General features: G+C 64.5%; 112 protein-coding genes, 1 other RNA gene and 1 pseudogene (2 of these 114 only partly in view). 67 read left to right on the forward strand and 47 right to left on the reverse strand.

Features of this window, described 5'->3' with window-relative positions:
* A protein-coding gene (locus DT069_RS14995) for an ABC transporter permease (RefSeq protein ID WP_119461121.1) crosses the window boundary here: on the forward strand, nt 1-566 show its end. Its footprint begins 1534 nt before the window's first position; the window shows 566 of its 2100 coding nt (coding positions 1535-2100); its start codon lies beyond the left edge, outside the window; it ends in the stop codon at nt 564-566.
* Between the two features lie 12 nt (nt 567-578).
* Here the strand turns inward: DT069_RS14995 and DT069_RS15000 are convergent, their stop codons facing one another.
* Nucleotides 579-1589 carry a GlxA family transcriptional regulator gene (locus DT069_RS15000; protein WP_425450260.1) on the reverse strand — a complete coding sequence of 337 codons (1011 nt, stop codon included), beginning with the start codon at nt 1587-1589 and terminating at the stop codon, nt 579-581.
* 208 nt (nt 1590-1797) lie between these two features.
* Here DT069_RS15000 and DT069_RS15005 point away from each other — a divergent pair, with 208 nt between their 5' ends.
* From DT069_RS15005 to DT069_RS15020, 4 genes are all read left to right on the forward strand, one after another.
* Nucleotides 1798-2934, forward strand: a complete 1137-nt coding sequence (locus DT069_RS15005) for an aromatic ring-hydroxylating oxygenase subunit alpha (protein WP_119461123.1) — start codon at nt 1798-1800, stop codon at nt 2932-2934.
* A gap of 105 nt (nt 2935-3039) precedes the next feature.
* Entirely contained in the window at nt 3040-3987 is a 948-nt protein-coding gene (locus DT069_RS15010) for a PDR/VanB family oxidoreductase (RefSeq protein WP_119461271.1), read from the forward strand.
* A gap of 49 nt (nt 3988-4036) precedes the next feature.
* Nucleotides 4037-5665: a choline dehydrogenase gene (locus tag DT069_RS15015; protein WP_119461124.1), complete on the forward strand. Its 1629-nt coding sequence runs from the start codon at nt 4037-4039 to the stop codon at nt 5663-5665.
* A gap of 40 nt (nt 5666-5705) precedes the next feature.
* Nucleotides 5706-6476, forward strand: a complete 771-nt coding sequence (locus DT069_RS15020; RefSeq protein WP_425450261.1) for a class II aldolase and adducin N-terminal domain-containing protein — start codon at nt 5706-5708, stop codon at nt 6474-6476.
* A 23-nt stretch (nt 6477-6499) separates the two neighbouring features.
* On the opposite strand, the gene DT069_RS15025 is transcribed toward DT069_RS15020, so the two are convergent.
* Entirely contained in the window at nt 6500-7339 is an 840-nt protein-coding gene (locus tag DT069_RS15025; RefSeq protein WP_119461125.1) for a RibD family protein, read from the reverse strand.
* Nucleotides 7340-7654: 315 nt separating this feature from the next.
* On the reverse strand, nt 7655-9103 hold the full coding sequence (locus tag DT069_RS15030) for an amidase (protein WP_119461126.1): 1449 nt from the start codon (nt 9101-9103) through the stop codon (nt 7655-7657).
* Between the two features lie 266 nt (nt 9104-9369).
* On the opposite strand from DT069_RS15030, the gene DT069_RS15035 reads away from it, so the two are divergent.
* The 4 genes from DT069_RS15035 to DT069_RS15050 are packed head-to-tail and all read left to right on the forward strand — an operon-like array spanning nt 9370 to nt 13212.
* The gene (locus DT069_RS15035; protein WP_425450262.1) at nt 9370-10398 is read left to right on the forward strand and encodes an ABC transporter ATP-binding protein; all 1029 of its coding nucleotides are present in this window, start codon (nt 9370-9372) and stop codon (nt 10396-10398) included.
* Complete coding sequence (locus tag DT069_RS15040; protein WP_119461128.1) at nt 10395-11294, forward strand: ABC transporter permease; 900 nt, start codon at nt 10395-10397, stop codon at nt 11292-11294. The genes DT069_RS15035 and DT069_RS15040 overlap by 4 nt, the downstream gene beginning before the upstream one ends.
* The gene (locus tag DT069_RS15045) at nt 11291-12139 is read left to right on the forward strand and encodes an ABC transporter permease (RefSeq protein ID WP_119461129.1); all 849 of its coding nucleotides are present in this window, start codon (nt 11291-11293) and stop codon (nt 12137-12139) included. Before DT069_RS15040 ends, DT069_RS15045 begins: the two co-directional genes overlap by 4 nt.
* 41 nt (nt 12140-12180) lie before the next feature.
* The gene (locus DT069_RS15050; RefSeq protein ID WP_119461130.1) at nt 12181-13212 is read left to right on the forward strand and encodes an ABC transporter substrate-binding protein; all 1032 of its coding nucleotides are present in this window, start codon (nt 12181-12183) and stop codon (nt 13210-13212) included.
* Nucleotides 13213-13281: 69 nt separating this feature from the next.
* Here the strand turns inward: DT069_RS15050 and DT069_RS15055 are convergent, their stop codons facing one another.
* On the reverse strand, nt 13282-14091 hold the full coding sequence (locus DT069_RS15055) for a helix-turn-helix domain-containing protein (protein ID WP_119461131.1): 810 nt from the start codon (nt 14089-14091) through the stop codon (nt 13282-13284).
* 212 nt (nt 14092-14303) lie between these two features.
* Between DT069_RS15055 and DT069_RS15060 the strand changes: the two genes are divergently transcribed.
* The 5 genes from DT069_RS15060 to DT069_RS15080 are packed head-to-tail and all read left to right on the forward strand — an operon-like array spanning nt 14304 to nt 18861.
* On the forward strand, nt 14304-15371 hold the full coding sequence (locus DT069_RS15060; RefSeq protein WP_425450263.1) for an ABC transporter substrate-binding protein: 1068 nt from the start codon (nt 14304-14306) through the stop codon (nt 15369-15371).
* On the forward strand, nt 15371-16474 hold the full coding sequence (locus DT069_RS15065; RefSeq protein WP_425450264.1) for an ABC transporter ATP-binding protein: 1104 nt from the start codon (nt 15371-15373) through the stop codon (nt 16472-16474). Before DT069_RS15060 ends, DT069_RS15065 begins: the two co-directional genes overlap by 1 nt.
* Before the next feature lie 7 nt (nt 16475-16481).
* On the forward strand, nt 16482-17348 hold the full coding sequence (locus tag DT069_RS15070; protein WP_425450265.1) for an ABC transporter permease: 867 nt from the start codon (nt 16482-16484) through the stop codon (nt 17346-17348).
* Nucleotides 17345-18148: an ABC transporter permease gene (locus tag DT069_RS15075; protein WP_119461134.1), complete on the forward strand. Its 804-nt coding sequence runs from the start codon at nt 17345-17347 to the stop codon at nt 18146-18148. Before DT069_RS15070 ends, DT069_RS15075 begins: the two co-directional genes overlap by 4 nt.
* Before the next feature lie 2 nt (nt 18149-18150).
* Nucleotides 18151-18861 carry a cysteine hydrolase family protein gene (locus DT069_RS15080; RefSeq protein WP_119461135.1) on the forward strand — a complete coding sequence of 237 codons (711 nt, stop codon included), beginning with the start codon at nt 18151-18153 and terminating at the stop codon, nt 18859-18861.
* A gap of 30 nt (nt 18862-18891) precedes the next feature.
* On the opposite strand, the gene DT069_RS15085 is transcribed toward DT069_RS15080, so the two are convergent.
* The gene (locus DT069_RS15085; protein ID WP_119461136.1) at nt 18892-20007 is read right to left on the reverse strand and encodes an alcohol dehydrogenase family protein; all 1116 of its coding nucleotides are present in this window, start codon (nt 20005-20007) and stop codon (nt 18892-18894) included.
* 269 nt (nt 20008-20276) lie between these two features.
* Here DT069_RS15085 and DT069_RS15090 point away from each other — a divergent pair, with 269 nt between their 5' ends.
* Complete coding sequence (locus tag DT069_RS15090; RefSeq protein WP_119461137.1) at nt 20277-20930, forward strand: WGR domain-containing protein; 654 nt, start codon at nt 20277-20279, stop codon at nt 20928-20930.
* A 23-nt stretch (nt 20931-20953) separates the two neighbouring features.
* Here the strand turns inward: DT069_RS15090 and DT069_RS15095 are convergent, their stop codons facing one another.
* From DT069_RS15095 to argH, 4 genes are read right to left on the reverse strand one after another with little or no spacing between them, the layout of a single operon-like run.
* Nucleotides 20954-21784: an ABC transporter substrate-binding protein gene (locus DT069_RS15095; protein ID WP_119461138.1), complete on the reverse strand. Its 831-nt coding sequence runs from the start codon at nt 21782-21784 to the stop codon at nt 20954-20956.
* Nucleotides 21785-21836: 52 nt separating this feature from the next.
* Nucleotides 21837-22607: an amino acid ABC transporter ATP-binding protein gene (locus DT069_RS15100; RefSeq protein ID WP_425450266.1), complete on the reverse strand. Its 771-nt coding sequence runs from the start codon at nt 22605-22607 to the stop codon at nt 21837-21839.
* Nucleotides 22604-23515, reverse strand: coding sequence for an amino acid ABC transporter permease (locus tag DT069_RS15105; RefSeq protein ID WP_119461140.1), 912 nt, complete (start codon nt 23513-23515; stop codon nt 22604-22606). Before DT069_RS15105 ends, DT069_RS15100 begins: the two co-directional genes overlap by 4 nt.
* 34 nt (nt 23516-23549) lie before the next feature.
* Nucleotides 23550-24974, reverse strand: coding sequence for an argininosuccinate lyase (argH, locus tag DT069_RS15110; RefSeq protein ID WP_119461141.1), 1425 nt, complete (start codon nt 24972-24974; stop codon nt 23550-23552).
* Between the two features lie 95 nt (nt 24975-25069).
* On the opposite strand from argH, the gene DT069_RS15115 reads away from it, so the two are divergent.
* Nucleotides 25070-26014 (forward strand): LysR substrate-binding domain-containing protein, encoded by a 945-nt coding sequence (locus DT069_RS15115; protein ID WP_425450267.1) that lies wholly within the window; start codon nt 25070-25072, stop codon nt 26012-26014.
* 16 nt (nt 26015-26030) lie between these two features.
* Here DT069_RS15115 and DT069_RS15120 read toward each other — a convergent pair whose 3' ends face one another.
* Nucleotides 26031-27218: a pyridoxal-phosphate-dependent aminotransferase family protein gene (locus DT069_RS15120; protein WP_119461142.1), complete on the reverse strand. Its 1188-nt coding sequence runs from the start codon at nt 27216-27218 to the stop codon at nt 26031-26033.
* Between the two features lie 173 nt (nt 27219-27391).
* Between DT069_RS15120 and DT069_RS15125 the strand changes: the two genes are divergently transcribed.
* The gene (locus tag DT069_RS15125) at nt 27392-27754 is read left to right on the forward strand and encodes a PilZ domain-containing protein (protein WP_119461143.1); all 363 of its coding nucleotides are present in this window, start codon (nt 27392-27394) and stop codon (nt 27752-27754) included.
* A gap of 30 nt (nt 27755-27784) precedes the next feature.
* On the opposite strand, the gene DT069_RS15130 is transcribed toward DT069_RS15125, so the two are convergent.
* Nucleotides 27785-28627, reverse strand: coding sequence for a transglycosylase SLT domain-containing protein (locus DT069_RS15130; protein ID WP_119461144.1), 843 nt, complete (start codon nt 28625-28627; stop codon nt 27785-27787).
* A gap of 232 nt (nt 28628-28859) precedes the next feature.
* Between DT069_RS15130 and DT069_RS15135 the strand changes: the two genes are divergently transcribed.
* From DT069_RS15135 to DT069_RS15185, 11 genes are all read left to right on the forward strand, one after another.
* Nucleotides 28860-30128, forward strand: a complete 1269-nt coding sequence (locus DT069_RS15135) for a flagellar hook protein FlgE (RefSeq protein ID WP_119461145.1) — start codon at nt 28860-28862, stop codon at nt 30126-30128.
* Between the two features lie 65 nt (nt 30129-30193).
* Nucleotides 30194-31672: a flagellar hook-associated protein FlgK gene (gene flgK / locus DT069_RS15140; protein WP_119461146.1), complete on the forward strand. Its 1479-nt coding sequence runs from the start codon at nt 30194-30196 to the stop codon at nt 31670-31672.
* 127 nt (nt 31673-31799) lie between these two features.
* Nucleotides 31800-32882, forward strand: coding sequence for a flagellin (locus DT069_RS15145; RefSeq protein ID WP_119461147.1), 1083 nt, complete (start codon nt 31800-31802; stop codon nt 32880-32882).
* Between the two features lie 77 nt (nt 32883-32959).
* Nucleotides 32960-33355 carry a flagellar basal body protein gene (locus DT069_RS15150; RefSeq protein WP_425450268.1) on the forward strand — a complete coding sequence of 132 codons (396 nt, stop codon included), beginning with the start codon at nt 32960-32962 and terminating at the stop codon, nt 33353-33355.
* 13 nt (nt 33356-33368) lie between these two features.
* Nucleotides 33369-33785, forward strand: a complete 417-nt coding sequence (gene flgC / locus DT069_RS15155) for a flagellar basal body rod protein FlgC (RefSeq protein WP_119461149.1) — start codon at nt 33369-33371, stop codon at nt 33783-33785.
* A gap of 30 nt (nt 33786-33815) precedes the next feature.
* Complete coding sequence (gene fliE, locus DT069_RS15160; protein WP_119461150.1) at nt 33816-34142, forward strand: flagellar hook-basal body complex protein FliE; 327 nt, start codon at nt 33816-33818, stop codon at nt 34140-34142.
* Nucleotides 34143-34175: 33 nt separating this feature from the next.
* On the forward strand, nt 34176-34442 hold the full coding sequence (gene fliQ, locus DT069_RS15165) for a flagellar biosynthesis protein FliQ (RefSeq protein ID WP_119461151.1): 267 nt from the start codon (nt 34176-34178) through the stop codon (nt 34440-34442).
* A 121-nt stretch (nt 34443-34563) separates the two neighbouring features.
* Nucleotides 34564-36060: a flagellar protein export ATPase FliI gene (fliI, locus tag DT069_RS15170; protein WP_119461152.1), complete on the forward strand. Its 1497-nt coding sequence runs from the start codon at nt 34564-34566 to the stop codon at nt 36058-36060.
* Nucleotides 36057-38150 (forward strand): flagellar biosynthesis protein FlhA, encoded by a 2094-nt coding sequence (flhA, locus tag DT069_RS15175; protein ID WP_119461153.1) that lies wholly within the window; start codon nt 36057-36059, stop codon nt 38148-38150. The genes fliI and flhA overlap by 4 nt, the downstream gene beginning before the upstream one ends.
* 67 nt (nt 38151-38217) lie before the next feature.
* Nucleotides 38218-38466 (forward strand): hypothetical protein, encoded by a 249-nt coding sequence (locus DT069_RS15180; protein WP_162913216.1) that lies wholly within the window; start codon nt 38218-38220, stop codon nt 38464-38466.
* A gap of 2 nt (nt 38467-38468) precedes the next feature.
* Nucleotides 38469-39500 carry a flagellar motor switch protein FliG gene (locus DT069_RS15185; RefSeq protein WP_119461155.1) on the forward strand — a complete coding sequence of 344 codons (1032 nt, stop codon included), beginning with the start codon at nt 38469-38471 and terminating at the stop codon, nt 39498-39500.
* A gap of 2 nt (nt 39501-39502) precedes the next feature.
* Here the strand turns inward: DT069_RS15185 and DT069_RS25165 are convergent.
* Nucleotides 39503-40216, reverse strand: a pseudogene (locus DT069_RS25165) (helix-turn-helix domain-containing protein).
* A gap of 257 nt (nt 40217-40473) precedes the next feature.
* Between DT069_RS25165 and DT069_RS15195 the strand changes: the two are divergent.
* Entirely contained in the window at nt 40474-40761 is a 288-nt protein-coding gene (locus DT069_RS15195; protein ID WP_119461156.1) for a putative quinol monooxygenase, read from the forward strand.
* A 95-nt stretch (nt 40762-40856) separates the two neighbouring features.
* Nucleotides 40857-41489, forward strand: coding sequence for a glutathione S-transferase family protein (locus DT069_RS15200; RefSeq protein ID WP_119461157.1), 633 nt, complete (start codon nt 40857-40859; stop codon nt 41487-41489).
* A gap of 423 nt (nt 41490-41912) precedes the next feature.
* Here the strand turns inward: DT069_RS15200 and flhB are convergent, their stop codons facing one another.
* Genes flhB through DT069_RS15220 form a run of 4 tightly spaced genes read right to left on the reverse strand, consistent with a single transcriptional unit; the run spans nt 41913 to nt 44943 of the window.
* On the reverse strand, nt 41913-43007 hold the full coding sequence (gene flhB, locus DT069_RS15205; RefSeq protein WP_119461158.1) for a flagellar biosynthesis protein FlhB: 1095 nt from the start codon (nt 43005-43007) through the stop codon (nt 41913-41915).
* Between the two features lie 5 nt (nt 43008-43012).
* Entirely contained in the window at nt 43013-43777 is a 765-nt protein-coding gene (locus tag DT069_RS15210) for a flagellar biosynthetic protein FliR (RefSeq protein ID WP_119461159.1), read from the reverse strand.
* A gap of 6 nt (nt 43778-43783) precedes the next feature.
* A complete protein-coding gene (fliP, locus tag DT069_RS15215; protein ID WP_425450271.1) occupies nt 43784-44584 on the reverse strand; it encodes a flagellar type III secretion system pore protein FliP in 801 nt (266 codons plus the stop codon).
* Nucleotides 44585-44586: 2 nt separating this feature from the next.
* Nucleotides 44587-44943 carry a flagellar basal body-associated FliL family protein gene (locus tag DT069_RS15220; protein ID WP_162913217.1) on the reverse strand — a complete coding sequence of 119 codons (357 nt, stop codon included), beginning with the start codon at nt 44941-44943 and terminating at the stop codon, nt 44587-44589.
* 246 nt (nt 44944-45189) lie between these two features.
* Between DT069_RS15220 and fliF the strand changes: the two genes are divergently transcribed.
* From fliF to DT069_RS15255, 7 genes are read left to right on the forward strand one after another with little or no spacing between them, the layout of a single operon-like run.
* The gene (fliF, locus tag DT069_RS15225) at nt 45190-46893 is read left to right on the forward strand and encodes a flagellar basal-body MS-ring/collar protein FliF (protein ID WP_119461161.1); all 1704 of its coding nucleotides are present in this window, start codon (nt 45190-45192) and stop codon (nt 46891-46893) included.
* On the forward strand, nt 46890-47606 hold the full coding sequence (locus DT069_RS15230) for a FliH/SctL family protein (protein ID WP_119461162.1): 717 nt from the start codon (nt 46890-46892) through the stop codon (nt 47604-47606). The genes fliF and DT069_RS15230 overlap by 4 nt, the downstream gene beginning before the upstream one ends.
* A gap of 10 nt (nt 47607-47616) precedes the next feature.
* Nucleotides 47617-48057 (forward strand): flagellar motor switch protein FliN, encoded by a 441-nt coding sequence (gene fliN, locus DT069_RS15235; protein ID WP_119461163.1) that lies wholly within the window; start codon nt 47617-47619, stop codon nt 48055-48057.
* Nucleotides 48057-49019: a flagellar motor switch protein FliM gene (gene fliM, locus DT069_RS15240; RefSeq protein ID WP_119461164.1), complete on the forward strand. Its 963-nt coding sequence runs from the start codon at nt 48057-48059 to the stop codon at nt 49017-49019. Before fliN ends, fliM begins: the two co-directional genes overlap by 1 nt.
* Nucleotides 49000-49599, forward strand: coding sequence for a DUF6468 domain-containing protein (locus tag DT069_RS15245; protein ID WP_162913218.1), 600 nt, complete (start codon nt 49000-49002; stop codon nt 49597-49599). The genes fliM and DT069_RS15245 overlap by 20 nt, the downstream gene beginning before the upstream one ends.
* Nucleotides 49600-49611: 12 nt before the next feature.
* Entirely contained in the window at nt 49612-50280 is a 669-nt protein-coding gene (locus DT069_RS15250; RefSeq protein ID WP_119461166.1) for a MotE family protein, read from the forward strand.
* Complete coding sequence (locus DT069_RS15255) at nt 50277-50744, forward strand: hypothetical protein (protein ID WP_119461167.1); 468 nt, start codon at nt 50277-50279, stop codon at nt 50742-50744. The genes DT069_RS15250 and DT069_RS15255 overlap by 4 nt, the downstream gene beginning before the upstream one ends.
* 157 nt (nt 50745-50901) lie before the next feature.
* Here the strand turns inward: DT069_RS15255 and DT069_RS15260 are convergent, their stop codons facing one another.
* The gene (locus DT069_RS15260; RefSeq protein ID WP_162913219.1) at nt 50902-51525 is read right to left on the reverse strand and encodes a response regulator transcription factor; all 624 of its coding nucleotides are present in this window, start codon (nt 51523-51525) and stop codon (nt 50902-50904) included.
* Between the two features lie 426 nt (nt 51526-51951).
* Between DT069_RS15260 and DT069_RS15265 the strand changes: the two genes are divergently transcribed.
* From DT069_RS15265 to DT069_RS15275, 3 genes are read left to right on the forward strand one after another with little or no spacing between them, the layout of a single operon-like run.
* Nucleotides 51952-53076, forward strand: coding sequence for a flagellar basal body P-ring protein FlgI (locus tag DT069_RS15265; RefSeq protein ID WP_119461169.1), 1125 nt, complete (start codon nt 51952-51954; stop codon nt 53074-53076).
* A gap of 13 nt (nt 53077-53089) precedes the next feature.
* Entirely contained in the window at nt 53090-53431 is a 342-nt protein-coding gene (locus DT069_RS15270; protein WP_119461170.1) for a rod-binding protein, read from the forward strand.
* The gene (locus DT069_RS15275; protein ID WP_119461171.1) at nt 53424-53954 is read left to right on the forward strand and encodes a hypothetical protein; all 531 of its coding nucleotides are present in this window, start codon (nt 53424-53426) and stop codon (nt 53952-53954) included. The genes DT069_RS15270 and DT069_RS15275 overlap by 8 nt, the downstream gene beginning before the upstream one ends.
* Before the next feature lie 287 nt (nt 53955-54241).
* On the opposite strand, the gene DT069_RS15280 is transcribed toward DT069_RS15275, so the two are convergent.
* The 5 genes from DT069_RS15280 to motA all read right to left on the reverse strand — a co-directional run bounded on the left by DT069_RS15280 (nt 54242) and on the right by motA (nt 58993).
* Nucleotides 54242-54850 carry a flagellar hook assembly protein FlgD gene (locus tag DT069_RS15280; RefSeq protein ID WP_119461172.1) on the reverse strand — a complete coding sequence of 203 codons (609 nt, stop codon included), beginning with the start codon at nt 54848-54850 and terminating at the stop codon, nt 54242-54244.
* A 69-nt stretch (nt 54851-54919) separates the two neighbouring features.
* Nucleotides 54920-56128: a flagellar hook-length control protein FliK gene (locus tag DT069_RS15285; protein ID WP_119461173.1), complete on the reverse strand. Its 1209-nt coding sequence runs from the start codon at nt 56126-56128 to the stop codon at nt 54920-54922.
* Nucleotides 56129-56205: 77 nt separating this feature from the next.
* Complete coding sequence (locus DT069_RS15290; RefSeq protein ID WP_119461174.1) at nt 56206-57609, reverse strand: hypothetical protein; 1404 nt, start codon at nt 57607-57609, stop codon at nt 56206-56208.
* A 6-nt stretch (nt 57610-57615) separates the two neighbouring features.
* On the reverse strand, nt 57616-58098 hold the full coding sequence (locus tag DT069_RS15295; RefSeq protein WP_119461175.1) for a flagellar basal body-associated FliL family protein: 483 nt from the start codon (nt 58096-58098) through the stop codon (nt 57616-57618).
* A gap of 1 nt (nt 58099) precedes the next feature.
* Nucleotides 58100-58993: a flagellar motor stator protein MotA gene (motA, locus tag DT069_RS15300; protein WP_119461176.1), complete on the reverse strand. Its 894-nt coding sequence runs from the start codon at nt 58991-58993 to the stop codon at nt 58100-58102.
* Between the two features lie 352 nt (nt 58994-59345).
* Here motA and DT069_RS15305 point away from each other — a divergent pair, with 352 nt between their 5' ends.
* The 4 genes from DT069_RS15305 (at nt 59346) to DT069_RS15320 (ending at nt 62037) form a co-directional block, all read left to right on the forward strand.
* Complete coding sequence (locus DT069_RS15305; protein ID WP_119461177.1) at nt 59346-60260, forward strand: flagellin N-terminal helical domain-containing protein; 915 nt, start codon at nt 59346-59348, stop codon at nt 60258-60260.
* Nucleotides 60261-60440: 180 nt separating this feature from the next.
* A complete protein-coding gene (gene flaF / locus DT069_RS15310; RefSeq protein WP_162913220.1) occupies nt 60441-60794 on the forward strand; it encodes a flagellar biosynthesis regulator FlaF in 354 nt (117 codons plus the stop codon).
* Between the two features lie 19 nt (nt 60795-60813).
* Nucleotides 60814-61203 carry a flagellar biosynthesis repressor FlbT gene (locus DT069_RS15315; RefSeq protein WP_119461179.1) on the forward strand — a complete coding sequence of 130 codons (390 nt, stop codon included), beginning with the start codon at nt 60814-60816 and terminating at the stop codon, nt 61201-61203.
* A gap of 27 nt (nt 61204-61230) precedes the next feature.
* Nucleotides 61231-62037: a DUF1217 domain-containing protein gene (locus DT069_RS15320; RefSeq protein ID WP_119461180.1), complete on the forward strand. Its 807-nt coding sequence runs from the start codon at nt 61231-61233 to the stop codon at nt 62035-62037.
* Nucleotides 62038-62351: 314 nt separating this feature from the next.
* On the opposite strand, the gene DT069_RS15325 is transcribed toward DT069_RS15320, so the two are convergent.
* The gene (locus DT069_RS15325; protein WP_119461181.1) at nt 62352-64124 is read right to left on the reverse strand and encodes a tetratricopeptide repeat protein; all 1773 of its coding nucleotides are present in this window, start codon (nt 64122-64124) and stop codon (nt 62352-62354) included.
* 128 nt (nt 64125-64252) lie between these two features.
* Between DT069_RS15325 and flgF the strand changes: the two genes are divergently transcribed.
* The 5 genes from flgF to DT069_RS24660 are packed head-to-tail and all read left to right on the forward strand — an operon-like array spanning nt 64253 to nt 68272.
* Nucleotides 64253-64972 (forward strand): flagellar basal-body rod protein FlgF, encoded by a 720-nt coding sequence (gene flgF / locus DT069_RS15330; protein ID WP_119461182.1) that lies wholly within the window; start codon nt 64253-64255, stop codon nt 64970-64972.
* 20 nt (nt 64973-64992) lie between these two features.
* Nucleotides 64993-65778: a flagellar basal-body rod protein FlgG gene (gene flgG / locus DT069_RS15335; protein ID WP_119461183.1), complete on the forward strand. Its 786-nt coding sequence runs from the start codon at nt 64993-64995 to the stop codon at nt 65776-65778.
* A 28-nt stretch (nt 65779-65806) separates the two neighbouring features.
* Complete coding sequence (gene flgA / locus DT069_RS15340) at nt 65807-66298, forward strand: flagellar basal body P-ring formation chaperone FlgA (protein WP_119461184.1); 492 nt, start codon at nt 65807-65809, stop codon at nt 66296-66298.
* Nucleotides 66299-66337: 39 nt separating this feature from the next.
* Nucleotides 66338-67069 carry a flagellar basal body L-ring protein FlgH gene (gene flgH, locus DT069_RS15345; protein WP_119461185.1) on the forward strand — a complete coding sequence of 244 codons (732 nt, stop codon included), beginning with the start codon at nt 66338-66340 and terminating at the stop codon, nt 67067-67069.
* A 27-nt stretch (nt 67070-67096) separates the two neighbouring features.
* The gene (locus tag DT069_RS24660; RefSeq protein ID WP_162913221.1) at nt 67097-68272 is read left to right on the forward strand and encodes a flagellar motor protein MotB; all 1176 of its coding nucleotides are present in this window, start codon (nt 67097-67099) and stop codon (nt 68270-68272) included.
* An 87-nt stretch (nt 68273-68359) separates the two neighbouring features.
* Here the strand turns inward: DT069_RS24660 and DT069_RS15355 are convergent, their stop codons facing one another.
* The 4 genes from DT069_RS15355 to otsA form a co-directional block, all read right to left on the reverse strand.
* Complete coding sequence (locus DT069_RS15355; protein ID WP_162913222.1) at nt 68360-70099, reverse strand: isocitrate dehydrogenase kinase/phosphatase AceK regulatory subunit; 1740 nt, start codon at nt 70097-70099, stop codon at nt 68360-68362.
* Nucleotides 70100-70355: 256 nt separating this feature from the next.
* The gene (locus DT069_RS15360) at nt 70356-71360 is read right to left on the reverse strand and encodes a methyltransferase (protein WP_162913223.1); all 1005 of its coding nucleotides are present in this window, start codon (nt 71358-71360) and stop codon (nt 70356-70358) included.
* 124 nt (nt 71361-71484) lie between these two features.
* On the reverse strand, nt 71485-71916 hold the full coding sequence (locus DT069_RS15365) for a secondary thiamine-phosphate synthase enzyme YjbQ (protein WP_119461188.1): 432 nt from the start codon (nt 71914-71916) through the stop codon (nt 71485-71487).
* Nucleotides 71917-71940: 24 nt separating this feature from the next.
* Nucleotides 71941-73350, reverse strand: coding sequence for an alpha,alpha-trehalose-phosphate synthase (UDP-forming) (otsA, locus tag DT069_RS15370; RefSeq protein WP_119461189.1), 1410 nt, complete (start codon nt 73348-73350; stop codon nt 71941-71943).
* Nucleotides 73351-73669: 319 nt separating this feature from the next.
* Between otsA and DT069_RS15375 the strand changes: the two genes are divergently transcribed.
* Nucleotides 73670-74119, forward strand: coding sequence for a DoxX family protein (locus DT069_RS15375; protein ID WP_425450272.1), 450 nt, complete (start codon nt 73670-73672; stop codon nt 74117-74119).
* 92 nt (nt 74120-74211) lie between these two features.
* On the opposite strand, the gene DT069_RS15380 is transcribed toward DT069_RS15375, so the two are convergent.
* Entirely contained in the window at nt 74212-74589 is a 378-nt protein-coding gene (locus DT069_RS15380) for a PilZ domain-containing protein (protein ID WP_119461191.1), read from the reverse strand.
* A 129-nt stretch (nt 74590-74718) separates the two neighbouring features.
* On the opposite strand from DT069_RS15380, the gene DT069_RS15385 reads away from it, so the two are divergent.
* A complete protein-coding gene (locus tag DT069_RS15385; RefSeq protein ID WP_119461192.1) occupies nt 74719-75078 on the forward strand; it encodes a hypothetical protein in 360 nt (119 codons plus the stop codon).
* A gap of 38 nt (nt 75079-75116) precedes the next feature.
* Here the strand turns inward: DT069_RS15385 and DT069_RS15390 are convergent, their stop codons facing one another.
* Complete coding sequence (locus DT069_RS15390) at nt 75117-76787, reverse strand: ArnT family glycosyltransferase (protein ID WP_119461193.1); 1671 nt, start codon at nt 76785-76787, stop codon at nt 75117-75119.
* A 45-nt stretch (nt 76788-76832) separates the two neighbouring features.
* Nucleotides 76833-77525 carry a glutathione S-transferase family protein gene (locus tag DT069_RS15395; RefSeq protein WP_119461276.1) on the reverse strand — a complete coding sequence of 231 codons (693 nt, stop codon included), beginning with the start codon at nt 77523-77525 and terminating at the stop codon, nt 76833-76835.
* A gap of 140 nt (nt 77526-77665) precedes the next feature.
* Here DT069_RS15395 and DT069_RS15400 point away from each other — a divergent pair, with 140 nt between their 5' ends.
* On the forward strand, nt 77666-79099 hold the full coding sequence (locus DT069_RS15400) for a leucyl aminopeptidase family protein (RefSeq protein ID WP_425450273.1): 1434 nt from the start codon (nt 77666-77668) through the stop codon (nt 79097-79099).
* A gap of 28 nt (nt 79100-79127) precedes the next feature.
* Nucleotides 79128-79496, forward strand: a complete 369-nt coding sequence (locus DT069_RS15405; protein WP_119461195.1) for a MarR family transcriptional regulator — start codon at nt 79128-79130, stop codon at nt 79494-79496.
* A 103-nt stretch (nt 79497-79599) separates the two neighbouring features.
* Here DT069_RS15405 and DT069_RS15410 read toward each other — a convergent pair whose 3' ends face one another.
* From DT069_RS15410 to DT069_RS15455, 10 genes are all read right to left on the reverse strand, one after another.
* The gene (locus DT069_RS15410) at nt 79600-80529 is read right to left on the reverse strand and encodes a 2-hydroxyacid dehydrogenase (RefSeq protein WP_119461196.1); all 930 of its coding nucleotides are present in this window, start codon (nt 80527-80529) and stop codon (nt 79600-79602) included.
* Nucleotides 80530-80635: 106 nt separating this feature from the next.
* On the reverse strand, nt 80636-82315 hold the full coding sequence (locus DT069_RS15415; protein ID WP_119461197.1) for an ABC transporter ATP-binding protein: 1680 nt from the start codon (nt 82313-82315) through the stop codon (nt 80636-80638).
* Nucleotides 82312-83406 carry an ABC transporter permease gene (locus DT069_RS15420; protein WP_119461277.1) on the reverse strand — a complete coding sequence of 365 codons (1095 nt, stop codon included), beginning with the start codon at nt 83404-83406 and terminating at the stop codon, nt 82312-82314. Before DT069_RS15420 ends, DT069_RS15415 begins: the two co-directional genes overlap by 4 nt.
* A 48-nt stretch (nt 83407-83454) precedes the next feature.
* Nucleotides 83455-84558: a microcin C ABC transporter permease YejB gene (locus DT069_RS15425; RefSeq protein ID WP_119461198.1), complete on the reverse strand. Its 1104-nt coding sequence runs from the start codon at nt 84556-84558 to the stop codon at nt 83455-83457.
* Nucleotides 84558-86414, reverse strand: coding sequence for an extracellular solute-binding protein (locus DT069_RS15430; protein WP_119461199.1), 1857 nt, complete (start codon nt 86412-86414; stop codon nt 84558-84560). Before DT069_RS15430 ends, DT069_RS15425 begins: the two co-directional genes overlap by 1 nt.
* 12 nt (nt 86415-86426) lie before the next feature.
* Nucleotides 86427-88253 (reverse strand): extracellular solute-binding protein, encoded by a 1827-nt coding sequence (locus tag DT069_RS15435; protein WP_119461200.1) that lies wholly within the window; start codon nt 88251-88253, stop codon nt 86427-86429.
* Complete coding sequence (locus tag DT069_RS15440; protein ID WP_162913224.1) at nt 88250-90145, reverse strand: extracellular solute-binding protein; 1896 nt, start codon at nt 90143-90145, stop codon at nt 88250-88252. The genes DT069_RS15435 and DT069_RS15440 overlap by 4 nt, the downstream gene beginning before the upstream one ends.
* A 239-nt stretch (nt 90146-90384) precedes the next feature.
* Nucleotides 90385-91221: an LTA synthase family protein gene (locus DT069_RS15445; RefSeq protein ID WP_162913225.1), complete on the reverse strand. Its 837-nt coding sequence runs from the start codon at nt 91219-91221 to the stop codon at nt 90385-90387.
* A 137-nt stretch (nt 91222-91358) separates the two neighbouring features.
* Nucleotides 91359-92156 (reverse strand): histidinol-phosphatase, encoded by a 798-nt coding sequence (hisN, locus tag DT069_RS15450; protein WP_425450274.1) that lies wholly within the window; start codon nt 92154-92156, stop codon nt 91359-91361.
* A gap of 22 nt (nt 92157-92178) precedes the next feature.
* Nucleotides 92179-93246, reverse strand: a complete 1068-nt coding sequence (locus tag DT069_RS15455; RefSeq protein ID WP_119461203.1) for a c-type cytochrome — start codon at nt 93244-93246, stop codon at nt 92179-92181.
* A gap of 248 nt (nt 93247-93494) precedes the next feature.
* Between DT069_RS15455 and DT069_RS15460 the strand changes: the two genes are divergently transcribed.
* Together DT069_RS15460 and DT069_RS15465 are read left to right on the forward strand one after the other, a co-directional pair.
* Entirely contained in the window at nt 93495-94274 is a 780-nt protein-coding gene (locus DT069_RS15460; protein ID WP_119461204.1) for a 3-deoxy-manno-octulosonate cytidylyltransferase, read from the forward strand.
* A 46-nt stretch (nt 94275-94320) separates the two neighbouring features.
* Complete coding sequence (locus DT069_RS15465) at nt 94321-95187, forward strand: prephenate dehydratase (RefSeq protein ID WP_119461205.1); 867 nt, start codon at nt 94321-94323, stop codon at nt 95185-95187.
* Nucleotides 95188-95209: 22 nt separating this feature from the next.
* Here DT069_RS15465 and nudC read toward each other — a convergent pair whose 3' ends face one another.
* Nucleotides 95210-96136, reverse strand: a complete 927-nt coding sequence (gene nudC / locus DT069_RS15470) for an NAD(+) diphosphatase (RefSeq protein WP_119461206.1) — start codon at nt 96134-96136, stop codon at nt 95210-95212.
* A 102-nt stretch (nt 96137-96238) separates the two neighbouring features.
* Here nudC and DT069_RS15475 point away from each other — a divergent pair, with 102 nt between their 5' ends.
* The 7 genes from DT069_RS15475 (at nt 96239) to DT069_RS15505 (ending at nt 101944) form a co-directional block, all read left to right on the forward strand.
* Nucleotides 96239-96961 carry a DUF6134 family protein gene (locus tag DT069_RS15475; protein ID WP_119461207.1) on the forward strand — a complete coding sequence of 241 codons (723 nt, stop codon included), beginning with the start codon at nt 96239-96241 and terminating at the stop codon, nt 96959-96961.
* 20 nt (nt 96962-96981) lie between these two features.
* An RNA gene (gene ffs / locus DT069_RS15480) (signal recognition particle sRNA small type) lies at nt 96982-97079 on the forward strand.
* A 33-nt stretch (nt 97080-97112) separates the two neighbouring features.
* Nucleotides 97113-99038 (forward strand): DNA polymerase III subunit gamma/tau, encoded by a 1926-nt coding sequence (locus tag DT069_RS15485; RefSeq protein ID WP_119461208.1) that lies wholly within the window; start codon nt 97113-97115, stop codon nt 99036-99038.
* On the forward strand, nt 99035-99358 hold the full coding sequence (locus DT069_RS15490; protein WP_119461209.1) for a YbaB/EbfC family nucleoid-associated protein: 324 nt from the start codon (nt 99035-99037) through the stop codon (nt 99356-99358). Before DT069_RS15485 ends, DT069_RS15490 begins: the two co-directional genes overlap by 4 nt.
* A 139-nt stretch (nt 99359-99497) precedes the next feature.
* Nucleotides 99498-100091 carry a recombination mediator RecR gene (gene recR / locus DT069_RS15495; RefSeq protein ID WP_119461210.1) on the forward strand — a complete coding sequence of 198 codons (594 nt, stop codon included), beginning with the start codon at nt 99498-99500 and terminating at the stop codon, nt 100089-100091.
* A 91-nt stretch (nt 100092-100182) separates the two neighbouring features.
* Nucleotides 100183-101637, forward strand: a complete 1455-nt coding sequence (locus DT069_RS15500) for a DUF4139 domain-containing protein (RefSeq protein WP_425450275.1) — start codon at nt 100183-100185, stop codon at nt 101635-101637.
* A gap of 73 nt (nt 101638-101710) precedes the next feature.
* Nucleotides 101711-101944: a hypothetical protein gene (locus DT069_RS15505; protein WP_162913226.1), complete on the forward strand. Its 234-nt coding sequence runs from the start codon at nt 101711-101713 to the stop codon at nt 101942-101944.
* Nucleotides 101945-101964: 20 nt separating this feature from the next.
* Here the strand turns inward: DT069_RS15505 and DT069_RS15510 are convergent, their stop codons facing one another.
* Complete coding sequence (locus DT069_RS15510; protein WP_119461212.1) at nt 101965-103068, reverse strand: DNA recombination protein RmuC; 1104 nt, start codon at nt 103066-103068, stop codon at nt 101965-101967.
* Between the two features lie 154 nt (nt 103069-103222).
* Between DT069_RS15510 and def the strand changes: the two genes are divergently transcribed.
* The 4 genes from def to lepB all read left to right on the forward strand — a co-directional run bounded on the left by def (nt 103223) and on the right by lepB (nt 106611).
* Nucleotides 103223-103759: a peptide deformylase gene (gene def / locus DT069_RS15515; protein WP_119461213.1), complete on the forward strand. Its 537-nt coding sequence runs from the start codon at nt 103223-103225 to the stop codon at nt 103757-103759.
* A 13-nt stretch (nt 103760-103772) separates the two neighbouring features.
* Entirely contained in the window at nt 103773-104732 is a 960-nt protein-coding gene (gene fmt, locus DT069_RS15520; protein WP_119461214.1) for a methionyl-tRNA formyltransferase, read from the forward strand.
* A complete protein-coding gene (gene truA / locus DT069_RS15525) occupies nt 104729-105466 on the forward strand; it encodes a tRNA pseudouridine(38-40) synthase TruA (RefSeq protein ID WP_119461215.1) in 738 nt (245 codons plus the stop codon). The genes fmt and truA overlap by 4 nt, the downstream gene beginning before the upstream one ends.
* Nucleotides 105467-105726: 260 nt before the next feature.
* Complete coding sequence (lepB, locus tag DT069_RS15530; protein ID WP_425450276.1) at nt 105727-106611, forward strand: signal peptidase I; 885 nt, start codon at nt 105727-105729, stop codon at nt 106609-106611.
* A 35-nt stretch (nt 106612-106646) separates the two neighbouring features.
* Here lepB and DT069_RS15535 read toward each other — a convergent pair whose 3' ends face one another.
* The 5 genes from DT069_RS15535 to DT069_RS15555 all read right to left on the reverse strand — a co-directional run bounded on the left by DT069_RS15535 (nt 106647) and on the right by DT069_RS15555 (nt 111405).
* On the reverse strand, nt 106647-107216 hold the full coding sequence (locus tag DT069_RS15535; protein ID WP_119461216.1) for a hypothetical protein: 570 nt from the start codon (nt 107214-107216) through the stop codon (nt 106647-106649).
* A complete protein-coding gene (dapE, locus tag DT069_RS15540; protein WP_119461217.1) occupies nt 107210-108412 on the reverse strand; it encodes a succinyl-diaminopimelate desuccinylase in 1203 nt (400 codons plus the stop codon). The genes DT069_RS15535 and dapE overlap by 7 nt, the downstream gene beginning before the upstream one ends.
* Before the next feature lie 21 nt (nt 108413-108433).
* On the reverse strand, nt 108434-109324 hold the full coding sequence (locus tag DT069_RS15545; protein WP_119461218.1) for a 2,3,4,5-tetrahydropyridine-2,6-dicarboxylate N-succinyltransferase: 891 nt from the start codon (nt 109322-109324) through the stop codon (nt 108434-108436).
* Nucleotides 109325-109489: 165 nt separating this feature from the next.
* Nucleotides 109490-110221, reverse strand: coding sequence for a pyrimidine 5'-nucleotidase (locus DT069_RS15550; RefSeq protein ID WP_119461281.1), 732 nt, complete (start codon nt 110219-110221; stop codon nt 109490-109492).
* 80 nt (nt 110222-110301) lie between these two features.
* Nucleotides 110302-111405: a DmpA family aminopeptidase gene (locus DT069_RS15555; protein WP_119461219.1), complete on the reverse strand. Its 1104-nt coding sequence runs from the start codon at nt 111403-111405 to the stop codon at nt 110302-110304.
* 191 nt (nt 111406-111596) lie between these two features.
* Between DT069_RS15555 and DT069_RS15560 the strand changes: the two genes are divergently transcribed.
* Nucleotides 111597-112225: the beginning of an ABC transporter substrate-binding protein gene (locus tag DT069_RS15560; RefSeq protein WP_162913227.1), read on the forward strand. The gene runs 886 nt beyond the window's last position; 629 of the gene's 1515 nt are visible here — the first part of the coding sequence; its start codon is at nt 111597-111599; its stop codon lies off the right edge, out of view.

Raw genomic sequence — 112225 nt, forward strand, 5'->3', positions numbered from 1 at the left:
GCCTGGCCGTCCTGATCTGCTGCGTCGTCGGCGGAGCGCTCGGCATCTGGGCGGCACACAGCGATCGCGTCTCCTCCATCCTGCGGCCGATCAACGACGCGCTCCAGACCATGCCGCAGTTCGCGCTCCTGATCCCGGTGCTCATGTTCTTCCAGGTGGGCGAGCTCACGGCACTGATCGCAATCCTGATCTACGCGATCGTCCCGGCGATCCGATACACCGAGCATGGCCTTCGCACCGTCCCGTCGCATGTCGTGGAGGCCGCCCGCCAGGTCGGCTGCACCCGTCGGCAGATGCTCTGGGAGGTGAAGCTTCCGCTCGCGATGCCGGTGATCATGCTGGGGCTCAACCAGACGATCATGTACGCCCTCGCGATGCTGGTCATCGCCGCGCTGGTGGGGACCCGCGATCTTGGCCAGGCGATCTATATCGCCCTCGGCAAGGCGGATGCCGGCATGGGGTTCGTCGCCGGATTGTCCGTCGCCCTGGTCGCGATCGTCGCCGACCGGATCATCCAGGCCTGGAGCCGCAAGCGACGCGCGGCGCTGGGGCTGGCGGCGTCCTGACAGATCACCGCGTCAGGACGTTTCGAACTGGGACGGTTTTCGCTTGCCCTTCAGCCGCATCACGGGGGCATCGATCGCCTGCAGCCGATCCGTGCTCGGCGACTGGCCGAAGGTCTTGCGGTAAAGACGCGAGAAATGTTCGGGCGACCCGAAGCCGGAGGTGATGGCGATCTCGGTCACGGGGAGGTCCGTCTGCTGCAGCAGCTGGTGCGCCTTCGCCAGCCGCAGCGACATGTAATGCTTCAGCGGTGAAACGCCGAGCTGTTGCTGGAAATGCCGCTCAAGCTGGCGCCGTGACAGGCCGACCCGTTCTGCGATCTCATCGCAGGCAAGCGGCTCATCGAGCGCCCTCTGCATGAATTCTATCGCCTTGCGCACCGGCTGATTCGCGATTCCGGCTCCGTCGATGATCGTCTCCTGCCCGCGCGACGGCGCCCGGATGCTCTCCTTCAGAAGCTGCTCGCCGACATCCCTGGCCAGCTCCGGGCCTACCGTATGGCCGATCCAGGTCAGCATCATGTCCAGCACCGCGGTCGCGCCGGCACAGGTCAATCGGCCGGGCTCGATCGTGTAGAGCTGCTTCGTCGCTCGGATTTCTGGATAGAGCTCCTGGAAGCCGTCGAAATTCTCCCAGTGGACCGCGACGCTGTGCCCGTCGAGAAGGCCCGCCGCGGCCAGAAGCTCGCTGCCGGTTTCGATGCCACCGAGCTCCACGCCGAAGCGCGCCAATCGGCGAAGCCAGTTCTTGGCGCGCGCATTGTGCGCGTGCTTCTTCGATTCGAAGCTTGCGATGACGAAAACGGCGTTGAACTCATCGTCCGAGGATATCGACCCGTCGACCGGGATCGTCATGCCGTTGCTGGCCTGAACGGGTTGGCCGTCCGCCGACAGGACCGCCCACGAGAACACGGGATGCTGCGATAGCCAATTCCCCACGGACAGGGGCTCGACGGCCAGCGCCAATCCCAGGTTCGTGAACTGCGGCTGGAGCAGAAAGCCGATCCGACGAATTTGAGAGGCCACGCCAAAGCCCTCCTGCTTGCATGCGTTTGTCCTTGCCCACTGGCAATCCCACTCGGCAATCCCACAGCGACGGCGCTGCTCCCTCATGACTTAATGCGCCATGAGGGTGGCGCAATAGGTCAAGTCCTCGCTGCCGGTAAATCTAATTTGAGGGCGGCGAGGCGATGCCACCCGGCGCGCATCGCAAAGGATAGCCCGGAGGACCAAGATGATGCAGATAGCGAATGATTGGAGCTTTTCGAGTCCGGAAACGGCGCTGACGCTGCCCTCCAGATACTTCTTCGATCCGGAGGTCTTTCAGGCCGAGAGGGATCGAATCTTCATGAGTTCGTGGCACCTGATCGGCCACAAGAGCGAGCTGAGCGAGCCCGGCCAGTTCATCGTCTGCGATGTCTTCGACCAGAGTGTCGTCGCCACGCGCGGCCGTGACGGCACGGTCCACGCGTTCCACAATGTGTGCCAGCACCGCGGCAATCGGCTGGTCAACGAGCGTCGCGGTACGACCAAGGGCGTATTCCGCTGCTCCTACCACTCCTGGTGCTATGGATTGGACGGAAGCCTGCGCAGCGCGCCGCGGTCGGAGCGCATGGTCGACTTCAAGAAGGAGAACTACGGAATTCCGCCGGTCCGGGTCGAGGAATTCGCCGGCTTCCTCTTCTTCAACCTCGATCCGAAGGCGCCGTCGATGCAAGACACCTTCCCGGGCGCCGAGGCAACGATGATCGAGCGGTTTCCGGACGCCCAGGACGTGCGCCTTGTGGGCGAAAAGGACTTCCTGGTTCCGGCGAACTGGAAGGTCATCATGGACAACAATATCGAAGGGTATCACTTCGAGTTGTCCGGTCCGGTTCACACCGTCCTGGCGAACCTGATCTCCTTCGAAGGCTACAAGCTGACCCCGCACGAGCGGTGGTGGACCTACACGGCGCCGGCGAACATGGCGGCCGAGCAGGCCTACAGCGTGCCGCTCGACGACGAGGCGAAGCAGTCGAACCCGCGCTTCTTCAACATCGTGCTCTGGCCGCACAACACCTTCTACCGGTTCCCGTTCTCGAACTTCCTCGGGACCTTCCTGATCATCCCGACCGGAGCCGAGGAATCGATCATCCGCGTCGGCTATTACGTTGCCGGCGAGAAGATTCCGGCGGTCACGGAAGCGTCGATCAAGTGGATGAGCGAGGAGCTCGGGCCGGAGGACATCAGCCTCAACATCACGACGCAGAAGGGCCTCCGCTCGCTCGGCTACAAGCAGGGCCGCTACATGATCGACGCGGAGCGGAGCAACATGAGCGAGCACCTCGTCCACCATTTCCACACCTTGGTCTACAACGCGATTCGGGGTTGAGAAGGCCGGTGCAGGCCGCTCATGAAGCGGCGGCCTGCACGGCGGGCCCATGATCGATCCGACCGGCCCAATCCCGATCCCTATGGGGAACGCATGCCGGAAGCGATGAACAGAACATCCGTCGCCGTGGCGAACGCGCGGCTGATCGCCCAGGACATCAAGCAGCTCGACCTGACGCCGACGGACGGCCGGGCGCTGCCGCCGGTCGAGCCCGGCGCGCATCTCGACCTCTGGCTGCCGAACGGGCAGGTCCGGCAATATTCGATCGTCGCGCGCAGGGAAGACGGCGCGAGCTACAGGATCGCCGTTCTGCGCGACCCGAACTCCCGCGGCGGAAGCGCCTATGTCGTGGAGACGGTGGAAGACGGCCAGGTTCTCGGAATCAGTGCGCCGCGCAACCATTTCGCGCTCGACGAGGGCGCCGACGATTACGTCCTTATCGCCGGCGGTATCGGCGTCACGCCGCTCATCCCGATGGCGCGCCGATTGTCGGAGCGGGGCAAGCCCTTCGCCTTCCACTATCTCAGCCGATCACGGGAGCGCGCCGCCTTCCTCGATGTCCTGCAGGCGAAACCGCTGAACCGACATCTCGGCCTGCATTTCGACGACGCGCAGGGCAGGCCCGACCTCGCGAAGATGATCGGCCCGCCGCGCACCGGGAGGCGAATCTATGTCTGCGGCCCCTCCGGCCTGATCGACGCCGTGCTCGATGCGGCGCGGGAATGGCCGTCGGACGCGGTGCGGTTCGAACGCTTCACCCGCGACGCCGCCGAGCCGGGCGCGGGCGCCGCTTTCGAGGTCGAACTCACGCGGTCCGGGCAGGTCGTTTCGGTCGGGCCCGAGGAGACGATCCTCGATGCCCTCGACAAGGCAGGCGTCGCCGTCGAGTCCGTCTGCAAGGAGGGCATCTGCGGATCCTGCATGGTGCCGATGCTGTCGGGCGAAGCCGATCATCGGGACTCCGTCCAGACCGAGGCGGAGCAGCAGGCCAACGATTACATCTGCGTCTGTGTCTCGCGCGCGATATCGCCGCGTCTCGTGCTCGACCTGTGAGCGGGGCAGCGACGATGAGAAAGAACCGGAAGGAACGGAGTCAAAACAGATGAGCGTTCGGCAGAGCTTCGATTTCATCATTGTCGGCGCCGGATCGGCAGGCTGCGTCCTTGCCAACCGTCTCAGTGCCGAGCCCGGCAACCGCGTCCTCGTCCTGGAGGCGGGCCCGCGCGACGGCGGTCTGTTCATGACCATGCCGGCGGGCGTCTATCGTGCCTACAGGGACACCCGCATCAATTGGAACTATGAGAGCGAGCCGGAACCCCATATGGACGACCGGCGCATCCCGGTCCCCCGCGGCCGCGTGCTGGGCGGCTCGTCCTCGATCAACTCCATGGTCTATCTGCGCGGCCATCCCCGGGACTATGACCGCTGGGCGGCGGACGACCTGCCCAGCTGGGACTATGGGCATTGCCTGCCCTATTTCCGTCGGTCCGAAACCAGCGACACGGGACCGAACGCCTATCGCGGCGGCGATGGCCCGCTCTCCGTCGAGACCGGAACGCTGGACAGCCCCATCTTCGACGCCTTCCTGGATGCCGCGGCCGAAGCCGGACATGGGATCTCCGACGATTTGAACGGTGCGAAGCCGGAAGGATTCACGCGGCTCCAATGCACCAAGCGCAATGGGCGCCGATGCAGCGCGGCCGTCGCCTATCTTCACCCGGTCATGGCGCGGCCCAACCTGACCGTGGAGACCGGCGCCCAGGTCCTGGGCCTTTTGTTCGAAGGGACCCGCGCGGTCGGCGTGCGCTATACGCAGGGCGGCAAAATCCTGGAAGCCCGCGCGGACCGTGAGGTCATCCTCTCCGGCGGCGCGATCAATTCGCCGCAGGTCCTGATGCTTTCGGGCATCGGTCCGGCCGAGGAGCTGGCGAGGCACGGTATTCCCGTCCGTCACGAACTCCCCGGCGTGGGCGACAACCTGCAGGACCATATCGACGTGGTGCTGCAGTTCCGCACCTGCAAGCCGGTGTCGCTCGCTTGGCTGCGTCACCCATGGGGCAAGCTCCGCGTCGGCGCCGAATGGCTCCTGTCGCGTTCGGGCGTCTGCGCCTCGAACATCTTCGAGATCGGTGGCGTGATCCGCAGCAACTCGGAGACGCCGCACGCGAACCTGCATTTTCATATCGCGCCTGTCATGTTCCACTACAGCGACACCGACATCACCCTTGCCGAGGGGTTCACCGTGCATCTCTCCCAACTCCGGCAGGAAAGCCGCGGCCGAATCGTGCTGCGGTCCGACAATCCCCTCGACAAGGCCGGCATCCAGTTCAACTTCCTTGCCACGGAGCAGGACCGCCGCGAATTCCGCGAGGGCATTCGCCTCACCCGGGACATCGTCAGCCAACCGGGTCTCGCCTCTCTCTCGGGCGGCGAAACCGCGCCCGGTGCGGATATCCAATCGGACGACGCCCTGGATGCCTTTGTGCGGGCTAAGGCGGAGACGGAGTTCCATCCGAGCTGCACCTGCCGGATGGGGCGGGACGACATGGCGGTGGTGGATGAGGAGCTTCGCGTGCGAGGCCTCGAGGGGCTGCGGGTGGTCGATGCGTCGGTCATGCCGACCGTCGTCAGCGCGAACCTCAACGGCCCGACGATCATGATCGCGGAGAAGGCCGCGGACCTGATTCTCGGCCGGCCGGCCTTGGCGCCGCATGACCCGCGCGCGGCCTGACTTCAAATAAGCTCATCGGTATAGGAGAGGATCGATCACGATGCTCAAGACAGACGCCGCATCCGTAATGGGGGCCGCAGGGTGCGAGCCCGACCACCGGCAGGAACGAATCGAGTTGGCCGCGGCCTTCCGCTGGACCGCCCGGCTGAACATGCATGAGGCCGTGGCCAATCATTTCAGCCTCGCTTTGTCGGACGACGGGTCGCGGTTCCTGATCAATCCGAACGGCCGTCATTTCTCCCGCATCCGCGCGAGCGACCTCCTGCTGCTCGATGCCGGCGACCCGGCCACGATGGACCGGCCGGACGCGCCGGATCCGACCGCATGGGCGATTCACGGCGCCATGCATCGCAACGTTCCGCAGGCCCGGTGCGTTCTGCATGTTCACGCGAAGCATGCGACGGTGCTGGCGTCCCTGCGCGACTCCTCGGTGCCGCCGATCGACCAGAACACGATGCGCTTCTATGAGCGGATCGCAATCGACGATGGGTTCGACGGCATGGGGCTGGGTGACGAGGGCGAGCGGCTCTCGCGATGCATCGGCAACCACAACCTGCTGGTCCTGGGCAATCATGGCGTGCTGGTGGTGGGTGCCACAGTGGCGCAGGCGTTCGATACGCTCTACTACTTCGAGCGGGCCTGCGAGACGCTCATCACCGCCTACATGACCGGGAAGGAGTTGCGTATCGCTTCGGACGAGGTCGCCCGCAAGACGGCGCAGCAGTGGGCCGAATATCCCGATCTCGCCGAAAATCATTTCCGGGAACTTCTGGCGATCCTGGATGAGGAGGAGCCCGACTACCGATCGTGAGCGGCGGGGCGTGGTTCAAGTCGTCAGCGTGCGCGGTCGTTCGACGGCAGCGGCTCGAACTGGGCAAACCACTGCCCGGCATCCCCCGGCCCCGCCATGTCGTAATAGAGTGAAGTCATGCGCAGACGGCCGGCCAATCCCAGCTCGGGCCCGGAGATCAGGCTGTGAAATTCCTCGCCGCCGAGGATGCGGTGCGCAATGGTGATATAAAGCCGCGAAAGCATGCCGTCGCGCAGCATGGTCTCGAGCATGCGCGGCCCGGCCAGCAGGAAAAGGCTGTGGAAGCCGCGCTGGCCGAGCGCCCGCGTCAGGGGCGCGCCTTCCACCGACTTGCCTTTGCCGGCGATGATCACGTCATAGCCGCGGGCCCGTAGCGCTTCGATCCGGTCGGCCGGCGCCGCGGCGCCTGTGGCGATGAAGACGCGCTGTTCCGCGCGTACCAGTGATTCGGGGATCGGGAAATCGAGGCTCGCGCTCGCAACGGCGACGGCGGGCTGCGGCGCAAGGCCGTTGTCGCGGCGCCATTGGGCGAGGTCGCGCGTCCCCACTTGGAGGATGTCGTCCAGGCGGCCTTCGGCAATGGCGCGCAGATAACCGCCATGGGTGATCAGGCAATCGGCCTGTGCCTGCAGTTCGAGCAGCAGGCGAAAATCATTGCCGCTGATCAGGCCCGCCGGCAGATGGCTGGCGCCGGTACCCGGCTCTTCCAGGGCGATGCGGCCGTCGAGGCTGCAGACGAAGTCGGCATAGACAAACGGTGCCTCCGCGCTGCCCAGCCGATGCAGCTTGTGGGCGAGATAGGTCCCCGCTAGCGCGCGCTCTTGCGGCGGTCCCGGATAGAGTCTGAGAAGACGAGCGGCCATGGCGCATTCTATCACCCTGCCGGCGAGCACGGACAGAGGGCCCGGAACCGCCGCTTAGAGTGTCTAACAACCCCTATCCACGGTCTGCGTTGGTCTGGGCGGGGCGCGGGTTAGGAGCCGGGCCGCCGGCGATGCCGGGCGCATCGTCAAGGCCCGGCGACGCGGCCCCGCGTCCCGCCCAGACCAACCCGGAGGGCCACGGTCCGGTGTCCGTGGGACGGCGTCGGCCGGCGCTCGCGATGCGCCAGCATCGCCACGCACCGCCCTCCTAGCCCACGGCCACCGGACCGTGGCGCAGACCGTGGATAGGGGCTGTTAGGCACTCTTGGCCCAGGCGCTGATCGCCGGGTGGCGGTCCTTCCAGGGACGGGCCGCCTCGAGTTGCCCGGCAAGGCGGAACAGAGTCGTCTCGTCGCCGAAACGGCCGATGAAGTGAACGCCCACCGGCAGGCCGTCCTGCGACCAGTGCAGCGGCAGCGTCATCGCCGGATTGCCGGTGACGTTCGCGATCGGCGTGAAGGGCACGAAGGCGAAGAACCGCTCGATATAGCGCCGCCAATTGGGGTCGTCGGACGTGATATAGCCGTGCTCGACCGGCAGCGATGCGAGGGTCGGCGTGAGCAGCAGGTCGTATTTCTCGAAGAACGGTGCGACCTGTCGGGAAACCTGGCTGAAATGCTCGAGGATGCCGAGAAACTCGGTGGCCGAGATCTTCCGCCCCTGTTCCGCCAAGGCAAAATTGGCCCGCTCGATGATGTCGGGAGAAGGCGGCCGGTTCATCACGCGCGCCAAATCGTCGATTCCGGCCGCCAGATGAGTCATGAGGAGCCGCGTGATGGCGTCGCACAGGGCATCACCGTCGAAGACCGGCGCCGCTTCCTCCACGTGATGGCCGAGATCGGCGCAGAGCCTTGCCGCTTCCTGCATCGCCTCCCGGCATTCGGCCGCGACGGGCACGTCGGATGGTGGCTTGTCGGAAAACGCGATTCGCAGTCGCCCCGGATCGCGGCCCACCTCTTCCCGGTAGGGCCGCTCCTTGGGCGGCGCCCAGTATGGCGCACCGGGATCGGCCCCCTCGGTGGCGTCGAGCAGCGCAGCGCTGTCGCGGACCGATCGTGTGACCGCATGTTCGATGACCAGCCCGTTCCAGTACTCGCCGCCGTCCGGGCCGGTCGGCACGCGCGCCCGCGTCGGCTTCAACCCGAAGGCGCCGCAGCAGGACGCCGGAATGCGAATCGATCCGGCACCGTCGTTCGCATAGCCCAGCGGCACCATGCCGGAGACCACGGCCGCCGCCGAGCCGCCGCTCGACCCGCCGGTCGTGCGTGCCGGGTTCCACGGATTGTTGCAGCGACCGTTGGCGACGGGCTCGGTGGTCACGCTGGCGCCGAACTCCGGCAGGTTGGCCTTGGCGATGATCACGAGCCCCGCGCGCTTGTAGCGGCGAATCAGCTCGCTGTCATACGGGCGGGTGAATCCCTGCCCCAATCGACTCGCCATGCTGGCCGGAAAACCGGCATAGGACAGATACTCGTCCTTCAGCACGATCGGAACGCCGGTGAAGGGGCCGTCGGCGAGGCCTGCCGCAATGTCGCGCTCGGCCTGCGGCCGCATCGAGGCGACGACCGCGTTCAGATTCGGATTGAGCTTGTCGATCCGGGCGAAAGCCGCCTCGAGGACTTCCGACGGCGTTACCTCCTTGCGACGGATCAGGTCGGCAAGCCCAAGACCATCGAAGTCCGCATACTCGGCAAAGTCGCCCATCGCCCAGATCCCTTTCCGCACGGAGTGTTGTGTGAGTCGCCCGCCTCAGATCGGTACGAGATGCGACATCAATCCATGCGCGGCATATGAGGTCAACCGTCCGCTAAAATCTGGCGTGACGTCGAATCGTGTAGTTGCCAATCTAGGAGGCGAATCATAAGCTTGTCAGCTTGTGAAGCCAGGGGCCAAGTATTTTCAGAATGTCCGCGCCTGCCGCTATCGACATACGGAGCGTCGGTAAAATTTTCCATGGAGCCGGCGGGGGCGTGACCGCATTGAAGGCGGTGTCCCTGAGTGTCCGGGAGAACGAGTTCTTCACTCTGCTCGGACCCTCCGGTTGCGGCAAGACGACGCTGCTGCGGCTGATCGCCGGGTTCGAGCAGCCCACCACCGGAGCGATCTGGATCGGGGGCGAGGACGTCGTCGGGCTTCCGCCATTCAAGCGATCGGTCAATACCGTTTTCCAAAGCTATGCGCTGTTCCCGCATCTGTCGGTCGCACAGAACATCGGCTTTGGCCTCCGGATGCGAGGATTTGAACGGGCGGCGATCGATAAGACGGTCGGCGAAATGCTGGAGCTCGTGCAGCTCTCCGGCGCTGGAGACCGCCGGCCGAACCAGCTCTCCGGCGGTCAGCAGCAGCGCGTCGCGCTGGCGCGTGCGCTGGCCAACCGTCCGGAAGTCCTGCTGCTCGACGAGCCGCTGTCGGCGCTCGACTTCAAGCTCCGCAAGGAGATGCAGCTCGAGCTCAAGCGCCTGCAGCGCGAGACCGGTGTCACCTTCGTCTTCGTCACGCACGACCAGGAGGAAGCGCTGACGATGTCGGACCGCCTGGCGGTCATGTCGAACGGAGAGGTTCAGCAGATCGGCGGACCCACGGAGGTCTATGAGTTTCCCGCCAATCGCTTCGTCGCCGATTTCATCGGCGAAACGAACATCCTGGAAGGCTCGGTGGAGGCGGTGCAGGACGGGGAGATTCTCTGTCGCCTCGGGAATGATGTGCAGGTGGCCGTCCGGGGCCGCGCCGATATCGGCGCGAGGGTCAGCCTCGCCGTCCGGCCCGAGCGCCTTTCGCTGGAACCGGCCGCAGAATTGCCTGGGGCGGGCCGCCTGGATGGAACGGTCGCCGAAGCGATTTATCTGGGTAACGGCACCAGCTACCATGTCGATATCGCCGATGGCGGTCGCCTTCTCGTCCGTGGACAGAACCGCGCGGACGGCAGGATGACCTTCGCGCGGGGCGAGCGCGTGTCGGTGCATATTGCACCCGAATCGATCAGGCTGCTGAGGGAATGAGCGCCCTGCCGCAGAGTTCGGCGCTGCGGCGCATGGCGGGGCTGATGCCGGCGCTGCTCGTGATCGGCATCTTCATGCTGGGCCCGCTCTGCATTATCGCGGCCTATTCCTTCATGGAGGCCAGCCCCTATGGCGGCGTCCGGCCGGAGTTCAGCTTCGGAGCCTATCGGCAGTTCCTCTTCGACCTCGATCTTGACGACAGCCTGATCTTCAATCCGGCCTATCTCAACATCGTCGCACGCTCGGTCGTGCTGGCCGTCGCAGCGACGAGCCTCAGCCTCGTCCTGGGATTCCCGGCGGCCTATTACATCGCCACGCGGCCGCCGCACTGGCGGACCGTTCTGCTGCTTCTCGTGACGATCCCGTTCTGGACCAACCTGCTGATCCGCACCTTCGCCTGGATCCTGATCCTGCGCGACGACGGCCTGATCAACAGCGTGCTGATGTGGCTCGGCGCGACCGACGCGCCCTTGCGGCTGCTGTACACCGACGGCGCGATCGCCGTCGGGCTGATCTACAGCTATCTCCCCTTCATGGTGCTGCCGATCTACGCCAGCCTGGAGAAGATCGATATGCGGCTGGTCGAGGCGGCGCACGACCTGCATGCCAACCGCCTGCAGGCGATGTGGCGCGTCATCCTGCCGCTGGCGAAGCCTGGCATCATCGCCGGGTCCATTCTGGTGTTCATCCCGAGCCTCGGCGCGTTCATTGCGCCGGACCTGCTGGGCGGCGGCCGGCGTCTGATGATCGGCAGTCTCATCCACATGCAGTTCTCGAGCTCGCGCAACTGGCCCTTCGGCTCGGCGGTCGCGATGATTCTTTTGGCCGTGGTTCTCGTCCTGATGCTCGTCTATGCGCGCAACGCCGGGCGCGGGCGCGGAGAGGCGGCGCGATGACCGCGGACGCAGGAAACGTTGCCACGAGCAAGGCAGCAGCTGCCGCGCGGAGGCGAACCCGGGCGCCGTTCGTAACCGGCGAGTATCCCGGCTTCCGGTTCTTCACGATCGTCTTCTTCTTTTTTCTCTACGCGCCGATCCTGGTGCTGATCGTCTATTCCTTCAACGACAACCGCTCCGCGACGCTCTGGACCGAGTTCAGCATCGACTGGTACATCCGCGCCTTCAACAATGACGACATCCGGCGCGCCGCCCTGAACAGCCTGACCATCGCTCTCGTGGCTGCGAGCGCCGCCACCGTGATCGCGACGCTGGCGGCGCTGATCCTGGTGCGCGGCGGGCGCTTTCCCGGCCATTCCCTGGCCTATGGCCTGATATCGCTGCCTCTCATGGTCCCGGAAATCGTGACCGCCGTCGCGACCCTGTCTTTCTTCGCGGCGATCGGCTTGTCGCTGGGCCTCGGCAACGTCATCATCGCCCACACGGTCTTCTGTATCCCCTTCGCCTATATGCCGATCCAGGCGCGGCTCAGCGACATGGACACGACGTTCGAGCAGGCCGCCCAAGACCTCTATGCGAATGATTGGAACGCCTTCCGGCATGTGACGTTGCCGCTGATGATGCCGGGAATTGTCGCGGGCGCGATGCTGGCCTTCATCATTTCCATCGATGACGTGATTATCACGCTCATGGTCGCCGGGGCCGGATCGACCACCTTACCGGTCTACATCTATGGCATGGTGCGCATGGGCGTGACGCCCGAAGTCAATGCCGTGTCGACGGTGCTGCTGGCGATATCCATTCTGTTCGTGTCACTGTCCTGGATGATCAACAGACGGCGATAAATGGTGGTCTCAAAAATTCGAGGGAGGAAGACTTGGCAAGAATGAAGACGCTTCTGGGCGCGACGATCGCGGTTGCGGGGCTGGCCGTGGCCAGCACGGCCGCGAAGGCGGACGGCGAGCTGTTCATCTATAACTGGACCGATTACACCTCGCCCGAACTGATTGAGAAGTTCGAGAAGGAAACCGGCATCAACGTCACGCTCGACATCTATGACTCGAGCGAGACGCTGCTGGCGAAGCTCCAGTCGGGCGCGACCGGCTACGATATCGTCGTGCCGGGGCACGCGTTCCTGCCGATCATGATCGAGGAGGGACTCGTCCAGGAGATCGACGTCGCCTCCCTCAAGGGCTACGAAAATCTGGAGGAGCGCTGGCGCAATCCGGACTGGGACCCGGAAGGCAGGTATTCCGTGCCGTGGCAGTGGGGCACGACGTCCTTCATGGCCGATACCGCCCTCTATGACGGCCCCATCGACACGCTCGAGACCCTCTTCGAGCCACCGCCGGCCTATCAGGGGTCGATCGCGATGTTCCGGGCGCCCTCCGAGGTGATCGGCCTGGCACTGATCTATCTCGACAAGCCGCAGTGCAACGACAATGTCGAGGACATGCGGGAGGTTCAGAAGCTCCTGCTCGAGCAGCGGCCGCACGTCAAGATCTATAACTCCGACGGCATTCTCGAGCGGCTTGTCTCCGGCGACACGGCGATGCATATGATCTGGAACGGCTACGCGATGCGGGCCCGCGAGCAAAAGCCGACCCTGAAATACGCCATGCCGAAGGAGGGGATCCTCGGCTGGATGGATGTCATGGTCGTTCCGTCGGGCGCCAAGAACCGGGACAACGCCATCCGCTTCCTGGAGTTCATGCTGCAGCCCGAGAACATGGCGATCCAGTCGAACTTCGCGCGCTACGCCAATGCGGTGAAGGGAAGCCAGGAGTTCATGGACGAGGATCTGCGCAGCGCTCCCGAGCTCAACGTTCCGGAGGATGTCGAGGTCATCTTCCCGTGGGCGTGCGGCGAGGAGAGCATCCGCCTTTACGACCGCGTCTGGACGCGCGTGCTCCAGTAGCAGGTGAGGAGGGGTCGGTCAGTCCGGCCCCTCGATTTCTGCCATCGCCCGCGTTCATCGACAGGCACTCTAAATTCGCATTGCGAAATCCGGCTCGCTCGGCCGGGCCTCGTTGCGGAGCCGGCCACGGATGGCCGGATCGATCCTCTCGTCATCAAGGTCATAGAGGCCGCATTGCCGGAGCGCCGCCTTCAGTTCGATGTGGCGGCCGAGATACTGAAGAATGACACGGTAGCAGGCGATATCCCGCGACGACATGCTCGTCACCCCGAGCGTCAGGCCGGGTAGAAGCGACGGCTGGTCGCGATCATGGGGATAGAGGATCGTCAGCCAGACCATCTTCCCGACCGTCGCCTCGCGCTCGAACATGAGCACGCGTTCGCCGGAATGAACGAAGATGCCGTTATACTTGCGCGTGCTACGAAAAGGGTCCGAGCCATAGCGCTCCATGTTGCGGCTGAAAATGAAACCGCCATCCTCGAACACGTGAATGAAGCCCCGTAGGATCCGGCCCGGATATTCGGCCGGGCAGAAGTAATTGTAGTAGAAGCCGGTGTGCTCTCGAAGCCGCTCCAAGCTCGGAGGTGTCAGAAGCAGGATGTCGCGGACGCGCTCGGACAGGGCGTTGAGTGACCCCGTGACCGGCCTTTTGATCGCCACCAGCCTGCGGAAGGCCGCATGGTTCAAGAGCAGTTCCGACTCCTCCAACCCGAAATGATCGGCGATGCGCCGGAGGGTTTGCAGTGAAGGGCGTGACTGCCCGACAAGGTACTTGTTGAACTGCTGTCGGTTCAGCCGCATGCGCCGGCAGGCCTCCGAAACCGACCGGCTATAGCTGCATAACAGCTTAAGGTTCTCCGGAAGATCATCCGCCGCCATCACATTGGTTCCTCCTGCCGCCACCGACCGAGATGCCGGCGTAACGGAACTGACGCGAGTTGACGCTCAAACTAGTGCAGGTCGCGCCAGCGGGCAACGCAGACATATGTTGAGCCGGCGTGAAGCGCGTTCCTACACTGCTTCGGCGGCATGAGAACCGCGTTGCCGCCAACCAGGATAGATCGGCACAAAAGGCCTTCAGGGAGGGAGAGATGCGCCAGCATGACGGTTTGACACGCGTGGTCTGGTTTTGCCGCTCGGCGATGGTTGCGGCCGTGTTCGGCGCGGTCGCATGGTCTTCCGCCGAAGCTGAGGAGCTGAGGATCCTGACCTGGGAGGGGCTGGCGGACGACGCCTGGATCGAGCCGTTCGAGAAGGCCCATGACGTCAAGATCCAGCGCACTTATGTCGGCTCGAACGACGAGTACATGGCGGCGCTCGCAGCCGGAGGCACGCAGTACGACACGGTGGTGATCGTGAGCTCCCTCGCCCAGACCGCGATCAAGGCCGGGTTCGTCGAGCCGGTCGATCTCGACAAGGTTCCGAATTTTCAGATGATTTATCCCGAGTTTCGGAAGGCCGCGTTCCTGCAAAGCGATGGCGAACAGTATGGAGTCCCGACCTTCTGGGACATTCAGCCTGTGACATTCAACGCCGATGTCGTCGATAATTGCAGCTTCGACGCCCTGTTCGACCCCAAATACAAGGGCAAGATCGCCATGTGGGATGACGTTTCCACGCTCGGCGACGTCGCGAGCTATATGGGCTTCGACAATATCTGGACCCTGTCGGATGAGCAGCTGACGAAGGTCAAGCAGAAGATGATCGAGCAGAAGCCCCTCGTGCGGCGCTACTGGTCGACCGGCGGCGAGATCATTGAGCTGTTCATGAGCGGCGAAGTCGTCGCCACCAATTCCTGGAGCTATGTCACTCAGGCGCTCCAGGACGAGCGGATGAATGCGGCGCAATGCGCTCCGGAGCGTCCGACGGCTTGGCTGGACTCGCATTTCATCGTCGCCGGCTCGGAGAACCGCGATCTGGCGCACGCATTCATCAACTATATGCTCGAACCGGAAGTCCTGGCCCAGATCTATGAGCACAGCGGCTTCGGCGTCACCAATCCGGAGATCGCCGAGCACCTCCCGGAAGGCGCTCTGCAAGGGTCGGCTATGGCGCAAGGTCCGGAATTCCGCAGTACGATCCGGTTTTGGGAAGAGATCCCGCGTCGCGGCAAGTACCTCGAGGTGTGGAACGAGATCAAGGCCGCGTCGGTCGACTGATGATGGATGCAGTCGTCCGCCTCGACCGGGTGAGCAAGCGGTTCGGAAGCCTCGTCGTACTCGACGACCTGAGTCTGGAGGTCCGGCGCGGCGAGTTCCTGACTCTTCTGGGAGAGAGCGGCTGCGGCAAGACGACGACGCTTCGGATCATCAGCGGTTTCGAAGAGCCGACGGATGGCGCCGTGTACCTCAACGGGCGGCTGGTGAATGCCGTCCCGGCTTACCGGCGGCGGGTCAACACGGTGTTCCAGAACTATGCCCTGTTCCCGCATATGACCGTCGGCGAGAACGTCGAGTATGGGCTGCGCTTCGACCGTGTCCCGCGCAGGGAGCGCCGCCGCTTGGCGGAGGAGATGCTCGCGCGCGTCGGTCTTGCCGACAAGATCGATCGACAGTCCACGGCGCTGTCCGGCGGCCAGATGCAGCGCGTCGCCCTCGCGAGGGCTTTGATCAAGAAGCCGGAAGTTCTGCTGCTTGACGAGCCGCTTTCCGCGCTCGACGCAAGGCTCCGCAAGGAGCTTCAGCTCGAGCTGAAGCGCACGCAGCGCGAGACGGGCATCACCTTCGTCTATGTCACGCATGACCAGGAGGAAGCCCTGGTCATGAGCGACCGGATCGCGGTCATGGAACGCGGGCATATCCGACAACTCGGCCGGCCGGATGACGTATTCGAGCGGCCGGAAACGCTGTTCGTCGCGGAATTCGTGGGCGCGTCGAACAAGCTGGACGGGCGTGTCGTCGAGATCCGCCACAACTCCGTGATCGTCGCACTGCCAAGCGGCGATCGCCTGGAGGCGCCGACCCGTAGCGCCGGGGATCTGGCGACGGGGACCGACGTTCGGCTTATCGTGCGGCCCGAGCATCTGCGTGTCGCCGCCGATAGTTCCGCCGCCACGAACGTCGTGAGGGCGGTTCTGGAGGATATCATTTACCTGGGCAGCGACAGGAAGCTGACGCTCCGTGTCGGCGAGCGTCTGCGGATCGAGCTTCAGGAGCGCGGCGACCGCCTTCCGCCATGCCTGGGCACGCGTTTGGGAATGACGGTCGACATCGAAATCCCGCCCGATGCCCTCTATGCCTTCCGCAAAGGCCGCGGAGAATAGGAGCGCCATGTGGCAAGCGAAGCTGCAACGGCATCGGATCGAGATCGTCTGCGCAATCGCGGCGATCGGCTATCTCGTGGTCTTTATCGGCCTGCCATACGCGAATGTCTTCGCCTTCAGCTTCTGGGAGAAGGATCTCTATACGTTGCGCCCGGCCCTTTCGCCGGAGAACTACGCGAGGGCCTTCACCAACGACCTGTACCGGCAGGTGATCCTCAATTCCGCCGAAGTCGCGACCATCGTTACGCTGGTCTCGTCCGTTCTGGGCTATCTGCTGGCCTATTATTTGGCGGTGTATGCGGAACGGTGGCGCAATCTCCTGTTCTTCCTGCTTATCGTGCCGTTATGGACGAGCTTTCTCCTCCGCGCCTACATCTGGAAAATCATCCTCGGCCGAAACGGCATTCTGAACTCCGCCTTGACCCAGGCCGGAGTGCTGGACCAACCAGCCTCGTTTCTCCTCTATAACAAATTTTCGATCTCGATCGCGCTGATCTATATTTTCCTGCCGTTCGTGGCGCTCCCGGTTTACGCGGCGCTCGAGAAGATTCCGCGTGGCTATGTTGAAGCCAGCGCCGACCTCGGCTCGCCGCCTTGGGCGACGTTCTGGCACGTCGTTTTTCCGCTGACCGTGCCGGGGCTCGCCGCCGGCGCCATGGTGGTCTTCTGTCTGTCCTTTGGCGATTTCATCACGCCGTCGCTGCTCGGCGGCACCGGCGATATCATGATCGCCAACGTGATCATCGCACAGTTCGGCGCGGCCTATGACTGGCCCTTCGGCAGCGCCCTCGCAATTCTCGTTCTGCTCATCGTCATGCTGCTTGTCGGGCTCTCCGTCTGGATTGGCCGGACCGTCTCGAGAGGTCGTGCATGAGCGCGGGCGGTGGAGCAAGTCGTGGAGCGAGGTGGACGTTCGCGGCCGCCGCGATACTCATCTTTCTGTTTCTCTACGCACCGATCGCCGTGCTCGTGGCCTTCTCCTTCCAGGAAAGCCAGGTTCTCTCCTGGCCGATCGAGGCTTGGTCCTTTCGTTGGTATCGCCTGCTTCTGGAGGACAGGGAGTTGCAGCAAGCTCTGTGGAACAGCCTCATGGTGGCCAGCGCCTGCGTGACGGTGACGACGCTTGCCGGAGTCCCTCTCGCGCTTGCATTACGGAGATTGCGCGGGCGCCTGGGAAGATTCCTAGAGCAGACCTTTCTGCTGCCGCTCATTGTCCCGCAGTTCATCACCGGTCTAGCGCTGCTGATCGTTCTGAATCGCAGCGACATCGGCCTGTCGTTATGGACGGTGATCCTTGGCCAGAGCCTCGTCTGGATGCCGATCGTCGTCGTTCAGGTCCACGCGCGTCTGCAACGGTTTGACGCCAACCTCGAGCAGGCAAGCATGGACCTCGGCGCGAACCGTCTCGAAACCTTCTTTCTGGTGATGCTGCCGAACCTCCGCACCGCAGTCGTGGGCAGCGCCCTCCTCGTGTTCACCTTGTCGTTCGACGAGTTGCCGGTGACCTTCTTCCTGACCGGCGCGGAAAACACGCTCCCGATGCACATCTGGTCGATGCTGCGCATCGGAATCACCCCCGAGATCAACGCAATCGCCAGCCTGACAGTGGGAGCATCCGTGGGACTCATCCTGCTCGGCGTGTGGCTTCTGGCAAAGGACCGAAGGAGACTCTGAGCATGCATGAGGGCTTGAAGCAGTTCACGGAGATGGTGCCGAAGGTGGACCTCGGCGTCCGCGAGCGCATGGCGCTGGTGATCATCGACATGCAGTACCACGATGCTTCCCCCGATCGCGGGCTGTGCCGTGCCTGGGCCGAAATCGCGCCCGGCTCGATGGACTATTACAACGATCGCCTGCGCAGAAAGACGGTGCCGGCCATTCGGAGTCTGCTGGACCTCTTCCGCGCCGAAGGACTCTCGGTGATCCATCTGGTCCTCGGGTCGGACTATACCGATCTCCGGGACTGCCCCGAGCGCTTCCGGAACTGGACACGCAACCTAGAGGCAGCGACCGGAATCCGCGACCTCTGGTGGTCGGGCAATCCGGACTTCCAAATCCTCGAGGAACTGACCCCAGCCGCCGGGGAAACGATCGTGAAGAAGACGACGAACGGTGCTTTCAATGGAAGCGAGCTCGACCGGACCCTCTCTCGCATGGGGATCTCGACGCTCGTCGTGACCGGAGTCATAACCAGCGCCTGCGTCGATGCGACCGCCCGCGACGCCGCCGACCGGGGATATGATTGTGTGCTCGTCTCCGACGCTCTCGCGGACTACGATCCGCAGATGCACGCCGCGACCCTTCAGTCCTTCGCCCTCAGCTTCGGCCGTGTCGTGGAGACGGCCGAAGAGGTGATGGAGGCCATCCGATGCGGTACGTCCCTGTGAACGACGACGCGGGCGGGTTGGGCCGATGGCCTATCCCGCCCGAAAGTCGCGCCGCGCTTCGTTCCATTTCCCGTCCGGACTCACCACCAGCTTGCCGATGAACCGCTTGGCGATGAAATCCGATTGGGCCTTGTGGAAGTCCGACAGCTTGTAGGTCCCGCCGAGCAGCGCCTTGATCCTGCCTTGCTCGATATAGCCGAGCAGCCGGCGGAACGCGCCGCGCGTGCCTTGCGAGGAGCCGTGGAGCTCCAGATGCTTCAGGTACATCGTGCGCAGGTCGAGCTGCACCACCGGCCCGGCGATCGCGCCGGCCGTGGTGTAGCGTCCTTCGGGGCGCAGAATCCGGAGCAGGTCGTTGAACATCGGGCCGCCGACCAGGTCGGCCACCACATCGATGGGCTCGCCGCCGGTCGCCTTGTCGACCGCCGCGGCCAGGTCGCCCTCGGACCGCGAGATCACGGCTTCCGCGCCGATCGCCCTGACCGCATCCTCCTTGCCGGGTCCGACGACGGCATAGGGAACGGCGCCGCGGACGCGGCAGAGCTGAATGATGCCGGAGCCGACGCCGCCTGAAGCGCCGGTCACGAGAACGCGCTCGCCGGCGGCCACGCGCGCGCGATCCAGCATGTGCTCTCCCGTCAGATAGGCGCAGCAGAAGGTCGCAAGCTCGGCGTCGCTCATCGCGCTGCGGACGGAATGCGCATTCTCGGCGGGGACCGCCGTGTACTCAGCGTAGCCGCCGTCCCGGCCGTGGCCGATATAGTCGATGTCGGCGAGGCTGTCGTCGTCGCGGTTGTAGAGGCTGAAATCGACCATCACCCGCTCGCCGATCCGACTCTCCGGAATGCCGGCGCCGACCACGGCGATGCGGCCGACGATGTCGGTGCCCTGGATCCGCGGGAAGGTGAGCGTCGACCGGCCCCGGCGCCATGTCGAGACGGCACCCGGGTCCGTCTCCGTGCCGTAGGCGCCCTCGCGGACCCAGACGTCGGTGTTGTTCATCCCGCAGGCGGTGACCTCGATCAGCACCTCCCCAGCTGCCGGCTGCGGGACGGGGACGTCCTCGCGATAGACCAGCTTGTCCAACCCGCCATGCCCGGTGAGAAGGACTGCCTTCATGGTCGTCGGGATGTGATCGGTACTCATTGGGATTTATTCTCCGCGCCTGTGGTTCGCCAGTCAGTGTTTCGCGCCCATTCTGCGCGCAGGCGGATCGCTATCAAGGCCCGATTGCGGTAGTCCGATCGGCAAGCCTCGTAAATCATTACCATTTTTGCTTGTATTTCGGGCGAGGGTGCCGGAAATTATCCACAGCCTGTGAATAAATGCCGATCGACGCAGGATGCGCGCTATAGCACGGCAGCAGAGGGCAGGGTTCCGCGACGTATCCGGTCTGACCATGGGCGGTCGGACTCATGCTTGATCGCCTGCGCATTCGCCTCGAGGCGCATCGCGACGAGGCGAACCATCACCGCGCCTACGAGATCCAGGTGGATCGCGACCTGTTCTCCGCATGGACGGTGAGCATCCGCTTCGCCCGGGTGGGCACGCACGGCCACAGGCTGCGGGCCTGCGCCGTTTCGGAGGAGGAGGCGCGCCGGATCATCGGCCGCTATCTCGCCCGGCGACTATCGGCACCGCGGCGGATCGGCTGCGCCTATCGGTTGCGCGAGGTCACCGCGTCCGACAGTCTCAACATGCTGCCCTGGCTGGGCGTCCTGTGCCGCTTCGTCGAGGACGACAGCCGAACTCGGCGGCCGGCGCCGACGAGCATCGGTGTCCGCCCGAGACGGCGCGGCCGAACGGAGCCGGCCGCCCTTCCGCTGCTCGAGGCCGCGGGGATTTCCCCGAGTGATCTCCCCGGCGCCGAGGTCATCGACCTGGCCGCGGAGCGGCGGCGGCGCGATCTGTCTCGCCTGGAGCAGGCGATCCACGGCGTACGCGACGAGATCCTCACCGTCTATGGCGCAGCGCCGGAGCCGAGCGAGACGAGCGACCTCGCTTCGGCCTTGGCAGGACTTGCCGATCGTCTGCTCGATCTCGTGGAGCGGACCGACGGCTCCGGCTGAAGCTTGGGCTCAAGCCAGGGCGATTACTTGCCCTGGTTGATCGTGACGGGCTCGAGCTTGTTCGCCGCGAGGCCGTATTTGGCGAGGAGCTGGTCATAGGTGCCGTTTTCCTGAAGCCGCTCGATCGCGGCCTTGACGGCGTCGCGCAGCTGCGTCTCGGTCTTCAGGAAGGGAATGCCGGTGAGGGTTTTCGTGAAGGGCTCGCCGAGCAGGACGTAGGTGTCCGGCTCGAGCTCCTGGAAGTAAGGCAGCGTCTCGTTGCCCTGGACGGCGCCCTGGATGCGCTGCGTCTTGAGCTGCGTGCGCGCGCCGACCGAGCCTTCCGTGCCGACCGCGTCGATCGCGGGCTTGCCCTTGGCGACGCAGTTCTCCTCGCTCCATTCGGCGATCTGGGTCGGCCAGTTCGTCGCGCGGCTGGCGCCGACCGACTTTCCGCACAGATCCTCCGGCGTCTTGATCTCGTCCGCCAAGGCGCTGCTCGTGTAGAACTGTGCGCCAGACACCATATAGTCGACGAAGTCGGCAACGTCCCGGCGGGACGGCAGATCGCTCATGCCCGCGAGCACCATGTCGACCCGCCCGGTCTGCAGCGACGGCAGCATCTGGGCGAAGGCGATCTCCTGCCACTCGACCTCCACGCCGAGCTCCTCGGCAATGGCCTCGCCAAGGTCGATGTCGAAGCCCGTCAACTCGTTGGTGGCTGGATCCTTGTAGGTGATCGGCGCGTAGTTGGGGTTGGTCGCGATGACGATCTTGCCCGCTTCCTTGATGCGCGCCGGAACTTCCTGCGCCAATGCGGGCGTCGCTACCGCAAGCGCGGCAGCCGCCGCCAGCAGACTCTTGATCGGCTTCATTCGAGCTCTCCTCTCGTTGGTTTGCGTGTTGTTCGCTGTTGTTCTGGGGTTGTCAGGACAGGACGGCGGCGATGAAATCGCGGGTGCGGGCCTGCTCGGGCCGCACGAGAATCTCCTGCGGTGGTCCTTCCTCGATGATGCGGCCGAGATCCATGAAGACGACGCGGCTGGAGACCTCGCGCGCGAAACCGAGTTCGTGCGTCACTACGATCATGGTCATGCCGCTCGTCGCCAGATCGCGGATGACGGCAAGAACCTCGCCGACAAGCTCGGGGTCGAGCGCCGAGGTGGGCTCGTCGAACAGCATGAGTTTCGGCTTCATGGCGAGCGCGCGCGCGATTGCAACGCGCTGCTGCTGCCCGCCCGACAGCTCGCTCGGATAGGCATCGCGCTTGTCGGCGAGGCCGACGCGCTCCAGCAGCGCCATCGCCTCGTCGACGGCTTGCGCCTTCGGGCGCTTCCGCACTGTGACCGGGCCCTCGATGATGTTCTGCAGCGCCGTCAGATGGGCGAAGAGGTTGAAGCGCTGGAAGACCATGCCGCTCGCCAAGCGCTGGCGGGCGATCTCCTTGTCGCTGAGCGGCAGGAGCGATTCTCCCGAACGACGATAGCCGGCGAGTTCGCCGTCGACCCAGATTGCGCCGCCGTCGATGCGCTCCAGCTGGTTGATGCAGCGCAGGAAGGTGCTCTTGCCCGATCCCGACGGGCCGATGATGCACAGAACCTCGCCATGCGGCACCTCGATGGAAATGCCGTCGAGGGCGTGCAGCGAGCCGAAATGCTTGTGAACGTCGACCGCGACGACCATCGGCTTCATGGTCATGCCCCTCCGGCTGCCGGCGCCGTCGCACGCTGCGCGCTGCGCTCGCCATGGCCCTTCGAGAAGTGCTTCTCGAGGAAATGCTGGCCGATCGTCAGGACGGTCACGACGACGAGATACCAGATGGCGGCGACGATCAGCAGCTCGATCACCCGGGCATTGGCATAATAGATCGTCTGGGCGTTGCGCAGGATCTCGGAATACTGGATCACGCTCGCGATCGAAGTGAGCTTGACCATGCTGATCACCTCGTTGCCGACCGGCGGGATGATCACGCGCATCGCCTGCGGTAGGACGATGCGCCGCAAGGCGGTGAGCCGTGTCATGCCGATCGACTTCGCTGCCTCGGTCTGGCCAGCATCGACCGACAGGATGCTGGCCCGCACGACCTCGGCGGTATAGGCGCCCTGGTTGATGCCGAGCCCGAGGAACGTGGCGACGAAGGGGGTCATCACGTCGACGGTGCGCGCCTCGAAAAGGCCGGGGATGCCGATCGTGGGGAAGACGAGCGCCAAGTTGAACCAGATGAGAAGCTGCAGGATCAGCGGCGTGCCGCGGAAGAACCAGATATAGAAGACCGAGACGGCCTTCAGCACCGGATTCGGCGACATCACCATGACCGCGAAGAGCACGCCGAGCAGGATACCGAGAAGCATGGCGCAGACCGTCATCAGCACGGTGTTGGCAAGCCCGGTGAGGATCGCCGGTACGGTGAAGAACTGCGCGACGACGCTCCAGGCGATCTGACCTTCCGCGAAGGCCTTCACGATGGCCGCGAAGGCGAGGAGGATCAGAGTCGCCGCCAGCCAGCGGCCATAATGCCGCTGCGGAACGTGCCGCAGATGGGCGATGGAATAGGGCGAGGTGTGGGCAGCATCGTCCGTGCCTGCTGTCGCCACCTTCACGTCCATCGGCATCCTCCTCTCTTGACCGTTCTCCGCATGCTCAGCCGCGCGGGCCGGCGTAGGTTTCTGCCCATCGCCGCTGCTCGTCAAGCATGGCGGCCAGACGCTCAATCTGCTCGCCGACGCGCGCCGGGGCCGTTCCGCCATAGCCCGTCCGGGCGGCGACGGCCGCCTCGGGAGTCAGGCAGGCCTTGATGGCGGGTTCGAGCCGCGCGTCGATCGCCGCCAGGTCCTCGTCGTCGAGCGCTTCGAAGCCGATGTCGCGGTCCTCGCAATGGCGTACGAGGGCTCCGGTGATCTCGTGCGCTTCGGAGAAGGGCACGCCCCGGCGCGCCAGCCAGTCGGCGACTTCGGTCGCCAGCGTGAAGCCGTCGGTCGCCTGGCGTGCGAGCCGCTCGGCGTCGACGCGCATCGTCCCCACCAGGCCCGCCATGGCCGGCAGGACTGCCGCCAACGTGTCGACGGTCTCGAGAGCCGTGAACTTGTCCTCGATGAGATCGCGGTTATAGGCGAAAGGCAGGCCCTTGAGCGCGGTGAGCATGGTCGTGAGGCCGCCGATCAGGCGCGACGCCCGGCCGCGCGTGAGCTCTGCGATATCGGCGTTCTTCTTCTGCGGCATGATCGACGAGCCGGTCGCATAGGCATCGTCGAGCTCGATCCAGCGGAACTGGCGCGAGGACCAGAGGAAGATCTCCTCGGCAAGCCGCGAGAGATGGACGCCGAGCATCGCCGTCGCGAACAGGAACTCGGCCACATGGTCGCGGCTGCCGACCGCGTCGATCGAGTTCTCGCATGGGCCGTCATAGCCGAGCTCTTGCGCAGACAGCTCCGGATGCAGGGCAAGGGCGGAGCCGGTGAGCGCCGCCGCGCCGAGCGGCGAGAGGGCGCTGCGGCGGTCCCAGTCGCGCAGACGCTCGACGTCGCGCGCGAAGGTCTGGGCATGGGCCAGAAGCTGGTGAGCGAAGCTCACCGGCTGGGCCGGCTGAAGGTGGGTGAAGCCGGGGGCGAGCGTATCCACATGCGCCTTCGCCTGCGAAACCACCGCCTGCTGCAAGGCGAGAACGTCGAGGACGATGATGCGCACCTTGTCCCTGAGATAGAGCTTCAGGTCGTTGGCGGCCTGGTCGTTGCGCGAACGGCCGGCGCGCAGCTTGCCGCCGAGGGTGCCAAGCCGCTCGATCAGAAGCCGCTCTATGAAGGTGTGGACGTCCTCGTCCGTCTCCGTCGGGACGGCCTCGCCGGCCTCGAAGTCCCGCCCGATCGCGACGAGGGCGGCGGCGATCTTCTCGTATTCCGCCTCGCTAAGGACGCTGGCGCGGACGAGTTCGCGGGCATGTGCGATCGACGCGGCAATGTCATAGGGGACGAGGCGGAAATAGCTCGCATCGGCACGCGACAGGCGCATCAGCGCCGGCGAGGGACCCGTGCGGAAGCGGCCACCCCAAAGGCGCGTCGGTTGAGTCATCGGCAGTCCTCCTCAAGCGGTCGTCCGTCGTGACCGAAAATTGACAAGCTGCCGTGACGCCAACAAATGAAATGATCTCCCACCCCCAGTCCGAAATGGAATACTCTGCCGGCCTGTTTCGATCGGGCAAGGCCATGCAGGGTATCCGCCCTCTTCCATCGACGACTGCGCTGCGCGTCCTCGTGGCGCTCGCCGAACACGGCACCGCCTCGGCGGCGGCACGCGCGGTCCACCTGACCCAGAGTGCCGTGAGCAAGCAGCTCAAGGGGCTCGAGGAGATCGCCGGCTCCGCGCTGTTCGCGCGCACGAGCCGTGGCTTCGTGCTGACGGAAGCGGGGCGGATCTACGTGACGCAGGCGCGGGTCGCTCTCGGCGCGCTGGAGACGGCGGCGGCGCGGGTCAGCGCCACGCGCGCTTCGCCGGGCTTGATCCGGCTGCATGTGCTCCCGATCCTCGGCGACCGCTGGCTGGTGCCACGCTTCTCGCGCTTCACCGAACGGCACCCGGACATCGACGTGCAGTTCACCACCTTCATCACGAGCGATATGGTGGAGGAGGCGGATGCCGTCTTCCGCTTCGGCGAGGGCGATTGGCGGGGACAGGCGGCCGATTATCTCTTCGGTCGCGATGTCGCGCTCGTCGCCTCGCCCTCATTGCTCGCACGGATGGGCGGCATCGGGACGGCCGACGACGTGCGCCGCTACACGGTGCTCGACCATTTCCAGACGCCGCTGCGGTGGAGCGAGTTCGCCGATGCCCAGGGGCTCGTCGATTTCACGCCGGCCCATATCATCCGCTTCGGCTTCTATGCGCTGGTCATCCGCGCGGCGATCGCCGGACAGGGGCTCGCGCTCGTGCCGCGCTGCCTGGTGATGGAGGAATTGGCGTCCGAGCGGCTCGTCAACCCGCGGGACCTCGGCTTCTTCAGCCGGAACGGCTACTGGTTTACGGTCCCGGCGGATCGGCCCTCGCGGGCCGCGCTCACGGTCTTCCGGGATTGGCTTCTGGACGAAGCGAAAGCCTTGGGGCCGAACGCCTGAAGGCGTTGGTGTCCGGTCATGCCGGCACCGATCGGCCGAGCCATTCGACCGCGGCTCTGACCCCGCCTTCGCCGTGAGGGATGCCGAGTGCGACGAGCCCGGTCTCCAGAACGGCCAGAGTCCCCAGGACCATGGGCGCGTTGACGTGGCCCATATGCGCGATCCGCAGGGCCCTGCCGCCCAGGTCGCCGATGCCGATGCCCAGCACCACGCCGCATTTCTGCTCGCAGTATGCCAGCAGCGGCTTCGGATCGCGGCCGTCCGTCGTGAGCACGGTCGTCACCGAATTGGCGCGCTCGCTGGGCTCCGTGATATTGAACTCCAAGGCGCCGCCGGCACCCCAGGCCTCGACGGCTCGGCGGACCGCTTCGGCGAGGAGCCGGTGGCGTTCGAAGACATTCTCCAGCCCCTCCTCGAACAGCATGTCCAGCGCCTTGCGCAGGCCGAACAGCATATGTTCGGGAGGCGTGCCGCAATATTTCTGGTAGTGCTCCGCGCCATCGCGCGCGGTCCAGTCCCAATAGTGCGTGCGTAGTCCGGCCTGCTGGTGAACTGCCCTCGCCTTCTCGTTGGCGGCGACGAAGCTCAATCCCGGCGGCATCATCAGCCCCTTCTGCGAGCCGGTCACGGCGACGTCGACGCCCCAGCCATCCATGTCGAACGGCATGGTGCCCAGCGACGCGATGGTGTCGACCATCAGCAGGGCGTCGTGCCCGGCATTGTCGATGGCCTTGCGGATGCCCGGAATATCGTTGACGACGCTCGAGGCGGTGTCGATCTGGACGACGAGCACGGCCTTGATGTCCCCCGCCTTGTCTTCGCGGAGGCGGGCTTCCAGCGCCGCCGGATCAACCGCGCGGCGCCAGTTCCCCGGCAGCACTTCGACGCGGATGCCGAGAACGGCAGCCATCTCGCCCCAGCCGAGAGCGAAGCGGCCGCTTTCGAGGACAAGGATCTTGTCGCCCTTCGAGAGCAGGTTCACCAGCGCCGCCTCCCAGGCGCCGTGGCCGTTGGCGGCGTAGATGTAGGTCCGGCCTCGCGTGCGGAACAGCCTGCGGAGATCCTCGAGGCAACTCGCGGTAACCTCGATGAGCGCGCCGGAATAGATGTCGATCGCCGGACGATGCATGGCGGCGAGGACGTCGTCGGGCACCGTGGTCGGGCCGGGAATGCTGAGGAACTCGCGGCCGTGGCGGACAGTCATTGCTGCGGGATCTCCCAAACAGGGCGTTTCGACAAGTTTCAGCTTCACAGGGCATACAGGCCGCCACCGCCGCTTGCAAGCGGGCCGATCGCTCCGCCGGACAGCGGCGGTTGGCGATTAAGCTTTGGCAAAGAATAAGTTGATAAGATCGCGCCTCCTTCTTGAGGCACGGCATGCGTCATATCAAAACCGAGCAATACTACAACGTCAGCGGCCGCGACGCGCGCCGCCACGAGCGGATGAGCGAGCCGGTTTTCGAGGTCCATTTCAACAATGGGGTCTGGCGCCCTTTGAACTGGTCCGTCGGCGGGTTGCTGATTCGGCCCTATGACGGGTCCCTGAAGCCTGACGATGTCGTCCGCGGCTTCATCGTCGGCGCGACCTTCAAGGGGCCGGAGCGGGTTCCGTTCACTGCGCGCGTCATCCGCCATATCCAAAGGCGAAAGGAACTGGCGCTTCAGTTCACCTCGGTCGACGAGCGCTTGAACCGTTTCTTCGAGCACTATCTCCGGCGGCCGATGCGCCCGACCCGATAGGACCCCAGCCCTGATTCAGATAATCAGGACCTAGACCGAGCCCTCGTCCGGCTCTCCGCCCGGCATCGACAAGGATAGGAGATAGAGCTGCGTCGCATAGCTCATCCGAAGGGCCGGCCCCGGGGACTGCACAGGCGACGGCATCCAGTGCGACGGCCGGGTTGAGCCTGCTTCGGCTCCCCCAGCGGAAGCCGTGGCCTGCGCGTCGGGTTCGATCGGCTGGCGGCCGGCTTCCGTGGGACCGGCTGCAGCGATGGCTCGGTCCGCGAATTTCGCCGCGAAGCGGTCATAGACGTCCTCGAGCGAGAGAGGTTGCCCGTTCCGATAGAAGATGGCCCTGTTGGCCTCGGCGGCCTGCGGCAAGATGCTGGCCGCATCCTGCCCCGGGTCGGCCCGCAGGGCGCGGAGGAACTTCTCCGCTCCGCCCGGCCCGAGGAAATGAGCCAGATAGAGCTCGGTATCTCCGATCCTGCCGCCGACCGTTCCCTCGAGATAGTTCCGATTGCCCCGGGTGTATTCAGCCGCCATGAAGGCCGAAATCTTGGGATCCTCGCGAAGGTCGAGAATTTTTTGCTTCAGGGCATCGTCCGCGTGCCCCGATTCGAGCGCGGTGGCATAGCCCCCCAGACCGTATTTCGCACCATGGGTCTTGACCATGTCCAGCCAGGTCTGGTCGATGAACTGGTAGAGTCCGGTCGCGCTGCTGGTTTTGGCCTGGATGTGGGGGTCGAAGCCGCTTTCCATGGCAGCCTTGGTTACCAAATAGGAAAAATCGACCCCGGACCGCAGACTCGCCATCTGAATCGCCGAGGTGATCTGGGGCGAAACGCCGCGCAATTCGGCGCTGTTCCCGTGAATTGGACCTACGCTCATATCGGTGCTCCAGGCTCCTTCGCGGCGGTCATCATGGGCAAAACTATTTTCGATGCGCGCCGAAAGAACAAGATGAACGTAGTGATACACCACAATTCTTTTAATCAGCTTTAAACATCGGTCTGTAGCCTCACCATCGCTTCAGTCCGGCGACGGCTGAGCGTTGCACCCCAAGAAGGGCTCTGCGTGGCGACCCCAGAAGAGCGGGCAGGCAAACGAGGGGAGATCCACCATGAGCCTCATGGGTGCAATGCGGGCTGGCGTGGCCGGACTGCAGGCGCAGAGCACGAAATTCGCGGCAATCGCCGACAACATCAGCAATTCCAGCACCGTCGGCTATAAGCGGGCCGAGGTCCAGTTCACCTCGATGGTGACGCAGCCGCCGACGCAGACCAGCTACACCTCCGGCGGCGTGCTCCCGTCCATCCGACAGGAGATCGGCAAGGCCGGGACGCTGCTCCCCACCTCGTCGAGCACCGATCTCGCCATCGCCGGCGGCGGCTTCTTCGTCGTGGCGGACCATGCGACCGCGGCGGATCGGTCCTTTGCCCTGACCCGCGCCGGCTCCTTCGTGCCGGACGATGCTGGGAACCTGGTCAATTCGGCCGGCTATTACCTGCAGGGGTTTGAGCTCAATGCCGACGGAACGCCAGTCATCGCGGCGCCGTCGACCGACACCTTCAACGATCTCGAGACCGTCAATATCAACAACCTGACCTTCGCCGGCTCGCCGACGACGCGGATCGATTTCTCCGCGAACCTTCCGGCGGGTGCCCCGGGGCCCGGAGGGACGGGGCAGGTGCAGACAACCTCCACCACCTATTACGACCCGCTGGGCACTCCCCGACGGCTGACACTGGAGTGGACGCCGGACGCCGCCACCGACAATCAATGGACGCTCAACGTCATTGACTATGACGGGACCAACATCGGAACGGTCGACATCCTCTTCAACGGCGTGGCCGATCCGAACCCCGGTATGCCGATGACCTATACGCCTGCGATGCCCACTGGCGTGCTGGGCCTGACCAATGTCGACGGTCAGCCGATCGACCTCGATATCGGTGCGGTGAACACGCCCAACGGCATCGTGCAATTCGATGGCGACTACCAGCCGGAGATCCACAGTGACGGAGCCCAGCTCGGCGTGCTGCAGCGGGTCGAAGTCGACAAGGAGGGTGTCGTTTACGCCATCTTCAATAACGGCGAGCGGACGCCGATCTATCAGGTTCCCCTCGCCGCCGTGCCCAATCCCAACGGTCTGACTTCCGACGATGGCAATATCTTCCGCCTGGGTCAGAATTCCGGACAGATGTATTTGTGGGAGGGGACGCACGGCCCCGCCGGTGAGGTCGTCGCCAGCGCCCTGGAAGCCTCCAACGTCGATATTGCCGAGGAGCTGACGCAGCTGATCCAGACGCAGCGGGCCTATTCGTCCAATGCGAAGATCTTCCAGACCGGCGATGAGATGATGGCCGAACTCAGCCAGCTGAAGCGGTAAGTAGAGGGGCTTGTCGGCCTTAGGGCCGGCAAGCCGCCTTGCGTGGTCACGAAGGGAGCAGAGTGATGTCGATTACCCAGGCGATCAATGCGGCGCTCACCGGTTTGCGGGCCACGCAGACCCAGTCGGCGATTCTCAGCCGCAACGTCGCGAACGCCCAAACGCACGGCTATGTCCGCAAGGACGTGGATCTGAGCTCGCTCGTTCTCGGCGGGGTCGGGTACGGCGTGCGGGTCGATGGGATCGCCAGGCGTGTCGACGAGTTCCTGATCCGGGATGTCCGCAATGCCTCCAGTGGGGTGGCCGAGCAGCAGGTGCTGGCCGAGGCCCTGCGATACTTCACCGATATCGTCGGCCAGCCGCAGGACGAACGGTCCTTGGCGAGCCTGCTCGCGGATTTCGATCGCCAGCTCGGCGAATTGGGCGAGAGCCCGGAAAGTACCGCGAGTCAGCAAGCGGTGGTCACCTCGGCGGAAGGCCTGGTGCAGGTGTTCCAACGCACCGATGCCGCGATACGCCAGGCCCGCGAGGATGCCGACGCGCAGATCGGGGAGAGCGTGAGGACCGTCAACACCGCGCTGGATCGGATCAAGGCGCTCAACAGCGAGATAAGCGCCCGCGGGAACGCCGGCGCCGACTACACCGACTTGAAAGACCAACGCGACAACCTTATCGACCAGATCGCGCAAGAGATCCCGATCCGCACGGTCACGCAGGAAAACGGCGAAGTGCACATCATGACCCAGGGCGGGGCGACACTGCTCGATGCCGAGGTTTCCTATCTTGAGTTCACGCCGTCGCCGAACATCCCGGCATCGCTGCAGTACGACCCCTTGACGCCGGGTGGCCTCAGCGGCCTCGAGGTGGATGGCATCGACATCGCTCCGGGCAGCGGAAATGCCGGTTCGATCCCCTCCGGCAGGCTGGCCGGACTATTCGAAATCCGCGACACCACCATGGTGCGCTTCCAGATCCAGATCGACGAGGCCGCCAGTCAGCTGATAGCCGGGTTCCAGAATGCCGACGCCACGGTGACGGGCGCGCCGCCGGAGGATACCGGCCTGTTCACCGACAGCGGGAACGCCCATGACCCGACGGCTTATGTCGCGGGGCTCGCCGGGCGCATCGCCGTGAACGACATGGTCAAGCCGGAGACCGGCGGGGATCTGTGGCGGGTTCGCGACGGCATTCATGCCGCCGCCGAGGGGCCGCCGGCCGATAACGCGCAGATCCGCCAGTTCGAGGCGGTCTTCGATTCGGTCATGGCCTTCGACCCGGCGGCCGGGCTTCAGACGTCGGCGAAACTGCTCGATTTCGCGTCCGCGGCGGTATCGGACCAGCATGCGATAAGGCAACAGGCGGAAACGAGCCTGGAAGGCAAGTCCATTGCGCACGACGCCTTGTCGACATCCCGCTTGAACCGGGACGGCGTCAATATCGATGACGAAATGCAGAAACTTCTCACGATCGAACGGAGTTATGCGGCCAATGCGCAAGTCCTGGAGACCGCCAACCGGATGATCGCACGCTTGTTCGAGTTCTAGTGGCCTGATCGTAACGCCGGGTTCTCAGGCGTTGCGTGCATCAGTCCGCCAACCTAAGGCGTTTGTGGTTCGAGCCGGTCAGTGAACGGGACTCATCTGTTGGCATCGAACCGTTAGGAGGTCCGCGATGTTTGTTCAATCCGTGTCCACCATGGGCATGTCGCTGCAGAATCGCAAAGCCCTTTCCGAGGCGCAGGGTCAGATGTCCGCCCTTCTCAAGGAGCAGGGAACGGGAAAGAAGTTCGACGTCGCGGGAGAGATCGGGCCACGCACGGCCCAACTCATCGGCATGCACAACGCCTTTTCGGAGGCCGAGGAGTATATGACGTCGAACGCGACGATCACGTCGCGTCTCGAAATCACCCAGGCGGCCCTGACCAATGTCGTCAATGCCGTCGCGGGCGACGAGGACAGCGGTGATGCCAGTGGTTTCATAAAGACGCTCATCGCCGGAATGAGTGGCGAGGCCGGCGCAAGGCTCGTTCAGGATGCCGCGAAGGATCTTCTGGCGAACTTGCTGGGAACGCTCAATACGAGCAACGGCGGCCGATATCTGTTCGCCGGGACGGCCACGGACACTCAACCGGCTCAGGACTCGGACCAGGTCAATGCCGGCACCGGCGTGTCACCGAATCAGGTGCTGCAGAATGTCATCGCGGCGAAGCCGCCGGTCGTCGATGCCGCCACTTTGGATGACCTTCTGAATGGTCCCGACGGCATCGCATCGGTGTTCGACAACACCCACACCGTGGCGACCCATCGCTATGCGACGACGTTCTACAACGGGTCGACGACCGATGTGACGGGCAAGGTCGATGCGAGCCAGGAGATCACCTATGGCGCCCGCGCCGACGGTCCGGGCGTCCGCCAGGTTCTGAAGGCCGCCTATACGCTGGCCGCGATCGACATGAATTCCATGCCGCCGGCTCAATACCATGAGCTTCTCGCGCAATCGCTCGCCGATCTGCAGGCCGGGGTGGCCCAGATAACCGAGAAAAAGGCCGAGCTGGGACTGGCGGAACAGACCGTCGAGCACGCACAGGGCCGCCATGAGCTTCTCCAGAATGTCCTGAACGGACGGATCAACGACCTGGAAGCGGCGGACCCCTACGAGACGAATGTAAGGATCACGACCCTGGAAACCCAGATCGAGACGAGCTACGCGATGACCGCGCGACTCAGCAGGCTCAGCCTCGTGAATTTTCTTTAGGCTTTTGAACGAAACCTCAGTTTAAACGGCGTCGGGTAGATAGGTAGCCCGAACTTCTCTGGCCAGGCAGGCAAGACATGGACGTTATGGGTATCGGTCTCTTCAAGCTGGCGAGTAGCCGCCTTTCCTATCTGGCGACGCGCCATCAGACCATTGCCGAGAATGTCTCGAACGCCAGCACGCCCGGCTTCGTCTCCCGCGACCTGAAGCCGTTCGAGGCGGCCCTGAAGGAGGCGGAGGTCCGGCTGGCCCGGACGCAGCCGGGCCATATGGGGCTGGGCAGTGCTGCGGAAGATGGAAGGTTCGGCGTGGACAGCGACGCGCCGGTCTGGGAAGTCACGCCGAGCGGCAACAGCGTGGTTCTCGAGCAGGAGATGCTGAAGGCGTCCGAGACGGTGGCGTCCTATTCGCTCGTCTCGAACCTCTACAAGTCGAGCCATTCGATGCTGAAGTTGGCGATCAGCAGCCAGTAGTTGGGGAACGATCATGTATGACTCCTTGCTAGGGACGATCGCCGTCGCGTCGTCCGGGCTGAAGGCCCAGGGATTGCGGATGCGGGTGGTCGCGGAGAACGTGGCCAACGCGAACTCGACCGCCAGCGTGCCGGGCGGCGACCCCTACCGACGCAAGACGATCACCTTCGAGGCTGAGCTCGACCGGTCGATCGGCGCGTCGCTGGTGGACGTGAAGAGCATCGGCGTCGACAGATCCCTGTTCAAGCAGGTCTATAATCCGAATCACCCGGCGGCCGATGAAGCCGGCTACGTCAAGATGCCGAACGTCTCGACCCTGATCGAGATGGCGGACATGCGGGAAGCGACGCGCGCCTATGAGGCCAACCTCAACATGGTCGAGCAGGCCCGGTCGATGTTGATGCGCACCACCGACCTGATCCGCCGCTGACTCTAGCTGAATCTCTAGGAGACCATCGCCATGTCGCTCATCACGCCGTCCCTGGGCCAGGCTGCCCGGCTGTACGCGCAGAACAAGCTGTTCGGCCAGGGCCTCACCAACGGCCCTTCGCCGTCGACGAACGTTGCCGAGCCGACCTTCGGCGACTTCATGAAGAGCATGGCGAAAACGTCGATCGAGCAGCTTCAGGAGAGCGAAGCCGTCTCCGTCGCCGGCACGAAGGGCAAGGCGAGCTCGCAGCAGGTCGTCGAGGCCGTGATGGCGGCTGAACTGACCCTGAACTCGGCGATCGCCATTCGCGACAAGATGGTGCAGGCCTATCAGGAAATCCTGCGGATGCCGGTCTAGGCGGACTGGTCGCGGGCTCCGGCGAGCGTCGCGATGAGCGAGACCGACGCCATCGACCTGTTGCGGGACGGCATATGGACGGCGCTGCTGATCGCCGCGCCGGCATTGGCGGTTGCGATGATCGTCGGTGTCGGGATCGCTTTGCTGCAGGCCCTTACGCAGGTCCAGGAGATGACGCTCACCTTCGTGCCGAAGATCGTGGCGATCCTCGTGGTGATCGCGGTGTCGACGCCGTTCATGTATCAGGGCCTGTCGAACTACGCGCTCAATCTGGTCGACCGCATCGGGGCCGGATTTTAGAAACATCCGACAGACTTCCGCCCCGGACCCGCGTCGGCCCGGCCCGCCGCTCGGTGGCGTATACCTCAGATTAAACCTGAATCATTAGGGTAAGGCCGGGGTTCACTCGGCGTCGATTTGCATGTCAAGTCTTGGATATCTCAGAGCGGAGTTCGAACGGCTCGGCGGGCCGGTCTATCGGGGGCAGGTATCGGCCTGCCTCGGTACGACGGTCAAGCTGACCGGGCTGCAGTCGCACTTGGCGCCGGGCGACAAGTGCAAGATCGTTCGCAAGGACGGCCGGCAGGTTCTCTGCGAGGTGGTCGGGTTTCAAGAGAACCGCACCATCGTCATGCCGTTCGACAGCGTCGACGGCATCGTCGTCGGCAGCGATGTCTATCTGACCGAGAGCGATGCGTTCATTCGCCCCGATGAAAGCTGGATCGGCCGTGTCTTCAACGCCATGGGCCAGACGATCGACGGGAAAGGGCCCGTCACCCTGGGTGATCGCCACCGGGCCCTGCGGGCTCCGGCAGTGCCGGCCTATCAACGGCGGCGCATGGGCGCAAAGCTGGATACCGGCATTCGCGCGATCAACACCTTCGTGCCGATCTGCAAGGGACAGCGGATGGGGATCTTCTCCGGATCGGGCGTCGGCAAGTCGACATTGCTCTCGATGCTCGTCCGTTCCTCCCAGGCGGATATCAATGTCATCGGGCTCATCGGCGAGCGCGGCCGCGAGGTCCAGGACTTCCTGCAGGAGCAGCTCGGCGAGGGCGGGCTGCGGCGATCCATTCTGGTGGTCGCGACCTCCGACGAAAGCCCGCAGATGCGCCGTCAGGCGGCCTATGTCACGGCCGCCATTGCCGAGGAGTTCCGCGATCGCGGCCATCAGGTGCTGTGTATGATGGACAGCATCACCCGGTTCGCAATGGCGCAGCGGGAGATCGGCTTGGCCGTCGGAGAGCCTCCGACCACCAAGGGCTATCCGCCGAGCGTCTTCGCGGAGCTTCCGAAGCTGCTGGAACGGTCCGGCCCCGGGCTTGCGGGCCAAGGCGATATTACCGGCATCTTCACGGTCCTCGTCGAAGGCGACGATACGAACGAGCCCATCGCCGATGCGGTCCGCAGCATCGTCGACGGGCACCTGGTGCTCGATCGGGAGATCGCCGAGCGCGGACGATTTCCGGCGATCGATGCGCTGCGGAGCGTGTCGCGGGCCTTGCCGGCCTGTCATGACGAGGCGGAGCTGTCGCTCTTCCGCGAGGCGCGAGAGCTCATCGCGGAGTACGAGAATCTGCGCGAGATGATCCAGATCGGGGCCTATCGGCCCGGCAGCAATCCCACCGTCGATCGCGCCATCGCCGTATATCCGCAGCTCGAGGCCTTTCTGGGCCAGCAGATCGGCGAGCAGATGAGCATCGAGGACGGATTTTCGAGATTGCGCACGATTCTTCACGGCGAGCGCGAGCCGTCGACCTTCGGCCGCTCGACGATGGCCGGTAAGCCCGCGGGGGCAGCGGCAGCCTCGCCGGGGGGCTCATCCGCAGTCTCGGGGGAGAACGTCATGCCGTTTCCGGACCGGGGGGGAGCCTCGGGCGGGGCGGCGGATGAACCCTTGACGGCCGTCGCCGGATGAGTGACGTCGCCAGTTCCAGGCCTAGTCTGCTGACGTCGCTGCGCATCGGCATGGGCCAGCGCGATATGATGTTCGCGGCCGCCATCGTGCTGATCCTGATGGTCCTGTTCATGCCCATTCCATCCTGGCTTCTGGATGGTGGGCTTGCCATATCGCTCGCCTTGAGCGTGCTGATCCTGATGGTCGCCCTGTGGATCAACAAGCCGCTCGACTTCTCGTCCTTCCCGACCATCCTGCTCGTGGCGACGACCCTGCGCCTGGCGCTGAACATCGCCACGACACGCCTGATTCTGAGCGACGGTCACACCGGCCACGACGCGGCGGGCCACGTGATCGAAGGGTTCGCGAACTTCGTGATGAACGGCAATTTCCTCATCGGGTTGATCGTATTCGCGATTCTGACCACGGTGAACTTTATGGTCATCACCAAGGGCGCGACGCGCGTCGCCGAGGTGACAGCCCGTTTCACCCTGGATGCGATTCCCGGCAAGCAGATGGCGATCGACGCCGATCTTTCGGCCGGATTGATCGACGATGAGGGCGCGCAACGCCGCCGCCGGGAGCTCGAGGACGAAAGCTCCTTCTTCGGTTCCATGGACGGTGCCTCCAAGTTCGTTCGCGGCGACGCCATCGCCAGCCTGATCATCACCTTCATCAATGTGATCGGCGGGATCCTTATCGGCGTCGGTCAGCAGGATCTCGCGATCGGCGAGGCGGTGGAGATCTACACGATTCTTTCGGTCGGCGATGGCTTGGTTTCGCAGATTCCGGGGCTGATCGTCTCGCTTGCCGCGGGCCTGCTCGTCACCAAGGGCGGCAACGTCGGATCCGCCGACAAGGCCGTCCTCCGGCAGCTCGGCGGCTATCCGAAGGCGCTGGCGGTGGCATCGCTGTTGATGGGCGTGCTTGCACTTACGCCCGGGCTACCCGTCGCCCCCTTTCTTCTGCTGTCGAGCGGGTTCGGCGTCGTCGCTTGGTACCTGCCGAAGCATTTCGCTCGCCTGGAGTTCGAGCAGCAGAGGGCAGCGCTCGCCGAAGCCGCGCCGCAGGCGACGGACGAGACGCCGATCGAGGAGATGCTCCGCATCGACGACATCCAGGTCGAGGTCGGAAACCAGCTCGTGCCGCTGATCATCAGCGAAGGCGCCGGGCTGACGGCGAAGGTCAAGCTGCTGCGCAAGCGCTTTGCCAAGGAATACGGCTTCTTCCTGCCCAAGATCCGAATCAAGGATAACGCCTATCTGCCGCCGAAGGGATACGAGATCGCCGTACAGGGCGTCGTCGTCGGCAAGGGCGAGATCTGGCCGAACTATATGCTCGCCATCGACTCGGCCGGGAAGACCCCGCGCATTCAGGGAGAAGAGACCCGCGAGCCGACCTTCGGCCTTCCGGCACGCTGGATCAGCAAGGCCTTCGCGGAGGAGGCGGAGGCGAAAGGCTATACCGTGGTCGATGCGGAAAGCGTCGTGATCACGCATCTGACCGAGGCCATCAAGGACAATCTCACCTCGCTACTGAGCTATGCGTCCGTTCGCAAGCTTCTGGACGGCTTGGATGGGGACTATCAGAAGCTCGTCCACGATCTTGTGCCGAGCCAGATCACCATGGCGGCGCTGCAGAACGTTCTCCAGGGGCTTCTGGCCGAGCATGTTTCGATTCGAAACCTGCCGCGCATCCTCGAGGGCGTGTCCGAGGCCGTCGCGCATACGCGGAACGTGAATGTGATCGTCGAGCATGTCCGCACCAAGCTGGCGCAGCAGATCTGCCAGAACCTGATCGGACCCGACGGCTTCATCTCCGTGGTCACGCTCGCGCCGAAATGGGAGCAGGCCTTCCTCGATCACATCAAGCCCGAGGGCGAAGACCGCGTCTTCACCATGCCGCCGACCATGGTGCACGAGTTCGTGCTGGCCGCGCGCCCGGCCATTCAGGAGCAGATCGCCGGCGGGAACCCGTTCGCGATCCTGGCCAGCCAGGACGCCCGCCCCTTCATTCGTTCGATTCTCGAGCGCGTGAGTCCCTCGACGCCGGTGATCAGCCACGCCGAGCTGCACCGGAAGACCCCGATCAAGACGGTCGCACAGATCTGAGAGGCGGGGCATGCATAGGGGACACAGGCCACCGATGGGAGCAGATGAACGATCGCGGGGCGAGCTGGTGGATCGGCTGCTGGATCTCGCCCGCGAAAGCGGCCTGGAGGTCAATGACGATTCCGACCTGGGCGATATCCTGGGGCGGCTCAGCGCCGGGACGATGATCCCTGCGCGGGCCGTATCGGCCATGAACGAGATCCTCGGATACATTTTTCGATATGACCGGGAACTGGCCCTTTCCATCGAGAGGGCGGGCGGAGACCAGGTGGTGAATCAGTCTCCTGTTGCAGAACGTGACGAGATTGGAGGTTGAGAATGGGCACCCAGATTCGTGTCCGGGACAATTACGAACATCTGACCGGACCAGAGAAGGCCGCCGTCATTCTGTTGTCGCTCGGCAAGGAGAAGGGCGCCAAGGTGATGGAGAAGTTCGACGACGATGAGATTCGCATCGTCAGTCGAGCCATGGCCAGCCTCGGCAGCATCACCTCGGAGATCGCCGAGCAGCTCCTGCGTCAGTTCACCGACCATTTCGCGAACAGCGCGACGGTGATCGGCACCTATGAGAGCACGGAGCGAATGCTGTCGAACTTCCTCGAGGATGATCGCGTCATGGAGATCATGAGCGAGATCCGCGGACCGGCCGGCCGGACCATGTGGGAGAAGGTCTCGAATGTGAACGAGCAGGTGCTGGCGACCTATCTGCAAGGCGAGCACCCGCAGACGGCCGCGGTCATCCTTTCGAAGATCAGGTCGAGCCATACGGCGAAGGTTCTGCCTCTCCTGCCCAAGGCGTTCGTCCACGACGTCGTGCGACGCATGATCGAGATGGAGTATGTGCAGAAGGACATCCTTGAGGACGTCGAGGAGATGCTGCACAGCGAATTCATGGCCAACTACATCCGGGCCCACGGCAGCGACAGCCATATGCACATGGCCGATATCCTGAACATGGTGGACCGGGACAGCCTGAAGGAAATCATGGGCGGCCTGGAAGAGGACATGCCGGACTCCGCGACGGTCATCAAGGCGCTCATGTTCACGTTCGACGACCTGGTGAAGCTCGATCCGCGCACGCTTCAGGTCATCATCCAGAATGCGGAGGTCGAGGTCATCGTCACGGCGCTGAAGGGCGTGCGCGACGAGGTCCGAGACATATTCTTCGCGAACTTCTCGGAACGCGCCGGCCTGATTGTCCGGAGCGAGCTCGAGAACATGGGGCCGGTCCGTGCCGACGAGGTCGAGGACGCCCAGAACAAGATCCTGAGCTTGGCCAAGGAGCTGAGCGACCGCGGCGAGATCTATCTGACGCAAGGGCCGAATTCCACCGCGCAGATGATCCTGTAGTATCAGCGATCATGTGACGATTGACCGACATGTGCCCAGCGCCTCATTCCGATGGACGTGATCGATTGTGGTTGCGCGAGGAGCCTCTGCCAAGCCTCGTAAGCGGCGTCGATGATCGCCTCACAGGTGTCGAAGACGCGGTTTGAGAGCCAGTCGGTGGCATGTACTGCCAGACGTTCTCGACCGGGTCCAGCGCGCGCGGGAAGTTCTTTTATATGCCTCGACGATTTCGGCATCCTGCGCGGGGTGGCGCGGCCGGGCGCTCATGGGGGAGAAGCCCAGCTTCTTCAAAAGAGGTCGACACATGGCGCTCGTGATCGTCGCCCCCGAAGCGATCCTTGATGACCTTCTGGAGATCGACGCACCGCCTCCTGAGCTTGCCGAAGGGGCACCACCCCGTCGACGATGGAGGCGGGACCGGTTTCGACGATCTCGGCCAACTCTGCCAGTTGCTTTGGCGAAAGCCGCGGCGCGAGGCCACCGTACCAAGCGTCCTTGAGCCCGTCCGGCCCGGCTTCGTTGAAGCGATGCGCCCAGTCGCGCAAGGTTGGGCAGTCCATTCCGCCGATCCGGGCGGATTCCGCTCGGCTCATACCGTCGAACACCGCCGCCAGCGAAAGCAGCCGGCTGCTCTGCCGCGCATCCTGTGAGGCCCGGGCCAACCGGCGAAGCTCCGAGGCCGAATAGTCCGTCCGCAATTCAACTGCTGATCCCATGGGCGGATCTCCTTCGCCCCAAGGAATCATGAATCAGGCCGCCGACAAACCTGGAGCCGCGAGTCAGAAATTTGCGCCGCTGGTATAGTAGGCAAGGAGATGTCGAATGCCTCGGAAACAGAAGCTGCCTGCCGCTCGCACCCCTTGGGTATGGTGAAAGCATCACGGATAGTTTTTTTGCGACCCTCTGTCGGCTCGGAGATTCCTCCAACGTCCTTTGAAAGTGACTACGCAATTTCAATGATGGGAGAAGAAACATGCTGGTTGTCGCGGGCCATTACAAAGTTCCGGCCCCTCGACGGAAGGCCTTCGTTGAAGCACATGCGGATTTGATCAGGCGCGCCCGCGCATATCCGGGTTGCCTCGACCTATCCATCAGCGAAGATCCTGTCGATCCTTCACGTGTCAACTTGATGGAATTATGGGAGTCCGAAGCCGACCTGGAGGCCTGGCGAAAGATATCGAACCCGCCCAAGACCGATGTGCAATTCGAAATTGGAAATGTCCAGAAGCATCACATCAGTCACTCAGGGCATCCGTTCTGACAGCATAGGGCGGCAGAAACGTTCTGCTTCCCACCTTCTACGTATCTGTCAACGCCGTGACGCCGCTGTCTGTTTGAAATTGGGGAAAAACCAAGATGATGAAACTGTATGGATTAGGTCCGACGCGCTCGCTTCGCGCACTTTGGGCCCTTCAAGAGCTTGATGCGGAATTCGAGTTTGTGCCCGTCAACCTCCTAGCTGGCGAAAACCGTCACCCCGACTTCCTGCGCCTCAATCCCGCCGGAAAACTTCCGGTGCTGGTTGACGGTGACCTTGTACTCACAGAATCCGCCGCGATCGTCATGTACTTGGCAGAGAAGTATGGTGTCAAAGGGTTCATGCCCGCCGACCTAACGGAGCGGGCGCAGGCGTATCGCTGGTCTATGTTTGCGGTCACCGAACTTGAACAGCCGCTGTGGCGGATAGCCAGGCACACCTTTGTGTATCCCGAGGACAAGCGTCTGCCAGAAGATATTGCTCTCGCCAGAGAGGAGTTTGTGGCGATGGCAGCAATACTTGACCGTCACATGGATGGGCGTGAGTTCATCGTCGGCGACAACATAACCATCGCTGATTGCGTCACCGCCTATGTTCTGGACTGGGGCGATGAAAATGGGCTGATTGACGGCTGTCCGAATCTCAAAGCATACCTTGTGCGGATGTACGCGCGTCCCAAGGCGCCGCAGCGGATCGCCGAAGCATTTGCAAGCCTCCAGCCTGTTACCTGATAGGGATGTTCGGAAGTGCGCTCGGTGGCAGGCGATGCCTGCATGCTGCTCAAAATGCGGACGGAGAGACTGGGGACCATGATGCGCAAAGTCGGCTTGCCGATCTGAGGTCAAAAAACGGTCGCGGCAGTTATTTTGGTTGGTGGCATAGGCAAGGTCAGCTTCGTCCCGCATAGCGGACCTGCCGCCGGTCGCTCGACCCTTGGCGTCTCGTTCTCTCTGCGGCCCCGGAATCGCAGGAGCCTCCACGGACGCAACGGTGGCAGGAAATACGAAGAGTCAGAAATCTGCGCCGCTGGTATAAGGCGGCACAACACCGGCCAGAGTTTCGATCGACACGCCCTCTCCCGATTGCGGGAGAGGGTGTTTACGCCTGCTTGCCGTAGGATGAGAGCCGGCGGCCGATGATGCGTTCGGACGGGTTCAGGCGCGCGCCCGGCTCTCCCGCTTCGCGTTCTGGGCCAGGATGTAGCTGATGATCTGGGCGACGGCCCGATAGAACTCCGGTTTGATGGGCTGATCGATGTCGATCGAGGCGTAGAGCGCGCGGGCGAGCGGCGGCTCCTCGACGACCGGCACATCGTTCTCCTCCGCCACCTGCCTGATCTTGAGGGCGACTAGGTCGAGCCCCTTGGCGACGCAGACCGGGACCGCGCTCTTATCCCGCTCGTACTTCAGCGCCACGGCATAGTGGGTCGGGTTCATGATGACGACCGACGCCTTCGGCACCGCCTCCATCATCCGTTTGCGGGCGCGCTGACGCCGCAGCTCGCGGATTTTTGCCTTGATGTGCGGGTCACCTTCGACCTGCTTCAGCTCATCCTTGATCTCCTTCGTCGACATCCGCAGCTTCCGGCGCCAGTCGAAGCGGCGCCAGAGCAGGTCGGCGATTACGATCAGGATCATCGTGGCGGTGACCGCAAAGAGCATCCGGAGCGTGAGCTCGCGGATCAGGTCCGGTATTCGGTTGACGTCGATGAAGACGGTCGCCTCAGCGCTGGCGAAGGCGGGCCAGATCACCAGGCCGGTCGTGACTCCGACGATAACGAGCTTCGACAGCCCGAAGGAGAACTCGACCAGCGCGCCCAGCCCGAAGATGCGCGAAAACCCCTTGAGCAGCGAGATTCTTTCCAGTTTCGGCGCAATCCGCTCGGGCGCGATCACGAAATTGCCTTGCGCGAACACCCCCACCAGCCCGCAGAGCAGGAGCGTGGCGAAGATCGGCAGAAGTGCAATTCCGATCTGCGTCACCAGCCCATGGGCGAGATGCAGGAGATCGCGGACGCTCGTCGTCGCGACGAAGTCTTCCGGGCGATCGATCAACGGCACCATGGCGGACGAGATCTCGCCGATAGCGGTCGGGCCGACGGACGCCGCGATGAGCAGCGTCGCCAGAATGGTCATGAAGGTCCCGACTTCCCGCGAATTCGGGGTATTGCCCTGCCGAACGGCGTCGGTGAGCTTTTTCTCTGTCGGCTCTTCGGTTTGGGAGGACTTGTCCTGTTTATCCTCGGCCATCGCCGTTATACCTCAAGCGTGCGGAGCCAGTTTGCCATCTCGCTGGCGAGACCCAGAAGTATGGCTTCGATGGTTACGAACACGAGAAACACACCGCCCGCGAGCAGGAACGGCATGCCGATGAAGAAGACCGGAAGGGCCGCCATCATCCGATTTGTCAGGCCAAGGCCGACATTGAACAGAAAGCTGATGATGAGGAACGGCGCCGAGAACTGAACGCCGACCAGGAAGCTCCGGCTGACGACCTCCGTCGTTACTTCGGACAGATCGGACCAGTTGGGCAGCGTCGCCGACGGCAGGATGATGTAGCTCCGAACGATCGCTTCGATCATCAGGTAATGGAGGTCGGCCAGGAAGATGATCGCTATTCCCCCCATGACCAGGGCCGTCGCCATGACGGAGCCGCCTTCGAAGCCGGTGTTGGGCGTCGAGAAGATCATTGCGAGGCCGATGCTCTGACCGATGATCTGTCCGGCGACCTGGGCCGCGGCGAAGATGATCCGGGTGGTGGTTCCGATGAATGCGCCGGCGACGAGCTCGACGAAGATCTCCAGCACCATATCGGCCGGCTGCTCGGGCACGCCGCCCGTGTTCATGGAGACGATCGGCATCAGCGCCAAGGCGAGAACGAGCCCCACGATCAGGCGGATGCGGGCCGGAATGGCCATCTCGCCGAGGCCCGGTAGCAGCATCAGTGCCGCCCCGACCCTTACGAAGACGAGGAAGAAATTGTAGATGCTGGTCGTTGCAAGAAGCTCGAGGCCCGGCATCGCACGCTACAGGAAGCTCCGAACGAGACCTGCCGTCAGCAAGTACCATCCATCGATCAAGACGAAGAAAACGATCTTGAACGGCAGTGAGATGATCACCGGGGGAAGCATCATCATTCCCATTGCCATAAGCACCGTCGCCACCACGATGTCGATCACGAGGAACGGGAGGAAGATCAGAAAGCCGATCTCGAATGCACGCCGCAGCTCGGAAATCATGAATGCGGCGATCAGGACCCGCAGATCGATCTCCTCGGCGATTTCCACGGGCGTCGCCTCTTCGCGGGGTGGCGCCGGTCGCTCGGTGTCGCTCTTTTCGTAGAGAAGCCCGAAGAGGTTGTCGAACAGTGCCAGATCCTTCTCGCGGACATTGTCGAACATGAAGTGGCGGAAGGGGATCGTGATCCGGTTGAAGGCCTGCTCCTCGGTAATCTGTTCATTGAGCAGCGGCCTGAGGCCGTTGTTCCAGGCTTGGTCGAATGTGGGCGCCATGACATAGGCGGTGACGAACAGCGCCAGGCTGATGAGCACCATGTTGGGCGGGGTCTGCTGCAGGCCGAGGCCGGTGCGCAGCAGCGAGAGCACGATGACGACTCGGGTAAAGCTCGTGACCATGATGAGAAGGCCGGGCGCGATGCTCAGCACGGTGAGCAAGGCGACGAACTGGATGATCCGTCCGGTCAGCGAGCCGCCCTCATCGCCGACGATTCCCCCAAGGTCGAGGCTTTGTGCGATTGCGGGTTGGCTGCCCAGTATCAGGCCGGCGCCCGCCAGCGCCAGAATCATGAAGAATGCGCGGGCCTTCATGATCACTGAATAACCATTCTCTGGATGAGAACGGCGTCGATGGTTCGGTCGGGATCGATGGCCGCGGCGCGGGCGACGAGATCCGCCTTCAGCTTTCTCATCCCGTCACTGCCCTCGATCTCGCGCTCGTCAAGACCGCGGAGATAATCATGGAGGGTCTCCGTGAAATGCGGCACCAGCCACTCGGCCTCCTGCCGGTCCTCACGGCTGGTTTTTAAGGTTAACCCAAGCTGAATCAGTCGGCCGTTCGCCGTATGCCGGAGGTTGGCGATGATCGGAGGCATGTCGATGAAGACGGGACCGGCTTCGGCGCCCTCGGGCTTGCTAAGCACCGCGTAATAGGCCTCTGCGGTCTCCACTATCGGCTTCTGATTGATTGCTAAGAAGAATCCAAGGGTTGCCCCGGAAAAAAGCAGGAGTACCAGGAAAGCGAATGCGATCCACTTCAAAGCATCTGTCCTCGTCTCGAATGATCCGGCCCGCCGGAATGGGCTCCTTTGGCGATTTTTGGAACGTAAACCACGGCGAAAACTTTCATCGCTACGGTGGCCTCGTCGACGCGGACACAATAAGGACGCGGATCTTCGGAAAGTTTAAAATTCGGGGTGACTGTGAAGACGGTTCTCGAAAATCTGCGGGGCCTTGGAACTCGCCGACTGATCTTGCTGGGCGGGATCGGCGCGGCCGTCGTGGCGGCGATCGTGGCGATGTCGATCATGATGTCCCAGGCCAAGATGACCGTGCTCTATTCGGAGCTCAGCAACGCTGAAGTCACCCGGATGGGGCGAGCGATTCAGGAGATGGGAATCGCCTTCGACGTCCAGCAGGACGGAACCGCCATTCTGGTCGCGCCGGAAGACGCGCCACGTGCTCGCATGGCGCTCGCCGAACGCGGGCTGCCGTCGAACGGCAAGTCGGGATACGAGCTCTTCGACGAGCAGGGCGCCCTCGGCCTGACGTCCTTCATGCAGCGGGTGACCAAGACTCGGGCGCTGGAGGGTGAACTCGCCCGCACGATCCAGACGATGGACAGCGTACGGGCGGCGCGCGTTCATATCGTGATGCCCGACCGCGAAGCGTTCAGCCGGACCGCGCCGACGCCGACCGCCTCGGTGATCATCCGGACCGCCGATCACCAGCAGCTGCCGCAGGAGAAGGCCACCGCGGTCCAGCGCCTTGTCGCCGCGTCGGTGCCCAACCTTGAGCCGTCCAATGTCACGGTGCTTGATACCGCCGGCAATATTCTGGCGGCCGAGGCGGACGGGTCGTCGCCGCTGCTCAGTCGGGTCAGCGACATCAAGGCCCAGACCGAGACCAGGATGATCGGGGCAGTCGAAGAACTGCTCACGCCCTATCTGGGTCTCGGCAACTTTCGCGTCATGGCGACGGCTGACATCGATAGGGATCGCGAGGTCGTCGCCGAGGAGATCTTCGACCCCGACAGCCAGATCGAGCGGTCGCGCCGCAATATGTCGGAGACCGACTCCTCGACGGATCGGAGCTTCGAGCCGCCCGTCACCGTGGAACAGAACCTGCCGGCCGAGGAAGTGGACAACGGGCCCGAAAGCCAGTCGAGCACCCAGTCCACGCGCACTGAGGAAACGATCAACTACGAACTCAGCACGATCCGGCGCGAACGTATCAGCGAAGGCGGTGACATCGAGCGGTTGAGCGTCGCCGTTCTGGTCAACGGCGTCGCGACGACCAATGAGGCCGGAGAGGCGGTGTATCGCCCCCGTACCGAGGAGGAGCTTGCGGTCATCGCCAACGTCGTGCGCACCGCGGTCGGTTTCGACGAGGATCGCGGCGATGTCGTGACGGTCGAGAATGTCGAATTCCTCAATGTTGGCAAGGACATCGAAGCTGTCGGTCCCCCGGGGGTGAGCGAGGTCGTGCTGCGCAACCTGGGAACGATCATCCAGTCCGCCGTGCTTCTGATCGTCGTGGGTCTCCTGGTCCTCTTCGGTCTGCGGCCGCTGCTCTCACGGCTTCTGGCCTCCGCGAAGGACAAGGCTCAGGCCGGTCCGCCGGCGCTGGCCGATCAGTCGGGCGGCGACCCGACGATGGCCGGACTCCCGGGTGAAGGTCTGGGCGACGGTGACCTCCTCGAGACGGGCATGGATGGAACGCCGCGACTGGGCAAACGGTCCGACATGGATCAGTTCGTCGACAACATGATCGAGTTGCGCGCGGTGGAGGGCAAGGTGCGCGAATCCTCCGTCGCGAAACTCGGCGAGATCGTCGAGGAGTATCCCGACGAGGCGGTCAGCATTCTGCGCGCATGGATCTATGAGGAGCGCGCGGCGTGAGGACCGAAACCTATCGATTCGATCGCATCTTCCATCCGGGGCCCGACGGGAACGATACCGAGGCTCCCCAGAGCGAGATGACGCAGGAGATGATCGAGGAGATCATCGGCGCGCGTGTCGAAGCCGCCGTCGAGAATGCGAGGAAGGAAGCCTATGCGGAAGCTCATGCCCTTGGCTACGAGGCGGGGCGTGCGAGCGCTTGGAGAGAGCATGAGGCCAATATCGCCAGCGAGATATCCTCGATCGGCAGCCAGATCGAAGCCGTCGCGAAGGATCTCGGCCGGATCGAGAAGGGCATACAGATGGAGGCCGCGAATACCGTGACCGTTCTCGTTCAGCGCTTGGCGCCGGAGCTCCTCAGCGCGAATGCCGGCTTGAAGATCGACTCGCTGGTTGCAGAGGCGATGGCGAAGGTGCGGGGCGGCGGACGCCTGATCATCAGGGTGTCGCCGGCCCATTACGCGCGCGTCAAGGCGGCGGTCGCGGACGCGCGCGATCACGACAACATGGAGACTGTGAGGGAGGTCGTCGTCGACGAAGCCCTCGCCAATGGCGCTATCGATATTCAGTGGGACGGCGGTGGCGTGGGCTATGACCCCAAGGAGATCGAGGTTGAAGTCGGTCGGGCGGTCGACCGTGTGATGCAGACGCTGTCCCGCGCAAGCCCTGTGAGTATTTCCCAGAATGTTCAAGGTGTCGGTCATGGAGACTGAGGAAGGTCGGATGGTTGATTCGGAAGTTGGATCTGGCGAAGCGGCGGCGCCTGATTACGGAGCCGTGAAGACGCCCTCGCCCGAGCAGAAGCAGGCGAACTTCACCGGTCTTGGCTCGGCGCCAGGGGGCGCCGTTGGGGGCTCTGGCGCGTCGAGCGGCAAAGCAGGCAACGATGTGAGCTATGACCGCAACCTCGCGGTTATTCTCGGCGTGCCGGTGAAGATGCAGGTCGTGCTCGGGGCCGCTGCGATGCCGGTGGCAAGCCTCTTGAAGCTTGGCCGCGGCAGCGTGGTCGAGCTCGATCAGAAGGTCGGGGAGCCCGTCGACATCATGGTGAACGACCGCATCGTCGCCCGCGGCGAGGTGGTCGTGGTCGAGGAGGAGCGTTTCGGCGTCACCCTGACGGAGATCGTAGCGAACGACCTGCCGACCGACGGGATCAAGCTGTAATGACGCTCGACACCGTGATGGAACGTCCGGACGGCGAGACGCCGCCGCCCCGTAGGGACGTTCTGGCTCAGCTCACCAATTCGGCGGCGCTCACGCAAGAGCGCCTGCCGATGCTAAACGTGGTTATGGATCGGCTGGTCCGTCTCCTCACCACGAGCATCCGTCAACTGACCTCGCGAAACGTGCGCATTATGGTCGAGGCCCATGAAGTGAGGCGGTTCGGCGACGCGCTGGCGGATGTGGCGCCGCATTCGATGATCGCCGTGGTCAATTCGCGGGAATGGGACAACAAGTTCCTCATCACCGCGGATGCCCCCATGGTCTATTCCTGCGTGGACATCCTGCTGGGCGGCAAGCAGCGGGGCGCGCGCCTGGAAGAGGAGCGGTCCTTCACGCCGATCGAGCGCCGCCTCAGCGAGCGGCTGCTCCGCCTGGTCATGCAGAATCTGGAAAAGGCGTTCAGCCCGATCACCGAGGTCGAGTTCTCGCTCGAGCGGATGGAGACCAACGCGGAATTCGCCGCGATCTGTCGGGAAAGCAATGCCACCATTTCGGTCGCTCTACAGGTGAACTTCGAACGGGTGTCCGGCCGGATCACGATCCTTCTCCCCTATGCGACGATCGAGCCGATTCGCAAGCTGCTGCTGCAGATGTTCATGGGCGAGAAGTTTGGCCGTGATCCGGTTTGGGAAACCCATCTCAAGGGTGAGATCAAGCGCACCGAGATGAAAGTCGTCGGCGTGCTGCACGAGAAGTTGATCCCGCTCAGCGAAGTATCGAAATGGCGGGTAGGAATGACCATACCGTTGAACGCGACGACCAAGACACCCGCTCGCTTGGTTTGCAACAACAAGACTCTGCTTCGCGGCGAGGTTGGGCAATCCAACGGGAGCATTGCCATCAAGGTTGATACCGTGGCTTCAGAGAAGCAGGAGTTTCTCAATGATCTTGTATCTAATTAACCTTGCGCTCCTTCTGATGCTGATGGCGTCGACGACCTACATGGTTCTGGTCAATCGTCGCCTCCGGGCGCTGAAGAACGGCCAAGACGAGATCGGCCCGACGATCAAGAGGTTTGCGAGGGCGACCGGTGACATGGCCGAGACGGTCACGCGCCTGAACACGGATGCGACGGCCGTCACGCAGAACCTGGAGAGGGCCATCGCGCGCGCCCAGAAGGTCCAGGGCGACATCAAGCAGACTCTGGCCGACGCGAGTGCCGAGGCCCGGATTCTCGCGCGCGACAGGGTCCGGCTTGCCGCCGGCGATCCGCCGCGGGAGCGGCTCGCGCCGGACGCTCGGGAGAGAGGGCGCCGTTCGGAGGCAAGCAAGGATGCGATGCCGGATGCCGGCCCGCCGACCGGAAACGCGCCGGACGGGGCCGGCACGGAGCGCGGTCCCGCCACGACAAGGGAACTGTTCCCCACGAAGAAGCCCGACGGGCCAAAGAGCTGTCGTCCCTGGATGCCGCGGCGCGCAACGGACGAGGATGTGCGCGCCGACGCGATGCAGATGTTCTACGGCGAGCCGGAATCAGCCTAAGGGAGGCCGACGGTGTTCAGGATTCTGCCGATAACGCTCTTGGCGATGATGCTGGCGATCCCCTTGCATTTCGATGTTCTCGTCAAAGAGAGCCCGGCTTTGGCGGGCGTGTCGTCTTCCTTGGGGTTCGGCGATCACCCACGCCCCTGGGCCGAGGATCTGATCGACCGCGAAGGCGATCCGAAGAATGCCGATCCCGTGGTGGCTCCATTCGGACCTGACGCCGATAAGGCGCGGAGGCTCCTCCCCGACGCACCGAATTCAATGGCGGCGATGTCCGCTGCCGTGAGCCCGGAAGCGCCAATGGCGGTGTGCGCAACCGAACAGTCGTCCGAGGAGGGGCGCTTGTTTCGGCTGATGGCGACGGAGCGTCGCGTCGAGGAGCAGATCGTCCGCCTGGCGGCGCTGAAGAGGGAGCTCGAGCAGCTGCTCCAGCGACAGTCGAAGATGGACGAGGCCAGCATTCAGCAGCTGGTCAAGATATACAGGAACATGAAGCCGGAGGAAGCAGCGCGGATTCTCGAGGATATGAACTCCGACATCGTGGTCGATATCATCGGCACGATGAAGGAGCGGGATGCGGCGCCGATCCTGGCCAGGCTCTCCGAAGCGACAGCACGCAAGGTGACCGGCGAGCTGGCTCTCCGTCGCAGCCTCACCAAGTTGAAGAGCGCAGAATGATTCGAGGAATTGTCACGAACGTCGAGGCTTGGAACAGCAACCCGTCGGTCGTCCATAGGATAGAGCGGGCCCTCTTTCAGCTCTTCGAGGATCCGATGCAGGAGATCTTTTCGGTCGATCCCGTTTATCTGATCGGCGAGTTGCGCAACTCCTGGACGGACATCCTGACGGACTATGTGGCTGACAGCCTGAGCACGATCCCCGGCGCCAACAATTTCTGCTTCGAGGGAAAGGGAGGATTCCATCTCGCCTGGCGCTCGCCGCCGCAGGTGTTCCTTGAGTTCACCTACGAGGCGACGAACTATCGGGCGCTGTTCCTGCTGCATACGGATGGCTTCACGCAGTCCTGCCGCTTGAAGGAGTTCACCGTCGAGCCGGGTCACGCCTTCGAGGCGGCGGCTCAGAACTTCGTCGAGCGCCTCGAGGTCTATGACAACGCCAGGCGCAACCAGACGGCGTCGTGACCGTTGCCGCACGGTTTACCTGCCGGGTGATATCCTCCCTCGGAACCACGAAAGCACAGAGGCACAGAGCGAAAATGGAATTCTCTGTGCCTTCTCGTAGAGGGCGCCCTCTAGAGACTGATTCGATCAGGTTGATCCAACCTGATCGAATCGTGCTCTAGGAGGCGCGCTGCAGCGTGGCGGCATCCTCCTCGGCAACGATGGCCAGCTTGACTTCCGGCCGGTCGGCCTTCGGCGCTTCAAGCTTGTAGCCGCGGCCATACACCGTTTCGATGTACTCGGCGCCGCCGGTATAGGAGGCGAGCTTCTTGCGCAATTTGCAGATATAGACGTCGATCACCTTGTCGTAAGGCTGCGACGCCAGCATTCCATAGATCGTATCGTAGAGGGATTCCTTCGAAACCACCTTGCCGACCCGCAAGGCCAGCTCGGTGAAGATCGAGTGCTCGCGATGGCTGAGCTTGATCCGCTGACCGTTCACCTCCGGGTCCCGGCCATCGAGGTAGGCGGTGATCTGTCCGATCTGGACCTGGCCGGAGGAATGCCCGAAGCCCCGGCGGACCACCGCCTTGATGCGCGCCATGACTTCGACCGGGCTGATCGGCTTGATCAGCACGTCATCGGATCCGGCGCTCAGCATGCGTACGGACTCTTCGCTGTTCCGATGATCGAGCAATCCGATGATGGGAGCGGCACAGCCGCTCTGCCTGAACGAGCGCACGAACTCGGATTGATTCTCGACCCCACCGACAAGAATTCCATGGCAGTTGTCGAACTCCATCGTCCCGTCCAAGACAGGATTGAGAGCGTCGGTCGTTGCGGCGATCTCGCACTTTATCTTGCTTCGGGCAAAAGCCGACTGTATCGATTCGGCAATTGTCTTGTTAGGTTCGAAAAGAACAATATGACTCATTTTGAATAGTTCCTCGATCCTGTTGCGATATTCCCTTGGGAAGATGCGCGAGCGCGTTGAGCTCGTGCCCGCAACTACACGTAGGAAATACGATGAATTATTTTATGAGTGGTAAATCTATTGTTTTTTTTCTATTTCATTATATAGATAACGCCAAATTTACTATAAAACTTCAGCCAGATCCCCGGCACAAATCAAAGGTTTCCGTCGCCACGCCCCGACATTTCAACCGGATTTAATCTTCCGTCGGTAAGGTTGGCCGGTCATAACAGCGGTCCCGAGCCCAAAGCACCCATGAGACAGACGCTTGCCACCCTCGTCCTGGCCGCCCTGGTCGGATGTGTGCTCGTCGCAGAGTCTTCTGCCTGGGCGTCGCCCAGCCGGATCAAGGACATCGTTCGTGTCGAGGGCGTGCGGAAAAACCAACTGGTCGGATATGGGCTGGTTATCGGCCTGAACGGAACGGGCGACCGGCTTCGGAACACGCCCTTTACGGAGCAAAGCCTGACCAGCATGCTTGAGCGCATGGGGGTCAATGTGCGCGATCAGGACCTCCGCACGAAGAATGTTGCCGCCGTCATGGTCACGGCCGCGCTGCCGCCGTTCGCGCAGCAAGGATCCCCCATCGATGTCACGGTCTCCGGATTGGGCGACGCGACGAGCCTGGCCGGCGGAACCCTTCTGGTTACGCCGCTCATGGGCGCCGATGGCGAGGTCTATGCGGTCGCCCAGGGCTCGATAGTCATTTTGGGCTATGGCGCGTCGGGAGACGCTGCAAGCGTCACGAAGGGCGTTCCGACAACCGGCCGGATCGCCAACGGCGCGATCGTCGAGAAGGAAGTCGGTGTCGAGCTCGACGACATCCCCTTCGTCAGCCTGTCGCTGCGGAACCCGGATTTCACCACCGCGATCCGGATCGCCGATGCGATCAATGACCATCTGAATCAGAACAATGCCGAAGCGCTCGACCTCAACAATGTGCAGGTCCGCATCCCCGAGAACTATCGAGGGCGTGTGGCGCGCTTCATCTACGAGATCGAGAATCTGATGGTCACGCCGGACGCGGTGGCGAAGGTGGTCATCGACGAGAAGTCCGGCACCATCGTGATCGGCAATGAAGTGCGCGTCAGCAAGGTGGCGATCACCCAGGGGAATCTCACGGTCCAGATCACCGAGACCCCCCAGGTGTCGCAGCCGTCCCCCTTCTCGGAGACGGGCGAGACGGTGGTCGTGCCGCGCACGAATATCCAGGTCGACGAGGAAGAGGGGAACGGCTTCGCGGTCCTGGAGGACTACACGACCCTCGAAGCGCTCGTCGCCGGCTTGAATCGCCTCGGCATGACGCCGCGGGACATCATCGCGATCCTGCAGGCGATCAAGGTTGCCGGAGCGCTGCAGGCCGAGATCGAAGTAATCTAGGAGGGCGGGGTCGATGGACGTGAGCCAAGTTTCACAGGCAATGGCGCTGCGGGCCGATGCCGTCACGCGTGACATTGAGCGGACCGCTCAGAACATCGACAAGTCGAGCGATAGCTGGAAGGCGGCGCAGGAGTTCGAGTCGCTCGTTCTGTCCCAGATGTTCGAGTTCATGTTCGCCGGCGTCAAGACGGACGGGATGTTCGGCGGCGGGAATGCGGAAAAGATGTACCGGAGCTTTCTCCTGCAAGGTTATGCCGACAGCGTAGCCGAGAACGGCTCCATCGGCATTGCCGAGCGCGTATATGGAGACATCATGAACTACTATGGGCGTGCGGAGGGCAGCGGCGATGAATGAGGTTTTCCGCCTTCGTGAGAAGATCAGGGATTTCAACGCCGCCCCGGCTGCAGAGGAGCCCGAGCAGGTGTCTCCTTCGGGCGAGATCGACGAAGCCAGGGAGGCTCGGCGCCAGGAGCTGGCGGCCGGCTTCTGCGAGGCGATCGACAAGCTCACGGAGATTCTCGATCAGGAATGCGAGGCCGTGCGGAAGCACCGGATCTCGGCCATTCCCGAGTTTGCCCGGGCGAAAGAGCAGATGCTGGCAAGCATGGAGCGCATCCTGGACGAGGCCGTCGAGGACGGGCTGTCCCTGCGCGCCAACTATAAGGGCATCGACGCCGAAGAACGGCTGCGGCGGTTCGACGATGCGACGCGCCGGAACATGGCGGCCCTCGAGGCGCTGAACGGCGCCGTCAAGCGCGTGGTCGACCTGACCGTCAAGGCGATGGAGGCCGAGAACAGCGAGGGCCTCTACGCGCGGGGCGGCAAGACCGTGCGCCCGACCGAGGTCTCGCCGGCCGGCATCAACCTCGATCTCTAACCCGCCGGCCCCAGTTTCATAGAGAACAAGTAGGGGCGCCCCCATGTGGGCGCCCTGACGGTTGTGTCCGAACCGGGCGGATGAACGGCATCACCGGTGACGATTACCCCCACTCTCCCATTGCTGCGCGACGGCCCCCCTTTCCCGCTTGCGGAGAGGGACGAGGGGAGGTGAGGGTGTGTCGATCGATATGCTCGCCGGTAAGGGAGCTCGATAGCGCCGGAAACGAGAAAGGGGCCAGCGCGCGCTGGCCCCTTCCTGGTTGCATGCCGTTCGATGCGGCGGTGCTATGAGATCACCATGTCCTGAGACGCGTCGATCATCTGACCGCTTTCCAGCACGAGGACCGTCCTCCCGTCCTCCTGAATGACCTGCTTGACGGTTTCGCTGACGAAGGTCGCCGTAGGCAGCGTATCGCCGCTCGCGTCCTTCGCCTCGACGGTGATGATGTACGGGCCGTCCTCCAGCGCCGTGCCCTCGTCGTTCAGGCCGTCCCAGGTGACCGTCTGCCGCCCGCCCTCATAGGTAATGGTTTCGGAGCGGACCGGCTGGCCCAGCGAATTCCGGACAGTGTAGCGAACCTCCGACGGCTCGCCTTCGACCACGAAGGAGAAATCGGCCGATCCGTCCTGGAGGTTGAGGACGTCGCTGGCGACCTCGATATCGCGGCCGATCAGGGCGAGGCTGCCCTGCGACGACATCGACGAGATGGCCTTCATGAGCTCGTCGAGCCTGCCGTTCATCTGGACCGACTGCTCGACCTGGGAAAACTGCGCGAGCTGGGTTACGAACTGCGTTGCATCCATCGGCGCCAGCGGGTCCTGATTCTGCATCTGCGCGGTCATCAGCTTCAGGAAGGCTTGGTAATCGCTGGTTGTCTGGGGAATTTCCATCATCGTCCTCCTTGGACCCGGAACCAACTCACGTAAGGCGTTGGTCGGTCGATTCGACTGTGCAATCAGGGGCTAGAGCGAAATATCGAGCACGCCTTCGATATAGCGGGCGGTGGTCCTGGTTCCGGCCTCGTGATCGTCTCCGGCGGCCAGCCCCGCCACCGAAAAGCGGTCCTGCGAGCCGGTCTGCCGATCGGCCGATCCGGATTGCCCGTCGCGCGAGGCGAAGTGGAAGTCGGAGTGGCTGATGTCGAGCCCGGCCTCCTGCAGCGCCCGTTCGAGCGTACGGGAGCCCTGCTGAAGCTGCTGGAGGGCATCCGGCCGCTCGGCGAGGATCGTGACCTTGAGCCGCCCGTCCTGCATCTCCATGGTGACGTCCACCTGGCCGAGTTCCTTCGGATGAAGGTTGATTCGGAGAACGGATTGCTTGGACTGCACCGCGCGAATGATATGCACAGCCACCTGTTGGGCCGGCTGCGCGGTCTCGCGCCCCGCGATGCGCGCGTGGTCGCCGACTTGGCCTTCGCCGGACAGACGGCCGACAAGGCCGACCTCGGCGGGCTCGCTGCGAATCGTCTTCTGCTGTCGAAGCGATGACTCCGCCCCCCAGAGAGAGGTGGCCGCATATTGCGATGACGGCGTCGACTGGGCGGTCTGGCCCTCGGCCGCGGCGGCCTTGAGGGCGGCGGCGGCATCGGGCTGGCGCGTCTTTTCGGTCGATGCCTGGCCCGAGGCGGCAGCGTGGTCCGGCTTGGCCTTCGGCTTGGCGGCCTGCGGTGATAGCTGCGGAAGCTCGACCCCGCTCTGATCCCCTTCCGCGGCGGCGGCCGCAGCCATCTGCGAGCCGGCGCCTTTTGGGTTGCCGGAGAGCAGGCCGGCCTGAGCGAGCTGGGTCGACTGCGTTTCCGCGGAAGCGGACTGGCCGACCTTGGGGGCCCCGGGGGAGCCAAGCAGGACGGCGCCGATTGCGGCGGCCTGGTCGTTCTCCGGGACTTCGACTTCGCCCTTCGGCGACTCCGGGCTCGGCTTCCCGCTCATCTCGGCGGCGGGGCCGCCGGCCTGATCGGTCGGATTCTCCGTGGAGTCGGCCGACTTGTCCTTCCGGTTCTTGCGGGAAACGGGCGCCTGCTCGTCCGCGGTCCCCGGCCGTTCGGCGCTGCTTAGGAAGTCGTCGAAGGAGTCCTGGTTCTTCCTGTCGTCGGCGCTGTAGCTGCTCGAGGTTCGAGTCTGCGACCTCGCCAGAATATCCTGCGGCGTTTCGATCAAATTCGAGCCGATCATCGCACTCCGCCTTCCTTATTATCCAGCCGAGAAGTCTACCGGCGAATGTCTAAAGGCAGGTTTCGATTCCGCGCGTATCAGAGCAGGCTGTTAACGATCTCGCCTTCGAGAAGCGGCAGCCAGAAACTGGGTTTGTTGGTAAAGGCGACGTTACCCCGCAAGGCGAAGCGTCCGAAGCATTGCGGCGCGTTCGCCTGGATGTCGTTCCTGAGAAACTTCGGCAGGACCGTCGTTGTCAGGATCGTGATGCTGAGATGGCTGCCATAGAGAAGGGCCGTTAGCTGTAGCGGCCCGCATACCGGCAGCATCATCTGAAGCGCGCATTGCTGACCCGGCCTGCGAACGCCGGTTTCCGGATCCACGGCCTCGTGCTTGACGGCCCACACCATCTGCGTCAGCGACTTCATCATCACCGGGACCAGCACCACTTCCCAGAAGCCGTAGGGGCCGAGGTCGCGCATCCGCGGACCGACATGGCGGTCGAGGAAATCGAAGAGCTGGTCGGCATCCTGGAAGTCCGTGTCGTTCGTGCCCAGCCGCCCGAGCCAAGCCCTCAGGCCGCCTCCGCGAAGCGTCAACAGGAAGAACATCAGCGCGAAGCCGAAGGTGGAGTTGAGGCGCGGAGCGATCCGCAACCCGCCCTCGATCACTGCGGGATTGATGCCGGCAAGCGCGTTCGTCACATCGTCATAGGTCTGGAGGTTCTGGAAGGATGCGGCGATCCGGCTTGCGGCGCTCGGGGTAGCGAGGCTCTTGGCGTCGTTGAACGCGCGGGCGATCTCGAGGTTGCGCTGCGCGTCCACCTCCCCTTTGCCGCCCTTCGCCTCGAGATTGCTTTGGAGCCAAAGCTCGGTGCGTTTCTCGGATCCGACGGCCGACGCCTCGAACTCGCTGATGCCACGCACCGCCTGGTCCAGGTTGACGCCGCGTGTCTGACCGATTGCCGACATCGGACTGTGGGCGGGGGTCGAAGATCCGACGATCGAAACCATGGCCGGCGACGGGCGGGCGGTGGCCTCGGCGACCCCGGTCGGAAGCTGCGGCAGGATCTCGATCTTCGCGCTCGTGCCGGACGGAGAGATGGTCAGAATGATCCGCTGTCCGGCGGTGAGCTTGGTCGTCGCTCTTTCGCCGCTTTCTGCCGCTCCGCCTCTTTCAGCCCCTCCGCCCCTTTCGGCGCCGCCGCCGCCTTGGGCCGCCGCCGCCCTGTCGGCCGCTCCGCTTCTTTCGCCGTTGAAGGCATCGGTCTGCCGGATGGCGAAGTCGCCGAGCGGGGTCTCGATGCGGACGATGTTGCCGCTGAGGGTCTGCGTCGCCACGGCCTGGACGCGAATGGCCTCCTGGCCGGGGACGAAGAGGCTGGGCCGGCCGATGATGAGCGCATTCGCCTGGAGCTGTCGCGCTTCGCGATGGGCCGCGCTCCCCTGTTGCAGGGCTCCCGAATCAGTGATGTACAGAAGCGTGTCGACCGGCGGCCTCATTGTCGATCACGACCGAAGGTTATCCTGCAGCATCAGTCGGTTGAACAGGACCTGATCGACAACGGCGGTGCCGAGCGTGGTGTTCAGGTCGCCGACCATGCGCTCGGCCAGGTCGCCGGGATCGAAGCTGCCATTGGTGAAGGCGCCGGTTCCGGCATAGGCGTAGAGCGACTGCAGCGCCGCGTCCCGATAGTGGGGAAGGTGCTTGGCCGCTTCCTTCTTCTGTTCTTCGGTCTCCAGCGAAACGGTGATTTCGGCCAGGACGAAGGCCTGCGTCCTGCCGTTGAGCACCACCGGGACGACGAATTGGCCCAGCTCGAAATAGGTCTTCTGGGACGGGTCCGGCTCCACCGTTTTCTCGGCCTGATGGAGGAGCGAGTTCTCCTTGGGATAGAGCAAGCCCATGGCGTGGCTGCCGACCGCGAGGCCGAAGACCAGCCCGAAGAGCGCGCTGGCGACGGAGAAGGTGATGAAGCGGGAGAGGGCCATGCTATGCCGCCTTCACCGATGCACGAGCGGCCTTTCCAAGCTCGGTGTCCAGGATCGTCGCCTCTTCCACGGCGGCGAAGCTCGGCTGCGTCTGGGAATGGATGACCTTGCGCCCATACTCGACGGCAACCTGCGGCGCGGCGCCGTTCAGATGGGCAAGAATCGTCGATTTGATCGAGACGAAATAGCTGATGCTCGATTCCCGATTGACGCGGATCAGCGACGCGATCGGATCGACGACCCCATAGGACAGGAACACGCCCAGGAAGGTTCCGAGCAGCGCGCCGCCGATGAGCTGGCCCAGGACTTCCGGCGGCTCGTTGATCGCACCCATGGCCTTGATGACGCCGAGCACGGCCGCCACGATGCCGAGCGCCGGAAGGCCCTCGGCCGCCATCTTGAGGGCGCGCGTCGGACCGTGGAACTCCTTCGACAGGATCCGGATCTCCTCGTCCATCAGCGCCTCGATCTCGAACGGCTTCGCCGTGCCCAGCGACAGCAGGCGGAGATAGTCGCAGATGAACCGGACCGCCCGCTTCTTCCGCAGCACGGTCGGGTACTGCTGGAAGAACTCGCTCTCCTCGGGATGCTCGATATGTCGCTCGAGCTGCAGCATCCCCTTGCTTTTAACGGCGCGCAGCAGCGTGTAGAGCAGCCCGAGAAGCTCGAGGAAGTCCTTCTCCTTCTCGCGCTTGCCGGCGAACAGCTCGCCGATCGCCTGCAAGGTGTCCTTGACGACGGGCAGCGGGTGGGCAAGCACGAAAATGCCGGCGCTGGCGCCCGCGACGATGACGAACTCGTAGGGCTGCCACAAGATGGACATGTTCCCGCCCATGCCGAGATAGCCGCCGCCCACCGCCGCGACGACCAGAAGAATGCCGATCAACGGACCCATAGAACCTCTCCTTACCGAGGCGAATGATGTTCGCTCGAGTCGTATGAAGAGGCCGACAGTAGAAATTTCCGGTTAAAAGGAGTTTTAAGGTGTGAAGGTCGGCTACTTATTTAAGGTGTCTGGAATTGATTTTTAGATAATTCAGGTGGCATTCGATGTTGTTCGCTCGGCAGCTATGTTTATTTTCCAAATGCTGCGCCGACGACCTAATTTTTTAACCCGGCTTTAAACTGGTGGTGGCAGCATCGCCGCGTCATCTCGGGATCGAGGGTCGTAGAAACGACATCGAACCTTGCAGGTCGTCAGAAGGCGGGACACCTCAAAGCAACCTTAGAATGAAAGGACTGAGGATATGGCCTCAATTCTGACCAATGTCGGCGCGATGACCGCTCTGCAGACCCTTCAGAGCGTCAGCTCCAACCTGATGCAGACCCAGGACCGCATCTCCACGGGCATGCGCGTGGCGACCGCCAAGGACAACGCCGCCTATTGGGCGATCGCGACCACGATGCGGACCGACAATTCCGGCTTCTCGGCGATCACCGATTCCCTGGGCCTGGGCCTGTCGACGGCCGGCATGGCCACCGCAGCGAACGAGGCGATCGTCGAGAAACTCGACGAACTGAAACAGGCAATGGTCAATGCGCAGGATCCTGGCGTCGACAAGGTGAAGATCGACGACAGCGTTCAGCAGATCAAAGCCCAGATCGAAACGATCATCGCCAGCGCCAGCTTCAATGGCAGCAACTGGCTCGACGGTTCGATCAACGACACGGCCAATGCCGGTACTCCGGTCAACATCCTGGCCTCGCTTGTCCGGTCGGGCAGCACGGTGACGCCAGAGTACATTGTATTCGACCCGTTGAATTCCGACTACGGCAGCGCGGCCGGCTACTTCCGCACGGAGTTGGGCGGCACCGCAACCGCCCTCGTCGGCGGCGGTATCCTTGGCGCCGCCTTCACCTTCGACAACACCACCACCCAGGCGGATCTGGAGGGGGCGCTGGCCGAGGTTGAGGCAGCCGTCGCCAAGGCGACCGAAATCGGTTCGCTCCTTGGTTCTGTCGAGTCGCGTATCGAAGATCAGAAGACGTTCATGACGAAGATGATCGACGCGACGGAGCGTGGAATCGGCGTGCTGGTCGACGCCGACCTGAACAAGGAGAGCGCCCGGCTGAAGGCCTTGCAGGTCCAGCAGCAGCTGGCCATCGAGGCGCTGAATATCGCGAACGCTGAGCCGCAGAACATTCTGTCGCTGTTTCGCTAATCGACCGGGGGATTCGCGCGCCTCGATCGCGGTGAATCCAGGGCCCGCCCCCTCCGGGGGCGGGCCTTTCCTTACCGAACGGGCCAGTATCGGCGAGCCGGCAGGCAACCTTAAAACGCAGATTAAACATCCGGTGCTAACCTTTCCACCGCCGAAATCATGAAGCGGAAGGACCATGGCATGGAAGCAATCCGCGCCTATGAGCAGACAAAGCGGACATTTATCGATCCGCGGGTTGCGGAACGGACGGTCTTCGAACGCGTGACGGCGCAGCTTCGCCACGCGGCGCAGCTCGCCTCCCGAACCAGCGAATTTCACGAGGCCGTGCACGCCAACCGCCGGCTCTGGGCCGCCGTCATCGCCGATGTCGCGGACCCGGGCAACACCTTGTCGACGGAGATGAAGGAGGGCTTGATCTCGCTCGGTCTCTGGGTGCAGCGGGAAAGCACGACTGCGGCAATGGGCCGGACCGAGCTGTCGGCGCTGATCGACGTCAACGAGGCCGTGATCAACGGCCTCGCACCGAAGAGCTAAGGCCGGAGGCACGGGACCGATGGGCCTCAATATCCGGCTTCTCCACGGCGACCAGTGCGTCATCAATGGCGCCGTGATCAAATGCAAGTCGCAGCGCACGACGATCTCCGTCGAGAACCACGCGCATGTCATTCGCGGGCCGGACATCCTCAAGGGCGAGGACGTGAACACGCCGCTGCGGCGCGTCTATTTCGCGGCGCAGCTCATGCTGATCGACCCGTCCTCCGCCGACCAGCACCGCCGGCACTTCGACCACTATACGCACGAGGTTCTCGAGGTGCTCGAGAACCCGGAGATGCTGGGTCAGCTTCACCAGGCGATAAGCTGCGTCGACGCCAAGGACTATTACAAGGCGCTGGTCGCGCTCAAACCGGTTCTCGAATATGAGAAGCAGCTCCTGGCGGGCTGAGACAACTGCCGAGAAGGAGAACGCATCATGCTCACGACCCTTGGACAAATCGGTCTCGTCCAGCGCACTTATGACCGGCGCATCGATGCACTCTCCAAGGAGGCCTTCATCCAGCGCGAGGCGGCTTATTTTCGGGAGAATATCGGGAAGGTCGACAGCGGCGATGGATTGATGAAGGACTATCGTCTCTATTCCTTCGCGATGAAGGCCTTCGGCCTCGAATCCGAGATCTATGCGAAGGGATTGATGAAGAAGGTCTTCGACGAAGGGATTCTTAGTGACAAATCGACCGCCAACCGTCTCGACGATCCGAAATATCGCGAGATCGCCGAGGCTTTCGGATTTGCCGAGAGCGGCAACCTGAACATGCTGTTCGAGGAGAATGTCGAGGCGGTCGTGCAGCGCTACCTGACGCAGGAACTCGAACTGCGGCAGGGCGAAGAGAGCGAAGCCGTGCGTCTGGCCCTCTATTTCGACCGTCAGATCTCCAAGGCGGAGAACTGGTACGAAGTTCTGGCCGATCCGGCACTGGCCGAGGTCGTGCGGACCGGCCTCGGTCTTCCCAAAGAATTCTCCTTGGCCAATATCGACCGGCAGGCGGCCTATTTCGAAGATCGCCTGAAGCTCGAGGATTTTAAGGATCCGGTGAAGCGCAAGGAGTTCATCGAGCGCTTCGGGGCGCATTGGGACATGCAGCAGGCCAGCGCCATGGGCGGCAACGCCGTCCTCATCGCGAACGGCATCGCGCCGATTCAGCCGCTGGCTCCCGGTTCGGCGCAGATCTTCTCCATCGACCCGTCGCTGCTCGCGGACCTTGCGAGATACAAGATCTGATCCGCGGCCCTTCGCGTTCTCCTCGAAGGGAAGAACAGCCACAGAGGCACAGAGGGCTTGACGCCCCTCTGTGCCTTTACGGTTTTAGCGCTGAGCCGACGTCCCTTCTCCAACCCTTCCCCGCGCATGCGGGGGAGGGAGAGACCCGAGCAGCGGAAGGGTGGGCACCGGCAACTCAGGCGGGCCCCCTATGCGGGCGCCCTATCGCTCCGTTCGGATTGGGGCGGCCACGCAGGGCCGCTCCTACGGGATGCCCGGATAGACAGGCCCGAGCACGACCCTGAGCGAACCTCCGGGCACAATCGCAAACCGTGTCAGTTCAGCGCTGTGCCGAAGGTGATGAGGGAGTCCGTCTGCTCGAGGAGGGTGTCGATGGCCTGCTGCGGGTCCTCCTCGGTCGTTTGGTAAGGCTGTATCAGGTTGGTGATGAGGGAAGACCATTCGCCGTCGCTCCAGGCGCTGGCCCGATATTGCAGCAGGCCCGAGGCCTCCTCCATGTAGCCGGACAGATAGGCGGCCACGGCATAATCGACATAATCCCGGCTGTCATGCGCGCCGTCCGGGTCCTCCTGAAGGAACTCGTCATAGGCCAGGAAGGCGTCCTCCCATTTCTCGGCCTTCATATAGATCCTGGCGACCTTCCTCGTGAGGTCCGGCGCCAGCAGAGGGTCGATCCTGTCGATGACGGTGTCGAGCTTCCCGAGCGCGGCCATTGCCGTCACATAGATCTCCATGGCCTGGTGGTCCCAGCTCTCGGGCCGTTCCAGGTCCACGATCTTATTCAGCTTGTCCAAAGCCTCCTGCGGGCGGCCGCCCTTGGCGAGCATCTCGGCGAGCTGCAGCGAGGACTCGCGAATCTCCGGCCGCAGCATGTACCAGAGGACCGAGTTGTGCAGATTGGCGATATCGACCGTTTGGGCCGGCGCATCGGGGAGGAGCTTCGCGAGAATCGCCGCCGCCTCGCTATACAGGCCGCGTTCCGCCAGATAATCCGCATAGCGGCGGTCGATCTGCCGCGTCAGGTCGGGGTCAGTCACGAAGCCCATATAGTCCCGCCGGAACCGTTCGACCTGCTCCGGAGAAAGGGCCTCGACCCCTTCGATCAGCAGCCTGCCGGTCAGTTCCTGGCCCTCGGCCCGCGCCCTCTGATGGAGATCGCCGGTCGGGAAGCGATCCGTCTGCCGGCGCAGCGTCTCCAGGGCATTGACCACGTCGCCCTGCGTCTTCTGAAGACCGGCGACGAGCCAGAGGGCGCGCTCCTCATAGCTGTTCCCCCGCCAGCTTTCCGCAATCTCGCGTGCTTGCGCCAGGGCGACGCCCGGCGCAAGCACGCCGGCGTTGATGTCCATGGTCAGGAGTTCGAGCTTCGCCCCGGCGCCGCAATGGGTGTCGTAGCTCGCCGCCGTCATATATCGGCGGTAGGCCTCGGCCGGATGCCCTTCCAGATCGGCGAGCCGGCCGACCATCAAGGTTTCGCAATCCTCCTCCAGAACGCGCTCCTTCGTGACCGCGATGACCTCGGCGATGAACCGGGCGGACGTCGCGTCCTTCGCATCGAGCGACGCCTTCAGAAGCAGCGGCAGGATCTGCCGTGCATAGGCCGGCGGATAGGTGTCGATCACGTTGACGCCCCTGCGGAGATCGATCTCGGTGACTTGCCATTCATGAGCCGTGGCCGCTGCGACCATCCGCCACAAGGCGTCATGCTGGTCGTCGGACATCCGGTACTCGCGAAGGCCGAGAGGATCGTTCGTCTGGCCGGACAGGAGGAAGGCGACCTTCGCGCTGTCCTTAATGCGCCGCACCGCGAAGGCCTCGGGATGCCCTTCCGCCAGTTCCGTCATGCGGGCATAGGCCTCCTCTGCGAACCCCCAGCTCAGATAGAGCTCGGCGAGATCGACCAGCGCCTTCGCCCGCTCCCTGCCCTCGACCATTTCGATACGGTTGTCGAGTTCGGCGCGGCGGGTGACGAAGTCCAGCCTTGCCACGTCTTGAACGAGGACCGACCCGGCCGCGACGGCGTCGTCGCGGGCTGCGAGTGTCAAGAGGGCGGAGATGGCGAAGGCAAGACCAGGACGGTGACGCATCTTGTGCCAATCGGTTGTCCAAAGCGTAACTATTTCAGGGGCTTCGGCGGAAACGGCCGGAATCGAAACCCGGGTTTAAACTACGTCCTCTAGGTTAAATCCGCGTTCAAGAACGAGAGTGCGTGCTCATGCAGACTCCTCTTTATGTCGGCCTGTCCGGTCAGCTCGCCCTGCGGCGGCAGCTCGACGTCGTCGCGAACAACGTCGCCAACATGAATACGGTCGGCTTCCGTGCTGAGAACTCGCTCTTCGCCGAGCATCTGGCGAAGGCCGAGGAGGGCCGAAAGGTGGCCTTCGTCGTCGACCGGGCGACCTACACCGATATGCGGATGGGCGCTTTCGAGAAGACCGGCAACGACTTCGACGTCGCCATTCGCGGCGACGGCTGGCTGCAGGTCGAGACGCCGCAGGGCATCCGCTACACACGCGACGGCCGGCTCAACATGGACCCGGACGGCATGCTGGTCACCGTGAACGGCGAGCCGGTTCTCGGCGCCGACGGACAGTCGATTCAGATCCCGGAGGATGCCGCCCGGATCGATATCCGCAAGGACGGAACGATCGTCGAGGGAGACCGTGTATTCGGCCGGATCGGGGTCGTCCGTCTGGACGATCTCGCCACGATGGAGCGCGAGGCCAACGGGCTGTATCGGACGGCCGGGGAACCGCAGCCGGCGGATGGCGCCCAGCTGCTCCAGGGAATGGTCGAAACGTCGAACGTCCAGCCGATTGTCGCCATGACCGAGCTGATCACGCTCTCGCGCGCCTATCAGCAGGCGGCTGAAATGGTCGACAACGCCCATAGCGTCGAGCGCAAGGGCATCGACAAGCTCGGAAAGATTTCCTGACGTCTTGAGGGAGATATCGAATGCGATCTCTTAACATCGCTGCGACGGGCATGATGGCGCAGCAGACCAACGTCGAAGTCATCTCGAACAATATCGCGAACATGAACACGTCGGGCTTCAAGCGGGCCCGGGCGGAGTTCACGGACCTGATCTATCAGAACGAGCGCCGGCAGGGCGCGCCGTCCGTCGATGCCGGGAACATCGTGCCGGCCGGGGTGCAGATCGGCCTGGGCGTGAAGGCCTCGGCCGTTCGCCGCGTGAACATCCAGGGCAATCTGGCGCCCACCGGGAACAGCTTCGATCTGGCGCTGGAAGGTCGCGGCTATTTCGTGATCGCCCAGCCCGATGGCGAGGACATCTATACCCGTGCGGGCGCCTTTCAAAAATCCCCGGAGGGCATGCTCGTCACCGCGGACGGCTATGATCTTCAGCCCGGGATCAACATCCCCGAGAACGCGACCGACGTCGTGATCAACCAGAGCGGCGAGGTGCTGGCGACGATCGACGGCGAGCCGGAGCCGCTGAATCTCGGGCAGCTCCTGATCGCCACTTTCGTCAACGAGGCCGGCCTCGAGGCGATCGGCGACAGCATGTTCAGGGAAACAGCCGCCTCCGGCCCGCCAACCATCGGAATCGCCGGCGAACCCGGTTTCGGCACGCTCCGCCAGAAATATCTGGAAAGCTCGAACGTCAATATCGTTCAGGAGATCACCGATCTCATCTCCGCCCAGCGGGCCTACGAGATGAACTCGAAGGTCGTCGAGACGGCCGACCAGATGTCCTCGACCGTGACGCAGATGCGCTAGCGGCCTGATCGCGAGGGGAGTCTGACGGATGTTGCAATGGGGGCGTATCGGCATTCTCGTCTTGGCGCTATCGGCGATCCTGCCGGTCGCGGACGAAATGCTGATCGGCACGGCGCTCGCCGCCGGTGCAGAGGAGAAGGTCGCGGTCATGGTGCCGACGCGGCGGCTGGTTCCGGGCGAGATCATCACCGCGGAAGATCTGGAGAAGATATCGGTCCCGGCCGAGTCGTTGCGCCGCTCGACCATCATCGCCGCGAAACTTCTCGTCGGGATGGAGGTGCGCCGCACCCTGCTGCCGGGCCGCTTGGTTTCGAGTTCGTCGATTCAGATCCCGGTTCTCGTGCCGCGGAATTCGGAGGTTACGGTCGTCCTCTTTGAAGGAACGCTCCGGCTGCTGATGCGGGCGAAGGCGCTCGAAGACGGCAGCATGGGGGAACTGATTCGCGTGGCGAATCTGAGTAGCGGCAAAATCCTGTTCGCCTCGGTGATCGGGGCGGGCGAGGTCCAGATCTCCAGGTAAGAAGGCCCCGTTGGACGGCCAAGTAGGAAGGACGCACTCATGCGCAACGCTCTGATCGGAATGGTGGCCCTCCTTGCCGCATCCGGCTGCTCCCGCTTGGAAAATGTCGGCAAGGCACCCGAATTTTCCCCCATGGTGACGGCCGGTCAAGACGACCAGATCGCGCGAACGATCTCGATGCCGATGCCGGCTCCGAGTCTCACGTCGAACGAGTTCAATTCGCTGTGGGCGTCGGGAAACAAGGTGTTCTTCGGCGATCCGCGCGCCAAGCGGGTCGGAGACATCATTACCGTCCTCATCAATATCGATGACGAGGCGAGGCTCAGAAACCAGACGGACCGGAGCCGCAGTGCCAGCGAGGAGGCAGGGCTCGACGCGCTGTTCGGCCTCGACGGCTTGGTCGAGGGGGTGGTCGGCGGCGACCTGGATTTCAGCAACGCGGCGGAGTTCGGAAGCAGCAGCAGCAACCGGGGACGCGGTCAGGTCACGCGCAACGAGGAGATCAACCTTAGGCTCGCCGGGGTCGTGACCCATGTGCTGCCGAACGGCAACCTGGCGATCGCCGGCCGCCAGGAGGTCCTGGTGAACCAGGAAATGCGCGACCTGCGGATCGCCGGAGTCATCCGTCCGCAGGACATCAGCGCCCGCAACGAGGTCGTCTACGACAAGATCGCCGAGGCGCGGATCGCCTATGGCGGGCGCGGGTTGATCAGCGACGCCCAGCAGCCACGCTATGGCCAGCAGGTCTTCGACATCATCATGCCCTGGTGATGAACTTGGCGATGCGAGGATAGTTCGATGGCCGAGATACACGAAGACCAGGTCGTCATCGTCAAGGTCAAGCGCAAGGACCCGGAAGAGGACGGGGCGCATGCCGGGACTTGGAAGATCGCCTATGCCGATTTCGTGACGGCGATGATGGCGTTCTTCCTGCTGATGTGGCTGGTGAACGCGACGACGGAAGAACAGCGGGATGGCATCTCGTCCTTTTTCAATCCGGTGGCACTGGCGACGTCGGTGTCCGGTGCCGATGGGCTCATGAGCGGCCGGACGGCCGACACGGAGGGGGCGCTGACCGCGCCGAACGGCGATGGTGAGAGGCCCCATCCGGTCTCCGCTCCGCCGACGGTGTCCACGATCGGACCGGAGCAGAATGCGCCGCAAGGCCAGTCGGGCGGGACGCAGGTCGAATCGATCGACGGGGAGTTCCGCTCGCCCTTCGATCGGACCGCGATGGCCGACTCCGTCGAAGGCGACAAGCGCTATTCGGGCGTCGCCGACCTTCTGGGCAGCACGGCGTTTCAGGACCCCTTCGAACGGCCGGAAGCCCGGCTGACCGCGGATTGGCGGGCGACGCCTGCCGAAATCAACCAGACGCAGGGGACGGAAGTCGCGAAGGAGAAGCCGGGTCAGGCGATAAACGTCAAGCTTCTCACAGAGGCCCAGGGCCTCGAGCGCATGGAGCTGCTGAAGCAGGCCCTGGCCGCGAAGCTGGAAAAGCTGCTGGCCGAGAAGGATCTCCGCGCCAATATCCTGATGGATGTGATGACCGAAGGGCTGCGGATCCAGATCACCGACGACAGCGACTTCGCGATGTTCCCGGTGGGCGGCCATGAGTTGACCGCCGATGCCGACAAGCTGTTGTCGGCCGTGAGTTCGGTGCTGGAGCAGATCCCGAACGGAATCATCGTCACCGGGCACACCGACGGGCGGCCCTATGCCCCCAACGCCAGCTATGGCAACTGGGAGCTGGCGTCCGACCGCGCCAATGCCGCGCGTCGGGCCCTGGTTCATGGCGGCCTTAAGGCCTATCAGATCATGCGTGTCGAGGGTTATGGCGACCGAGAGCTACTCGTGCCAGACAATCCCAGGGATCCCCGGAACCGGCGCATCTCGATCCTGGTCTTCGCAGCCGATCAGACGACTGCCCGGGCGCCGGCGGAGCAGCGTCCCGGCAATTCGGACCGCCTGTAGCCGGCCGAGGCCCGGCGCGAACGGCCGCCGCACAAGCCGGCCGCTGCTGTCAATCCGCTGACCGCGGCCTAGAGGCTGATTCACCGATCAGGTTGGATCAACCTGGTCGGATCGTGCTCTGAGCCGCGTCGCGTCCGGATAGATGTTGATCCGTGGCACATGCCCGTCGCGGAGGGCCTGCTGGACGCGCTCCCAATATTCGGTCGTGAGCAGGTCGCCGTGGACCTCGCGGAAGAGGCGGCGCAAGGCCGGATCCTGAATCCTCAGCCCGACCTCGATCTCCTCGGGCAGAAAGATCACCCCCTCCTCGAAGAACCAGTCGGGAACGTCCTCTTCGCCCTCGATCCTGTTCCGATTGGTGCGGATCTTGACGTCCGTGAAGGGCTCGAGGGCGTCGTAATCGAACAGGAAGATCTTCAGGAAGCGGCTGACGCCGTAATTCCTGCCGTCGAGGTCCTTGTTGAAGATATTGGCCGCCGCGTTGTTCTTGATGCAGTGACCCAGATTGATGATCGCGGTCTCCGCCTCGGCCGGCGCGGCGGTCTCGAGAAAGAGGGGCAGCGGAATCATCTTTGGTTGGGCGATCAGATGCTTGAAGGCCAGGCTGCTTCCTTCCGACGATACCGTCTGGCCGGCATAGGTCATCAGCTCTTCGCGCAAGCCTTGATCGAACCAGTCCTTATCCAGCTTGATGTGGCGATAGATGATGTTGTCCAGCATGCTGCCGGTGCGGTTGATCTCATGCACCCTGCCATATTTTCGCAGGACCGAATCGACGCCCTCGAATCTCCCCCATTTGTACCGTTCCGTCGGCTTATCGCGGATCACCTTCAAGGTATAAGCCGACGAGGGGGCGGAGAATCCGATCGCGACCGTCCCGCGGAACCCGACCGCAATGTCGAAGACCTCTCCCGAAGCCGTTAGCTCGTCCTGCAACTCGTTCATCACGGCGACCTTGCCGACGTGATTGAAGCCGACCGTCGAGTAATGGAGGCCCAACGGCCGCTGCGGCATGATGCTATGAAGAAAGGACGACAGCTCGTGATAGTGCGGGTTGGTGACGTGGAAATTGGCGAGCGTCGAGCTGAAGATGTTGTGCGTGTCGGCCTCGGACGTCAGGACCGCGTCGACGAAGATGCCGGTCGCCGCGTTCTCGAGGCAGAGAACAAGGGGAACGATGCTCGAGTCTTTCAGGACGATTCGCCCCACCAGATAGGCGCCGCGGTTGCGGTAGAACCCGGCCTTGATCATCTGGATGGCCTGGATCGCACTTCGGTCGCGGCCGTCGAAGCCGAGATCGCGATTGACCCGGTCGGCGACAAGCGCCGCATCCGCATTCGGGTCCCGATAGGGTTTCGCGAAATTCGGGATCTCGAGGATCTCGATCACCGTTTCCGGCGAGATCCGGGCGCCGCCCGGGAAGTGCCGATAGATGTCGGCTGGTGCGCCGAACGCCGTCTTGGCCGACCCGCCGAATGAGTACTCCACCGGCCTCCATTCGTCGTGATAGATCATGCGCCGGGCCGAATGGATATAGGCCATCGCGAAGTCTTCCTCGTACCGGCCGCGAATGAACGGCAGATACTGCCTTTCGACCTTCTGCCAGAGATGCTCGTCCTCGGCGAGGAGGGGATAGACTCTCTTCAGCTGAGCCGCGAGATCGCGGATGCTCTCGCTGTAGATCGAGAGTCGCCGCCGGCTGAGGAGGAGCGATTCCCCCGGATCGCGGTCCTCGAACGCTTGCTTGGCCAGCGTGGGAATCTGCCGCGATTCGATATAGTAGGCGTCGAATTCCTGCAGGATGCACTGGGCCGCGAGAGCGATCATCTCGTCGTCTCGCTTGGCCCGCATCATCAACGCGACGTAATCGACCCTTCCCGTCGGAGACTCCTTTTTCCCTGAGCGGAAAGCTTCAGACATTGTCCGGGACACCTGACTGGTCATTGTTGGGTGCCTCGCCGCCGATGCGACACATCCGCGCCCATGTTAACCGACCGCTGCGCCAAGGAAAGTCTGGATCTTGCACAGGTTGATGGCGAAGGACCGGCTCGCGATTGAAGGGAGGGCAAGGGACGGGGCCCGGCTATCGCCGCGCAATCAGGAAATGCTTACCCATCGAGGTCGGCTGGATGCGCTGCAGCTCAAAATCGAACGCGCCGATCCACTCCGCATATTCGCGCGCCGTTCGCTCCCTGCCACGGGCCGCGACCAGCATATTCAGATCCATCCGCGCGACATGAAGCGGGCCCGTCCGGTCTTCGTTCAGCAGATATTCGCCGATGATCAGCAGGCCGCCGGGCCGGACTGCTTCCGCGATCCTTGCCAGGATATGGGAACCGCCCTCCATATCCCAATCATGCAGGATGAAGCCCAGAGAATAGCAATCCGCGCCGGCCGGGATCGGATCCTCCCAGAAATCTCCACCATGAAAGTTCAGGCGATCCGCCAGCCCATACTGCCGAAAGAAATCCTCAGCGACCGGTCCAACGGCGGGAAGGTCGAAGACGGTGCCCTGCAGCGACCGAAAGCTCTGAGCTACTGAAATCAGGAACGCACCGCTTGCCCCGCCGACATCGACCAAACGCCGAACCCCGTTCAGCTCCGGCGCCTGGGCGGAGAACTCGGTTCCGGCCTGATAGGTGATCGCATGCATGCCTTCCAGGAAGGCGCGAAGGCTGGCCTGATCCGAATACATCCGCTCCGTGGGCGCTGGCTGCGGCCCGAACGCCCGTGACCACTGAGCGCTTCCATCGGCTAGGGCCTCCGGCAGATAGCGCCAGACGGGATAAAGATCCTCCCGGATGTGGCGGAACATCGCGCCCACATATCCGGGTTTCCCACGAACCAGCTTCTCGGCGGCTTCTGGCCCGTTGGCGAAGCGACCGTCCGGCCACCGTTCCAGAAAGCCGAGTGCGCACAAGGTCGTCAATAGCCGTTCGGCCAAGTCCTTCCGCAAGCCGACAGCGTCGGCAATCTCTACCGCCGTGCGCGGGCCGCTATCCAGCGCGTCGAACACGCCCATCTCCTCGGCCGTGAGGAGAGCCTGTGCATTCATGAAGCCAAGAGCGCAATCCCAGATGTCCATCATTGCTCGACCTTTCATCGCCTTTCGGCACGCACGCCGATCGCGGGCGATGGCGGCGGCAATCGCTAGGCTCAACGCCAGCGCCGATAAAAGAGTTCTAAGCGGCTGCAGCGCGGAGGCGGATAGCTCACTCGCCGATGAAGTGCAGGATCAGCTCGCGGGCGTCGGGGGAGTGGCGGTTCTCGAATAGGTAGATGCCCTGCCAGGTGCCGAGCAGGAGCTTGCCGCCGCCGACTGGAATGCTGAGCTGGGTCTGGGTGAGGACGGTGCGGATGTGCGCGGGCATGTCGTCCGGGCCCTCCGCGGTGTGCCGGTACAGGCTGGTGTCTTCCGGCACGAGCTTCCTGAAGAAGGCCTCGAGATCCCGCCGTACATCGGGGTCCGCGTTCTCCTGGATCAGGATCGAGGCGGAGGTATGGCGGAGGAACAGGGTCAGCAGCCCCTCGCGCAGCGACTGCGCCGAAAGCCAGGCCGCGACCTCGCCCGTGATCTCATGGAGGCCCTGACGGCTCCCCCGGGCCCCTGGCGACAGGGACAGGCTTTGCCGAATCTGTCTCATGATCCGTCTCCGCGCGATAGGTTCTCAGCTTGCCGCACGGGCCGTCATGGCGGTTTTTTCTCCCGTCCTCTCCAGAGTCTCCATGAAGCTGTCGCGCCATTGCGTGATGCTGTTCCGGCGCAGCACCTCCATCTGCGTCTGCCAGCGGTCCCGGCGCTCGGCCAGCGGCATTGCGAGCGCCCGGTGGAGCGCGTCCGCGACGCCTTCGACGTCGTACGGGTTGACGATCAGCGCCGAGTGGCGGAACTCCTCGGCGGCGCCGGCAAAGCGCGACAGGACCAGGAGGCCGGGATCGGCCGGGTCCTGCGCCGCGACATATTCCTTCGCGACGAGATTCATCCCGTCGCGCAACGGCGTCACTAGGCCGATACGGCTGACGCGGTAGAAGCCCGCAAGCCTGCGGCGGGTGAAATTCTTGTTGAGATAGCGGATCGGCATCCAGTCGAGGTCCGCGAAATGGCCGTTGATCCGGCCCGCGGCGGCCTCGAGCGCGGCGCGGATCTGCTGATACTGTTCGATGTCCTCGCGCGAGGGTGGCGCGATCTGCATCAGCGTGACCTGGGATCGGTGCTCCGGGTATTTCGCAAGCAGCCGCTCGAAGGCCTCGAACCGCGCGACCAGCCCCTTGCTGTAGTCCAGCCGGTCGACCCCGATGATCAGCTCGCGCCCGACAAGGCTGTCGACGAGACGCCTCGTCTGCTCCGCCTGTGCCGCTTCCGCGGCCATCGTCGCGAAGTTCTCGGTGTCGATGCTGATGGGGAAGGCGTCGGCGCACAGCGTTCGATCGAAAACCCTGACGCATCGATGGCCCAAAACCTCACCGCCGACTTCGCGCGTGATGTAATCGTCGAAGGCATGCAGGTCGCGCTTCGTCTGGAGCCCGACAAGATCATAGGCGCAGACCGACTCCATCAGGTCGTCGTGGCTGGGCAAGGCGATCATGACCTCCGTTGCCGGGAACGGCGTATGCAGGAAGATGCCCATGCGGTTGCCGATTCCGGCGCGTCGCAACTCGACGCCCAGCGGGATGAAATGATAGTCGTGGACCCAGATGATGTCGTCCGGCTGCACCAGCGGCGCCAACTTCGCGGCGAAGGCGGCGTTGACCCGGCGATATCCCTCGTAATGCTGGCGGTTGAACTCGAACAGGTCCAGCCGATAGTGGAACAGCGGCCAGAGCGCGCTGTTGGCGAATCCGAGATAGTAGTCGTCGTGATCCTGCGGTGTCAGATCGGCGGTGGCGTAGGTGACGCGCCCCCTCGTTACGATCCTAAGCTCCTCGGCCGGCTGTTCCGTTACCTGCCCGCTCCAACCGAACCAGATTCCACCGTTCTTCTTCAGGGCATCGCGCAGGGCGACGGCCAAGCCGCCGGCGCGGGCGCCGGCTGCATCGGGCTGTGAAACGCGGTTGGAAACGATGATCAGGCGTGCCAAAACGCTTTCTCCTGGTTCGCCGGCCGGCCGTGGCGGCGCTCACTGTCATGATGGGGTTGGATGATCCTCCGTCCGAAACGGCAGCCGATCGCTTCGGCGCCCAGAATCCGGGAACAATATTCCATACACGCATGCTTATAGAAACCCGCCCGGCGGGAAACAGTTCAGTCGGCTTCGCATCTGCCTGCCTCGGGTGAGAGCCGCTCGTCAGCGATCATTTTGTCTGGCGTTCGTTCCCGACAGGCGGCCCTTGCCGGACCCGAGGAGATCGGCGCATTGTTCGTTCGGCGCGGCACCCATGGTGGTATCGGAGGCTCTCATGGAGGATGCAGCACTCACGCAGGCCTTGTCTCGCGCGCTCCTGGCGCTGCGAATCACGCTGGGGCTGTTCCTGCTCCAGTGGGGCGTCGAAAAACTCGTGGTGCCGCAGAACACCGTCGCCATCTGGGGTTATTTCTACGGTCTCGATGTTCCACGGGCCCTGGGATACCTGTTCGGTGCGGCGGAGATCGCCATCGCCGGTTGCCTGTTCCTCGGTCTGTTCCGGACCGTGGCCTATGGTGCGGCGCTGGCGCTGCATATGATCAGCGTGCTCGTCTCCTGGCGCCAGCTTCTCGACCCGTGGGGTGATCCCGCGAACCATTTGTTCATCGCCGGCATCCCCGTTCTGGGCGCCTTGATCGCTCTGTTCCTGCTGCGGCACTGGGACCGCGGCATCGTGATGGCCGACCATTCATCCGCCGCACCGGGTTCGCCACCAACATCGTGATGCGTCTTCTTTCTGGGCTGACCGCTCGGCCATGCTCGATGTCCAGAGCGCGATCCGATCAGGTTGGACCAGCCTGGTTGGTGAATCGCCCTCTATTTCAAATTACTAGAGCCTGACGGCCGCAGCCGTTTCCTCAGGCAGCGTTCGAAGAAATCCAGCAGGCGGTCGTCGAGCTGATCGAACTGGAGAGCCAGCGCTCGCCCCCGATGGGCGCGGCGCACGACACGGGCTGTGAATCGGACGCTTTCAGAGCCGTTCCGCGTTGTACCGACGATCAGCCCGTCGACTGAATCGCCCGGGTTCAGTGAACCGGTGTAGGAACGGATCAGGAACAATCCGCCGAGCGACCAGTTCTCCGTATACCAGACCTCGCCATTGATGTGGACCGCGAAGACAGGGTTAGCCAACCGCTTGTTGCGTCGCGGCTCGCGATGTCCGATCTTGCGGTAGGATTGAGTTCTCGACGGCATGGGGCCTCTCTGGCGAACGACCTTAGCCGGCGATTCCTTTGCCAAAGTTTAAACGGAATACTACCCTGACGGGTGCCGGAACCCGGTTTTTCCAGCAGGTCTGGGTGCCTTGACATTGGGCGAAGCAGGATGCCGCGCGAAATCAGATTCATCAGTTTTACGACCGATGAGTTCCTGCAGGCGGCTCGGCTTTATTTCCGGCGGGTAGGCGAACCCTTACCCGGGGCGATCGACGCAGTGTCGATCGTGGACGACTGCCGCATCCGGCTTTCCTTGGCCCAAACTGTTGGCGGCGGCGGCTCCGAGATGTTTCTGGACCACAACAAGATCGGATCGATTCTCGTGTTCTACTGCATCGAGCAAGGAATACCGCTGCCGTCGAAGTCGCTCCGGACCTTGAAGCTGTTCGGCGACAATATCTGCCTGATGGTCACGAAGAACGTTCCGATGGCGGATCTGGATCGGATCAAGCTCAACCTTCCCGACTAGCCATCGATACGGCCATCCTGTCCGATCAAGGTTCGCGCCTAAAACCGCGGCTGCAGCACAGTGCCGTCGGTTTCCTGAATCGTGCTCGCCGACCACAGGGCGGTCCAGCTGTTGCCGACGATCCCGAGCTTCAGCGGTTGGCCGGGCAGCCGGAGCACGCTGCCCTGGAAATAGGAGACGATGATGCCATTCTCGTTCGCTTTGGCCCAGTCCAGTACTGCGGACGGCTCATCGATCACCGTCAAAGGCTGCTCGAGGCGGCCCGAGAAGTCGAACTCGCCGCGATAGCCGCCGAACACCGCCACCGGCGCGCCCTGCTGCTGCAGACTATGGATCTGCTGCGCGACAGGCTCCAGATCGAAGAACCGCCGCAGCGAGAACAGGAACTCGATGTTGAGGGTGGTGACGAGAAGCACGGGCAGGAGGGCGACCTGCACCGTGCGCGAGAAGATCTCGCGCGGGGTCATCTGCGCCAGCAGGTAGCCGCCGCCGAGCAGGACCAAGCCCGAGACCTGGCTGATTCCACCGAGCCAGATCGGCAGGTTGTCGTCGTCGATGAACTCGCGCCACACGGAATCGAGATGCGCCACGGGCACGATATTGAGAAGAAAGAAGACAAGGCCGACGAACAGCGCGAAGAGGCCTGGGATGACGGCGTGGAAATCCTTCGGCTTGCCGCCTTGGGCGGCGAGCAAGCGCGCAGCGATCAGCGCCAGGGCCGGTAGCGCCGGCAGCAGATCCTGGAACTGCCGATCGCCGGCGATCAATGCGACGCCGCCGCTGATGGCGGCGGCAGTGCCGCAGAAGCGCAGCCCCTCCTCCGGATGACGGCGAAGCTGTCTTTGTGCCGCCCGCCACAGGGTCCGCCACCAGAGCCAGGGATAGAGCGCCAGCGGCAGGGCGAGCAGGAACCAGTACCAGGGGCCGAAATCCGCAAGCCCCAGCGCGATCGGATCGAACAGCGCGGCCATGAGATGCGGCATGCCGCCAACCGCGAGACTGGGAGCGATCCAAGTCAGGCTGATCAGAGCGCCGAGCAGGATCGCGAAACCGAGCCCGACGTACCAGCCGGCCCAGCGGGGTTGTCGGTTCGCATCCATCCACAGCCGGGTGAGCAGCGGCAGCGGGAGCAGATGCATCAGGGCGACGGGCCCGTTCATCAGAAAGCCGAGCCCAAGTCCCACGCCGAACAGCGCCCATCCGACAGCTTTGCCCCGCCGTGCCAGCGCCACCCCGTAGAGGCCGAGCAGGACGAACAGCAGCAGCGGCATGTTGAAGACGGTAAGACCGGAAAAGAGCGTGAAGCCGCCGCTGCCGACGAGGACAACCCCGGCAAGCGGCGCCGCTTCCGGCCGCTCCGGCCAGATCAGCCGCGCGGCCGGCCCGATCAGCATCAGCGCTGCAAGCGCGGTCAACGGCGTGACCAGCCGAGCCCAGACCTCGCTGACGCCGAAGATCGCCCAGCCCAGATGGATCAGCCAGAACAGCAGAGGCGGCTGCGCCTCCAGGCCCTCGACGGTGCTCGGCAGCAGCGCTCCCTCCTGCCACATCCACCAAGCCAGCGAAAAGGGTTCGGATTCGATGGGGGACAGCGGCGGCCGGGTGATCAGCCCACTGACCACGAGCACCAGCCAGATCGATACCGGCCAGACCGGCAGGCGGCGCAAAGCGGCGGCGGTCACCGCCAGCGGGCGCGCGGCGGCTATCACGGACCGCTCCTCCGGCTGCCTCCGATCAAGCACGCCGCGGCGCCCTCACAGACTGTTCTCGAAGACATCGAAAGTGACTGTCCAAGGCTCGGCTTCCGCGGCTGCGGCCCACTCCCGCATCGCCGGCCAGTTCCAGACCGCATCGACATAGGCGGCGCTGGTCGGGTCGAGAGCGACGCCGTAGGTGCGGAAGCGCGAAGCCACAGGTGCGAACATCGCATCGGCGATCGAGAAACCGCCGAACAGGAAATCGCCGTTGCCATTCTTCGTCGCGGCCGCGCCATGGCTGCCGAACCGCTCGCGGCAGTCGCGCCAGATGGCGGTGACGCGATCGATATCGTCCAGCGCCGCCGCAGCGCGGTTGCGGTGCGACTGGCATCGGCTGAGGTCCATCGGCAGGTTGCGCCGCAGGTCGAGGAACCCGGCATGCATCTCAGCGCTCACCGAGCGCGCGACCGCGCGAGCGGCACGATCGGCGGGCCATAGCCCGGCCTCCGGAAAAATCTCCGCCAGATATTCGCAGATCGCCAGCGAGTCCCAGACGAGCGTTCCGCCGTGCCGTAGCGCAGGAACGCGCCCAGAAGGCGAGACGCGGCGGATCTCGGCCGAGCTGTCGGCCTGACGTAGCGGAATCACGACCTCGTTGAACGCCACGCCGGTCTGCTTCAATGCAAGCCACGGCCGAAGCGACCAGGACGAGTAGTTCTTGTTGCCCAGATAAATGGTTATGTCCGCCATCGTCGGGCTCCGGATTAATACCCTGTCTGCTTAGCCCGCGATCGATCCTCGACGCAACCCATGTTCCGTGCGACGGGTCTTTTCTCCCGGGATATTCCGGGCCATTCTGCAGCGCCAGCCAAGTTTCCGGGAGAGTCATCTTGCTCGATTGTTTGATCCCTCGCGCCGGCGGCAAGGCCGTCGCCCTCCTTGCCGTAACCGAAGACGGGCTGAAGGGCTGGCTACGCGACCGGCCGTCGATCGTGCAGGCCTGGGTGAGGGATACCGGGTTCACGGCAAAGCCCGGCAGCCATATTCTTCTGCCAGATGCCGACGGCAGCCTGTCCGAAGTCCTGGTGGGCGTCGAGCAAGGGGATGATATCTGGTCCTTTGCCGGGCTCCCGGGCACCCTGCCGGAAGGCGACTACCGACTCGATGCGGACGTTGTCGCGTCGGCTGTCTCGGCGGCCGCACTCGGCTGGGCGCTCGGTTGCTACGCATTCACGCGGTACCGCAAGCCGTCCCGCCGCTTCGCCCGCCTGGTCTGGCCGAAACAGGCCGACAGGGCGATGGTCGAGCGGACGGCGGAGGCGATCTATCTGGTCCGGGATCTGATCAACACGCCGGCCGAGGACATGGGGCCGGCGGATCTGGCCGAGGCGGCGCAGACGCTCGGCCGCGCCCACAAGGCGAAGACAAAGGTGATCGTCGGCGACGCCCTTCTGAAGGCGCGCTATCCGGCCATCCATGCGGTCGGCCGGGCGAGCAGTCGGCCGCCGCACCTCATCGATCTGCGCTGGGGCGGCGCGGGGCCGCGTGTCACCCTGGTCGGCAAGGGCGTCTGCTTCGATTCCGGCGGGCTGGACCTGAAGTCATCGGGCAACATGCTGCTGATGAAGAAGGATATGGGCGGCGCGGCCCATGTCCTTGGGCTCGCCAAGATGATCATGATGGCCGCCCTGCCGGTCCGCCTTCGGGTGCTGATCCCGGCGGTCGAGAACAGCGTGTCGGGGAACGCGTTCCGGCCGCTCGACGTCCTGCGGACCCGCAAAGGCGTGACGGTGGAGGTCGGCAACACCGACGCGGAAGGCCGGCTGGTCCTCTGCGACGCGTTGGCTGAGGCGGACACCGAAAAACCCGACCTGCTGATCGATTGCGCCACCCTGACCGGCGCCGCGCGCGTGGCGCTCGGCACCGAACTGCCCGCCCTGTTCGCGAATGACGATGCGGCGGCGGAGACGCTGCTCCGCCACGGGATAGCGACGCAGGACCTGCTCTGGCGGCTGCCGCTGCACAAGCCCTATCGCCGCCATCTCGACAGCAAGGTGGCGGACCTGAACAATGTTTCGAGCGGATCGTTCGGCGGGGCGATCACCGCGGCCCTGTTCCTCGCCGAATTCGTCGGCCCGACCACGCCCTGGCTCCATCTCGACATGATGGCGTGGAACACCGCGTCACGGCCGGGCCGACCCGAGGGCGGCGAGGCGATGGGGCTGCGCGCGCTCTACGGGCTGATCGCGGAGCGGGCCGCGAAAACCCAGGGGAAGCTCCAGGGGCCGAAGACCCCGGGACGGCAGCGGCGGAATACTAGATAAAGACATAGGCTGGCGCGAGGAGAGCGGGATGAAAATGAAGCAGACCGATGTACTCGCTCTCTGGCGTCATGTCCTGGTCACCAGCCTGCACCAGGAGGCGCCGGACCTGACCGCCCGTCAGATGGCTCTGCTGCTGACGGTCTATACGATCGACGGCCCGCACACGGTCCGCGGTCTCGCCGAGAGCCTGAAGATCTCGAAGCCGGCGGTCACCCGCGCGCTCGATCGCCTGAGCGAGCTCGACTTTGCCCGGCGCAAGCGGGACGAGGCGGACCGGCGCAACGTTCTCATCCAGCGCACGGTCAAGGGCTCCGTCTTCCTCAGCGAATTCGCCGCGATCATCGCCGCGGCGGTGGAGGCGAAGCTGCCCGGTCAGCCGAACGACCGCTCGGAGTGATCGCAGCGCCCGCCTCGTAGGAATTGCCCCTACCCTCCCGCTGTGCGGGTCCAGCCCTCCCACAAGCAGAGCTGGGGGAGGGGCTGGGGTGGGGCATCCTTGACTAATACCCGGTCGCCAGATCGACGAGATTCGGCAGCGGGCGGCCCTCGCGGGCGAGGCGCATGCTTTGGAAGATCGTCTCCGCCGCGGTCTGCGGTGGTGTTGCGCTGGCGATATGGGGCGTCACCGTGATGCGCGGATGGGTCCAGAACGGGTGGTCGGACGGCAGCGGCTCCTCGTGGAACACGTCAAGCGTCGCATAGGCGATCTGCTCGCTGTCCAGCGCCGCGAGCAGATCGGTTTCCACCACATGACCGCCGCGGGCGGCGTTGATGATGGAGGCGCCGCGCGGCAGGGCAGCCAGCGTTCGCGCGTTCAGGATGCCCGCGGTCGCCGGCGTCAGCGGCAGCAGGCAGACCAGGATCTCGCTGCGGGCGAGGAAGGGAATCAGCCCGGCATCGCCATGGAAACCGGACACACCCGGAAGTTCCTTCGGCGACCGACTCCAGCCGGCGACGTCGAAACCGAGGGCGGACAGCTTCGCCGCCGCGTCGCCGCCCAACACGCCCAGCCCCATGACGCCGACCTTGCGCTCCCAGGGCAGCGGATAGGCGAGCGGTTTCCATTCCTGCCGGCGCTGCAGCGCCTCGAGCTCCGGCACGCGCCGGTGATAGCGCAGGACATGCAGTAGGACATATTCGGTCATGCTTGCCGTCAAGCCGCGATCGACGAGGCGGACAACCGGGATTCCCGGCGGCAGGTCGCCCTCGCGCATCAGGCTGTCGACGCCGGCGCCCAGCGAGAAGATGACCTTCAGATTGGGATAGCGCTTGAGCTCACCTGCCGGCGGGCGCCAGACCAGCGCGAACTCGATCTCCTCGATGCGCCCGGTCTCGGGCCAGCAACGGAAATCGATGTTCGGATCGAATCGGAGGAGCATATCGCGCCATTGCTCGGCGTTTTCGCTCGGGCTTAGGAAGAGGACGGCCATGGAGAACCCCAGTGATCAAAACCGCTTGCGGCCCCCGCCCTTCGACAAGCTCAGGACGAGGAGAAACTCTCATGCCGAGCTTGTCGAAACATGAGGTCCGCCGCCGCTAGGTTCTTACCACGCCCGACTCGACGGCTTCCAGGTTAAAGGCGGCGGCCAGGAGCGCCTGTGTGTAGGGCGCCTGCGGCGCGGCGAAGATGCGGTCGGCCGAGCCCTGTTCCACGACCTTGCCGTCGCGCATCACGATCACCTCGTCGGAGAGCGCGCGGACGACGCGCAGATCGTGGCTGATGAAGAGATAGGCAAGATTGTGCCGCGCCTGCAGCGAGCGCAGCAGGTCGACGATCTGTGCCTGCACCGACATGTCGAGCGCCGAGGTCGGCTCGTCGAGCACGACGAAGCGCGGCTGCAGGATCATGGCGCGGGCAATGGCGATGCGCTGGCGCTGGCCGCCGGAGAACTCGTGCGGATAGCGATGACGGCTCTCGGGATCGAGGCCGACCTCCTCCAGCGCGGCGACGATCATCGCCTCCCGCTCCGAATTGCTGCCGCCCAGATTATGGACCTTCAGCCCCTCCTCGACGATGGCACCGACCGACATGCGCGGACTTAGCGAGCCGAAGGGGTCTTGGAAGACGATCTGCATCTCGCGCCGCAGCGGCCGCAGTGCGCCGAACTGCAGCTCCTGCAGCTCGCGGTCGTGATAGCGGATCGACCCGCGCGAGGCGATCAGCCGCAACAGCGCCAATCCCAGCGTCGTCTTGCCCGAGCCGCTTTCGCCAACGACGCCGACGGTATGGCCCTCGCGGACCTCGATCGAGATGCCGTCGACGGCCTTGATGTGGTCGACGGTCCGGCGCAGCAAGCCCTTCTTGATCGGGAACCAGACCTTGATGTCGTCGCCCGCCATGACGATCGGCGCATCCGCCGCTGCGGTGGCCGGTTTGCCCTTCGGTTCGGCGGCCAGAAGGCGCTTCGTATAATCATGTTCGGGCTGCTCGAAGATTCGCTCGGCCGGCCCCTGCTCGACGATCTCGCCATCGGTCATGACGCAGACCCGGTCGGCCATCTTGCGGACGATGCCGAGATCGTGGGTGATCAGCAGCAGCGCCATGCCGAACTTCGCCTGCAGGTCCTTGAGCAGTTTCAGGATCTGCGCCTGGATCGTGACGTCGAGGGCCGTCGTCGGCTCGTCGGCGATCAGCAGGTCGGGCTCGTTGGCCAGCGCCATCGCGATCATCACTCGCTGCCGTTGGCCGCCGGAGAGCTCGTGCGGATAGGCGTTCAGCCGTTTTTCGGGCTCGGGCACGCCGACCAGCCGCAGCAGTTCCAGCGTCCGCGCCCGCGCTGCCGTCTTGCCCACACCCTTGTGCAGCAGCAGCACCTCGTTGACCTGACGCTCCACCGTGTGAAGCGGGTTCAGCGAGGTCATCGGTTCCTGAAACACCATCGAGATCCGATTACCGCGCACCGTCTGTAGCGTCCGCGAATTGGCGTCCACCAGCTCCGTCCCGCGGAAGGTGATGCTGCCCTTCGGGTGGGAAGCGGTCGGGTAGGGAAGGAGCTGAAGGATCGACAGTGCCGTAACGGATTTGCCGGAGCCGCTCTCGCCGACCAGCGCCACCGTCTCGCCCTTATCGATATGGAACGACACCCCGCGCACGGCCCGCACGGCGTTCGGCTCCGCGCCGAAGGAGACGTGCAGATCGCTCACCTTCAGCAGGGGCTCGTCCCGCTTCCCGCTGGCGCTGCCGGTTGCGGCGGCGTGTCTCGTGCTGTCGTTCATTCGGCGGCCGCCTTGGCGTCGGTCGAGGTTCGGGAGTGGGCGCGCACGGCGTCCTCGCCCGGGATCGGGCCGACCGCCTTGCGCGGGTCGAAGGCGTCGCGCACCGCCTCGCCGACGAACACCAGCAAGCTCAGCATGATCGCGATCGTGAAGAAGCCGGAGAAGCCCAGCCACGGCGCCTGCAGGTTCGACTTGCCCTGCTGGAGCAGCTCGCCCAGGGACGGCGAGCCGGGCGGCAGGCCGAAGCCCAGGAAGTCGAGGCTCGTCAGGGTCGTGATCGAGCCGTTCAGGATGAACGGTATGAAGGTGAGCGTCGCCACCATCGCGTTGGGCAGCACATGCTTGAACATGATCATCGTGTTCGAGAGGCCGAGCGCCCGGGCGGCGCGGATATAGTCGAAGTTGCGGGCGCGCAGGAACTCCGCCCGGACCACGCTGACCAGCGCCATCCATGAGAACAGAACCATGATGAGCAGAAGCGACCAGAACCCCGGCTGGATCACGCTCGCCATGATGATCAGCAGATAGAGCAGCGGCAGAGAGGACCAGATCTCGATGAAGCGCTGGAACAGGAGGTCGGTCCAGCCGCCGAAATAGCCCTGTACCGCCCCGGCTGCGACTCCGATGATCGAGGACATCAGGGTCAGCGCCAGCCCGAACAGCACGGAGATGCGGAAGCCGTAGATGACGCGGGCCACGACGTCGCGCGCCTGGTCGTCGGTACCCAGCCAGTTCACGGCCGAGGGCGGCGAGGGCGCCGGCACAGGCAGGTCGTAGTTGATCGTGTCGTAGGAGAACGGGACCAGCGGCCAGATCATCCAGCCCTTCTCCTCGATCAGATCCTGCACGAACGGATCGCGATATTCGGCCTCTGTCGGGAACTCGCCGCCGAAGGTCGTCTCCGGATAGGAGACGAAGATGGGGACGTAGTAGGCGCCGTCATACTGCACGAGCAGCGGCTTATCGTTCGCGATGAACTCGGCGAACAGCGAGATCACGAACAGCGTAACGAAGATCCACAGCGACCAGAAGCCGCGCCGGTTGGCGCGGAAATTCCACAGCCGCCGCCGGGTCAGCGGCGAAATCCTCATACCGAGGAATCGATCGGTCACGAGGTGCCTCCCGGCTGGGCCATGTCGCTAGACACGGCGCGCCTCGAAGTCGATGCGTGGGTCGATGACGGTGTACATGATGTCGCCGATCAGGCCCATGATCAGGCCGAGCAGGCTAAAGAAATAGAGCGTGCCGAACATGACGGGATAGTCGCGGTTGATGGCCGCCTCGAAGCCCAGCAGGCCGAGCCCGTCGAGCGAGAAGATCACCTCGATCAGCAGCGCGCCGGTGAACAGGATGCTGACGAAGGCGCTCGGGAAGCCGGCGATCACGATCAGCATCGCGTTGCGGAAGACATGGCCGTACAGCACCCGGCGCTCGGTCAGCCCCTTGGCCCGCGCGGTCATCACATAGAGCTTGTTGATCTCGTCGAGGAACGAATTCTTGGTCAGCAGCGTCAGCGTCGCGAAGCTGCTGACCACCATGGCCAGCAGCGGCAGCGCGAGGTGCCAGAAATAGTCAAGGATCTGCTGCCACCAGGGCATCATCGACCAGCCGTCGGAGACGAGGCCGCGCAACGGGAACCAGTCGAGATAGCGGCCGCCGGCGAACAGCACGATCAAGAGAACGGCGAACAGGAAGCTCGGGATCGCATAGCCGACGACGATTACGCCCGACGTCCAGACATCGAACTTGGAGCCGTCCTTGACCGCCTTGCGGATGCCGAGCGGGATGGAGATGAGATAAGTGAGAAGGGTCGTCCACAGCCCCAGGCTGATCGACACCGGCATCTTGTCGATGACCAGGTCGACGACCTTCTGGTCGCGGAAATAGCTCTCGCCGAAATCGAAGCGGATGAAGTCGCCCATCATCATGAAGAAGCGCTCGACCGGCGGCTTGTCGAAGCCGAACTGACGCTCCAGCTCCAGGATGAATTCGGGGTCGAGGCCGCGGGCGCCGCGATACCGGCTGGTGACGCCGCTCTGGTCGAGCTGACCGGCGCCCTGCTCGAAATCGCCGCCACCGCCGCTGAAGCGCGCCGTCGGATCAACCGCGCTGCCCTGAAGCTGGGCGATGATCTGCTCGATCGGGCCGCCCGGCGCGAACTGCACGATGACGAAGGTCAGGACCATGATCCCGAACAGGGTCGGAATCATCAGCAGGAGACGGCGGATGATATAGGCGAGCATCAGCGGTTCTCCCGAAGCGCCGCTTGGTTCGACGGATCGAACCACCAGCTCTCACGCAGCAGAAGGCCGAAGCGTGGCCGCTGATCCGGCCGGGCGAAGATATCCCAGTAGGCGATTCGATCCTTGTCGTCGTAATAGAACGGAACCGACAGCCAAAGGTGCCGCGCATAGCGATCGAAGGCGCGCGCGGCGGCGATCCGGTCGTCCCAGGTCTCCGACCGGATGACGGCTTCGGCCAGTTCGTCCAGCACCTTGTCCTTGACGCCGGACAGGCTCTGGCTCCCCGGCACGTCCGCGGCGGTGGAGCCGAAGAAGTCGCGCAGCTCCGTTCCCGGCGGGTAGAGCGGCGGAATGAAGCCGAGCAGCATGTCGTAGTCCTTGTCGACGAACATGTTGCCCCATTGGGCGCCGTCGACGAACCGGACCTGCGCATCGATTCCCGCCTTCTGGAGATTCTGCCGGAACGGCAGCAGGACGCGGTCCTGGGGCGGCGAGCCATAGACGATGGTGAACCGCAGGGGAAGGTCGGTCTCCGCATGCGTCATGACGCCGTCGCGGACTTCGTACCCGGCCGCGCGCAGCAGCCCCATCGCCTCGCGCAAAAGCGGCCGGATATTGCCGCTGCCGTCGGTGACCGGCATCATCGGAACATCACCGAAGACGGCTTCGGGCAATTGGCCGCGGAACTTCTCCAGGATCGCAAGCTCGCTCTCGGTCGGCGTTCCGGTGGCCGCGAACTCGCCATTCTCGAAATAGCTGTTGATACGGCGATAGAGGCCGAAGAGGATCGTCCGCTGGATCGATTCGAAGTCGAACAGAGTGGCGATCGCCTGGCGCACGCGAACGTCCTGGAAGACGGGGCGGCGCAGATTGAAGAAGAGCCCGCCGAATCCGGCGGGCTCGTTCGACGGAAGGGCCTCCAGGATGAGATTGCCCTGCTCGACCGCCCGGACACCCTTGAAGCCGACCGACCACTGCCGTGCATCGGTGATTCCGATATAGTCGAAATTGCCACCCTTGAACGCCTCGTAGAGAGTGGTCGCGTCCTTGTAATAGTCGTAGCGGATGCGCTCGAAGTTGAAGAGCCCGCGGTTCTGCGGCAGCCCCGCGCCCCACCAGTCTGCGACCCGCTCATAGGTGATCGATCGGCCGGCTTGAAGTTCGGTGATCCGATAGGGGCCGCTGCCCAGTGGCGGCTCCATGGTGAGCCGGTCGAATGCGCGCCCCTCCCAATAATGCTTCGGCAGCACGGGCAGGGAGGCGATGCTGAGCGGCAGTTCCGGATTGTCGGTCCGGGCGAACCGAACCCGCACTGTGTGCTCGTCGAGCGCTTCCGCCGACACCATATCGTTGAAGAGCCGGGCACGATAGAGCGGCATGCCCTTTTCGGCCAGGATCTCGAAGGTGAAGAGGACGTCCTCGGCGGTGACTGGATGACCGTCGTGGAACCGCGCCTCCCGGCGGAGATTGAGGATCAGCCATGACCGGTCGTCGGCGATCTCGAAGCTCTCCGCCAGATCGCCATAGATGACGGAGGTCTCGTCGGCGCTGCCGACGCCGATGCTGCTGTAGATCAGGTCCACACCCGCCGCCGAGTCGCCGCGCAGCGTGAACGGGTTAAGGGTGTCGAAACTGCCGAAGGTTCCGGCCGTGATTGTCCCGCGCCGCGGCGCATCCGGGTTCACGTAGTTCCACTGCGCGAATCCCTCGGGATAGACGGGCTCGAGCCCGAAGGCGGTGATCGCGTAGGCGCCCTCCGCTGCCCAAGCTTTGCAGAACCCCAGGAGGTTCGGCAGGGTTGATGCGAAAGGGGCGCCGAGAGCGGCTGTGGCGAAGGCGCGGCGGCTAAGGCGCATGGTCCGTCCCGCTTATCGGTTGACGCCGGCGTTCTTGTCCGGGTCGATCCACCAGGTGGTGGCGAACGGAACGCCATAGGGCGGCAGCACGTCCGGCCGACTGAACCGGTTCCAGTAGGCGAGCCAGATCTCCGGATTGCTCCAATGCGGCACGACGTAGTGATCCCACAGAAGGACCCGGTCGAGGGCGCGGGTCCAGGCCACCAGCGAGTCGCGGTCGTCGGCGTTGATCAGCCCTTCGACCAGCGCGTCCACCACCGGGTCCGAGACGCCGGTATAGTTGCTGGTGCCCGGTGTCTTGGCGGCCTCGGAGGTCCAGTACTCGCGCTGCTCGTTGCCCGGCGACGTCGACTGCAGCAGCCGTTCCACGATCATGTCGTAGTCGAAGCCTTCGACGAGCGCCTGATATTGGGCGCTGTCGGCGATGCGAATGTTCATGTCGATGCCGGCGCGGGCCAGGTTTCGCGCGAAGGGCTGGGCCACCCGTTCGAAGGTCGGCTGGTCCAGCAGCAGCTCGAATCGGAAGGGCTGCCCGGTCTCGACGTTGGTCAGCGCGCCGTCCCGCACCTCCCAGCCGGCCTGCCGGAAGAGATCGAGGGCGTCGCGCAGGTTCCGGCGCAGCTCCCGCGGGTCGTCGGCGCTCGCCGGCACGAACGGCTCGTTGAACAGCTCGGGCGGAAGCTGGTCGCGATACTGCTCCAGGATCTCGAGCTCCTCGCCTTCCGGCCGGCCGCGCGAGGCGAGCTCAGAATTCGAGAAATAGCTGTCGATCCGCTCATAGAGTCCGAAGAACAGCGTGTCGTTCACGAATTCGAAGGGGAAGAGCAGGTTGATCCCCTCGCGCACGCGCGGATCGGCGAAGACCGGCCGGCGGGTATTCATGAAGAAGCCCTGCATCCCCTGCGGAATCTGGGTCGGGATCTCCGCCTTGATCAGCCGGCCCTGCTCCACTGCCGGCACGTCATAGCCCCGCGCCCAGTTGCGCGCGACGTTCTCGGCCCTGAAGTCGAACTGCCCGGCCTTGAACGCCTCGAACGCCACAGTCGGGTCGCGATAGATGTCGTACTGGATGCGGTCGAAATTGTACTGGCCGCGATTGATCGGCAGGTCGGCACCCCACCAGTCCTCGACCCGCTCATAGGTGATCGAGCGCCCGGGAGAAACGTTGGCGACCCGGTAGGGGCCGCTGCCCAGTGGCGGCTCGAGCGAGCTTGCGGTGAAATCCTTGCCCTCCCAGTCATGCTTCGGCAGTACGAAAACTTGGCCAAGGATATAGGGCAGTTCGTTGTTCTCGGCGGTCTTGAAGTTGAAGCGGACGGTGTCCGCGTCGATCGCGACCGCATCCTCCACGTCGGCATAGTAGTTCGCGTAGAAAGGCGAACCGTCTTCCATCAGCGTGTTGAAGCTCCAGACCACGTCCTCGGCCGTGATCGGCTCGCCGTCATGCCAGCGCGCCTCCGGGCGAAGGTTGAACTCGACCCAGCGATTGCTCGCCGGGATCGTGATCGACTCGGCGACGAGTCCATAGGAGACGGACTGCTCGTCCGCCGTCGGCGTCATCAGCGTTTCGTAGAGGAAGCCCACGCCGGGCGCCGGGGTGCCTTGCAACGTGAAGGGGTTCAGCTTGTCGAACGGCGCGGGGTAGGAAAGCACGATGGTGCCGCCCTTTGGCGCGTCCGGATTCACATAGTCGAGATGCTTGAAGTCGGGGCCGTATTTCGGTTCTCCCCAGATAGCGACGGCGTGGCTCGTCGTTGCCGCGTCATCCGTCTGCGCGCCGGCCGAGCCGATGCCGCAGGCGAGAACCAATGCGATCGTGAGAGCTGCAATTCGCGTCATGTCCGTCCCTGCTGTTTGAGCGCAGCGTCCTTTTCCGGATCGATCCACCAAGTCGGCTGGAAGGCGATCCCGTTGGCCTGGCCGAAATCATAGGGCGGCTGCGTTTCCGGAAAGCCGAACCGGTCCCAATGGGCGATCCAATAGCCGTCCTTGTACCAATGCGGCACGACATAGTGCCCGGCGCGCAGAACGCGGTCGAGCGCACGCGCGGCCGCCTGCTTCTCTTCCAGCGTCTTGCCTCCGATCAGCGTCTCGAGCAGCGCATCGACGACCGGGCTCTTGATGCCGATCAGGTTGGCGCTGCCCGGCTGATCGGCGGCGGCCGAGCCGAAGCGGTCTGCCTCTTCCCGTCCCGGTGGCGGGTAGAAGGTATAGGCGAAGCTGATGACTTCGAAGTCTCGATCCTGATAGCGAGCCTGGAACTGGGCGGAGTCGAGGACGCGCATCGTTGCCTGGATGCCGACGCGCCGCAGGCTGTTGATCCAGGGCTGGGTGACCCGCTCGAACATCGGCGACTGCAGCAGGATCTCGAACCGGAGGGGCTTGCCCGTCGTCGCATTGACGAGACTGTTCCCCTGAAGCTCGTAGCCGGCCGCGCGCAGCAGCCTGATCGCCTCGCGAATCAGCCGGCGGTCGGCGCCGGATCCGTTCGAGACCGGGGGAAGGAGTTCCTCGGTGAGGACTTCTTTCGGCAGCTCGTCCCGATAGGGCTCGAGCAGCGCCAGCTCTTCCGGCGTCGGCAGGCCCTTGGCGCTGTAGCCGGGGGCGAGGAAGTAGGTGTCGAGCCGCTCATAGAGGCCATAGAACAGGTGCTCGTTGACCCATTCGAAATCGAAGAGCAGCCCCAGCGCCTCGCGGACGCGCGGATCGGCGAACATCGGCAGGCGCGTGTTGAAGAAATAGCCCTGCATTCCGCGGAAGTCCCGGCCGGGAATCTCCGCCTTGATCAGCCGCCCCGCCTTCACCGCGGGAATGTCATAGCCGGTCGCCCAGAACAGCGAGGTGAACTCGTGCCGGAAATCGCTCTGGCCCGCCTTGAAGGCCTCGAACTCGACCGTGCGGTCGCGGAAATAGCTGTATTCGATTCGGTCGAAGTTCCACAGGCCGCGATTCACCGGCAGGTCGCGCCCCCAATAGTCGGGGTTCCGCTCATAGATCAGCCGCCGGCCCGGCTCCACCGTGGCCAGTTGGTAAGGGCCGCTGCCGACCGGCGGCTCGAGTGTGCTGCGCGAAATGTCGCGGCCCTCGGCCTCCCACCAGTGCTTCGCGAGGATCGGCAGGCTGGCGACCTGCGAGATCGGCTTCAGGCTGGCGGTCTGACTGCCGGGCTGACTGCCGGGTTGGTCGAAGCTGAGCCTGATGCGGCGATCGTCGATCACCTCGATGTCGCTGACCGCGTCGACATAGGCCTTCAGAAAAGGTTGCGCATGTTCCTTATAGGCGCGAATCGTCCAGGCGACGTCCTCGGTGGTCACCGGCTCGCCGTCGCTGAACCGCGCCTCCGGCCGCAGCGTGAAGAGTGCCGAGCTTCCGTCGTCGGGATACTCGACGCTTTCCGCGAGAAGCCCGTACCAGACCGCGATCTCGTCCTGGCTCGCGACCATCAGGCTGTCATAGATCAGCCCGATATTACGCGGCGATACACCCTGGACCGGAAGGTTGTTGAGCGTGTCGAAGCTGCCGTTGCCGGAGCTGAGTCTCAGCGTTCCGCCCTTCGGCGCATCCGGGTCCGCATAATCGAAATGCTCGAAGTCCGCTCCGTATTTCGGTGCGCCGTCCACCGCGATGGCGTGCGTGGTTCGGACCTCTCCGGCCGCAGGCTCGGCCGCCGACGCGGCGCCCGGGGCCAAGCTCGCCACGAGCAAGGCGAAGGCAAGGCCCTTCCAGTGCATCTCGATTCCCACGCTCTCCATCTGGTTAGAAAAATTGGAAGACAAATGGGCTTGGCTCAGTCGGTATCAAGCATTTTCAGCATTCACGCGGCTCTCTGCCGCCAAATCGGCGTTCAGGCTATACCTTCGCGCCAAGAATTGCAGCAAATGCCGGACTGCGGCAACCGGGGTTCCCATGAGCGGACAGATCAAGGCCGTCGCCTTCGACCGGTGGGAAAGCTGTTCGCCCGGACCGTTCTCTAGGAGCCGACGGACTGCTGCGACACCGAATGGCCGGTCAGGCGCGCATAGGCTTGGCATGTGAAGCTGACGATAACTGCCATCTGAACGAAGTATATGACAATCCTGGCGAAGGTCAGCCCCATGAACGGGACGATCATCTCCGGAGTGGGCACAAGCATGGTGGGGTCGATCATATACTCGATGAACCGAACCACTCTTGTCATGACAAGGAGCGGAATTATCGTCAGAAGAAAACCGCCCATGAGACGCAGGGTCTGCCCCCGGCTAAGCCGCCAAGCGGCGACGAGAGGGTGTCGTGGACCGTCGAGCGCCACGATCGGGAAGGCGAGCGAAAAGCGGGCGCCGAGAGCGAGTATCGCCAGGAGGATGACGGGAATAGCCAGTCTGTCGAGCAGCCATAGGAATTCAGGGCCGAACTGCGGGCCGTAGAGCCAAAAGAGTGCCTCCTCAGCAGCAAACACCGACGCGTATATCACCAGAATGAAGAGAATTCCGATACCGAGATAGCGCTCTTCGCGAGGACCGACGCGTAGGCTCGCGAGGCTGGTCGCAGGTTCGCCCAGCAGAACACGCCGATTCCAGCTGACCAGGAATATGGTGCTGCCGATCACCCAGACGAGAGTGATCACGATGGAGCAGAAAGTCTTGTTGAGCCCGAACGAGGGCATGCCCCTGCCGAGATCGAGCCCATAAATCGCCAGCACGAAAATGACCCACCACAGCCAAGCGCGGGTGATAAACGCACCCAAATCGCCGAAGACCGAGCGATAGCCGGCCGAAACCGTCTCCCAGACCAAGAGTCTGGCAGGGCGTTTGCGCGGTACGTCGGGCACCCTTGACCGCTGGCCGGACATTATCTCTGCCCCCCTTGGCCCCCGGGCCGACTATCGACGGTGGAGGCACGGCCCCTTCGCAGGGCATTCGACGCTACCCGTAGTGTGTAAAGTCAACGGATATTGCCGACAAGAAATTACGCCCCCGCCAGAATCTCCAGGGCCTGCGCGTGGATGCGGGCGTCGCCGGCGGCGAGCACCCGGTCCCCCGAATGGAGATCGAGAGGGGCGCCCCGCCAATCGGTGATCTTGCCTCCCGCGCCTTCGATGACCGGGACGACGGCCAGATAATCGTGCAGCCCCATCTTGGCCTCGATCACGAGGTCTGCGAAGCCGCTGGCGACCAGCGCGTAATGATAGCAGTCCGAGCCGTAGAGCACCTGCTTCGAGCGTTGCCGAACCCGCTCGAAGGCGTCGGCCGCGGCGCCCTCAAACATATGTGGCGAGCTCGCGAACAGCGCCGCCCGGTCGAGCGTGGGACAGGGGCGGACCTTGGTGTTCCGGCCGTTGAACCGGGTCGGTTGGCCAGTGGCGCCGATCCAGCGCTCGCCCAGCGCCGGATGGTCGATGATGCCGAGCACCGGGACGTTCCGCCGCATCAGGCCGATCAGGGTGCCGAACAGCGGTCGGCCGGTGACGAAGGACTTGGTGCCGTCGATCGGATCGAGAATCCAGACATACTCGGCGTCGGCCCGCTCCGCTCCGTATTCCTCGCCGACAATGCCGTGCTCCGGAAACGCGTCGCGGATGAACAGCCGCATCGCGGCCTCAGCCTCCCGGTCGGCGATCGTGACCGGGCTCAGATCCGGCTTATCGTCGACGCTGAAGCCGGTCCGGAAATGACGGCGGACGATCTCCCCGCTGGCATCGGCCAGACGCTCGGCGAGCGTGACGAACCGTTCCGGACAGGCCTCGGTCATCGGCGGCGTTGGCATCGGCGGTGCTGGCAGCCGTGCCTCAGGGCAGGGGTTGCGGGTTGTCGCTCAGGCTGCGCAGCCAGGCGATCAGGTCGGCCCGATCCTCCGGCTTCCGGATTCCGGCGAAGGTCATCTTCGTGCCCGGCGCATACTCCCGCGGGTTCGCGAGGAAGGCGTCGAGCTGCTCATAGGTCCAGGGTCCCTCGATGCCGGCGATCGCGTCCGAATAGTTGTAGCCTTCGGCATGGCCGTGCGGTGCGCCGACGACGTTCCACAGATTGGGGCCGACCTTGTTCGGGCCGCCCTGTTCGAAGCTGTGGCAGGCGGCACAGCGCCGCGCAATCTTCTCGCCGTTCGCCGGATCAGCGTTGGCGAGGAGGGCGCCGATGCCTTCGGCCTCGGGAGCCCCGCCTTCAGGCGCCGCCGCTTGCTGCGCGCCGTCGCCCTCGGTCGCCTCCCCGGGCTGTGCCGTCGCGGCCGGCGCTGCCGGCGCCGTCAGCTCGGCGTCTTCCGCCGGCACGGTCTCCGCGCCTTCGGCCGCTTCTTCAGCCGGCTCGGCGGCGGCGGTCGGTTCCGGCAGCGGCTGCGGGTCGTCACTTAGGGTGCGCAGCCAAGCGATCAGGTTGGCCCGATCCTCGACGCTTTTCAGACCGGCGAAGGTCATCTTCGTGCCCGGCGCATACTCCCGCGGGTTCGCGAGGAAGGCATTCAGATCCTCATAGGTCCAGGGCCCCTCGATGCCGGCGATCGCGTCGGAATAGCTGAATCCTTCGGCATGGCCGTGCGGCGCGCCGACGATGTTCCACAGGTTCGGCCCGACTTTGTTCGGCCCCCCCTGCTCGAAGCTGTGACAAGAGGCGCAGCGCTTCGATATGCTTTCGCCGGCGGCGACATCGGCCGAAGCGAGCAGCGGGCCGACGGGCTCAAGGCCGGCGTCCTCTTCGGCGGCCGGCGTTTCTCCGGTATCCTCCGCACCGGCAATGGCGACTGCCTGCGTCTCATGCGTCTCCGGCTGGACTAGTTGATTGGCGATTATGCCGGACGCGAGGGCGACGATGCCGCCGACGAGAACGGCGCCGGCAATCTTGTTGAGCTCAAGAGACGACATTCAGAAAACCTCTAGATCGGCATGGCCGGGCGGGCGACCAGGGTGGACTATTTGCAACGGGCGCGGAATGTAGCCGCTTCCGCGTCCTCTGTCCAATAGGACCGCCTAAAAAGCCAGTTTCTATTAGGCCTTGGCGGCGATATGGTGCGCCGCCTTCAATATGAATCTCTTGCCGCAGCACCCTTGCCAAGGGAACGCGGCGATATGTCGCAGCTGACCCGCCGAATTTCTCCTGATTTTGATCCGCCATGACCGCATTCCGCAGCCCGATCGTCGTCATACCCGCCCGCCTCGGTTCGACGCGCCTCCCCGACAAGCCGCTGGCCGATATCCACGGCGAGCCGATGATCGTCCATGTCTGGCGGCGGGCGGTGGAGGCGGATGTCGGGCCGGTCCTGGTCGCCTGCGCCGAGCCGGCGATCGCCGATGCGGTTCAGGCCGCCGGCGGCCGCGCCGTTCTGACCCGTCCGGACCATGCCTCCGGCTCGGACCGGATCCACGAGGCGGTGCAGAGGATCGACCCGGATGCGGCGCATGACCTTGTGGTGAACCTCCAGGGCGACCTGCCCACGGTGGCGCCGGCCGTGGTCCGCGCGGTGCTGCCGCCCTTCGTCGAGCCGGCGGTGGATATCGCCACCCTTGTGACGCCGATCGCCGACCCGGCGGAGCGGGACAATCCGAACGTGGTCAAGGCGGTCGTCGCCTTTCCGGAAGAGCCCGGCGACGTCTGCCCGCCGACTGCCCGCGCGCTCTATTTCAGCCGTGCCGCCGTTCCTGCCGGCGACGGGCCGCATTACCATCATATCGGCCTCTATGCCTACCGGCGCGCGGCGCTGGCCCGCTTCGTGCGCCTGCCGCCGGGTCTTCTGGAGCGGCGCGAGCGACTTGAGCAATTGCGCGCGCTCGAGGCCGGCATGCGTATCGACGCGGCGCTCGTTGACACCGTTCCACTCGGTGTCGATACTCCGGCCGACCTCGCCCGCGCCCGTGCCCTGCTGACGCCGGCGAAGGCAGGGGAAAGCGCCTGATCCGATGACCAAACAATCAGACGAGACTCCGGCAGACACGACCCCGATGGCCGAGGCAGCGGACGCATCGCGCCTGATCGCGTTCCAGGGGTCGCCCGGCGCCTATTCGGACCTGGCCTGTCGCGGCGTTTACCCGGAGATGCGGACCCTGCCTTGCGCGTCGTTCGAGGACGCCTTCACTGCAGTCCGGGACGGGCGGACGGCACTCGCGATGATCCCGATCGAGAACTCGGTCGCCGGCCGCGTCGCCGACATTCACCACCTGATGCCGAACTCGGGCCTGCATATCGTCGCCGAGCATTTCCAGCGGGTGAACCATCATCTGCTGGCGCCGAAGGGGGCGACTCTCGGCGAGCTGACATCGGTGCGCAGCCACGTCCAGGCGCTGTCGCAGTGCCGCATCCTGATCCGAGAGCTGGGCCTCAAGGCCGTCGTTCATGCCGACACCGCCGGCGCCGCGGCCGAAGTGGCGGCCCGTGGCGACCCGACGGAAGCGGCCATTGCCTCGGCCCTCGCGGGGGAGATCTACGGGCTCGACAGCCTGAAGGTCGGAATCGAGGATGCCGAGCACAACACGACCCGGTTCGTCATCTTGGGCCGCGAGCCGTCCGATCCGGATCCGGCGGCCGGACCGGTGATGACCAGCCTCGTCTTCCGCGTGCGCAGCGTTCCGGCGGCGCTCTACAAGGCGCTCGGCGGCTTCGCTACGAACGGCGTCAACATCACCAAGCTGGAAAGCTATATCATCGACGGCGGCTTCACCGTCGCCCAGTTCTACGCCGACATCGAAGGCCACCCGGATCAGCGGCCGGTCCGCCTGGCGCTGGAGGAGCTCAGCTTCTTCTCCCGCGAGGTCCGCATTCTCGGCGTCTACCCCGCCCATTCCTTCCGGCGCCAAGGCGCGCCGACGTGATTTCCGGGGGCTCGTAGAGCCGTCAAGACTCCGCCAGCCAGTCCTCGATCAGCCGGCGGGCGATGGAGACGCGGCGGGGCAGGCGGAACCGCTCGTCCTCCGGGCAGTTCCGCAGCTCGTGGCGGCTGAACCAGCGCGCGTCAGCCAGCTCGTCCGTTGCGATGCGCAGCGCCGTGGCGCGCGCCCGGGCGGTGAACCCCAGCATGATCGAGGCCGGAAAGGGCCAGGGCTGCGAGGAGTGATAGCGGACACTGTCGACCGCAATTCCGACTTCCTCAAGCACTTCCCGGCGCACCGCGTCCTCGAGGCTCTCCCCCGGTTCGACGAAGCCGGCCAGCACCGAATACATGCCCGCCGTCCAGTCGGACTGGCGGCCGAGCAGCAGCCGGTCGCCGTCGCTGACCAGCATGATCACCGCCGGATCCGTGCGCGGATGATGCGGGGCGGCGCAGGCGGCGTCGGCGCAGCGGCGCAGATGGCCGCCTTCGAGGCTGACGGTCGGGCTGCCGCAGATGCCGCAGAAGCGGTGCCGCCCGTGCCAATGCAGCAGGCCGCGCGCATAGGCCAGCAGGGCGCCGTCCTGATGCCCGATCAGCGGGCCGACGCTGCGCAGCTCGACGAAGGCGCCTTGCGGGGCCGGAAGGACCGTCGCCGGATCGTCAAGGTGCGACAGGTCGACGGCGAAATGCGCCGCCGTCCCTGCCATTCCCAGGAAGGCGACCGCCGGTGCATCGGGCAGAAAGGCCGCCGCATCGGCCCTGGACACCGATGCCGCCACGGGCGAATCATCGCCCTGGATCAGATTCTGGCCGCGCCAGACGGGCAGAATGCGCGTCGTCGGATCGGCCAGCCGGTCGGCGATCCAGGCCTCGTCCCGCCGCCGTTCGGCCGCGCGATCGAGTGCGCAGCCGGCATAGGGATTTACCCGCTCGGCGTCGTCTTCTGTCATCTATTGTCCGGCTGTCGTCGCGAGTCGCCGTGGACAATAGCGCGGCCCATCGTTAGGAGTCACGCGAGAGTATGGTCTCGGGCTGCCAGGAGATCGCGACGCATGATTCGAGCATTTCGGCCGCGGCTGGCCGCACTCCTGTTGTTGGTAGGCCTCGCGACGATCGGTCCCGCCCTGTCGGCGACGGGGGAGTCGCCACTTCCGCCAGAAGGCCGGCTGACCTATGACGTTCTGCGCCGTGGTGATAGAATCGGGACGCAGACCATCGAATTCGTCCATCGGGATGGCCGCTTGGTCGTACGCAATCACGTCGACATCAAGATCGATGTGCTGTTCCTCTTCACCTACCGCTTCCGTCACGACTCGGAGGAGCAGTGGGTCGATGGGCGCCTCGTCGCCTTGACGTCGCGCACGAACGATGATGGCAAGAAGCGGGCGGTCGAGCTTCGGCGGGTGGATGACCGGCTGCGCGGCACCTATAACGGCAAGGCGCGCGATCTTCCCGCAACGCTCCTGCCCGCGAGCCTGTGGCATCCCGGGACCGTCCGGCAATCGCTGCTGCTCGATCCGATCAAGGGCCGGTCGCGACGGATCTCGGTGACCGACAAGGGCGAGGAGCGGCTCGACCTTCCGGAGGGCGCGATCACGGCCCATCGCTACGCGATCACGGGCCAGGTCGAGCGCGAGCTCTGGTACGGGCCGGACGGCCGCCTCCTTCAGATGCGTTTTTCCGCGAAGGACGACTCGAAAATCACTGTGATTCTGCGGTCGTCGTCCCCGATCGAGAGTCACGCGGCAACTGCACCCTTGTCCTCCGGTACCTGAGATCTGATATAGTGTCCTTGGGAGGTTGGCGGCGGACGGGCGCCTCGCCAACTCGGTCAGGTCCGGAAGGAAGCAGCCGTAACGAGTTTCCGCTCGGGTCGCTTAGCCAGCCTCCCGCCCTGCCTTCACCGCTGGCCCAGTCTCTGGCGCGATGTCCGATCAGCCGAATTCGACGACGATACAGCCTGAGAGCGCCATACAGGGCCAGATTTCTGGTGCCGCTCATTATCGCGTCCTAGCCCGAAAATATCGCCCGTCGACCTTCCGCCGGATGATCGGTCAGGAAGCGATGGTGCGGACGCTGACCAACGCGATCGCGGCCGGCCGGCTGGCGCATGCCTTCATCCTCACCGGCGTGCGCGGTGTCGGCAAGACGACGACGGCGCGCATTCTCGCGCGCGGACTGAACTGCATCGGTCCGGACGGGGCGGGCGGTCCGACGGCGGATCCCTGCGGCGTCTGCGAGAACTGTCGCGCCATCGCTGAGGATCGCCATGTCGACGTGCTGGAGATGGATGCCGCCAGCCGCACCGGGGTCAACGACATCCGCGAATTGATCGACGGCGTCCGCTACCGTCCGGTTTCGGCGCGCTACAAGGTCTATATCATCGACGAAGTGCACATGCTGTCGAACAACGCCTTCAACGCGCTGTTGAAGACGCTGGAAGAGCCGCCGGCGCATGTGAAGTTCATCTTCGCCACCACCGAGATCCGCAAGGTGCCGGTCACCGTCCTGTCGCGCTGCCAGCGGTTTGATCTCCGCCGGGTCGATGCGGAGACGTTGACCCGTTACTTCGCGAGCATCGCCGAGGACGAAAAGGCCGTGATCGCACCGGCCGCGCTGGCGCTGATCGCGCGGGCGGCCGACGGCTCGGTCCGCGACGGGCTGTCCCTGCTCGATCAGGCCTTCGCGCTCGCCGAGGGCGAGGTCACCGAGACGCAGATCCGTGAGATGCTCGGGCTGGCGGACCGGACGCAGCTCTTCGAACTGTTCGACCGGGCGATGCGGGGCGATGCCGCCGGCGCGCTGGCGCTGGTGGCTGACATGTACCATGCCGGCGCCGATCCGGTGGTTCTGCTGCAGGATCTGCTCGAACTGACCCATTGGCTGACCCGGATCAAGATCGTGCCGCAGACGGCCGACGGGCCGGCCGTGCCGGAGGCGGAGCGTGTGCGCGGCCGGGCGATGGCGCAGGCGCTGTCGATGGGCGCGCTGGCACGGACCTGGCAGATGCTGCTCAAGGGCCTTGGCGAGGCACAGGCCGCGCCGGCGCCGCTACAGGCCGTCGAGATGGTGCTGATTCGCCTGACGCATGCCGCCGAAATGCCGACGCCGGCGGAGCTCGTGCAGCAGCTTCAGGGGCACGGAAGCAGCCAGGGAAATGGGGCCGAACCCCGGCCCGGTCCAACGCGCTCGGCTCCGATGGCTCCAGCGGCGTCTTCCTTGATCGCGGCGGAGCCGTCGTCGGTCGCCGATTCCGGCCGGGACATGCCGCCGAACCGGCCGCGCGCCGCGCTTGCCGTCGGGGGCGGCAGCTTCGTTTCGCCGGCCGCCGATCCGGGTGCCGCCCATCCCGGGGCTCCGGAAGTGGTCGAACCGGAGGCCGAGGCCGCCGCCTTGCCCGATCCGCAGAGCTTCTCGGAGGTGGTGGCGCTCTGCGCCCAGCGGCGCGAGGCCGTTCTCCATGCTCATCTTGTGAATAGCGTTCATCTGGTCCGCTTCGAGCCGGGGCGGATCGAGCTCCGGCCGACCGACAAGGCGCCGCCGAATCTCGCCAACCGGCTGGGCGCCAGCCTCACGGACTGGACCGACCGCCGCTGGGTCGTCAGCGTGTCGCGCGAAGACGGCGAGCCGACGCTTGCGGAGCAGGCTGCAGCCGCGGCCGAGCGGGACCGGCAGGCAGTCCTTGCTCATCCTCTAGTCGCGGCGGTGATGCAGCGCTTTCCCGGCGCGACGATCGAGGCGATCCGCGATCTGAAGCCGCAAGTGCCGGCCGCTACCGTCCTGGAGCCGATGGCCACCGAGTGGAGCGACGGGGACGGTCCGGAATCCAACAACGGAGACGAGAATCCATGAAGAACATCGGCCAGATCATGAAGCAGGCCCAGCAGATGCAGTCCAAGATGGCGGAGCTTCAGGGCGAACTCGATCGCGTCGAGATCACCGGCAGTTCGGGCGGTGGAATGGTATCCGTCACCCTCACCGGCAAGAGCGAGATGCGCGGTATCAAGATCGACCCGAAGCTGATCGATCCCGCGGAGGTCGAGGTGCTGGAGGACCTGATCGTCGCGGCCTTCGGCGATGCCAAGGCGAAGGTCGAACAGCATGTCCAGGACAAGATGTCGGAGATGACCGGCGGGCTGCAACTGCCGCCGGGGATGAAGCTGCCCTTCTGAGCGGCGCGGCGGCGCCCGGCCTGTACCGGGCCGGTACTCGTAGAAGGCGCAGCCGCTTCCTATTTATCTCTTGCGCTCGCGGAAGCGGGTTCGCCTGCCCGATCGGCGGGCTATGTGACTCAATGGACAGGGTTTTCGGATGATGCTCTCCGACATGGAGCGGCTGGTGCAGCTCCTCGCCAGGCTGCCCGGCCTGGGGCCGCGCTCGGCGCGGCGCGCGGCACTCCACCTGATCAAGAAGCGCGAGTCGCTGATGCTGCCTCTGGCGAGCGCGTTGGGCGAGGCAGCGGCGAACATCCGCAACTGTTCGGTCTGCGGCAATCTCGACACGGCCGATCCCTGCGGCATCTGCCGCGACCCGCGGCGCGATACTGCGACGATCTGCGTCATCGAGGGGGTGGCGGATCTCTGGGCACTCGAGCGCACGGCCGCCTTCAAGGGCCGCTATCACGTGCTCGGCGGCACGCTCTCCGCGCTCGACGGCATCGGCCCGGAGCAGCTCAATATCGACGGGCTGGTCAAGCGCGCCGCCGATCCGGCGGTGACGGAGGTGATCCTCGCCATGGGTGCCACCGTCGACGGTCAGACCACCGCCCATTACATCATGGACCGGCTGGCCGGGCTCGACGTCAAGGTGACGCGGCTGGCCCATGGCGTACCGGTCGGCGGCGAGCTCGATTATCTGGACGACGGTACTCTGACGGCCGCCCTGCGCGCCCGCCGTCCGCTATAGACGGCTGCCCAAATTCCGCCCAAGAGTTCGCGGATTCTCCCGCCCAGGTTTATAAGTTGTCCGGACGAACTCCATGGGAGAGCAGAAAATCATGAGGCAGAAGGGCACTCGCGCTCGGGCCAAAATCATGCCGCGCGCGGCGGCATTCTCGGCATTCACGCTGGCCGGGTTTCTCGCTACGGGCGCCGCCAACGCCCAGGGGCCGGCGGACGAGCGGCAGGTCGCGCTCGAGGACCAGACCGGTGTTTCGATCACAATCTATAACGAGAACCTGACTCTGGTCCGCGACCGGCGGCGCGTCGCGTTGGAGGACGGGCTCAATCGCCTCGCCTTTCTCGGCATCAGCCCTCAGATTCGTCCGGAGACGGCGCTGCTGCGCACCGACGGCGCCGAACTCGACATTGTCGAGCAGAGCTTCCAGGCCGACCTGCTGACCCCGCAGCGGCTTCTCGAGGAGCATGTGGGCGAGACCGTGCGGGTGATCCGGACCGATCCCGAGAGTGGCGCCGAAACCGTCGAGGAGGGCGAACTGTTGAGCGCCGTCGGCGGCGTCGTGCTGCGCATCGGCGACCGGGTCGAGGTCGATCCGCCCGGACGCATCGTTCTGCCCGGCGTGCCGGCCGGCCTGCGGGCGCGTCCGACGCTGGTCACGGTGGTCGAAAGCGGCAGCGCCGGCCAGACGCCGGTCGAGCTCGGCTATCTCACCGGCGGACTGGGGTGGCAGGCCGATTACGTGGCCGAGCTGAACGGCGCGGAGGATAAGGTTGATCTGAAAGGCTGGATCACCCTCGCCAACGCCAGCGGCGCGAGCTTTCGGGATGCGCGAGTGCAACTCGTCGCCGGCGAGGTGAACCAGGTCAGCCGGTTCGCGGCGCGCGACATGATGACGATGTCGATGAAGGCCGAGGCCGCGCCGATGCCGGCGCGCGAGGCGCTGTTCGATTATCACCTCTATAGTCTCGACCGGCCGGTCACAATCGCCGAGAACGAGACCAAGCAGGTGGCGCTGCTCTCCGGCGACGGCGTGCCGGTGCGCAAGGAATATCGGTTCGCCGGCCTTAACAATATCTACGACCATGCGATGGGCGAGCCCCGGCGCGTCAATGCGACGGTGCGGCTCTCCTTCGAGAATGCGGAGGCGGGCGGGCTCGGCATGCCGCTGCCGCAAGGCGTTGTCCGTGTCTATGGGGCGAGCGGTGCCGGCGAGCTGATGTTCGTCGGCGAGGACGCGGTCGAGCATACGCCCGCGGACGAGACGGTGCGGCTTACGCTCGGCCGTGCCTTCGACGTCACCGCCCGGGCGCGGCAGACGGCGTTCGAGCAGCTCGGCGAGCGGGTTTACGAGACCGCCTTCACCGTCGAGCTCCGCAACGCCAAGGCGGAGCCGGTGAGCGCGACGGTCGTCGAGCAGATCCCCGGCGACTGGGAGGTGCTCGAGGAAAGTCACCCGCATGAGCGCGTCAGCGCCCAGCAGGCGGAATGGACCGTTCCGATCCCGGCCAACGGGACGACGGAACTCACCTATCAGGTGCGAGTGACCTACTAGCAGGATCTCGCCTTTTTGCCGGTCGGAACCCCGTCGCCGCGTCGGTGTTGGCTTCCCTACAAAGGAGGCCGGTATGACGAAAAAGAGCAAAATGGATCGCAACGCGCTGGACCGCCAGAAGGAGCACTTCCCTACCGAGGAAACCAAGCACCGTTTCGGCGGTCCCGGCAAATCGGCGCGCGAGGGGCATCTCGATCCCGATGACCAAGGCAACAAGCCGGGTCAGAACCAAGCGGGACCCGGCCATGAACATCACGCCGGCGACAATCGGCTCAAGCGCGATGTGACGCGATCCCAGGGCCGGTAAGCGAGCCGTCGGAAGGCGGTTTAATTGCCTCCGACGGCGGGCGCGACGACCAGCGCGGGCGGTGAGGCGGCCTCTTCGAGCTGAAGCTCCTCGATCCGCTCAGCCCGCTTGCCGACCTTCTCCGTCGAGATCCGGATCTGCCGGACGTCCTCGGTCGCCTGGTCGAAATGCCGTTGCAGCTTGCCGACCCTGTCGTCGAGGCGGGTCACGTCGGTCAGCAGGGTTCGTACCTCGGTCTGGATGATGTCGGCCTGCTCCCGCATCCGCACATCCTTCAGCACGGCCCGCACGGTGGTCAGGGTCGCCATCAGGGTGGTCGGCGAGACGATCCACACCCGGTGACGGAAGGATTCCTCGACCACATTGGGGAAGTTCGCGTGCAGCTCGGCATAGACGGCCTCGCTCGGCAGGAACATGAGAGCCGATTCGGCCGTCTCGCCGGCGACGATATAGCGCTCCGCGATGTCGCGGAAGTGGGTGCGGATGGCCGTCGCGAAGGCGCGCCGGGCCTGGACCGTCGCCGCCTCGTCCTTCGCCTCGCGCAGGGCGCGATAGCTTTCGAGCGGGAATTTCGCGTCGAGCGCGATCGAGCCCGGTGGGTTCGGCAGGCGGAGCAGGCAGTCGACCCGCCGCCCGCCGCTCAGCGTCGCCTGGAACTCGAAGGCGGAAGGCGGCAGCACGCCTTGGATCAGGTCCTGGAGCTGGATCTCTCCGAACGCGCCGCGCGCCTGCTTGTTCGCCAGGATCTCCTGCAGCCCGACGACCTGCGACGACAGTTCGGTGATGTTCTTCTGGGCCGCGTCGATCACCGCCAGCCGCTCCTTCAGGTCGGTCATCGACTGCTGCGCCTGCTGCGACGATTCCTGCAGCCGGTCGCCGACCCGCTTGCCGAGATCGGCAAGGCGCTCGTCGAGCGCTTTCGCCAATGCCCGCTCCTGTCCCTGCATCCGCTCGGCGAGCGCCGCCTGCGCCGCCGCCTGGCTCGCCGCCATCTGCTCCAACCGGCCCGAGAGCTCCGCCACCGCCATGCCCGATTGGTCTGCTGGACGGCGCAACAGCAGAAGGGCGCCGATGCCGAGAATCGCCGCCAAAGCGGCTATAATCAAAGCCGTGTCGAGGTCCATGGATCGCGGTCCGCCTTCAACAGGTCCCTACCGGGCCAACCTAACACGGCCGCTCCCCCGGATGCACGGCCGGCGGCCAGTAGGGCGAAGCTTGACGGCGCCCGGCGCAGATCATACCTAATGTCCGAGCAAAAGCAGACAGATACCTGGAACCATGGCTATTCGCGAGATCCTGATCGCCCCCGACCCGCGGCTGAAGGCGACCTGCAAGCCGGTCGAGCGCGTCGACGGCGAGATTCGTCGTCTGATGGACGATATGCTGGAAACGATGTATGTCGCGCCGGGCATCGGCCTCGCCGCGCCGCAGGTCGGCGTCCCGGTCCGCGTGATCGTCGTCGACGTCGCGCGCGAGGACGAGCCGCCGCAGCCCTTGCGAATGGCAAATCCCGAGCTGCTCTGGGTCTCGGACGAGGATGCGATCTACAACGAAGGCTGCCTGTCGCTGCCGGAGCATTATGCCGACGTCGCGCGTCCGGCGCGCTGCCGCGTCCGCTATCTCGATCATGAGAACGAGATCCGCGAGATCGAGGCGGACGGCCTGCTCGCGACCTGTATCCAGCACGAGATGGACCATCTCGACGGCATCCTGTTCGTTGACCATATCTCGGCGCTGAAGCGCAACATCATCCTGCGCAAGCTCCTGAAGGCGCGCAAGGCCGAGGCCCCCGTCGGCGTCGCCCGCGCCGGCTGATCGGCCGCCGGCCATGCCGCGACTTCGACTGGCGTTCATGGGGACGCCCGATTTCGCCGTTCCCGCTCTCCGCGCTTTGCTCGAGGCTGGCCATGACCTGGCCGCCGTCTACACACAGCCGCCGCGCCCCGCCGGCCGCGGCCAACGGCCGAAGCTCTCGCCCGTGCACGCGGCCGCCGAAGCGCGCGGCCTCCCGGTCCGCACACCTCTCAGCCTGAAGGACCCCGCCGAGCAGACGGCCTTCGCCGCTCTCGGACTCGATGCCGCGGTCGTCGTCGCCTATGGGCTGATCCTTCCTCAGCTGATCCTGGATGCTCCGCGCCTGGGCTGCCTCAATATCCATGCCTCGCTGCTGCCGCGCTGGCGGGGTGCGGCGCCGATCCAGCGCGCGCTCCTCGCCGGGGATCCCGAAACCGGAATCAGCATCATGGCGATGGATGCCGGCCTCGATACGGGGCCCGTGCTCCTCACGGAGAGACTGCCCATCGGGCCGGACGACACGGCCGCGACGCTGCATGACCGGCTGGCGGCTCTCGGTGCCACCCTGGTGGTCGAGGCTCTGGAGGGACTCGATGCCGGGCGTCTCCAGCCGACGCCGCAGCCCGCCGAGGGCGCGACCTATGCGGCGAAGCTGACCCGGGAGGAGGGGCGGCTCGACTGGCGCCGCCCGGCGGCGGCGCTGGAACGGCAGGTCCGCGCGCTGACGCCCTGGCCCGGCGCCTGGTTCGAGGCCGGCGGCGACCGCATCAAGGTGCTGTCGGCGGAGATCGTGGAGAACCCCGGATCATCCGACGCCAAGCCTGGCCGAGTGCTCGACGATCGCCTGACCGTCGCCTGTGGCGACCGTGCCTTGCGTCTGGCGAAGGTTCAGCGTGCCGGTAAGGCGCCGATGGCCGCGGCCGATTTCCTGCGCGGCTTTGTCCTGCCCGCCGGGACTCTGCTGGACCCAGGCTTGTCGGATCCTGGGACGTGACCCGCTTCAAGCTGACCCTCGAATATGACGGCGGCGGCTTCGTCGGCTGGCAGCGGCAGGAGAACGGCCCCTCGGTGCAGCAGGCGGTCGAGGAGGCGGTGCGGGCCTTCTGCGGCGAGACCGTCACCGTCCATGCCGCCGGCCGGACCGACGCCGGGGTCCATGCGCTGGGCCAGGTCGCCCATCTCGATATCGCCCGCGAGACGACAGCCGACACCGTGCGCGACGCCGTCAACTTCCATCTGAAGCCGGCTCCAGTCGCCGTGGTGAGGGCCGAGGCGGTCGGGCCGGACTTCCACGCCCGGTTCTCCGCGACCGCGCGGGCCTATCTCTACCGGATCGTGAACCGGCGGGCACCGCTCGCTCTCGACCGGGGGCGGGCCTGGGCGGTGCAGCCGCCGCTCGACGCGGTGGCGATGCAGGCGGCGGCACAAATTCTCGTTGGCCGTCATGATTTCACCAGCTTCCGCGCCACCCTCTGCCAGGCGAAGTCGCCGGTAAAGACGCTCGACCTGCTGGAGGTGACGCGCGCCGGCGAGGAAATCCGGATCACCGCCCGCGCCCGCTCCTTCCTGCATCATCAGGTGCGCAACATGGTCGGCACGCTGAAACTGGTCGGCGAAGGCAAGTGGAGCGCGGCCGAGGTTTCCAAGGCGCTCGCCGCCCGCGACCGCACCGCCGCCGGCCCGACGGCGCCGGCAGATGGGCTCTATCTTACGGACGTGTGGTACTAACCCGCTCGCTTTCCGCGAACATTCAAACCCTGACCTAAAGAACCGTTCGGCGACGGTGTTCGTTGCGGGCCGTCCCGCCATTTCAACCAGCGCAATACGGCGGAGCCTCGAAGCGATAGAACGGATCGCGGAGCATTCAGGGGAACGGTGCCTCCATGACATCGCAAGGGAAAAAGCGGCAGCCGCTACTCGCCGCGGGCCTCTCGCTTCTCGTGCCCGGACTCGAGCAGCTTTACAACAGCGAGCCGAGGTGAGCGCTCATGTTCTTGGCCGTAGGGGCTGTGGCGAGCTTGACGCTGTGCCTCATCGATGTCCTTGCGCCGCCGGTCGAGTCACTGACGGGGCTCATTCTGTTGGTTGCGATCGCGTTTGGTTTCGTCCCGGTTTGGATTGTGAGCATCGTGAATGCTTACCGCTCGGCCCGCCGCGACGGTGTGATCGAGCTTGGGCGCTATAACAGGTGGTATGTGTATGTCGCGATCCTGCTCGCTGCCCATCTCATGCTGCTCCTGTTCGAGAACCGGGGGAGCGATTTCGAGCTCTTCCACATGCCTGCCCGGTCGATGCTCCCGACGATGCAGGCCGGGGATTACTTTGTTCTGGCGGGTAGCGCTTACCGCGATCAACAGCCGGAGCGCGGTGATGTCGCCGTGTTCAAGCTGCCGAGCGGTGGCGAGACGAGCTACATCAAGCGCATCGTTGGCCTGCCCGGCGACCACATCCAGATGCGTGATGGGCGGCTCTACATCAGTGGCGATCCGGTGAAGCGCGAGCGACTCGGACCCGAGGTGACGGAAGCCTACGAAGTGGCGTGGGGTTTTCTCCCGAGCGAGAGCGCGGAAATATATCGGGAGGCGCTGCCGAATGGCGTCAGCTATGACATCATCGAGGTCAGCGACAAGGTGCCGCTCGATAACACATCCGTCTATATGGTCCCGCCCGGCCACTATTTCGCTCTGGGCGACAATCGGGACAATTCGCAGGACAGCCGAACCTCGATGGTCGGCTTCATCCCGGCGGAGAACCTCGTCGGCCGAGCCAAGTTTGTCTTTTACTCGACCGCCGCTCACAATGCCAGCTTCCTGCATATCTGGCGATGGTTGCCGGCGACGCGGATGGACCGGATCGGCGCGCGAATCCAGTAGCCGCCTTCCGATCCCCTATTGGAGCGCAACCGATATTACGTCAGCATTCCGTCCGTCGTGCTCGTGATGAGCAGACTAATAGCGATATCGAGCGCGACGATGCCGATGGCCGCTAGGCCGTTTATCCGCAGAGCCGTCTTGACGATGAACCAGGCGATCGCCAGGAGCAAAAGGGAGGCGAAGATCCCGACAAGGCGATCGAGACCGGTCGGCAGCACGCCATCGGATGTCAGCAGCGTCACCGGCAGATAGACGGCGATTTGCAGCACGGCCGACCAGTTGTAGGCGATGATGAAGCCGAGATACTCCGTCTCTCGGTCGAGGCTGCGGCTGACATAGACCATGGCCAGCGGAAACGCCGTCCAGCTGATGACATAGGCGATCCCCTCGACGAGGAACAGCCGCGGCCAGCCGGCCTGGACCGGCATGTCCATGAAATGGAGCGCGAGCAGCAGCGCGTAGAACGGCGCGATGAACACCGCGACGCGGAACGACCGCCAGAATCCCTCCAGCGACCGATCGAAATAGGCCATGCCCTGCGGATCGAAATGCGCCAGGCGCCAAATGCCGGTCAGTGCGACCGCGGTCTCGCCGGCTGTCAGCATCTATCTGTCGCAGCCCCAGAGTCACCCATCGGGAAATAGCTGTCCAGAACGGCGGCATAGATCTCGGTCAGGGCAACAAGATCGGCGACCGGAACGCGCTCATCGATCTTGTGCATGGTCTGCCCGGCCAGTCCGAACTCGGCGACCGGGCAGAAATCCTTGATGAACCGCGCGTCCGAGGTGCCGCCGGTCGTGCTGAACTCCGGCCGGCGGCCCAGCACCTTCTCCACCGCATCGCCGACCAAATCCGAGAGAGTCCCCGGCGGCGTCAGAAAGGCCTCGCCGCTGATCGAAAGATCGAGGTCGTACCGCCCGCCCGCCGCATCCAACCGGGCGCGCAGCCACCGTTCGACGTCCGCGCCGCTGTGCCGGTCGTTGAAGCGGACGTTGAAGACCGCGCGCGCCTCGGCTGGAATCACGTTGGTGGCCGGGTTGCCGACGTCGACGGTCGAGATCTGCAGGGTGGAGGGTTGAAAATGCGCCGAGCCCTCGTCCAGCGGCTCGGAGGTGATGGCGTGCAGCATGCGCACCAGATGATGGATCGGGTTGTCGGCGAGATGCGGATAGGCCGTGTGCCCCTGAATGCCCTGCACCGTCAGCCGCGCGGTCAGGCTTCCCCGCCGCCCGATCTTCACCATCTCGCCAAGACGCGTCGGGTTCGTCGGCTCGCCGACCAGACAGGCGTCGAGCCGTTCGCCGCGCTCCCGCAGCCACTCCAGGACGCGGCGGGTGCCGTTGACTGCGGGGCCTTCCTCGTCGCCGGTGATCAGCAGGCTGATGCGCCCGCCGAAGCCCGGCCCCCGTTCTTTCAGAAACCGACCGGCAGCGGCCGCGAAGCAGGCGACGGCGCCCTTCATGTCCGCCGCGCCGCGACCGCACAGCATGCCGTCGACGAGCTCGGCCCCGAACGGATCGGTCGTCCAATGTGCCGGATCACCCGTCGGCACCACGTCGGTATGGCCGGCGAAGCAGAAGTTCGGGCCGTCGCCGCCGGTGACTGCATAGAGATTGTCGACCGAGGGGCTGTCGCCACCCTCGAAGCGCAGGCGGTGGCAAGTGAACCCCAGCGGCTCGAGCGTCCGCTGCAGCACCTCCAGGGCGCCGGCGTTTTCCGGAGTCACGCTCGGGCAGCGGATCAGCGCGCGGGCCAACTCGATCGGATCGATGTCGGCAGCCGCCGTGTCCCCGGAGGTCATGAGGCGGAAGTCATGGCGGGATCAGTCCCGCAGCAGCTCGTTGATCGAGGTCTTGGCGCGCGTCTTCTCGTCCACCCGCTTGACGATCACCGCGCAATAGAGGCCGGGGCCGGGCTCGCCATTGGGCAGCGGCTTGCCCGGCACTGTGCCGGAGACCACGACGGAATAGGCCGGAACGCGCCCGTAATGGATTTCCCCCGTCGTACGGTCGACGATCTTCGTCGAGGCGCCGAGATAGACGCCCATCGACAGCACCGAACCCTCCTCGACGACGACGCCCTCGGCGACCTCCGCCCGGGCGCCGATGAAGCAGTTGTCCTCGATGATTACCGGTCCGGCCTGGATCGGCTCGAGCACGCCGCCGATGCCGGCACCGCCGGAGATGTGGCAGTTCCGGCCGATCTGAGCGCAGGAGCCCACGGTGGCCCAGGTGTCGATCATGGTGCCCTGATCGACATAGGCGCCGACATTGACGAAGCTCGGCATCAGCACGACGCCGGGCGCGACATAGGCTGAACGGCGAACGACGCAGTTCGGCACCGCGCGGAATCCGGCCGCGCGGAACTCTCCGTCGCCCCAGCCGGCGAACTTCGACGGCACCTTGTCGAACCAGGCGGCCTCGGCCTCGCCATCGGTCGGGGAGGCCCCGGGCGAAACCAGCCCGCCGAAGCGCCCACCGCCCGGGATCGGAGCGGTATCGTAGAGGCGAAACGACAGCAGCACCGCTTTCTTCAGCCATTGATTGGTGGTCCAGGCGCCGTCCCGCTTCTCGGCGACGCGGAGCGTGCCGCGGTCGAGCCCGTCAAGCGCCGCCTCGACGGCGTCGCGGACGGCGCCGCTCGTCGCCGGCGACAGGCCGTCGCGCTGCTCCCAGGCCGAATCGATGGTGGCTTGCAGATCTTCGGTCGTCATGGAATGGATCCCGGAGATAGGTCGGTGACGGCGCCCGAAGATGGTGCAGCGGGCGCGGGCTGTCAACGCTGGCGGAAGGTGCGCCCTCGCCCTTCGACAGGCTCAGGGTGAGGGGTTCAGGATAGCCCCCTCATGCTAAGCCTGTCGAAGCATCAGCGGCGAGGCTCAAGCGCCCCGATTGGCCGCCGCGCGTTCGAGCCAGCCAATGAGGTCGTCGGTGACATAGTCGATATGGGGGCCGTCCCGCCCGTCCTGCGCCCATTCCGAGTCGGTCCGCACCAGAACGGTTGTCATGCCCAGCGCGGCAGCCGGCGCAAGGTTGCGCGGCAGGTCCTCGAACATCGCGGCCGCGCGCGGGTCGATCGCGTGCTCGCGGATCATGCTGGCATAGCAGCCGGGGTCCGGCTTCGGCACATAGTTCGCGGCGATGATGTCGAAGATGCCGTGGAAGTGATGGGCCACCCCCAGCCGGGCCATCACGTTCTCGGCATGCTTGACCGAACCGTTGGTGAAGATGACCTTCCGGCCCGGAAGCCGGCCGAGGACGGCGTCGAGCGCCGGGCTCGGCTGAACCGGCGAGCAGTCGATCGCATGGACATAGTCGAGGAATTCGGTCGGCGTCAGGCCGTGATGCATCATCAGGCCGCGCAGCGTCGTGCCATATTCCCGGAAATACTGCTTCTGAACGCGCTGCGCCTCCGCCGCGTCCACCGAGAGGAAGCGCTGGATGAACTCGCCCATGCGCTGATCGACTTGGGCGAACAGGTTGCAGGAGGCGGGATAGAGCGTGTTGTCGAGGTCGAAGATCCAGGAGTCGACATGATCGAGGGCACCCTTCGGCGGGAGCCCGGTCGCCGCCTCGGCCGGGCGCGATGACGCAGAGCTATTGTCAGGCATGATCAAGATATAAGGGGACGACGGGCGCGGGGCAATCCCTCCTATGGGAGCCCTCCCGTGGGGCAGGGGGCGGGTCGGTGCTATTTGATCCGACCGTGTCGTGACATGATGTCGCGTAGCGCGTCGTGGTCGATCGCCCGACAGACCTTGCCGCGCGGTTTGACGGTCGACATGTCCTCGGCCGCGACCAGCGCGTTGATCACCGCCTCCTCGGTGGCTTCGACCGCCGCGAGATAGATCGGATCGAAGCAATTGTCGGCGACATATTCCAGGGTGCTCCGAGGCGCCGCCATCTGTTGGCGCGACATCGGGTTGGCCACGCTGAAGGCGAGAAAGATATCGCCGGAGCTGTTCCCGCCGGGCGTGCCGTTGCGGCCGATGCCGATCGAGGCGCGCTCGGCCAGCCGGCGCAACTGGTGCGGCAGCATCGGGGCGTCGGTGCCGATCACGACGATGATCGAGCCGCGCTCCGTGTCGAGCAGGCGGTCGTCGCGGAGATAGCGCCCGACCGGCACCCCGAGAATGGTCAGCCAGTCCCGGATGCCGTGGTTCGCCTGCACGAGCGCTCCGACCGTGTAGTCCTCTCCGCCGACGGTGATCCGGCGGGACGCCGTCCCGGTCCCGCCCTTGTACTCGTAGCAGATCATGCCGGTGCCGCCGCCGACATTGCCCTCGGCGATAGCGCCGCCGGCAGCGGCGCCGAGCGCGTCATAGACATGGGCCTCCGTCACATGCTGGCCATTGATGTCGTTCAGCACGCCGTCATAGGTCTCAGCGACCACCGGCAGGGCCCAGAGATGCTCGTCGCGGAACTCCGCCGGATGGCTGTCCATCATCCAGCGCGTCACGGCATGATGGACGATTCCGACGCTGTGAGTATTGGTGATGCAGATCGGGCTGAGGAAGTGGCCCGCATCGCGAATCCAGTGCACGCCGGTCATTTCGCCGTTGCCGTTGAGCGCATGGACGCCGGCCCAGATCGGCATGAGCTCGCGCTGCCGGCCGCGCGGCAGAATGGCGGTCACGCCGGTCCGCACCGGACCCTTGCCGACAACCAGTTCGCCGTCGCCCTCGATCAGCGTGCTGTACCCGACGAGGACGCCAGGAACATCGGTGAGGGCGTTGTGTGGACCGGGCCTGCCGGCAAAGTCCAGACCGAGATCCCGCGCCCTTGTTCTTTGCATCCGCTCCTCACCTCGATTTGCCGGCGACATCCGGCCGGCCTGCCGCCTATCGGTCTAAGCGATCCGTTCGCTCCGCAGGAAATGATATATTCACACCATTAATTGACAACATGTTATTTTTGCAACATAGTGTGAAGACAATCGAACCTGCGAAAACGTGGGACGTCGATGAGGCGATCAGGGAGGAAGAAATGATCTGGCGTAGCATTGGAGCCGCCGCAGCCGTAGCGGCCTGCATTCTTACCGGCGCCGGCAGTGCCGGGAGCGAGGAACTCGTTCGCATCGCCTCGCCCTATAAGACGACGACGCTCGACCCGTCCCGCTCGGCGGCGGCCGGCAATATCGAGACCTTCGGGCAGCTTTACGCGCGCCTGTTGCGACGCGATCAGAACGGCGAACTGGCGCCCGGACTTGCCGAGTCCTGGGAGATTTCCGACGACGGCAAGACGGTCACGCTGACGCTGCGGGACGCGAAGTTCTCCGACGGCAGCCCGATCACGGCAGAGGACGTGGTGTTCAGCCTCCTGAGGGTTCGTGATCACCCCGAGTCGGCCTATCCCGCGCCCCTGCAGCAACTCGCCGAGGCAAAGGCGAAGGACGAGAAGACGGTCGTCCTGACGCTCGAGCATCCCTTCGCGCCGTTCCTCGGCAACCTCGAGGTCTTCAACGCGGGCATCGTGTCGAAGACGGATGTGGAGGCGCGCGGTGAGGAGGAGGCCTTCGCGTCGGATCCAGTCACCTCGGGACCCTACCAGGTGCGGGAGTGGCGCCCAAACGACCGCCTCGTTCTGGAGGCCAGCCCGAACTATTGGCGCGAGGG

It is taken from the genome of Virgifigura deserti, assembly GCA_003576685.1.
In the GTDB taxonomy this organism is placed as follows: Bacteria; Pseudomonadota; Alphaproteobacteria; order Dongiales; family Dongiaceae; genus Virgifigura; species Virgifigura deserti.

Bases quoted from the DNA above. Each gene is read 5' to 3' on its own strand.
- nudC (WP_119461206.1), bottom strand. From the start codon at position 96,136: ATGACAGAAGACGACGCCGAGCGGGTAAATCCCTATGCCGGCTGCGCA.
- DT069_RS15125 (WP_119461143.1), top strand. From the start codon at position 27,392: ATGCGTCATATCAAAACCGAGCAATACTACAACGTCAGCGGCCGCGAC.
- DT069_RS15045 (WP_119461129.1), top strand. From the start codon at position 11,291: ATGACCGCGGACGCAGGAAACGTTGCCACGAGCAAGGCAGCAGCTGCC.
- flhB (WP_119461158.1), bottom strand. From the start codon at position 43,007: ATGGCCGAGGATAAACAGGACAAGTCCTCCCAAACCGAAGAGCCGACA.
- fliQ (WP_119461151.1), top strand. From the start codon at position 34,176: ATGAGCGAGACCGACGCCATCGACCTGTTGCGGGACGGCATATGGACG.
- DT069_RS15145 (WP_119461147.1), top strand. From the start codon at position 31,800: ATGTTTGTTCAATCCGTGTCCACCATGGGCATGTCGCTGCAGAATCGC.
- DT069_RS15195 (WP_119461156.1), top strand. From the start codon at position 40,474: ATGCTGGTTGTCGCGGGCCATTACAAAGTTCCGGCCCCTCGACGGAAG.
- DT069_RS15100 (WP_425450266.1), bottom strand. From the start codon at position 22,607: ATGACCATGAAGCCGATGGTCGTCGCGGTCGACGTTCACAAGCATTTC.
- DT069_RS15325 (WP_119461181.1), bottom strand. From the start codon at position 64,124: ATGCGTCACCGTCCTGGTCTTGCCTTCGCCATCTCCGCCCTCTTGACA.
- DT069_RS15015 (WP_119461124.1), top strand. From the start codon at position 4,037: ATGAGCGTTCGGCAGAGCTTCGATTTCATCATTGTCGGCGCCGGATCG.
- DT069_RS15440 (WP_162913224.1), bottom strand. From the start codon at position 90,145: ATGCACTGGAAGGGCCTTGCCTTCGCCTTGCTCGTGGCGAGCTTGGCC.
- DT069_RS15355 (WP_162913222.1), bottom strand. From the start codon at position 70,099: ATGATCGCTCTCGCGGCCCAGTGCATCCTGCAGGAATTCGACGCCTAC.
- DT069_RS15070 (WP_425450265.1), top strand. From the start codon at position 16,482: ATGTGGCAAGCGAAGCTGCAACGGCATCGGATCGAGATCGTCTGCGCA.
- DT069_RS15490 (WP_119461209.1), top strand. From the start codon at position 99,035: ATGAAGAACATCGGCCAGATCATGAAGCAGGCCCAGCAGATGCAGTCC.
- DT069_RS15555 (WP_119461219.1), bottom strand. From the start codon at position 111,405: ATGCAAAGAACAAGGGCGCGGGATCTCGGTCTGGACTTTGCCGGCAGG.
- def (WP_119461213.1), top strand. From the start codon at position 103,223: ATGGCTATTCGCGAGATCCTGATCGCCCCCGACCCGCGGCTGAAGGCG.
- DT069_RS15535 (WP_119461216.1), bottom strand. From the start codon at position 107,216: ATGCTGACAGCCGGCGAGACCGCGGTCGCACTGACCGGCATTTGGCGC.
- DT069_RS15380 (WP_119461191.1), bottom strand. From the start codon at position 74,589: ATGCCGTCGAGAACTCAATCCTACCGCAAGATCGGACATCGCGAGCCG.
- lepB (WP_425450276.1), top strand. From the start codon at position 105,727: ATGTTCTTGGCCGTAGGGGCTGTGGCGAGCTTGACGCTGTGCCTCATC.
- flhA (WP_119461153.1), top strand. From the start codon at position 36,057: ATGAGTGACGTCGCCAGTTCCAGGCCTAGTCTGCTGACGTCGCTGCGC.
- DT069_RS15410 (WP_119461196.1), bottom strand. From the start codon at position 80,529: ATGGCCGTCCTCTTCCTAAGCCCGAGCGAAAACGCCGAGCAATGGCGC.
- DT069_RS15075 (WP_119461134.1), top strand. From the start codon at position 17,345: ATGAGCGCGGGCGGTGGAGCAAGTCGTGGAGCGAGGTGGACGTTCGCG.
- DT069_RS15245 (WP_162913218.1), top strand. From the start codon at position 49,000: ATGATCTTGTATCTAATTAACCTTGCGCTCCTTCTGATGCTGATGGCG.
- flgA (WP_119461184.1), top strand. From the start codon at position 65,807: ATGTTGCAATGGGGGCGTATCGGCATTCTCGTCTTGGCGCTATCGGCG.
- DT069_RS15510 (WP_119461212.1), bottom strand. From the start codon at position 103,068: ATGGACCTCGACACGGCTTTGATTATAGCCGCTTTGGCGGCGATTCTC.
- argH (WP_119461141.1), bottom strand. From the start codon at position 24,974: ATGACTCAACCGACGCGCCTTTGGGGTGGCCGCTTCCGCACGGGTCCC.
- DT069_RS15365 (WP_119461188.1), bottom strand. From the start codon at position 71,916: ATGAGACAGATTCGGCAAAGCCTGTCCCTGTCGCCAGGGGCCCGGGGG.
- fliM (WP_119461164.1), top strand. From the start codon at position 48,057: ATGACGCTCGACACCGTGATGGAACGTCCGGACGGCGAGACGCCGCCG.
- DT069_RS15265 (WP_119461169.1), top strand. From the start codon at position 51,952: ATGAGACAGACGCTTGCCACCCTCGTCCTGGCCGCCCTGGTCGGATGT.
- DT069_RS15385 (WP_119461192.1), top strand. From the start codon at position 74,719: ATGCCGCGCGAAATCAGATTCATCAGTTTTACGACCGATGAGTTCCTG.
- DT069_RS15375 (WP_425450272.1), top strand. From the start codon at position 73,670: ATGGAGGATGCAGCACTCACGCAGGCCTTGTCTCGCGCGCTCCTGGCG.
- DT069_RS15305 (WP_119461177.1), top strand. From the start codon at position 59,346: ATGGCCTCAATTCTGACCAATGTCGGCGCGATGACCGCTCTGCAGACC.
- DT069_RS15085 (WP_119461136.1), bottom strand. From the start codon at position 20,007: ATGAGTACCGATCACATCCCGACGACCATGAAGGCAGTCCTTCTCACC.
- DT069_RS15150 (WP_425450268.1), top strand. From the start codon at position 32,960: ATGGACGTTATGGGTATCGGTCTCTTCAAGCTGGCGAGTAGCCGCCTT.
- DT069_RS15010 (WP_119461271.1), top strand. From the start codon at position 3,040: ATGAACAGAACATCCGTCGCCGTGGCGAACGCGCGGCTGATCGCCCAG.
- DT069_RS15200 (WP_119461157.1), top strand. From the start codon at position 40,857: ATGATGAAACTGTATGGATTAGGTCCGACGCGCTCGCTTCGCGCACTT.
- DT069_RS15475 (WP_119461207.1), top strand. From the start codon at position 96,239: ATGATTCGAGCATTTCGGCCGCGGCTGGCCGCACTCCTGTTGTTGGTA.
- DT069_RS15080 (WP_119461135.1), top strand. From the start codon at position 18,151: ATGCATGAGGGCTTGAAGCAGTTCACGGAGATGGTGCCGAAGGTGGAC.
- DT069_RS15020 (WP_425450261.1), top strand. From the start codon at position 5,706: ATGCTCAAGACAGACGCCGCATCCGTAATGGGGGCCGCAGGGTGCGAG.
- DT069_RS15065 (WP_425450264.1), top strand. From the start codon at position 15,371: ATGATGGATGCAGTCGTCCGCCTCGACCGGGTGAGCAAGCGGTTCGGA.
- DT069_RS15360 (WP_162913223.1), bottom strand. From the start codon at position 71,360: ATGATGGACATCTGGGATTGCGCTCTTGGCTTCATGAATGCACAGGCT.
- DT069_RS15290 (WP_119461174.1), bottom strand. From the start codon at position 57,609: ATGAGGCCGCCGGTCGACACGCTTCTGTACATCACTGATTCGGGAGCC.
- DT069_RS15500 (WP_425450275.1), top strand. From the start codon at position 100,183: ATGAGGCAGAAGGGCACTCGCGCTCGGGCCAAAATCATGCCGCGCGCG.
- hisN (WP_425450274.1), bottom strand. From the start codon at position 92,156: ATGCCAACGCCGCCGATGACCGAGGCCTGTCCGGAACGGTTCGTCACG.
- fliN (WP_119461163.1), top strand. From the start codon at position 47,617: ATGGTTGATTCGGAAGTTGGATCTGGCGAAGCGGCGGCGCCTGATTAC.
- flaF (WP_162913220.1), top strand. From the start codon at position 60,441: ATGGAAGCAATCCGCGCCTATGAGCAGACAAAGCGGACATTTATCGAT.
- fliP (WP_425450271.1), bottom strand. From the start codon at position 44,584: ATGAAGGCCCGCGCATTCTTCATGATTCTGGCGCTGGCGGGCGCCGGC.
- DT069_RS15115 (WP_425450267.1), top strand. From the start codon at position 25,070: ATGGAATACTCTGCCGGCCTGTTTCGATCGGGCAAGGCCATGCAGGGT.
- DT069_RS15185 (WP_119461155.1), top strand. From the start codon at position 38,469: ATGGGCACCCAGATTCGTGTCCGGGACAATTACGAACATCTGACCGGA.
- DT069_RS15260 (WP_162913219.1), bottom strand. From the start codon at position 51,525: ATGGAGTTCGACAACTGCCATGGAATTCTTGTCGGTGGGGTCGAGAAT.
- recR (WP_119461210.1), top strand. From the start codon at position 99,498: ATGATGCTCTCCGACATGGAGCGGCTGGTGCAGCTCCTCGCCAGGCTG.
- DT069_RS15405 (WP_119461195.1), top strand. From the start codon at position 79,128: ATGAAAATGAAGCAGACCGATGTACTCGCTCTCTGGCGTCATGTCCTG.
- DT069_RS15030 (WP_119461126.1), bottom strand. From the start codon at position 9,103: ATGGGCGACTTTGCCGAGTATGCGGACTTCGATGGTCTTGGGCTTGCC.
- flgG (WP_119461183.1), top strand. From the start codon at position 64,993: ATGCGATCTCTTAACATCGCTGCGACGGGCATGATGGCGCAGCAGACC.
- DT069_RS15120 (WP_119461142.1), bottom strand. From the start codon at position 27,218: ATGACTGTCCGCCACGGCCGCGAGTTCCTCAGCATTCCCGGCCCGACC.
- DT069_RS15210 (WP_119461159.1), bottom strand. From the start codon at position 43,777: ATGCCGGGCCTCGAGCTTCTTGCAACGACCAGCATCTACAATTTCTTC.
- flgC (WP_119461149.1), top strand. From the start codon at position 33,369: ATGTATGACTCCTTGCTAGGGACGATCGCCGTCGCGTCGTCCGGGCTG.
- motA (WP_119461176.1), bottom strand. From the start codon at position 58,993: ATGGGTCCGTTGATCGGCATTCTTCTGGTCGTCGCGGCGGTGGGCGGC.
- DT069_RS24660 (WP_162913221.1), top strand. From the start codon at position 67,097: ATGGCCGAGATACACGAAGACCAGGTCGTCATCGTCAAGGTCAAGCGC.
- DT069_RS15485 (WP_119461208.1), top strand. From the start codon at position 97,113: ATGTCCGATCAGCCGAATTCGACGACGATACAGCCTGAGAGCGCCATA.
- DT069_RS15460 (WP_119461204.1), top strand. From the start codon at position 93,495: ATGACCGCATTCCGCAGCCCGATCGTCGTCATACCCGCCCGCCTCGGT.
- DT069_RS15040 (WP_119461128.1), top strand. From the start codon at position 10,395: ATGAGCGCCCTGCCGCAGAGTTCGGCGCTGCGGCGCATGGCGGGGCTG.
- DT069_RS15255 (WP_119461167.1), top strand. From the start codon at position 50,277: ATGATTCGAGGAATTGTCACGAACGTCGAGGCTTGGAACAGCAACCCG.
- DT069_RS15425 (WP_119461198.1), bottom strand. From the start codon at position 84,558: ATGCTCGCCTATATCATCCGCCGTCTCCTGCTGATGATTCCGACCCTG.
- DT069_RS15090 (WP_119461137.1), top strand. From the start codon at position 20,277: ATGCTTGATCGCCTGCGCATTCGCCTCGAGGCGCATCGCGACGAGGCG.
- DT069_RS15420 (WP_119461277.1), bottom strand. From the start codon at position 83,406: ATGAGGATTTCGCCGCTGACCCGGCGGCGGCTGTGGAATTTCCGCGCC.
- DT069_RS15285 (WP_119461173.1), bottom strand. From the start codon at position 56,128: ATGATCGGCTCGAATTTGATCGAAACGCCGCAGGATATTCTGGCGAGG.
- DT069_RS15280 (WP_119461172.1), bottom strand. From the start codon at position 54,850: ATGATGGAAATTCCCCAGACAACCAGCGATTACCAAGCCTTCCTGAAG.
- DT069_RS15025 (WP_119461125.1), bottom strand. From the start codon at position 7,339: ATGGCCGCTCGTCTTCTCAGACTCTATCCGGGACCGCCGCAAGAGCGC.
- flgH (WP_119461185.1), top strand. From the start codon at position 66,338: ATGCGCAACGCTCTGATCGGAATGGTGGCCCTCCTTGCCGCATCCGGC.
- fliE (WP_119461150.1), top strand. From the start codon at position 33,816: ATGTCGCTCATCACGCCGTCCCTGGGCCAGGCTGCCCGGCTGTACGCG.
- DT069_RS15130 (WP_119461144.1), bottom strand. From the start codon at position 28,627: ATGAGCGTAGGTCCAATTCACGGGAACAGCGCCGAATTGCGCGGCGTT.
- flgF (WP_119461182.1), top strand. From the start codon at position 64,253: ATGCAGACTCCTCTTTATGTCGGCCTGTCCGGTCAGCTCGCCCTGCGG.
- DT069_RS15295 (WP_119461175.1), bottom strand. From the start codon at position 58,098: ATGGCCCTCTCCCGCTTCATCACCTTCTCCGTCGCCAGCGCGCTCTTC.
- DT069_RS15315 (WP_119461179.1), top strand. From the start codon at position 60,814: ATGGGCCTCAATATCCGGCTTCTCCACGGCGACCAGTGCGTCATCAAT.
- DT069_RS15465 (WP_119461205.1), top strand. From the start codon at position 94,321: ATGGCCGAGGCAGCGGACGCATCGCGCCTGATCGCGTTCCAGGGGTCG.
- DT069_RS15050 (WP_119461130.1), top strand. From the start codon at position 12,181: ATGAAGACGCTTCTGGGCGCGACGATCGCGGTTGCGGGGCTGGCCGTG.
- DT069_RS15435 (WP_119461200.1), bottom strand. From the start codon at position 88,253: ATGACGCGAATTGCAGCTCTCACGATCGCATTGGTTCTCGCCTGCGGC.
- DT069_RS15505 (WP_162913226.1), top strand. From the start codon at position 101,711: ATGACGAAAAAGAGCAAAATGGATCGCAACGCGCTGGACCGCCAGAAG.
- DT069_RS15545 (WP_119461218.1), bottom strand. From the start codon at position 109,324: ATGACGACCGAAGATCTGCAAGCCACCATCGATTCGGCCTGGGAGCAG.
- DT069_RS15430 (WP_119461199.1), bottom strand. From the start codon at position 86,414: ATGCGCCTTAGCCGCCGCGCCTTCGCCACAGCCGCTCTCGGCGCCCCT.
- DT069_RS15055 (WP_119461131.1), bottom strand. From the start codon at position 14,091: ATGGCGGCGGATGATCTTCCGGAGAACCTTAAGCTGTTATGCAGCTAT.
- flgK (WP_119461146.1), top strand. From the start codon at position 30,194: ATGTCGATTACCCAGGCGATCAATGCGGCGCTCACCGGTTTGCGGGCC.
- DT069_RS15395 (WP_119461276.1), bottom strand. From the start codon at position 77,525: ATGGCGGACATAACCATTTATCTGGGCAACAAGAACTACTCGTCCTGG.
- DT069_RS15550 (WP_119461281.1), bottom strand. From the start codon at position 110,221: ATGCCTGACAATAGCTCTGCGTCATCGCGCCCGGCCGAGGCGGCGACC.
- DT069_RS15005 (WP_119461123.1), top strand. From the start codon at position 1,798: ATGATGCAGATAGCGAATGATTGGAGCTTTTCGAGTCCGGAAACGGCG.
- DT069_RS15455 (WP_119461203.1), bottom strand. From the start codon at position 93,246: ATGTCGTCTCTTGAGCTCAACAAGATTGCCGGCGCCGTTCTCGTCGGC.
- dapE (WP_119461217.1), bottom strand. From the start codon at position 108,412: ATGACCTCCGGGGACACGGCGGCTGCCGACATCGATCCGATCGAGTTG.
- DT069_RS15135 (WP_119461145.1), top strand. From the start codon at position 28,860: ATGAGCCTCATGGGTGCAATGCGGGCTGGCGTGGCCGGACTGCAGGCG.
- fliI (WP_119461152.1), top strand. From the start codon at position 34,564: ATGTCAAGTCTTGGATATCTCAGAGCGGAGTTCGAACGGCTCGGCGGG.
- DT069_RS15270 (WP_119461170.1), top strand. From the start codon at position 53,090: ATGGACGTGAGCCAAGTTTCACAGGCAATGGCGCTGCGGGCCGATGCC.
- DT069_RS15275 (WP_119461171.1), top strand. From the start codon at position 53,424: ATGAATGAGGTTTTCCGCCTTCGTGAGAAGATCAGGGATTTCAACGCC.
- fmt (WP_119461214.1), top strand. From the start codon at position 103,773: ATGCCGCGACTTCGACTGGCGTTCATGGGGACGCCCGATTTCGCCGTT.
- DT069_RS15060 (WP_425450263.1), top strand. From the start codon at position 14,304: ATGCGCCAGCATGACGGTTTGACACGCGTGGTCTGGTTTTGCCGCTCG.
- DT069_RS15095 (WP_119461138.1), bottom strand. From the start codon at position 21,784: ATGAAGCCGATCAAGAGTCTGCTGGCGGCGGCTGCCGCGCTTGCGGTA.
- DT069_RS15105 (WP_119461140.1), bottom strand. From the start codon at position 23,515: ATGGACGTGAAGGTGGCGACAGCAGGCACGGACGATGCTGCCCACACC.
- DT069_RS15320 (WP_119461180.1), top strand. From the start codon at position 61,231: ATGCTCACGACCCTTGGACAAATCGGTCTCGTCCAGCGCACTTATGAC.
- DT069_RS15415 (WP_119461197.1), bottom strand. From the start codon at position 82,315: ATGAACGACAGCACGAGACACGCCGCCGCAACCGGCAGCGCCAGCGGG.